The sequence below is a fragment of the Kitasatospora sp. NPDC088783 genome (assembly GCF_044750705.1).
Taxonomy (GTDB): Bacteria; Actinomycetota; Actinomycetes; order Streptomycetales; family Streptomycetaceae; genus Kitasatospora; species Kitasatospora fiedleri.
Genome location: NZ_JBIVKJ010000002.1, coordinates 170,715 through 281,023, shown reverse-complemented (window position 1 = coordinate 281,023; position 110,309 = coordinate 170,715). Strand labels below are relative to the sequence as shown.

The 110,309-nt window shown below is 75.5% G+C and carries 77 protein-coding genes and 2 pseudogenes (1 of these 79 only partly in view); 32 read left to right on the top strand and 47 right to left on the bottom strand.

Going from position 1 to position 110,309, the window contains the following annotated elements; translation table 11 throughout:
* Positions 1-110 precede the first annotated feature (110 nt).
* Positions 111-1,073, bottom strand: a complete 963-nt coding sequence (locus tag ACIP60_RS05670; RefSeq protein WP_400680383.1) for an LLM class F420-dependent oxidoreductase — start codon at positions 1,071-1,073, stop codon at positions 111-113.
* A gap of 425 nt (positions 1,074-1,498) precedes the next feature.
* Here ACIP60_RS05670 and ACIP60_RS05665 point away from each other — a divergent pair, with 425 nt between their 5' ends.
* From ACIP60_RS05665 to ACIP60_RS05645, 5 genes are all read left to right on the top strand, one after another.
* A complete protein-coding gene (locus ACIP60_RS05665; protein ID WP_400680381.1) occupies positions 1,499-2,464 on the top strand; it encodes an ABC transporter ATP-binding protein in 966 nt (321 codons plus the stop codon).
* Complete coding sequence (locus ACIP60_RS05660; protein ID WP_400680380.1) at positions 2,461-3,309, top strand: ABC transporter permease; 849 nt, start codon at positions 2,461-2,463, stop codon at positions 3,307-3,309. Before ACIP60_RS05665 ends, ACIP60_RS05660 begins: the two co-directional genes overlap by 4 nt.
* A gap of 256 nt (positions 3,310-3,565) precedes the next feature.
* Positions 3,566-4,951, top strand: a complete 1,386-nt coding sequence (locus ACIP60_RS05655) for a sensor histidine kinase (protein ID WP_400680377.1) — start codon at positions 3,566-3,568, stop codon at positions 4,949-4,951.
* Positions 4,948-5,622 carry a response regulator gene (locus ACIP60_RS05650; RefSeq protein ID WP_400680374.1) on the top strand — a complete coding sequence of 225 codons (675 nt, stop codon included), beginning with the start codon at positions 4,948-4,950 and terminating at the stop codon, positions 5,620-5,622. The genes ACIP60_RS05655 and ACIP60_RS05650 overlap by 4 nt, the downstream gene beginning before the upstream one ends.
* Positions 5,623-6,004: 382 nt before the next feature.
* Positions 6,005-6,643: a phosphatase PAP2 family protein gene (locus ACIP60_RS05645; RefSeq protein WP_400680372.1), complete on the top strand. Its 639-nt coding sequence runs from the start codon at positions 6,005-6,007 to the stop codon at positions 6,641-6,643.
* A gap of 114 nt (positions 6,644-6,757) precedes the next feature.
* Here the strand turns inward: ACIP60_RS05645 and ACIP60_RS05640 are convergent, their stop codons facing one another.
* The 8 genes from ACIP60_RS05640 to ACIP60_RS05605 all read right to left on the bottom strand — a co-directional run bounded on the left by ACIP60_RS05640 (position 6,758) and on the right by ACIP60_RS05605 (position 17,331).
* Positions 6,758-8,476, bottom strand: coding sequence for a protein kinase (locus ACIP60_RS05640; RefSeq protein ID WP_400680369.1), 1,719 nt, complete (start codon positions 8,474-8,476; stop codon positions 6,758-6,760).
* Between the two features lie 94 nt (positions 8,477-8,570).
* A complete protein-coding gene (locus tag ACIP60_RS05635; protein ID WP_400680367.1) occupies positions 8,571-9,485 on the bottom strand; it encodes a carbohydrate kinase in 915 nt (304 codons plus the stop codon).
* Between the two features lie 105 nt (positions 9,486-9,590).
* On the bottom strand, positions 9,591-11,609 hold the full coding sequence (locus tag ACIP60_RS05630; RefSeq protein WP_400680366.1) for a glycoside hydrolase family 32 protein: 2,019 nt from the start codon (positions 11,607-11,609) through the stop codon (positions 9,591-9,593).
* A 110-nt stretch (positions 11,610-11,719) separates the two neighbouring features.
* A complete protein-coding gene (locus tag ACIP60_RS05625; protein WP_400680364.1) occupies positions 11,720-12,781 on the bottom strand; it encodes a glycosyl hydrolase family 32 in 1,062 nt (353 codons plus the stop codon).
* An 89-nt stretch (positions 12,782-12,870) separates the two neighbouring features.
* Positions 12,871-13,794, bottom strand: a complete 924-nt coding sequence (locus ACIP60_RS05620) for a carbohydrate ABC transporter permease (protein ID WP_400680361.1) — start codon at positions 13,792-13,794, stop codon at positions 12,871-12,873.
* Positions 13,795-13,796: 2 nt separating this feature from the next.
* The gene (locus ACIP60_RS05615; RefSeq protein WP_400680359.1) at positions 13,797-14,825 is read right to left on the bottom strand and encodes a carbohydrate ABC transporter permease; all 1,029 of its coding nucleotides are present in this window, start codon (positions 14,823-14,825) and stop codon (positions 13,797-13,799) included.
* Between the two features lie 63 nt (positions 14,826-14,888).
* Positions 14,889-16,181, bottom strand: a complete 1,293-nt coding sequence (locus ACIP60_RS05610; protein WP_400680357.1) for an extracellular solute-binding protein — start codon at positions 16,179-16,181, stop codon at positions 14,889-14,891.
* A gap of 130 nt (positions 16,182-16,311) precedes the next feature.
* Positions 16,312-17,331: a LacI family DNA-binding transcriptional regulator gene (locus ACIP60_RS05605; RefSeq protein ID WP_400680354.1), complete on the bottom strand. Its 1,020-nt coding sequence runs from the start codon at positions 17,329-17,331 to the stop codon at positions 16,312-16,314.
* 297 nt (positions 17,332-17,628) lie between these two features.
* On the opposite strand from ACIP60_RS05605, the gene ACIP60_RS05600 reads away from it, so the two are divergent.
* The gene (locus tag ACIP60_RS05600) at positions 17,629-17,955 is read left to right on the top strand and encodes a putative quinol monooxygenase (protein ID WP_400680353.1); all 327 of its coding nucleotides are present in this window, start codon (positions 17,629-17,631) and stop codon (positions 17,953-17,955) included.
* 45 nt (positions 17,956-18,000) lie between these two features.
* Here the strand turns inward: ACIP60_RS05600 and ACIP60_RS05595 are convergent, their stop codons facing one another.
* Positions 18,001-18,963 carry a TerC family protein gene (locus ACIP60_RS05595; protein ID WP_400680351.1) on the bottom strand — a complete coding sequence of 321 codons (963 nt, stop codon included), beginning with the start codon at positions 18,961-18,963 and terminating at the stop codon, positions 18,001-18,003.
* 235 nt (positions 18,964-19,198) lie between these two features.
* On the opposite strand from ACIP60_RS05595, the gene ACIP60_RS05590 reads away from it, so the two are divergent.
* Positions 19,199-20,320 (top strand): IS630 family transposase, encoded by a 1,122-nt coding sequence (locus ACIP60_RS05590; protein ID WP_400680349.1) that lies wholly within the window; start codon positions 19,199-19,201, stop codon positions 20,318-20,320.
* A 25-nt stretch (positions 20,321-20,345) separates the two neighbouring features.
* Here the strand turns inward: ACIP60_RS05590 and ACIP60_RS05585 are convergent, their stop codons facing one another.
* Positions 20,346-20,777 (bottom strand): hypothetical protein, encoded by a 432-nt coding sequence (locus tag ACIP60_RS05585; RefSeq protein WP_400680348.1) that lies wholly within the window; start codon positions 20,775-20,777, stop codon positions 20,346-20,348.
* 132 nt (positions 20,778-20,909) lie between these two features.
* On the opposite strand from ACIP60_RS05585, the pseudogene ACIP60_RS05580 reads away from it, so the two are divergent.
* Positions 20,910-21,269: pseudogene (locus ACIP60_RS05580) on the top strand (DNA glycosylase AlkZ-like family protein); the annotation flags it as partial.
* Positions 21,270-21,319: 50 nt separating this feature from the next.
* Entirely contained in the window at positions 21,320-21,919 is a 600-nt protein-coding gene (locus ACIP60_RS05575) for a DNA glycosylase AlkZ-like family protein (protein ID WP_400680346.1), read from the top strand.
* Here the strand turns inward: ACIP60_RS05575 and ACIP60_RS05570 are convergent.
* Positions 21,901-22,248 carry a PRC domain containing protein gene (locus ACIP60_RS05570; protein ID WP_100834799.1) on the bottom strand — a complete coding sequence of 116 codons (348 nt, stop codon included), beginning with the start codon at positions 22,246-22,248 and terminating at the stop codon, positions 21,901-21,903. The two genes, ACIP60_RS05575 and ACIP60_RS05570, sit on opposite strands and share 19 nt — an antisense overlap.
* A 472-nt stretch (positions 22,249-22,720) precedes the next feature.
* Between ACIP60_RS05570 and ACIP60_RS05565 the strand changes: the two genes are divergently transcribed.
* A complete protein-coding gene (locus tag ACIP60_RS05565) occupies positions 22,721-25,954 on the top strand; it encodes a penicillin acylase family protein (protein WP_400680345.1) in 3,234 nt (1,077 codons plus the stop codon).
* 49 nt (positions 25,955-26,003) lie between these two features.
* Here the strand turns inward: ACIP60_RS05565 and ACIP60_RS05560 are convergent, their stop codons facing one another.
* The 3 genes from ACIP60_RS05560 to ACIP60_RS05550 all read right to left on the bottom strand — a co-directional run bounded on the left by ACIP60_RS05560 (position 26,004) and on the right by ACIP60_RS05550 (position 30,209).
* A complete protein-coding gene (locus ACIP60_RS05560) occupies positions 26,004-28,040 on the bottom strand; it encodes a dipeptide ABC transporter ATP-binding protein (RefSeq protein ID WP_400681535.1) in 2,037 nt (678 codons plus the stop codon).
* Between the two features lie 68 nt (positions 28,041-28,108).
* Complete coding sequence (locus tag ACIP60_RS05555; RefSeq protein WP_400680344.1) at positions 28,109-29,083, bottom strand: ABC transporter permease; 975 nt, start codon at positions 29,081-29,083, stop codon at positions 28,109-28,111.
* 142 nt (positions 29,084-29,225) lie between these two features.
* Positions 29,226-30,209, bottom strand: coding sequence for an ABC transporter permease (locus ACIP60_RS05550; protein ID WP_100834802.1), 984 nt, complete (start codon positions 30,207-30,209; stop codon positions 29,226-29,228).
* A gap of 363 nt (positions 30,210-30,572) precedes the next feature.
* On the opposite strand from ACIP60_RS05550, the gene ACIP60_RS05545 reads away from it, so the two are divergent.
* Positions 30,573-32,267, top strand: a complete 1,695-nt coding sequence (locus ACIP60_RS05545; protein ID WP_400680341.1) for an ABC transporter family substrate-binding protein — start codon at positions 30,573-30,575, stop codon at positions 32,265-32,267.
* Between the two features lie 108 nt (positions 32,268-32,375).
* Here the strand turns inward: ACIP60_RS05545 and pip are convergent, their stop codons facing one another.
* The 5 genes from pip to ACIP60_RS05520 all read right to left on the bottom strand — a co-directional run bounded on the left by pip (position 32,376) and on the right by ACIP60_RS05520 (position 37,861).
* On the bottom strand, positions 32,376-33,362 hold the full coding sequence (gene pip, locus ACIP60_RS05540; RefSeq protein WP_400680338.1) for a prolyl aminopeptidase: 987 nt from the start codon (positions 33,360-33,362) through the stop codon (positions 32,376-32,378).
* An 89-nt stretch (positions 33,363-33,451) separates the two neighbouring features.
* Complete coding sequence (locus ACIP60_RS05535) at positions 33,452-36,277, bottom strand: discoidin domain-containing protein (protein ID WP_400680336.1); 2,826 nt, start codon at positions 36,275-36,277, stop codon at positions 33,452-33,454.
* 313 nt (positions 36,278-36,590) lie between these two features.
* Entirely contained in the window at positions 36,591-36,872 is a 282-nt protein-coding gene (locus ACIP60_RS05530; RefSeq protein WP_100834806.1) for a hypothetical protein, read from the bottom strand.
* A 119-nt stretch (positions 36,873-36,991) separates the two neighbouring features.
* The gene (locus ACIP60_RS05525) at positions 36,992-37,384 is read right to left on the bottom strand and encodes a hypothetical protein (protein ID WP_400680332.1); all 393 of its coding nucleotides are present in this window, start codon (positions 37,382-37,384) and stop codon (positions 36,992-36,994) included.
* Positions 37,385-37,558: 174 nt separating this feature from the next.
* A complete protein-coding gene (locus tag ACIP60_RS05520) occupies positions 37,559-37,861 on the bottom strand; it encodes a DUF3040 domain-containing protein (protein WP_400680330.1) in 303 nt (100 codons plus the stop codon).
* 335 nt (positions 37,862-38,196) lie between these two features.
* Between ACIP60_RS05520 and ACIP60_RS05515 the strand changes: the two genes are divergently transcribed.
* The 5 genes and pseudogenes from ACIP60_RS05515 (at position 38,197) to ACIP60_RS05495 (ending at position 43,300) form a co-directional block, all read left to right on the top strand.
* Positions 38,197-38,706, top strand: a complete 510-nt coding sequence (locus ACIP60_RS05515; RefSeq protein ID WP_400680327.1) for an SRPBCC family protein — start codon at positions 38,197-38,199, stop codon at positions 38,704-38,706.
* A 181-nt stretch (positions 38,707-38,887) separates the two neighbouring features.
* Positions 38,888-40,228, top strand: a complete 1,341-nt coding sequence (locus ACIP60_RS05510) for an NAD(P)/FAD-dependent oxidoreductase (RefSeq protein ID WP_400681534.1) — start codon at positions 38,888-38,890, stop codon at positions 40,226-40,228.
* A 62-nt stretch (positions 40,229-40,290) separates the two neighbouring features.
* Positions 40,291-41,016, top strand: a pseudogene (locus ACIP60_RS05505) (DUF1365 domain-containing protein); the annotation flags it as partial.
* 203 nt (positions 41,017-41,219) lie between these two features.
* Positions 41,220-42,482 (top strand): class I SAM-dependent methyltransferase, encoded by a 1,263-nt coding sequence (locus ACIP60_RS05500; protein WP_400680325.1) that lies wholly within the window; start codon positions 41,220-41,222, stop codon positions 42,480-42,482.
* Positions 42,483-42,538: 56 nt separating this feature from the next.
* Entirely contained in the window at positions 42,539-43,300 is a 762-nt protein-coding gene (locus tag ACIP60_RS05495; RefSeq protein WP_400681531.1) for a DUF1295 domain-containing protein, read from the top strand.
* 47 nt (positions 43,301-43,347) lie between these two features.
* On the opposite strand, the gene ACIP60_RS05490 is transcribed toward ACIP60_RS05495, so the two are convergent.
* The 4 genes from ACIP60_RS05490 to ACIP60_RS05475 form a co-directional block, all read right to left on the bottom strand.
* Positions 43,348-43,791, bottom strand: a complete 444-nt coding sequence (locus ACIP60_RS05490; RefSeq protein ID WP_400680324.1) for a hypothetical protein — start codon at positions 43,789-43,791, stop codon at positions 43,348-43,350.
* A gap of 117 nt (positions 43,792-43,908) precedes the next feature.
* Complete coding sequence (locus tag ACIP60_RS05485) at positions 43,909-44,673, bottom strand: anti-sigma factor domain-containing protein (protein ID WP_400680321.1); 765 nt, start codon at positions 44,671-44,673, stop codon at positions 43,909-43,911.
* The gene (gene sigK / locus ACIP60_RS05480; protein ID WP_100834814.1) at positions 44,670-45,257 is read right to left on the bottom strand and encodes an ECF RNA polymerase sigma factor SigK; all 588 of its coding nucleotides are present in this window, start codon (positions 45,255-45,257) and stop codon (positions 44,670-44,672) included. The genes ACIP60_RS05485 and sigK overlap by 4 nt, the downstream gene beginning before the upstream one ends.
* Positions 45,258-45,445: 188 nt before the next feature.
* Positions 45,446-45,850 carry an SsgA family sporulation/cell division regulator gene (locus ACIP60_RS05475; protein WP_400680318.1) on the bottom strand — a complete coding sequence of 135 codons (405 nt, stop codon included), beginning with the start codon at positions 45,848-45,850 and terminating at the stop codon, positions 45,446-45,448.
* A gap of 399 nt (positions 45,851-46,249) precedes the next feature.
* Here ACIP60_RS05475 and ACIP60_RS05470 point away from each other — a divergent pair, with 399 nt between their 5' ends.
* The 3 genes from ACIP60_RS05470 (at position 46,250) to ACIP60_RS05460 (ending at position 49,218) form a co-directional block, all read left to right on the top strand.
* Positions 46,250-47,419 (top strand): DNA alkylation repair protein, encoded by a 1,170-nt coding sequence (locus tag ACIP60_RS05470; RefSeq protein ID WP_400680316.1) that lies wholly within the window; start codon positions 46,250-46,252, stop codon positions 47,417-47,419.
* An 84-nt stretch (positions 47,420-47,503) separates the two neighbouring features.
* Positions 47,504-48,589 (top strand): S-(hydroxymethyl)mycothiol dehydrogenase, encoded by a 1,086-nt coding sequence (locus ACIP60_RS05465; protein ID WP_400680314.1) that lies wholly within the window; start codon positions 47,504-47,506, stop codon positions 48,587-48,589.
* Positions 48,589-49,218, top strand: coding sequence for an MBL fold metallo-hydrolase (locus tag ACIP60_RS05460; protein ID WP_400680312.1), 630 nt, complete (start codon positions 48,589-48,591; stop codon positions 49,216-49,218). Before ACIP60_RS05465 ends, ACIP60_RS05460 begins: the two co-directional genes overlap by 1 nt.
* Positions 49,219-49,225: 7 nt before the next feature.
* Here ACIP60_RS05460 and ACIP60_RS05455 read toward each other — a convergent pair whose 3' ends face one another.
* From ACIP60_RS05455 to ACIP60_RS05445, 3 genes are read right to left on the bottom strand one after another with little or no spacing between them, the layout of a single operon-like run.
* Positions 49,226-49,873 carry an AAA family ATPase gene (locus ACIP60_RS05455; RefSeq protein WP_400680309.1) on the bottom strand — a complete coding sequence of 216 codons (648 nt, stop codon included), beginning with the start codon at positions 49,871-49,873 and terminating at the stop codon, positions 49,226-49,228.
* A gap of 52 nt (positions 49,874-49,925) precedes the next feature.
* Positions 49,926-50,132, bottom strand: coding sequence for a ferredoxin (locus ACIP60_RS05450; protein WP_100834821.1), 207 nt, complete (start codon positions 50,130-50,132; stop codon positions 49,926-49,928).
* Positions 50,133-50,161: 29 nt separating this feature from the next.
* Entirely contained in the window at positions 50,162-51,352 is a 1,191-nt protein-coding gene (locus tag ACIP60_RS05445; protein WP_400680306.1) for a cytochrome P450, read from the bottom strand.
* Positions 51,353-51,918: 566 nt separating this feature from the next.
* On the opposite strand from ACIP60_RS05445, the gene ACIP60_RS05440 reads away from it, so the two are divergent.
* On the top strand, positions 51,919-52,503 hold the full coding sequence (locus tag ACIP60_RS05440; protein WP_400680303.1) for a TMEM165/GDT1 family protein: 585 nt from the start codon (positions 51,919-51,921) through the stop codon (positions 52,501-52,503).
* Positions 52,504-52,629: 126 nt separating this feature from the next.
* Here the strand turns inward: ACIP60_RS05440 and ACIP60_RS05435 are convergent, their stop codons facing one another.
* The 3 genes from ACIP60_RS05435 to ACIP60_RS05425 all read right to left on the bottom strand — a co-directional run bounded on the left by ACIP60_RS05435 (position 52,630) and on the right by ACIP60_RS05425 (position 56,939).
* Positions 52,630-54,231 carry a M4 family metallopeptidase gene (locus ACIP60_RS05435; protein ID WP_400680301.1) on the bottom strand — a complete coding sequence of 534 codons (1,602 nt, stop codon included), beginning with the start codon at positions 54,229-54,231 and terminating at the stop codon, positions 52,630-52,632.
* A 118-nt stretch (positions 54,232-54,349) separates the two neighbouring features.
* Positions 54,350-55,543 (bottom strand): low temperature requirement protein A, encoded by a 1,194-nt coding sequence (locus tag ACIP60_RS05430; RefSeq protein WP_400680299.1) that lies wholly within the window; start codon positions 55,541-55,543, stop codon positions 54,350-54,352.
* Positions 55,544-55,616: 73 nt separating this feature from the next.
* On the bottom strand, positions 55,617-56,939 hold the full coding sequence (locus ACIP60_RS05425) for a VWA domain-containing protein (RefSeq protein WP_400680298.1): 1,323 nt from the start codon (positions 56,937-56,939) through the stop codon (positions 55,617-55,619).
* A gap of 97 nt (positions 56,940-57,036) precedes the next feature.
* Here ACIP60_RS05425 and ACIP60_RS05420 point away from each other — a divergent pair, with 97 nt between their 5' ends.
* Positions 57,037-57,693, top strand: coding sequence for a DedA family protein (locus tag ACIP60_RS05420; RefSeq protein WP_400680296.1), 657 nt, complete (start codon positions 57,037-57,039; stop codon positions 57,691-57,693).
* 55 nt (positions 57,694-57,748) lie between these two features.
* Here ACIP60_RS05420 and ACIP60_RS05415 read toward each other — a convergent pair whose 3' ends face one another.
* The 4 genes from ACIP60_RS05415 to ACIP60_RS05400 form a co-directional block, all read right to left on the bottom strand.
* Positions 57,749-58,603 carry a DMT family transporter gene (locus ACIP60_RS05415; protein ID WP_400680295.1) on the bottom strand — a complete coding sequence of 285 codons (855 nt, stop codon included), beginning with the start codon at positions 58,601-58,603 and terminating at the stop codon, positions 57,749-57,751.
* 96 nt (positions 58,604-58,699) lie between these two features.
* Positions 58,700-59,932, bottom strand: a complete 1,233-nt coding sequence (locus ACIP60_RS05410) for a hypothetical protein (RefSeq protein WP_400680293.1) — start codon at positions 59,930-59,932, stop codon at positions 58,700-58,702.
* 283 nt (positions 59,933-60,215) lie between these two features.
* Positions 60,216-62,054 carry a hypothetical protein gene (locus ACIP60_RS05405; protein WP_400680290.1) on the bottom strand — a complete coding sequence of 613 codons (1,839 nt, stop codon included), beginning with the start codon at positions 62,052-62,054 and terminating at the stop codon, positions 60,216-60,218.
* A 293-nt stretch (positions 62,055-62,347) separates the two neighbouring features.
* Positions 62,348-63,979, bottom strand: coding sequence for an AMP-binding protein (locus ACIP60_RS05400; protein ID WP_400680288.1), 1,632 nt, complete (start codon positions 63,977-63,979; stop codon positions 62,348-62,350).
* A gap of 256 nt (positions 63,980-64,235) precedes the next feature.
* On the opposite strand from ACIP60_RS05400, the gene dhbA reads away from it, so the two are divergent.
* The 9 genes from dhbA (at position 64,236) to ACIP60_RS05355 (ending at position 72,481) form a co-directional block, all read left to right on the top strand.
* Positions 64,236-65,147, top strand: coding sequence for a 2,3-dihydro-2,3-dihydroxybenzoate dehydrogenase (gene dhbA / locus ACIP60_RS05395; protein ID WP_400680285.1), 912 nt, complete (start codon positions 64,236-64,238; stop codon positions 65,145-65,147).
* 206 nt (positions 65,148-65,353) lie between these two features.
* Entirely contained in the window at positions 65,354-66,568 is a 1,215-nt protein-coding gene (locus ACIP60_RS05390; protein WP_282204712.1) for an isochorismate synthase, read from the top strand.
* Positions 66,565-66,990, top strand: a complete 426-nt coding sequence (locus tag ACIP60_RS05385; protein ID WP_400680283.1) for a hypothetical protein — start codon at positions 66,565-66,567, stop codon at positions 66,988-66,990. Before ACIP60_RS05390 ends, ACIP60_RS05385 begins: the two co-directional genes overlap by 4 nt.
* Entirely contained in the window at positions 66,987-68,588 is a 1,602-nt protein-coding gene (locus ACIP60_RS05380; RefSeq protein WP_400680281.1) for a (2,3-dihydroxybenzoyl)adenylate synthase, read from the top strand. Before ACIP60_RS05385 ends, ACIP60_RS05380 begins: the two co-directional genes overlap by 4 nt.
* 43 nt (positions 68,589-68,631) lie before the next feature.
* Positions 68,632-69,291 carry an isochorismatase family protein gene (locus ACIP60_RS05375; RefSeq protein WP_400680278.1) on the top strand — a complete coding sequence of 220 codons (660 nt, stop codon included), beginning with the start codon at positions 68,632-68,634 and terminating at the stop codon, positions 69,289-69,291.
* Positions 69,288-70,082, top strand: a complete 795-nt coding sequence (locus ACIP60_RS05370; protein WP_400680276.1) for an ABC transporter ATP-binding protein — start codon at positions 69,288-69,290, stop codon at positions 70,080-70,082. Before ACIP60_RS05375 ends, ACIP60_RS05370 begins: the two co-directional genes overlap by 4 nt.
* Positions 70,079-70,555: a GNAT family N-acetyltransferase gene (locus ACIP60_RS05365; RefSeq protein ID WP_400680274.1), complete on the top strand. Its 477-nt coding sequence runs from the start codon at positions 70,079-70,081 to the stop codon at positions 70,553-70,555. The genes ACIP60_RS05370 and ACIP60_RS05365 overlap by 4 nt, the downstream gene beginning before the upstream one ends.
* Positions 70,556-70,635: 80 nt before the next feature.
* The gene (locus ACIP60_RS05360; RefSeq protein ID WP_400680273.1) at positions 70,636-71,607 is read left to right on the top strand and encodes an amidohydrolase family protein; all 972 of its coding nucleotides are present in this window, start codon (positions 70,636-70,638) and stop codon (positions 71,605-71,607) included.
* Between the two features lie 52 nt (positions 71,608-71,659).
* Positions 71,660-72,481: an alpha/beta hydrolase fold domain-containing protein gene (locus tag ACIP60_RS05355; protein ID WP_400680272.1), complete on the top strand. Its 822-nt coding sequence runs from the start codon at positions 71,660-71,662 to the stop codon at positions 72,479-72,481.
* Positions 72,482-72,567: 86 nt separating this feature from the next.
* Here ACIP60_RS05355 and ACIP60_RS05350 read toward each other — a convergent pair whose 3' ends face one another.
* The 12 genes from ACIP60_RS05350 to argB form a co-directional block, all read right to left on the bottom strand.
* Positions 72,568-73,653, bottom strand: coding sequence for a FecCD family ABC transporter permease (locus ACIP60_RS05350; protein WP_400680269.1), 1,086 nt, complete (start codon positions 73,651-73,653; stop codon positions 72,568-72,570).
* Complete coding sequence (locus ACIP60_RS05345) at positions 73,650-74,702, bottom strand: FecCD family ABC transporter permease (protein ID WP_400680268.1); 1,053 nt, start codon at positions 74,700-74,702, stop codon at positions 73,650-73,652. The genes ACIP60_RS05350 and ACIP60_RS05345 overlap by 4 nt, the downstream gene beginning before the upstream one ends.
* Positions 74,699-75,532 carry a siderophore-interacting protein gene (locus tag ACIP60_RS05340; RefSeq protein WP_400680265.1) on the bottom strand — a complete coding sequence of 278 codons (834 nt, stop codon included), beginning with the start codon at positions 75,530-75,532 and terminating at the stop codon, positions 74,699-74,701. The genes ACIP60_RS05345 and ACIP60_RS05340 overlap by 4 nt, the downstream gene beginning before the upstream one ends.
* Before the next feature lie 100 nt (positions 75,533-75,632).
* Positions 75,633-77,381, bottom strand: a complete 1,749-nt coding sequence (locus tag ACIP60_RS05335) for an ABC transporter ATP-binding protein (RefSeq protein ID WP_400680263.1) — start codon at positions 77,379-77,381, stop codon at positions 75,633-75,635.
* A complete protein-coding gene (locus ACIP60_RS05330; RefSeq protein ID WP_400680260.1) occupies positions 77,374-79,416 on the bottom strand; it encodes an ATP-binding cassette domain-containing protein in 2,043 nt (680 codons plus the stop codon). Before ACIP60_RS05330 ends, ACIP60_RS05335 begins: the two co-directional genes overlap by 8 nt.
* 107 nt (positions 79,417-79,523) lie before the next feature.
* Positions 79,524-79,736: an MbtH family protein gene (locus tag ACIP60_RS05325; protein ID WP_100834845.1), complete on the bottom strand. Its 213-nt coding sequence runs from the start codon at positions 79,734-79,736 to the stop codon at positions 79,524-79,526.
* Positions 79,737-79,822: 86 nt separating this feature from the next.
* Positions 79,823-89,542 carry an amino acid adenylation domain-containing protein gene (locus ACIP60_RS05320; protein ID WP_400680257.1) on the bottom strand — a complete coding sequence of 3,240 codons (9,720 nt, stop codon included), beginning with the start codon at positions 89,540-89,542 and terminating at the stop codon, positions 79,823-79,825.
* 56 nt (positions 89,543-89,598) lie between these two features.
* A complete protein-coding gene (locus ACIP60_RS05315; RefSeq protein WP_400680255.1) occupies positions 89,599-102,054 on the bottom strand; it encodes an amino acid adenylation domain-containing protein in 12,456 nt (4,151 codons plus the stop codon).
* A 229-nt stretch (positions 102,055-102,283) separates the two neighbouring features.
* Complete coding sequence (locus tag ACIP60_RS05310) at positions 102,284-103,279, bottom strand: ABC transporter substrate-binding protein (RefSeq protein ID WP_400680253.1); 996 nt, start codon at positions 103,277-103,279, stop codon at positions 102,284-102,286.
* Positions 103,280-103,350: 71 nt separating this feature from the next.
* Positions 103,351-103,596, bottom strand: coding sequence for a phosphopantetheine-binding protein (locus tag ACIP60_RS05305; protein WP_400680251.1), 246 nt, complete (start codon positions 103,594-103,596; stop codon positions 103,351-103,353).
* 101 nt (positions 103,597-103,697) lie between these two features.
* Positions 103,698-105,065 carry a lysine N(6)-hydroxylase/L-ornithine N(5)-oxygenase family protein gene (locus ACIP60_RS05300; protein WP_400680249.1) on the bottom strand — a complete coding sequence of 456 codons (1,368 nt, stop codon included), beginning with the start codon at positions 105,063-105,065 and terminating at the stop codon, positions 103,698-103,700.
* Positions 105,066-105,215: 150 nt separating this feature from the next.
* Positions 105,216-106,127 (bottom strand): acetylglutamate kinase, encoded by a 912-nt coding sequence (argB, locus tag ACIP60_RS05295; protein ID WP_400681528.1) that lies wholly within the window; start codon positions 106,125-106,127, stop codon positions 105,216-105,218.
* A 386-nt stretch (positions 106,128-106,513) separates the two neighbouring features.
* Between argB and ACIP60_RS05290 the strand changes: the two genes are divergently transcribed.
* The gene (locus ACIP60_RS05290; RefSeq protein ID WP_400680246.1) at positions 106,514-107,803 is read left to right on the top strand and encodes a ricin-type beta-trefoil lectin domain protein; all 1,290 of its coding nucleotides are present in this window, start codon (positions 106,514-106,516) and stop codon (positions 107,801-107,803) included.
* 201 nt (positions 107,804-108,004) lie between these two features.
* Positions 108,005-109,678: a beta-1,3-glucanase family protein gene (locus tag ACIP60_RS05285; protein ID WP_400680245.1), complete on the top strand. Its 1,674-nt coding sequence runs from the start codon at positions 108,005-108,007 to the stop codon at positions 109,676-109,678.
* A 103-nt stretch (positions 109,679-109,781) separates the two neighbouring features.
* Here ACIP60_RS05285 and ACIP60_RS05280 read toward each other — a convergent pair whose 3' ends face one another.
* Positions 109,782-110,309, bottom strand: partial view of a DUF427 domain-containing protein gene (locus ACIP60_RS05280; protein WP_400680243.1) — the 3' portion only. The gene runs 192 nt beyond the window's last position; the window shows 528 of its 720 coding nt (coding positions 193-720); its start codon lies off the right edge, out of view; it ends in the stop codon at positions 109,782-109,784.

Here is a 110,309-nt window from a genome sequence, read left to right as displayed (position 1 = left end):
TTGGTCCCCGCAGCCGGGGGCCGGCGCGACCAGGGGGCTGGCCCCCCCGGCCCCGCGCCGCCCCCCCGCCGCGCCCGCGGGGGCGCCCCGCCGGGCGCCACGGCTCCGGGTCAGGCGGCGCGCAGCGCGGGCAGCAGCTCGTGCTCGGCCCAGTCGAGGAACGCGGGCTGGCTGTCGCCGCCGACCTGGATCAGCGCGAGCTCGTCGAACCCGGCCTCCGCGTACGGGCGGACCGCGTCGAGGAAGTCCTCCACGCGGTCGCCGCACGGGATGGACCCGGCCACGTCCTCGGGCCGGACGTACTGGCTGGCGGCGGCGAAACCGGCGGTGCCGGGGAGGTCCGCGTTGACCTTCCAGCCGCCGCCGAACCAGCGGAACTCGGCGTGCGCGCGGGCGACGGCGGCGTCCCGGTCCCGGTCGAAGCAGACCGGCACCTGGCCGACCGAGGGCTTGCCCGCGCCGCCGGCCTCGGCGAACGCGGTGAGCAGCTCCCGTTCCGGCTGGACGGCGATCACCAGGTCGGCGAGCCGCCCGGCCGTCGCGCAGGAGACCGGCCCGGAGACCGCGACGCCGATCGGCGGCGGCTGGCCGGGCAGGTCCCACAGCTTGGCGCCGTCGACCTGGAAGTGCTTGCCGTGGTGCGTCACGTACCCGCCCGCGAACAGCGCCCGGATGATCTCCACGGCCTCCGCCAGCATCTCCTGGCGCACCGCGACGGGCGGCCAGCCCCGGCCCACCACGTGCTCGTTCAGGTTCTCGCCGCTGCCCAGCCCGAGCCGGAACCGCCCGCCGGAGAGCAGCTGCACGGTGGCGGCCTTCTGCGCCACCACCGCCGGGTGGTACCGGACGGTCGGGCAGGTCACGTACGTCATCAGCGGCAGCGCGTCGGTGGCCTGGGCGACCGCGCCCAGCACCGCCCAGGCGTAGGGCGCGTGGCCCTGCTCGTCCAGCCACGGGGAGTAGTGGTCGGAGATCACCGCGAAGTCGAACCCGGCCCGCTCGGCGCGCACCGCGTCGGCGACCAGGTCCTGCGGGGCGCGCTGCTCCGTCATCAAGGTGTATCCGATGCGCATGGGTGCTCCTCCTGTGGCTGTCAGGCCCTCGTGCTTCTGTGCTCTTGCGGCTGGCGCGTGTACCCGGCGGGCCGGGCCGCATGCGCGCGGGGGCGCGGGCCAGCCGTTCGGGCGGGCGGATTCAGCCGGGCGGACGCAACAGGTCGCGCAGCAGGCGCGGGTCGGCTCAGCGGCGGACGGCGGCGACCAGGGACGGCGGCGAGGGCCGCGAGGACGACGCGGGCGCGCGGGGCGGCGGCCGGACTGATCCGGCGTCTGGTCGCCGCCCTGGGACCGGCCTTCGGGGCCGGAGGTGGTACCGCGGTACCACCCGCGGCCGAATGATCGTCCCCAGGTGCCGCCGTCCGGGCCCGGCCGGGGCCTAGCGTGGCGGCAGGAGGCGGGTCGGGACGGCCCGGCCCGGGATCGGCGAGGGAGCGGACCGGATGATCGAGGCGCAGCAGCTGACGAAGCGTTACGGGGAGAAGACCGCGGTCGACGGGCTCGACTTCACCGTGCGTCCGGGCAGCGTGACCGGGTTCCTGGGTCCGAACGGCGCCGGGAAGTCCACCACCATGCGGATGATCGTCGGGCTGGACGCGCCGACCAGCGGCTCGGTGCGGGTCAACGGGCGCCGCTACGCCGAGCACGCCGCGCCGCTGCAGGAGGTCGGCGCGCTGCTGGAGGCCAGGTCGATCCACCCGGGCCGCTCCGCGTTCCACCACCTGCGGGCGCTGGCCCACACCCACGGCATCCCGCGCGCCCGGGTCGAGGAGGTGATCGGGCTGACCGGCCTGGAGTCGGTGGCCGGGAAGCGGGCCGGGGCGTTCTCGCTCGGCATGGGGCAGCGGCTGGGCATCGCGGCGGCGCTGCTCGGCGACCCGGCCACGGTGATGCTGGACGAGCCGGTCAACGGCCTCGACCCGGAGGGCGTGCTGTGGATCCGCAACCTGCTCACCGGCCTGGCCGCCGAGGGCCGCACCGTCTTCGTCTCCTCGCACCTGATGAGCGAGGTCGCCCTGGTGGCCGACCACCTGATCGTGGTCGGCCGGGGCCGCCTGCTGGCCGACACCACCGTGCAGGACCTCGTCCGGCAGGCCGGCGGCGACCGGGTCACCGTCGCCTCCGCCGACCCGGCGAAGCTGCGCGAACTGCTCACCGGCCCCGGCGTGGAGATCACCGGCCGGGCCGGTGACGAGGAGCTGGAGGTGACCGGCCTGACCGCCCGCCGGATCGGCACCGTCGCGGCCGAACACGGCATCGCGCTGTACGAGTTGGCCACCCGGACGGTCTCGCTGGAACAGGCGTTCATGGACCTGACCCGGGACGCCGTGGAGTACCACGGCACCACCACCGGTGGCGCTGCCACCGCCACCGCCACCACCGCCGTCGACTCCAGGAGCGCCGCGTGAGCGCCATCGCCCCGTCCCCCGCCCCGTCGCCCGCCGCCGAGCGCCCCGCCCGCCCCCCGTACCGGGTCACCGGCGTCCGGGTGCTGCGCTCGGAGTGGGCGAAGACCTGGTCGCTGCGCTCCACCTGGATCACCCTGGGCCTGGGGCTGTTCTTCCTGGTGGCGTTCGGCCTGATCGCGGCCTTCCAGTTCAAGTCCCGGCTGGACTCGGGCCGTCCGATGGACCGCGACTTCGCCGACGCGAACGCGCTCACCCTCTCGCTGTTCGGCACCAACTTCGCCCAGCTCGCCCTGGGCGTGCTGGGCGTGCTGATCGCGGCGGGCGAGTACTCGACCGGCATGATCCGCTCGACCCTGGCCGCGGTGCCGCGCCGGCTGCCGGTGCTCTGGGCGAAGGCCGCGGTGTTCGGGGCGGTGGCGCTGGTCCTGGCCACCGCCGGGGTGTTCGCGGCCTTCGCGATCGGCAGCGGCATCCTGTCCGGCACCCGGGCCGCACTGACCTTCTCGGACCCGGGCGTGCTGCGCGGCCTGTTCGGCGCGGGGCTGTACCTGGGCCTGGTGGGCGTGATCGGCGTGGCGCTGGGCGTGCTGCTGCGCTCGATCGCGGGCGGCATCTCGGTGCTGGTCGCCTCGCTGATGCTGGTGCCCGGCCTGGTCCAACTGCTGCCCAGCTCGTGGCACGACCACATCAGCCCCTACCTGCCGAGCAACGCGGGCCAGGCGGTCTTCGCCCTCCAGCACGACCAGGCCACCCTGTCGCCGGGCGCCGGGCTGGCCGTCTTCGCCCTGTGGACGGCGGCGGCACTGGCGGGCGCGGCGGTACGGCTGGTGCGGCGCGACGCGTGAACGCGCGGCGGCCGGACGTCCGGGGGTCGGACGTCCGGGGGCCGTGCGCGTGCGGGCCGAGGGCGTGCGGGCCGAGCGTCCGACGCCTGGCAGACTGACCTGTCGAGCTGTCGACCTGTCGACCTACTGGCCCACCGACGTAGCGACCTACTGATCCACTGACGACCTACCGACCTACCGACCTGCCACGGTGCCCCGGCGAGCGACTCCCGGGGTGCCGTGGCGCACCGCCGTCCGACCACCCTGGGGGTCTCCCGTGTCCGATCCGGGTGGTGCCGACACCGCGCCCGGCCACCCCTTCCTGGACCGCCTGGCCCGGGTCGGCCAGCGCCTGCGCGGGCTGGACGGGCGGTGGCCGTGGCTGTTGGACGTTGCCGTGGTGGCCTGGGCGTTCCTGCTGCTCGGCGTGCCGGAACTGCTGCACGCCGACGGCGACGGGGACGGGGAGGGTCCGCGCGGGCACCGCGTGGTCTTCACCCACCTGCCGCTGCCCGCCGCCCTGGCCTTCCAGGCCGCGCTGCTGCTGCCGCTGCTGTGGCGCCGCCGCCGGCCGGGGGCGGCGTTCGCCGTGGTGGGCGCGGTGTTCCTGGTGCAGTGGTCGCTGGGCGCGGCGCAGCGGGCGGACGCGGCGCTGCTGCTGGCGCTGTACGCGCTGGCCCTGCACGGACGGCTGCGGACCCTGGCCTGGGCGTGCGCGGCCAGCGCGGTGGGGGCGGTGGCGGTGGCGGTGCGGATGTCCCCGGCGGTGCCGGTGTGGGACGTGCTGTTCTTCCTGACCACGGCGGTGACGGCGGCCGTCGCACTGGGCATCGCCGTGCGGATGCGCCGGGCGCGGCTCGCGGGCCTGCGCGAGCGGGCGGCCCGGCTGGAGGTGGAGCGCGACCAGCGCAGCCGGTTGGCCGCGGCGGCCGAACGGGCCCGGGTGGCACGGGAGATGCACGACATCATCGGCCACAACCTGTCGGTGATCATCACCCTGGCGGACGGCGGCGCGTACGCGGCCCGTTCCACGCCCGAGCGCGGCCGGGAGGCGCTGGTGCTGATCGGCGACTCGGGGCGGCAGGCGCTGGGCGAGCTGCGCCGGATGCTGGGCGTGCTGCGCGAGCACGGCGACGGCCTCGAACTGGCCCCGCAGCCGGGCATCGCCGACCTGACCGACCTGTGCGGGCGGATCCGGGCGGCCGGGCCGGAGGTGGTCCACCGCACCGAGGGCGCGCTGGAGTCGCTGGACCGCGGGGTGCAGCTGATGGTCTACCGGATCGTCCAGGAGGCGCTGACCAACACGCTCAAGCACGCGGGCCCGGCGGTCCGGGCCCGGGTGTCGGTCTCGCTGGCCGGGGCCCGGCTGCTGGTCCGGGTCGACGACGACGGCGGCCCGCCGGGCGGTGCCCCCTCCCCCGGCGGCCCGCCCGGGGAGGGCCAGGGCGTCACCGGCATGCGGGAGCGGGCCGCGCTGTACGGTGGCACCGTCGCGGCGGGCCCGGCCCCGGGCGGGGGCTGGTCGGTGGTCGCCGACCTGGACGTCACCCCCGCGACCGACCTGGGCCTCGCCCCGGCTCCCCCACCCACGAAGCCCGCCCCTCCCGCCCCTCCCTCCTCCCCCTCTCCTCCCGTCCTCGACCCGGCCGGAGGCCCGGCATGACCAGCGTCCTGATCGTGGACGACCAGCCCCTGCAACGCTTCGGCTTCCGGATGCTGCTGGAGAGCCAGCCCGACACCTCGGTGGCCGGGGAGGCCGGGCACGGCGCGGAGGCGGTCCGGCTGGCCGCCGAACTGCGGCCGGACGTGGTCCTGATGGACATCCGGATGCCCGGCATGGACGGCATCGAGGCGACCCGGCTGATCGTCGCCGCGGGCGGCCGCTCCCGGGTGCTGGTGCTGACCACCTTCGACCTGGACGAGTACGCGCACGCCGCGCTGCGGGCCGGGGCCAGCGGCTTCCTGCTCAAGGACGCCCGCCCCGAGGAACTGCTGGCGGGCGTGCGCGCGGTGGCCGGGGGCGACGCGGTGGTGGCGCCCGCGATCACCCGCCGGCTGCTCGACGCGTACGCCCACCACCTGCCGGCCCGGCCGCCCGGCCCGGTGGAGGAGGACCCGCGGCTGGCCGCGCTGACCGGCCGGGAGCGGGAGATCCTGGTCGCGGTCGGCCGGGGCTGGACCAACGGCGAGATCGCCGGGCGGCTGGTGCTCTCGGAGTCGACGGTGAAGACGCACGTCGGCCGGGTGCTCGCCAAGATCGGTGCCCGGGACCGCGTCCAGGCGGTGATCTTCGCCTACGACCTGGGGCTGACCCGCCCCAACCCGCCTTCCTAGCAAGGCGGTCCGCCGACCCGCCGGTGCGAGCGCCCCGGCCTGCCGGCCGCCACCGGGGCCGCGCGAGCCGGTCCGCCGCCGTGCGGCCGGGCACCCGTCACGCCCCGGCGTCCAGGCCCGGACGGTGGTCCCCGGGGTGGCGGGTCGGCGCGGCGCGGTGCCGAGCCGCCGTCAGGTCTTCAGGATCCGTTCAGGACACCTGGGCCGTGCCGGTCGCCACGGTGCCGCCCGCCGCCCTCCGGAAAGGCGCCTCGACCATGTTCCGCTCCTCGGCCCCGCCGACCGCCAGCCCCCTGGACGCGGGAGCGCCACCGCGTTCGCACCGCCGGTCCGGGTCCAGGTGAGCGGCACGGCCCCGCGTCGTCGCCCGGCCGTGGCGGCGGTGGCAGCCGCAGCCTGCGGCGGGGCGTTCGCGCTGGTGGCGGTGGTGGTCGCGGTGCACGGGTGGGCGCCGTTCGGGTTCGAGGCGGCGGCGGTGCGCTGGAGCGTTACGCACCGGCCGGGCGGGGCGCGGTCGGCGGCGGTGGCGGTCACCGAGCTGGGCACCGGCGTCCTCCCGTACCTGCTCGCCCTGGCGGCGGGCGCGGTGTCGCTCCGGACCCGCCGCCCGGCCGGGGCCCGGCGGACGGCGGTGCTGCTGGCCCCCCTGGTGTGGCTGCTGGCGGGGCAGTTGCTCCGGCAGGGGCTGATGCGTGCCTTCGCCCGGCCGCGACCCCCGCGCACGGGCTGGGCGTTCGACGCCTCGGGTTTCTCCTTCCCCTCCGGGCACGCCTTCACCTCCGCCCTGTCCGCGGGACTGCTGGCCGTCGCACTGGCCCGGGCCCGGCCCGGAGCCGCCCGCGGCGCGGCAGCGGGAGCGGCCCTGTTCGCCGCCGCGATCGGCACCAGCCGGGTGTACCTGGGCGTGCACTGGCCGCTGGACGTCCTGGGCGGCTGGCTGCTGGCGGCCGGCTGGCTGGCCCTGGGGGTGCGGCTGCTCGGGCGGCGGGACCGGCAGGACCGGCGGGCGGCGGACGGGTAGCGGTGGGCGGAGCCGCCCGGTCGAGGTCCGCCGGCGACGGCGCGGTGCCCGCCGGCCTCGGCAGGGCCTATCCGGCCGGCCGGGTCCGTCGCGAAGGCCGACGGCCGGCCCCGGTCAGGACTTCACCACCTTGAGGATCTTGCCGGTGGCGCCCGCGGTGAGGTAGCCGCCCTCGTCGTAGTCGCCGGAGAGGTAGTAGCGGATGGTGATCTCGTCGGCGAACCAGCCGTAGTCGACGTGTATGTAGGTCGACTTGGGAGTGGGGACGCCGAGTTTGGTCTTGGCGGTGGCCAGGACGGTCGGGATCTGGTTCCAGTCGATCTTGGTGAGGTCGGCGGGGTCCTCGCCCGGGATGACCGTGCCGCCGGGCTCACTGGTGATCTTGCCGTTGCGGTAGCTGACGTCGTCGTAGTGCTTGGGGTTGTCCTTGGTCAGCACCTTGGCACTGGCGTACTCCGGATAGATCGACATGTCGATGACGGTGGTGCTGCCGGTGGCCGCGCGGATCTTCTCGACCAGGCCGCGGACCCCGTCCGGGGTGAGCAGGCCGGTGCCGGGGTCGGCGGCGGGGCCGGGGTCGGCGGCGGACGGCGCGCCGGACGGGGCGGTGGCGGACGGCGCGGTGGCGGACGGGGAGGCGGTGGTGGGCGCGGCCCCGGGGGTGCCCGAGGTACCGGGGGTGCCGAGGGCGGTGGCGGGGGCCTTCGCGGCGGAGTCGGTGCCGCCGGGCTTCGCGGAGTCGAACCACCCCTGCTGGAACGACCACCCCAGGAGCCCGGCCGCGACGGCGGCGGCCAGCACGGCCGTCAGCACCGGTCTGGTGCGTCGGCGGCGGCGGGGCGCGGGCGCCGTCCCGGTGGGCGCGTGCGGGAGGGAGTTGGCCTCGGTGGGGGCGTACGGCGGCGGGGTGGGCGTCCCGGTGGGGCGGTACGGCGGCGGGGAGTTGGTCTCGGTCGGGGAGAAGGCCGGGCTGCCGCCGAGGGTGCCGTCGATGCCCTGTTCGGCGGCGGCGAAGAGCCGGTCGAGGCGGGCGGCGTCGGGCCGGTCGGCGGGGTCGCGGGCGAGCAGCGCGGTGAGGGTGGGGCCGAGCGGGCCGGAGCGCACCGGTGGCGGGAGGGGCTGGTCGAGGACGGCGGCGAGGGTGGCGATGCTGTTGGCGCGGCGCAGCGGGTGGTGGCCCTCGACGGCGACGTACAGCGTCATGCCGAGCGACCAGAGGTCGGAGGCGGGGTCGCCCTCGTGGCCGCGGATGCGTTCGGGGGCGATGTACTCGGGCGAGCCGATCAGCGCGCCGGTGGCGGTGAGGCTGGTGGACTCGCTGAGCGCCGCGATGCCGAAGTCGGTGAGGACGGGGGTGCCGTCGGTGCGCAGCAGGACGTTGCCCGGTTTGACGTCGCGGTGCTGGATGCCGGCCGCGTGGGCGGCGGTGAGCGCGGCGAGCAGGCCGCGGCCGATCCGGGCGGCCTCCGGCGGGGAGAGCGGGCCGCGGGTGATCCGGTCGTGCAGGGAGCCGCCGGTGACGAGTTCCATCACCAGCCAGGGGTGGGCGAGTTCGGCGTTGTCGACGATGTGGTGGATGGTCACCACGTTGGGGTGCTGGAGCCGGGCCAGCGCCTGGGCCTCGCGCAGCACGCGTTCGCGCAGTTCGTGGGCGGCGGCGGGGTCGGCGGCGAGCATCGCCGGGTCCGGCGGGCGGACCTCCTTGAGCGCGACCTCGCGCTGCAGCATGGTGTCCCTGGCCCGCCAGACCAGGCCCATTCCGCCGCCGCCGAGCCGCGCCAGCAACTCGAAGCGGCCGTCGATCAGTTGGCCGCCCGGCCCGGCTGTCGTCATGGCGCACATCGTAGGGGCTGGGGCGGACGGTCCTCGAACGCCCCTGCCCGGCGGCGGGGGCGAGGGCGACCTCGGGCCCGGGCGCACCGGCGCCTCACCCGTGCGGGCCGCCGTCCGGGGCGGCGAGTTCGGCGGCGGTGGGGGGATTGGCTCCGGCGCGGGAGACGGTGATCGCGGCGGCCGCGGCGGCCGTGCGGAGGGCGGTGGTCAGGGCGTCGAGGGAGGGGCGGGGGGTGTCGAGGGTGGCGAGGAGCGCGGACATGAAGGAGTCTCCGGCGCCGACGGTGTCCACGACGGTGGTCCGCGGGGCGTCGGTGCGGACCTCGCCGTCGGCGGTGAGGGCGAAGGCGCCGTCGCCGCCCCGGGTGACGATGACGACCGCGGGCCCGAGGGTGAGCCAGCGGGCGGCGCTGTCGCGGACGGGGACGCCGGGGTAGAGGAAGGCGAGGTCCTCGTCGCTGGCCTTGACCAGGTCGCTGAGCACGACGCAGTGTTCGACGGCGGCGACGGCGGCCGCCCTCTCGCCGACCAGGCCGGGGCGGACGTTGGGGTCGTACGAGACGGTGGCCCCGGCGGCGCGCGCTTCGCGGAGCAGGCGACGGGCGACTGCCGCGCCGGGTTCCTGCACGGAGGCGAGGGAGCCGAGGTGGACGTGCCGGGTGCGGGGCGTCGGGGTCGGGGCCAGGGTCCAGTCGATCGCGAACTCGTAGGAGGCGCTGCCGGTGGGATCGAGTGTGACGATCGCGGTGGGTGTCGGGACGTCCTGGCCGTCGGTCAGGACGGTGACGCCGGCGGCCTCCAGGTGGGCGCGGATCAGTTCGCCGTACGGGTCCTCGCCGAGCTGGGTGAGCAGCGCGGTGCGGCGGCCGAGCCTGGCGAGTCCGTAGGCGACGTTGGCGGGGCTGCCGCCGGGGTGCGGCCGGTCGGGGAGGCCGGGGGTGCGGACGATGTCGGCGACGCACTCGCCGATGACGAGGAGGTCGACGTCCGCGGGGGTGGGCTCTGCCATGGTGCTCGGCTGCTCCTGTGTCGGGGTTGGCGGGACGGGAGGGCGGGACGGGGTGCGGCGGCGCGCCGCGGGTCGGGCGCGCCGCCGCGGGGGTCGGTCGCGGGGTCAGTCGCTGAGGACGACCTGGTCGACCATCAGGTGTCCCCAGGCGCCGGTGGCGTCGTCGAGGACCTGGAGCCGGGCGGTGCGGCCCTGGAGGTCGGTCAGGTCCCAGTCGACGGGCCGCAGGGTACCGCTGTCGTCGCCGGTGGCGGTGCGCACCGGCTGCCCGTCGACCAGCAGGTTGACGCTGGTCGCGCCGGGCGTGCCGAGCGGGTGGGCGCCGCCGGCCACGAGCAGGTGCAGGTGGGCGCGGTCGATGGTGAAGGCGGGCGAGGTGAGGGTGCCGGTGGCGGTGTCGCGGCCGGCGAAGGTGTCGAGCACGGCGGTCCCGACCGAGCCGGGGAGCTGTTCGACGGTCGGGGCGGTGCCGGCCAGGTCGCCGGTGCCGCTCCAGCCGGGGGCGTAGGCGCCGCCCTCGAAGTCGGCGAGCGGCCGGGCCGGGCGCTGGGCGAGGTCCTGGTACTCGGTGACGGTGAGGTTGGCGAAGGTGGCCGCGCCGCCGCTGGTGAAGAGCTTCAGCCCGTCGTCGGCGGGGTCGGCGAAGACCTCGTCGGAGTGGACGTGGCGGCCGTCGTCGACGAAGTACTCGACGCTGGTGCGGTCGACCAGGACGGTCAGGTGGGCGCTGGTCCGCGCCGGGTCCCACGGGGCGTGGGACTCCAGGTGGGTGCCGTCGGCCGAGGGGTTGCCGGTCCGGCCGCGGTTCAGGTAGCTGAAGTCGTGGAAGATCCCGGCGTCGGCGTGCCGGGTGCCGTCGGCGGAGACCCGCAGTTGGACGCCGACGTTGTCCAGGGCGCTCCAGCTGACGTCGGCGTCCAGGCGGTAGGCGGTGCCGTGGTAGGGCAGGGTGGTCGTCCCGTTCACCTGGACGGTGCCCAGGGCGGTGGTCCTCGCGGCGTGCAGGTCGAGGGCGGGGGTGGGGCGGGAGGTCAGCGCGTAGCCGTCGGCGTCGTGCTTGAGGCTGAGCTGCCGGGTGATCGCGTCGGTGCCGTTGAAGCCGTCGGAGGCCCAGGTCGGGGTGGTGTGGGGGTAGGTCCAGTTGTTGAGCCAGGCGGTGGCGTAGCGGTGGTCGAGCGGGGCGGCGGGGTCCTCCCAGGTGACGCCGGCGTACCAGTCGAAGCCGTGGTCGAGCCACTGCGGGGCGGCGCGGTCGGGGGTGAAGGCGGTGCCGTCGAAGCTGCCGGTCCAGTAGGCGTAGGTGTTGGGGTCGCCGGTGAGGTAGCCGTTGGCACTGGCTCCCAGCACCCAGTGCACGGTGCCGTCGTCGGCGCGCAGGGGGAACAGGTCGGGGCATTCGAGGGTGCCCAGGCCGGTGTTGGTGTACTGGGACGCCCGGGTCCAGTTCTTCAGGTCGGGCGAGGTCCAGAAGCTGATCGCGGTGCCCTCGGCGAGCAGCGCGACCCAGCGGTGGCGGTCGGCGTCCCAGACCAGCTTGGGGTCGCGGAAGTCCTTGCGGCCGCCGTTGGGGATGACCGGGGCGTCGCCGTAGGGGCGGAAGTTGCGTCCGCCGTCGGTGGAGTACCAGAGGAACTGGGCCTGCGGGCCGGAGGCGTCGGCGATCTGGGCGGGGGTGGGGTGGTCCATCTGGGTGACCATCATGACCACGGCTCCGGCGCCGAACCCGGCGGTGTTGCCGGTGTCGACGACGGTGGAGCCGGACCACAGGTCGTAGTTGGCGTTGGTCTTCTTCGGCGCGGCGACGCCCTGGTCGTGGAAGGCCACGTTGTCGGTGCTGGTGGCCTGCCGCCAGGCGGTGCCGACGGCCTGCCCGTAGTCGGCGTTGTAGAGGTAGTAGGAGTGGAAGGCGCCGTCGAACCAGAGCGGCCGCTGCGGGTCGTTCTTCCAGTGGTCGGGCACGGTGAAGTGGTAGACGGCGCGGCGGCTGTCCGCGGCCCGGGCCGCCGTGGGGGCGGCCGGGCCGGGGGCGACGGCGGCCGCGGCGGTCAGGGCGAGGCCGAGGAGGGCGGCGAGGCCGAGGCGCAGGGCGCGGCCGGGCCGGTGGAGCGAGGAGCGTGGGGTCATGCTCGACTCCTGTGGTGTCCGGGTGGGTGGGGGAGGTTCGGCCCGGCCGGGAGGTCGGTCCCGGCCGGGTGGTTCGGCGCGGCCGGTCGGCGCGACCGGTTGGCGCGACCTCAGCAGACCGACGCGGCCTCGGCGGGCCGACGTCCGGCGGCTTCGGGCCCGGCGGCTTCGAGTTGAGCGGGGCCGGGTTCCGCGGGGTCGGGTTCCGCAGGGTCGGGCAGTCCCTCGACGGTCAGTCGGCGGCCGTCCCAGGAGACCGGCATCGGGTCGCTCACCCCGCCGGCGAAGCCGCCGTCGGGGCCGGTGTGGTGGAAGCCCAGCAGGACCCAGGACCCGTCGCGGCGGCGGACCAGCTTGCCGCTGTAGTAGCGGTCGTCGGTGACCTGCCGCGCGGCGCCGATGTCGAACGGGCCGAGCAGTCCCTGCGCGGGGGCGGCCCAGATGCCGCCGCGGGTGCCGGTGGCGCGGCGGCTGTCGGAGGCGTGCTCGGCGAGGCAGGAGAAGAGCAGCAGGGGCTTGCCGTCGACGATCTCGGTCTGGGTGACCTCCAGTTGGCCGAAGCCGTGCGCGGCGGGGGCGGACAGCGGGGGCCGCAGCCGCCAGTTCCGCAGGTCGGCGGAGACGGCGTGGCCGATCACGCCGCGTTCGAAGGCGGGGCCGGTGGTGGCCCGGGCGGTGATCAGCATGTGCCAGCCGTCGCCGTCGGGGTCGGGGAACACCCAGGGGTCGCGGAACGCCTCGTCGTGCCACTGGCCGGTGTCGAGCGTCTCGTACCAGGCGGGGTCGGCGCTCAGCACCGGGTTGGCGCCGGCCTTGTGCCAGGTGGTCAGGTCGGTGGAGGTGGCGTAGCCGATGCGCTGGACGTTCTTGCCGTCGGCGGCGCGGGTGGAGCCGGTGTAGAAGAGGAACCAGGTGCCGTCGGGGTGCCGGACCACCGAGCCGGTCCAGGTGGCGAGGTCGTCGAAGGCGGGGGCGTCGGCGCGGACCAGGGCGTCGGGGACGCGGGTCCAGTTCCGCAGGTCGGTGGAGACCGCGTGGCCGATGGAGGCACGGTAGTGGCGGGCCTCGGGGTCGTGCAGGGCGCGGGAGGCGTAGAGGAAGAACAGGTGGTGCTGTTCGCCGTCGTCGGCGCACCAGAAGTCCCAGACCCAGGAGTCGGGCAGCGTGAACATGTCGGCCTTTCGGGCAGGCCGCGCGGACCCCCGGCCGCGGCGGGCGGCGGGGTCGGCGGGGTCGGCGGGGGTACGGGGAGGGCGGGGGGTCAGCCCTTGACGCCGCTCGCGGCGACGCTGCTGACGAAGGCGCGCTGGAAGGCGAGGAAGACCACCAGCACCGGCAGCGTGATCATCGACGTGTACGCCATGACCTCGCCCCAGGCCGGGTTGTCCTGGAAGAAGTACTGCATGCCGACCATGACGGGGCGCAGCTTCTCGTCCTGGACCACCATGGTCGGCCACAGGTACTGGTTCCAGGCGGGCAGGAAGGTCAGGATCGCCACGGTGGCGAACGCCGGGCCGGACAGCGGCACGACGATCTTGCGGTAGATGGTGAACCAGCCGGCGCCGTCGATCCGGGCGGCCTCGTCGAGCGAGGTCGGGATGGTGGAGAAGTACTGGCTGAACAGGAAGACGGAGAAGGAGTTCGCGACGAACGGGATGATCTGCACCTGGTAGCCGTTGAGCCAGCCGGTGTCCCACACCACGGCGCCGTCCTGGAGGAACAGGATCGGCAGGTGCGCGACCCAGTACACCAGGGGCACCGCGATCGTCTCGAACGGGACGATCAGGGTGGCGATGACGACGCTGGTCACCAGCCCCCGGCCGCGCCAGCGCAGGCGGGAGAGGGCGAAGCCGGCCATCGAGTTGACGACCAGTCCCAGGCCGACGATCGCCACCGTCACGAACAGCGAGTTCAGCAGGAACCGGCCGACCGGCACCCGGTCGAAGACGGCCCCGTAGTTGTCCAGGCTGATGTCGCCGACCGGGAGGAAGGCCCGCCAGCCGCCGATGTCGGAGAGCAGTTGCCCGTCCGGTTTGAGGCTGGAGACGAACATGAACACCAGCGGGAACAGGAAGAACACCGCGAGGCCGACCAGCACCAGGTAGGACCACGTCCGGCGGCGCCGGCGCAGCTGTCGTTCGCTCGTCTCGGTGCGCGCCCGCGGCGCGCGTACGGTCTGGGCCACGGTCAGTCCTTGTCGCGGGTGAGGTGGCGCTGGATCAGCGCGATGGCGAGCACGATCACGAAGAAGATCAGCGACAGGGCGGAGCCGTACCCGATCTGCTGCTGGCGGTAGCCGGTGAGCACCGCGTGGTAGACCAGCGTCGAGGTCGCGTCGACCGGGCCGCCCTGGGTCATCACGTCGATCTGCACGAACAGGCCGAGCGCGGCGATGGTGATGGTGATCAGGACGAAGATCCTGGTCGGGCGCAGGCACGGCCAGGTCACGTCCTTGAACTGCCGCCAGGCGCCCGCGCCGTCCATCCGGGCGGCCTCGTAGAGCTCCTCCGGGATGGTCTGCAGGCCGGACAGCCAGATCAGCATGTGGAAGCCGACGGCCTGCCAGACCGACAGCACGATGATCGCGAACAGCGCGGTGCTCGGGTTGTTCAGCCAGGCGGTGCCCTGCCAGGCGCCGAAGGTGATCGAGTTGATGAAGGAGTTCACCAGGCCGTCCGGCTGGTACATGAACTTCCACAGGATCGAGACCACGACGATCGAGGTCACGACCGGGATGAAGAAGATCACCCGGAACGCGGTGACGCCGCGGATCTTCTGGTTGACCAGCAGCGCCAGGAACAGCCCGAACCCGGCCTGCACCGGCACCACCACCGCCGCGAAGACGAAGGTGTTGGCCATGGACCGGAAGAAGGTGGGGTCGACGGTGAACGCGCGGACGAAGTTGTCGAGGCCGACGAAGCGCAGCGGTTCGGGGGAGATCAGTCGCGCGTTGGTGAAGGACAGCGCGAAGCCGAGCAGGACCGGCACGATCAGGAAGGCCAGCAACAGGATCACGGCGGGCGAGGCCATTGCCAGGCCCGCCCTGGCCTCGCCGCGGCGGGCGGCGCCGGGCCGCTTGCACCGCGGCGCGGGGGCGGCGGGGGTGCTGGCGGCCGGGGTGCCCGGGGCCGCGGTGCCCGCGGGGGCGCCGGCGGCGGGTGGCGGGTCGTTGCGGCCGGGGTCGGCCGGGGTGTCGAGGCGGAGGGTCTCCGTCATGGGGTCACGCCTTTCCGGTGGCCGGGCGGCGTGCGCGCCGCCCGGCCACCGCTCGCCGCTGCGTCAGTTGCCGTAGCCGTTGTTCGACTTGATGTCGCTGTCGATCGCCTTCACGGCGGCGTCCAGGGTCGACTTGACGTCGGCGCCGTTCATGATGTCCTTGGCGGCCTTCTCGAAGCTGGTGGAGACCACCGGGTAGCCGGGGGTGGCGGGCCGGGCCAGGGCGAACTTCTGCGACAGGACGGCGAACTGGCGCAGCGCGCCGTCCTGGCCGAAGTACGTGGAGGCCGCGGTGGCGCCGGCGGTGGCGGGGATGACGACCTGGCTGTCCGCGAACTCGGTGAGGTACTTGTCCTGGAAGCTGAACTCCAGGTAGGCGCGGGCGCCTTCGGACTGGGCCTTGCCGCAGCCGGTCGAGATGCCCCACTGCCAGGAGCCGCCGCCGATCTTCGGCCCCTTGCCGAAGTCCACCGGCGGGAGGATCAGCAGGTCGGAGCCGACCTTGTCGAACGCGTCCTTGGCGTTCCACACGCCGGTGTAGCTGAGCGCGACCTTGTCGTCGATGAAGTTCTGGTTGCCGACCGGACCGTTGCCGTTGGCCCAGCCGTTCTTGAAGACCTGCTGGAACCAGGTGAAGAACGCCACCGAGTCCGGCCCGTCGAGGGCGCCGGCGGCGGACTTCAGGCCGGTGCGGTCGATCTCGTCGCCGCCGGCGCTCTGCAGCATCGGCGAGTAGGCGTAGCTCCACCATTCGCCCTTGTCGGCGGCGCCCAGGTCGAGCGGGGTCCGGTAGCCGGAGTCCTTGAGCTTGCCGATCGCGGCGTCGAACTCGGTGCGGTTCCAAGGCTGTTCGACGGTCGGGATGCGGATCCCGTTCTTCTCCAGCACCGACTTCCGGGCGAAGAGTGCCAGCGCGGCGTCCCAGTAGCCGGCCGAGTAGACCGTGCCCCGGTAGGTGCCGACGGTGGTGGGCAGCAGCGAGTCGGTCAGGCCGGTGGGCAGGCCGAGCGGCTGGAGGTAGCCGGCCCAGGCCCAGTTGGGCATGATCGGGCCGTCCATGTCGATCAGGCAGGGCAGGTTGCGGGCGGCGGCGGCCGCGGTGACCGCGTCGTTGTACGAGCCCTGCGGGAAGTTCTGCTGGACGACCTCGTACCTGCTCTGCGAGGCGTTGAAGTCGTCGATGATCTTCTTGTAGACGGCCAGCTCGCCGGGGTTGCCCGCCGAGTGGGTCCACATGGTGATCCGCGTCGGGCCGCCGTCGGAGGACGTGCCGTCGTGGCTGGCCTTGGCACAGCCGGTGAGCGCGACCGTACCGAGCAGGCTCGCCGCTGCTACCATCGCGAGGGGATTGCGCACAGGTGGTCCCTTTCCGGGGGCCGACCGCCAAGTCGGCACCCGAGTGGACGGCAGCGCCAACTGCCGTGTGGTTGCTCCAGAAGATCGGCAGCGCCAACTGCCGTGTACTGCGAGGAGTTCGCCGCCGTTCTCAGCTCGCCCGCGAAGGCGGCGGCGGACCCACGGAGCCCCGACGGATGATCGGGCACTCCATCCGGTGCGGGGCAGCCGGGTCGGCCTCCCGCTCCCCCAGCGCCACCTCCATCGCCCAGCGCCCCATCTCGTAGTGCGGCAGGGCGACGGTGGTCAGCGGCGGGTCGAGTTCGGCGGCGATCAGCTGCTGGTCGTCGTAGCCGACGATCGACAGGTCGTCCGGGATGTGCAGACCTCGGCGGTGGGCCTCGGTGTACGCCCCCATCGCCATCCGGTCGTTGAAGCAGAACAGCGCGGTCGGCCCGGTCCCGGCCGGCAGGTCGAGGAGTTCCGCGGCGGCGGCCCGGCCGCCCCCGGCGTCGGTCTCGCCGTGCACGTGCAGGGCGGGGTCGGGGGTGATGCCCGCTTCGGCCAGCACCTGCAGGTAGCCCTGGTGCCGCAGCCCCGAGGCGACCACGCCCGCGCCCCGCGGGGCGTCGAGGTAGGCGATCCGACGGTGCCCGGCGGCCACCAGCTCCCGGGTCGCCGCCACCCCGCCCTCCCGGTCGTCCGGCACCACGGCCGGCCAACTCCCCTGCGCGGGGCGGCAGTCCAGGAAGACGCTGCCCTCGGCGAGGCCGGGCGGGGCGTCGACGACCTGGTGCCACATCCGGGCGTAGATCATCGCGTCGACCCGCTGTCCGGTCAGCGCCTCGACCGCCTGCCGCTCCTGCGCCCGGTCGCCGTCGGTGTCCACCAGCACCACCAGGTGGCCGTGCTCCCGGGCCGCGTCGTTCGCTCCCGCGAGCATCCGGCCGGCGAACGGGGTGGTGGCGATGGTGTCCGAGATCAGGCCGATCATCCGGGTGCGCCGGGTGCGCAGGCTCCGGGCCACCGAGTTGGGCGCGTAGCCGATCGCCTCGGCCGCCTCCCGGACCTTCGCCTGGGTCAGGGCCGAGATGCGGTCGCTGCCCGCCCCGCTGAGCACCATCGACACCGTCGCCGTCGACACGCCCGCCGCGGCGGCGACATCGGACATCCGCACCCGCGTCATCGCCGCTCCCACCTCGCTCCCCGCTCTGTTTAATCGATTAACCGCCGGGAAGCGAGTATGCAATCACGCCGTTACCCGGTCAAGGGGTGGCCGCGGCAGCGTTACCTCACCGCAATGCGGGCCGGACCTGCGCCGGAGCGCGGGGGCGGTGCGCGGCGGGCGGTGGGCGCGCGCGGGGGCGGCGCGCGCGGGGGCGGTGGCGGCGGGGGGTGCGCGGATCTGGGAGGGTGGCGGGTGCCGGCACACGTGTCCGTGTGCGTACCAGACACCAGAGGAGCAGCCGTGATCTTCATCGCTGTGAAGTTCACCATCCGGCCCGAGCACAGCGCGGACTGGACCGAGCGGGTCGGGGAGTTCACCTCCGCCACCCGCGCCGAGGAGGGCAACGTCTTCTTCGAGTGGTCCCGCAGCGTCGACGACCCGCACCAGTACGTGCTGCTGGAGGCGTTCCGGGACGGCGAGGCGGGTGCCCGGCACGTCGAGTCGGAGCACTTCAAGACCGCGATGGCCTGGATGCCGGACTCGATCGCCCGGACCCCGGAGATCATCAACGTGGAGGTTCCCGGCAGCGGCTGGAGCGCGATGGCGGAACTCAGCCCGCGCGGTTGAGCCCGTCGCCGCCGGGCGGCCGGGCGGGCGGTGTCCGACGAGCGGTCAGGCGCCGGCCGCCCGGTCCCGTCGGCGGGAGGCCAGCAGGCTGGCCGCGGTGGTGACGACCAGCACCACCACGATGAAGCCCAGCGAGAACGCGATGCCGATCTCCGGGACGTGCACGCCGCTCTCGTGCAGCGCGTGCAGGATCAGCTTGACGCCGATGAAGCCGAGGATCACCGACAGCCCGTAGGACAGGTAGACCAGCCTGGTCAGCAGGCCGCCGATCAGGAAGTACAGCTGGCGCAGGCCCATCAGCGCGAAGGCGTTGGCGGTGAAGACGATGTAGGCGTCCTGGGTCAGGCCGAAGATCGCCGGGATGGAGTCCAGGGCGAACAGCACGTCGGTGGTGCCGATCGCCAGCATGACGGTCATCATCGGGGTCATCAGCCGACGGCCGTCCACCCGGACGAACAGCCTGGTGCCGTGGTACTCGTCCGTGGACGGGACGCGCCTCTTGATCAGCCGCAGCAGCCGCCCCTCGTGGTACTCCTCCGCCTCCTTGTCCTGCCCGGCCTCCAGCAGCAGCTTGACGGCCGTCCAGACCAGGAACGCGCCGAACAGGTAGAACACCCAGGAGAACCGCTCGACCAGCGCCGCGCCGCCCGCGATGAAGACCGCCCGCAGCACCAGGGCGACCACCACCCCGAACATCAGCACCCACTGCTGGTAGATCCTCGGCACCGCGAACTTGCCCATGATCAGGATGAACACGAACAGGTTGTCGACGCTCAGCGACTTCTCCGTGACGTACCCGGCGAAGAACTCCACCGCCGACCGCGACCCGGCGTACCCCCACACGAAGCAGCCGAACAGCCCCGCCAGCACCACCCACACGGCGGTCCAGACCCCGGCCTCCTTGATCGAGACCTCGTGCGGCTTGCGCCCCCCGATGAAGAAGTCGGCCACGATCAGGGCGATCAGCACCGCGATGGTGCCGGCCCACAGACCCGCGGACACGTCCAAGGCTGCTCCTCGAGGTCCCGTCGAAAGCACCATCCTGACCGGCCGGAACCGCCCCGCCCGCACGACACACCCGGACGCCCCGGACGGAGGGCGGGTGGGGACCGGGGGCGGGAACTGCGGACGGGAAGTGGCCGGTGCGGTCCGTAGTGCTGTGACCGCATAGGTCCGCCGGGTTGGCGCTGGCAGGCCTTCGGCCGGTTGGATGTCGGGAGACGTTCAGCCCGGAAGGGGTGCGGTGGCAGAGCCGGTCAGGGTCCGCAGGCTCACGGACCAGGAAGGACAGCAGTTACAGCGGATCGTGCGTCGGGGCAGCACCAGCTCGGTGCGTTACCGGCGGGCGATGATGCTGCTGGCCTCGGCCGGCGGCAACCGGGTCCCGGTCATCGCCCAGCTCGTACAGGCGGACGAGGACACCGTGCGGGATGTGATCCACCGGTTCAACGAGATCGGCCTGGCCTGCCTGGACCCTCGATGGGCGGGAGGCCGTCCCCGCCTCCTCAGCACTGACGACGAGGACTTCGTCGTCCAGACGGCCACCACCCGCCCGGCCAAGCTCGGCCAGCCCTTCACCCGCTGGTCCATCCGCAAACTCCTCGCCTACCCGCGCCGAGTCCACGGTCGAGTGATCCGCATCGGCCGCGAGGCCCTGCGCTGCCTGCCCGCCCGACGCGGCATCACCTTCCAGCACACCAAGACGTGGAAGCAGTCCACCGACCCCGACTACGACGCCAAGCTCGACCGGATCGAGCACGTCCTGAAACGCTTCCCGGACCGCATCTTCGCGTTCGACGAGTTCGGCCCGCTCGGCATCCGCCCCACCGCGGGCAGTTGCTGGGCCGAACAGGGCGGGCCCGAGCGGCTGCCCGCGACCTACAAGCGCACCCATGGCGTGACCTACTTCCACGGCTGCTACTCGATCGGCGACGACACACTGTTGGGCCTGAACAGGCGCCGCAAGGGGACTGTGAACACCCTGGCCGCGCTCAGATCGATCCGGGCCGCCCGCCCGGACGGTGCCCCGGTCTACGTGATCCTGGACAACCTCTCCGCCCACAACGGCAAGAAGATCCTCCGCTGGGCGAAGAACAACAACGTCCACCTCTGCTTCACCCCGACCAACACCTCCTGGGCCAACCCGATCGAGGCGCACTTCGGGCCCTTGCGGCAGTTCACCCTCGCCAACTCGAACCATCCGAACCACACGGTCCAGACCCGCGCGCTGCACGCCTACCTGCGCTGGCACAACGCCAACGCTCGCCACCCCGACGTCCTGGCCGCCCAACGCAAGGAACGCGCCCGCATCCGCAGCGAGAAGGGCCTCCAATGGGGAGGGAGGCCACTGTCCGAAGCTGCGTGAGCGGCGAATCCGGACGGCCGCCCTCTTACCTGGGCCAGCCGTTGCAGTTGTCGAAGCCCGTTTCCACGCTGCCACGGAACGCCAGCGCCTCGCGGCCGATGCCCAGAGCACCGAGCAGGGTGTCCAGCGCCACTTCCACGTCCTCCACCGAGCGCCTCACGAAGACGAAGGTGTATCGGGCAGGTGCTCCTTCGAGCTCGCTGAGGGCGAAGTCCGTTTCCCCGATGCGGAACATGGCGACATCCACGTAGCCCAGGTCTTCCCAGCCCCGTTCGAGCGTCAGCCGCAGTCGCGCCGCGAGCGTTTTCAACGGCGGCTGCAGTCCTGCCACCACTCGAAACGAGCTCGCGGCGAACTCCCATACGCTCTGCTGGAACGCAGGGTTGCGCTTCCCGCCCTGATACGACGGAGCTTCCTCCCAGTCCGGTTCAGGTCCCGGCACGTAAATCTCGGCCACGTGGGGCCCCTCCGAACACCGTCGCTGGCACCGACGATCACCGTACTCGGCTTGGCTGCACCCCGGTGAACGTTCTCGGTCAGAACAGTAGCGTGGCGGTAGGCGAGCCATTCGACGGGAGAACCCGGGCGGGTGGACCTGGGGCCGCTGCTCGCGGACGGGCGGCTGGTGCGCTCCCTGTCGCTGCGCGGCACCCGGCACCTGTCCGGCGGGGCGGACCTGCCGCAGTGGCGGACGCTGCTCCGGCCGGTGCTGGAGCGCCTCTCCCGGGCCCGGTGCTTCGCGGTGGCGACGGAGGGCCTCGACCCGGACGGGATCGCCCTGGCGGCAAGGGAGTTGCTGGCCGCCGGGCCCCTCCCCCGGCGGGCCCTCGGGCAGGCGCTGGCGCAGTGCCGTCCGGGGCGGGACGGGCGGCTGCCGGCGGGCGTGGCGGAGCTGCGGGTGCCGATGGCGCACGGGCCGGAGTCCTCCGCCTGGGGTCCTGGGGCACCCGTCCGAACGTCGCCCTGGCGCTCGCCGGGGAGCCGGCCGGCGAGCTGCCGGTGGCCGCGGCGGTGCTGCGCCACCTGGCCGCGTTCGGGCCGGCGGGGGTGCGGGACTTCCAGAACTGGTCCGGGCCGACCCGGACCCGCGCGGCGTTCGAGGCGCTGCGGCCCGGGCTGCGGGTGTACCGCGACGAGCGGGGCACCGAGCTGTTCGACCTGCCGGACGCGCCGCTCGCCGACCCGGAGCGGCCCGTCCCGGTGCGCTTCCTGCCCGCCTACGACAACCTGCTGCTCGGGCACGCCGACCGGACCCGGGTGGTCGCCGACGCCCACCGCCCCCTGGTGATGCCGGGCCGGGCCCTGGTCCGCCCGACCTTCCTGCTGGACGGCTCCGTCGCGGGCACCTGGGCGGTCGCGGGAGCGGAGCTGCGGATCTCTCCCGTTCGCCCCGCTCCCCGCCTCCCGGGCCCGGGCGGTGACGGCGGAGGCCGAACGGCTGGCCGCCTTCCTCGGGCCGGAGTGGCGGGTGGCGTTCGCGGCGGAGTGACGGCGCGTCAGATGCGCCCTGCGGTCCGGGCGCGCCGGTGGCCACCGCACCCCGTCCGCCGACGGGGTGCGGTGGCGCTCGTGGCGGGCCGTCAGAGACCGGTGTTGTAGTAGCCGCCGACGGTGCGGCGGTACTCGGGGTCCAGGGCGTGCGACTCGTGGTGGTACTCGGGGGCGTTCTTGATCTCGTCCTTGGTGCTGCCCACCCAGACGGTGCGGGCCTCCTCGTCGATGCGGCGGATGGTGCCCGCCGGGAGGAGGACGCTGCGGCCGAAGATCCACGGGCCGGTGTCGACGACGATGTGGCCGTCCTCGGCCTCGTAGGAGTGCTTGTCGACCTTGCCGATGTGGCCGTCGGCGGCCTCGACCCGGAAGCCGGTCAGATCGACGCCCGGGTTGTAGCCCTCCGCCTTCTCGTAGCCCCACATGCCGTTGCTCACAACTGCCTCCTTGGTGAGGGGAGTTCGTCGTTCTGCCGGTTCGGCTGCCCGGTTTCCGGGCGGGCATGCGCGGCTTTTCGGCGGATTTGGCGGCTTACGCGCGACGGGGGACGGCGGCGTCGGCGGGACCGGCGGCGGGGCGGGGGACGGCGGCGTCGGCGGGACCGGCGGCGGGGCGGGGGGCGGCGGGGACGGCGGTGGGGCGGGTGGCGGCGGGGCCGGTGGCGGCGGGACGGGTGGCGGCGGGGACGGCGGTCTCGGCGGGTTCGAGGCGGGCGAGCCGGCCGGTGCGCGGGGTTTCGGGCGTCGGTCGCGGGTGCGCGTTTCCGGGTGTGCCGACGGGGCGTCAACTCGCGTTCATGACAGGTGGATGACAGTTCCGTGGCGGGGCGCGCGGGACCCCTACCGGGGGGTCACCGCGCGGACTAGCGTGCGCCCGGATTCCGATACCCGCTGTCAGGAAGAGGCCCAGGTGCCCGCTGCCCCCGTTCCCCGCCGACTGCGTTCGGCGGCCCTCGCCGTGCTCACCTCCGCCGCGCTGCTGTTCGGCGCGCTCACCGCCCAGCCGGCCGCCGGGGCCGCCGCCGGGCCCGCCCCCGCCGCCGGGGACCCGTGCCTGGGGCAGTGCCAGGACATCCTGACGGCGGGCGAGAACGGCCACGCCACGCTGGCCGGGATCCTGCTGCACCAGACCGTGGGGACCCGTCCGGCGCACTCCGCCGACCAGGTCGACGCGTACGACGCGCTGCTGCACGACTACAGCGGCCTGACGCCCGACCAGCTGTCGAGCTACTTCGACGACGCCTCGTTCGGGGTGCCCGCCGGGCAGGTGGAGAGCACCACCACGCCGCGCGCCGGGGTGACCATCACCCGGGACAAGGCGACCGGCACGCCGCACGTGAAGGGCGTGACCCGCTCGGACACCGAGTTCGGCGCGGGCTACGCGGCCGGGCAGGACCGGCTGTGGCTGATCGACGTGCTGCGGCACGTGGGGCGCGGGCAGCTGTCCTCGTTCGCGGGCGGCGCGGCGGGCAACCGGGCGCTGGAGCAGAGCCTGTGGGCGGTGGCCCCGTACACCGAGGCGGACCTCCAGCAGCAGGTGGACCGGGTGAAGGCGGCCGGCCCGCGCGGGGCGCAGGCCTGGCAGGACATCCAGGACTACGTGGCGGGCCTGAACGCCTTCGCGGCGGCCGACGTCGCCGCGAACACCTACCCGGGCGAGTACGTGCTGACCGGCCACGGTTCGACCATCGAGCCGTTCACGGCCACCGACGTGGTGGCGATCTCCTCGGTGATCGGGGCGATCTTCGGCGGCGGCGGGGGCGGCGAGGTCGGCAACGCGCTGGCCCGGCTCGCCTTCCGCCAGCAGCTCGGCACCGAGGCGGGTGACCGGGCGTACGCGGCCTGGCGGGCCGAGGACGACCCGGAGGCGACGCCCACCGTGCACGACGGCAGCAGCTTCCCGTACGCGGCCTCGCCCGCCGCGCCGGTGGGCACCGCGCTGCCCGACCCGGGGTCGGTGACCGAGCTGCCGCACGCCGCCAACGGCACGGGCACCGGGGCGAGTTCGGCCGCACCCACCGCCGCGTCCACCGCCGCCGCACCCACCACCGCCGCGTCCAGCGCCGAGGGCGTGCTGCCCGCCGACCTGATCACCGCGAAGAAGGGCATGTCGAACGCCCTGCTGGTGTCCGGCGCGCACACCGCCTCCGGGCACCCGATCGCGGTCTTCGGCCCGCAGACCGGCTACTACGCGCCGCAGATCCTGATGGTGCAGGAGCTGGACGGGCCCGGCCTGCGCAGCCGGGGCGCGTCCTTCCCGGGGCTGAGCTTCTACGTGGAGATCGGCCGCGGCCTGGACTACTCGTGGAGCGCGACCTCCGCCAACCAGGACATCACCGACACCTTCGCGGTCGACCTGTGCGAGCCGGGCGGCGGCACCCCGAGCACCGCCTCCACCGGCTACCTGCTGGACGGGACGTGCACCCCGTTCGAGCGGCTGACCCGGCACAACGCCTGGCAGCCGAGCACCGCGGACTCCACCGCGGCGGGCTCCTACGACCTGGTGACGCTGCGCTCGGCGTACGGGCTGGTCACCCACACCGGGACGGTCGGCGGGCGGCCGGTGGCGTACACCGCGCTGCGCTCCACCTACCGGCACGAGGCGGACTCGGTGATCGGCTTCCAGCAGTTCAACGACCCGGCGGCGATCACCTCGGCGGCGGCGTTCCAGCGCGCCGCGCAGGACATCGGCTACACCTTCAACTGGTTCTACGCGGACGCCGACCACACCGCGTACTACAACTCCGGCGCCGAGCCGCTGCGCGCGCCCGGCACCGACCCGGACCTGCCGATCCTGGCGCGGTCCGCCTACCTCTGGCAGGGCTGGGACCGGACCGCGAACACCTCCGCGGTCGAGCCGCCCGCCCGGCACGCCCAGTCCACCGACCAGGACTACTACGTCAGTTGGAACAACAAGCAGGCCCCGGGCTTCACCTCGGCCTGGGGCAACGGCGCGGTGCACCGGGCCGACCTGCTGGACTCCCGGGTGAAGGCGCTGACGCAGCGCGGCGGCGTCACCCGCACCGACCTGGTCAAGGCGATGGAGGACGCCGCCAACGTCGACCTGCGGGCCGAGCGGGTGCTGCCCGAGCTGCTCGCGGTGCTGGACTCCGCGCCGGTCACCGACCCGGCGGCGGCGGCCGCGGTCGCCGAGCTGCGGGCCTGGGCGGCGGGCGGCTCGCACCGCCGGGAGGCGAGCAAGGGCGCGGGCGTGTACACCGACGCGGAGGCGATCCGGGTGCTGGACGCCTGGTGGCCGCTGCTGGTGGAGGGCGAGTTCCGGCCCGGCCTGGGCGACGGGCCGTGGCGGGCGCTGACGGCCGTCGCGCCGATCAACGAGACGCCCTCGGGCGGGCAGTTGGGCGGGACGTCCGGCGGCAGCGACATCGCGGCGGGCGAGGCGCACAAGGGCTCGGCGTTCCAGCACGGCTGGTGGTCGTACGTCGACAAGGACCTGCGCACGGTGCTCGGCCGGTCCGTGACCGGCCCGCTGGACCGGGCGTACTGCGGCGGCGGCACGCTCGGCGCCTGCCGGCAGGTGCTGCTGACCACGCTCGCCCAGGCGGTGGCGACCCCCGCCGCCACCACCTACCCGGCCGACAAGTACTGCGCGGCGGGCGACCAGCTGTGCGCCGACTCGATCGTGCACCGGGCGATGGGCGGCATCACCGTGCCGCGGATCGCCTGGCAGAACCGGCCCACCTACCAGCAGGTGGTGGAGTTCCCGGCCCGGCGCACCGACGACCTGACCAACCTGGCCCGCGGCGCGACCGCGACCGCCTCCGACTACCAGGACGCGATCGTCGTCTCCTACCCGCCCAAGCAGGCCGTGGACGGCAACCCCGGCACCCGCTGGGCGTCCAAGACGGTGGCCACCGCCTGGCTGAACGTCGACCTGGGCGCGGTCCGCAAGGTCGGCCGGGTGGTGCTGGACTGGTCCGACCAGTACGCCACCTCCTACCGGATCGACGTCTCCACCGACGGCGCCGCCTGGCGCACCGTGTACTCCACCACCACCGACCGCGGCGGCCTGGAGAACCGCTCCTTCACCCCGGTGGACGCCCGGCACGTCCGGGTGGTGCTGCTGGCCCGCGGCACCGACAACCGCTACTCGCTCAACGAGGTCGGCGTGTACGGGAAGTGACCCGCCGCGTCGGGCCCCGGACGGACGCCGTCCGGGGCCCGGCGCGCGTTCAGTCCGGGTAGTGGCAGGCGGCGGTGTGGTCGGTGCCGGGGGCTGCCGGGACGGGGCGCGGCGGTTCGGTGGCGCAGCGGTCGCGCTGGGCGGGGGCGAGGGTGGGGTGGACGGGGCAGCGGGTGCGGAAGGGGCAGCCGAGGTGGCGTTCGGCGGGTGAGGGCGGGTCGCCGGCCAGCAGGCGGCGGGGGCGGGCGCGTTCGGCGGGCGGGTCGGGGAGCGGGACGGCGGCGAGCAGGGCCCGGGTGTAGGGGTGGCGGGGGTGGGTGAAGACGCGTTCGGCGGTGCCGGTCTCGACGGTGCGGCCGAGGTACATGACGGCGACCCGGTCGGCGAGGTGGCGCACCACCGACAGGTCGTGCGAGACGAACAGGTAGGCGAGGCCGAGTTCGGCCTTCAGCCGCTGGAGCAGGTTGAGCACCCCGGCCTGGACGGAGACGTCGAGGGCGGAGACCGGTTCGTCCAGGACCAGCAGGTCGGGGCGGACGGCGAGGGCGCGGGCGATGGAGATCCGCTGGCGCTGGCCGCCGGAGAACTCGTGCGGGTAGCGGTCGGCGTGCGCGGGGTCGAGGCCGACCTGGCGCAGCAGCTCGGGGACGCGGCGGCGGGCCTCCGCGGTGGGGGTGCGCTGGGCGAGCAGCGGTTCGGCGAGCACGTCGCCGACCGGCATCCGGGGGTCGAGGGAGGCGGCCGGGTCCTGGAAGACGATCTGGACCCGGGAGCGCAACCGCCGGACCGCGGCCCGGTCGAGGGTGGCGGTGTCCTGGCCGAGGAGTTCGATCCGGCCGCCCTGCGGGGCGGCCAGCCGGAGGATCTCGTACAGGGTGGTGGACTTGCCGGAGCCGGACTCGCCGACCAGGCCGAGCGTCTCGCCCCGCCGGATGTCGAGGTCGACGCCGTCGACGGCGTGCACCTCGCCGGCCCGGCGGCGCAGCAGGCCGCCGCGGTGGCGGGGGAAGCTGCGGGTGAGGCCGTGGACGGCGAGGACGGGCTCGCGTTCGGCGCGCGGGCGGGGGACGGTGGCGGCGGGCGGCAGCTCCGGGACGGGGTAGACCTCGGCGGGGGCGGGCCGGGCGGCGGCGAGGTGGTCGGCGCGGACGCAGGCGGCGAGGTGGGCCGACGGGGGCCGGCCGGTGCCGGTGAGCGGCGGCTGCGCGGTGCGGCAGCGCTCCTCGACCAGCGGGCAGCGGTCGGCGAACGCGCAGCCGGGGCCGGTGAGTTCACCGGCGGCGGGCGGGGAGCCGGGGATCGGGACGAGTGGTCCGCCGCGGCCGTCGAGCCGGGGGACGGCGCCGATCAGGCCGAGCGTGTAGGGGTGCCGGGGGGCGGCGTACAGCTCGTCGACGGGGGCGGTCTCGACGATCCGTCCGGCGTACATGACGGCGACCCGGTCGGCGCTGCCGGCGATCACCCCGAGGTCGTGGCTGACCAGGACCAGGGCGGCGCCGCTCTCCCGCTGGGCGGTGCGCAGCACGTCGAGGACCTGGGCCTGGATGGTGACGTCGAGGGCGGTGGTGGGTTCGTCGGCGAGCAGCACGTCGGGGTCGTTGGCCACCGCCATGGCGATCATGGCGCGTTGGCGCATGCCGCCGGAGAACTCGTGCGGGAAGGCGTCCAGGGCGCGGGTCGGGTCGGGGATGCCGACCAGGTCGAGCAGGTCAGCGGCGCGCTTGCGGGCGGCGGTCCGGCCGAGGTCCTGGTGGATCCGGACGGCTTCGGCGATCTGGTCACCGATCCGGTAGACCGGAGTGAAGGCGGACAGCGGGTCCTGGAAGACCATGGCGATCCGGCGGCCGCGGACCTCGGCGAGCTGCCGGGCGGGCAGGCCGACCAGTTCGCGGCCGTCCAGCCGGACCGAGCCGCCGGTGCGGGCCGTGGCGGGCAGCAGGCCGAGCACGGCGAGCGCGGTGACGGACTTGCCGGAGCCGGACTCGCCGACCAGGCCGAGCGTCTCGCCCCGGTGCAGGTCGAGGTCGACGCCGCGGACCACCGGGCGGCCGTCGAAGTCGACGGTGAGGTCGCGGACGGTGAGCAGCGGCGTGGTCGGCGGGGCGGTCGGCGGCGTGGCTGGCGGGGCGGTCGGCGGCGTGGCTGGCGGGGTGGTCACGGGGTGCTCCGGCGCGAGGGGGTGGTGGTCGGACGGCGGCGGCGGGGTCGCCGGGCGGGGCGGCGGCGTCCGGCGGCGGCCGTCGGGTCGAGGGCGTCGCGCAGGCCGTCGCCGACCAGGTTGACGGCGAGCACGAACAGCACCAGCAGTCCGGCGGCGAAGTAGAACAGCCAGGGGAAGACGGGGGCGTCGCCCGCGCCGGCGGCCAGCAGGGTGCCGAGCGAGACGTCGGGCGGGCGGACGCCGAAGCCGAAGTAGGAGAGCGCGGCCTCGCTCATCACGGCGCCGCCGACGGTCACGGTGGCGTCGATGATCAGGAACGAGGAGACGTTCGGCAGCACGTGCCGCCAGATGATCCGGAACGGCCCGACGCCCATGTACCGTGCGGCGGCGACGAATTCGCGCTCGCGCAGCGAGCGGGTCATCGAGCGGACCACCCGGGCGGTGATCATCCAGTTGAACACGGCGAGCAGCAGCACGAAGGCGATCCAGCCGCTGCCGCGCAGCCGGGGCGAGAGCACGGCGATCACCAGGAAGGCCGGGAAGATCAGCAGCAGGTCGACCAGGAAGGTCAGCACCCGGTCGGTCCAGCCGCCGAAGTACCCGGCGCAGGCCCCGACCAGCGAGGCCAGGCCGGTGGAGAGCACCGCCACCAGCAGCCCGATCACCAGCGACTTCTGCAGGCCCCGGACGGTCTGCGCGAACACGTCCTGACCGAGCCCGTTGGTGCCGAACCAGTGCGCAGCGGACGGGGGTTGGCGCAGGTTGGCGTAGTCGGGCGCGGCGTAGTCCCAGGGCGTGAGGTAGGGCCCGACGAAGGCCAGCAGGAACAGCAGCACCAGCACGACCGCCCCGGCCACCGCCCCGCGCGAGCCGGCCAGCCGGGCGGCGGCCAACCGCACCCGGCCGCGCGGCGCGAACGCCTCGGCGGAGGACGGCTGCTCGGCGGCGAGGACGAGTTCGGCGCTCATCCCGCCACCGCCCGAGCGGACGCGGCGAACGCGGCCGCCAGCCGGGGTGCGGGCGTCAACCGGGACGCGGCCGTCGACCGGGGTACCGCCGCCGACCGGGGTGCGTCCGCCGACCGGTCGGCGGGAGAGGCGAGTTCGGTGTTCATGCGGCCCTCACCCGGGGGTCGAGCGCGGCGTGCAGGGCGTCGGCGAGGAAGCCGGCGGCGAGGACGACCACGGCGGCGAACAGGTTGACGGCGACGACCGAGTTGACGTCCTGCTCGTTGACGGCCTGGATGAACCACTCCCCCATGCCGTGCCAGCCGAAGATGGTCTCGGTGAAGGCGGCGCCGGTGAACAGGCCGAGGAAGGCGTAGGCGAACATCGTGGTCATCGGGATGATCGCGGTGCGCAGGCCGTGCTTGAGCAGGGCCCGGCCGCGGGTGAGCCCCTTGGCCTCGGCGGTGCGCAGGTAGTCCGCGCCGAGGACGTCGAGCATGGTGGCGCGCTGGTAGCGGCTGTAGGTGGCCAGGCCGCCGAGGGCGAGCGAGAGGGTGGGCAGCAGCAGGTGCAGCCCCCAGTCGGCGAGGTGGGTGCCGAGGCCGCCGGCCAGGTTGGGCGTCTCGTAGCCGGTGAACGGGATGACGTCGTGTCCGGCGGCGTCCTTGGCGGCGATGGCGCCGTTCTTGAGCAGCAGGGCGAGCAGGAAGACGGGTGTGGAGAGCAGCACGAAGGAGAGCACGGTCAGCAGCCGGTCGGAGAGCCGGTACTGGCGCACCGCGCTCCAGGCCCCGGCGGCGACGCCGAGCAGCATGCCGAGCAGGCTGCCGACCAGCAGCAGCCGGAGCGAGACCCAGATCCGGCGGCCGAACTCGTCGTTGACGGCGGTGCCGTGGATGGTGCGGCCGAGGTCACCGTGCAGCAGGCCGTCGGCCCAGGTGCCGAAGCGCTGGACCACGGGGGTGCGCTCGTTGAGGTTGAGCGCGGTGAGCTGCCGGTCCACGGACGCGGCGGAGGGCCGGGGCTGCTTGGCCTCGAAGTAGGCGCGGGGGCCGAGTGCGGTGGCGGTGAGGGCGTACGACAGGAACACCGCCGCGGTCAGCAGGGCGGCGTAGTAGCCGAGCCGTTGGGCGAGGTATCGCGTCACGGCCTGCCTCCGGTGTGGTTCGCACACCTGGGGAACATGGTCATTTGCCTTCGCTAGTACGGGTTTTGACGCACTTTCGGGCAGCAGTTGTACGCCACGCCGGACGGTCCGTCCAGGGCCCGCCGCGCCGACGGGTCCACCCGGTCCGGGGAACCCGCTGGTCACAGCTGATCAGACGGGTACGGACGGCGTGTTGCCACAGTGTTGCCCCGCGTTTCACTTCGATCAGTTCTGCACGCCCACCCCTGGTGGGGTGGCTGACGGGCTGTTACGTTCGCCCCGTCGGCACCGACTTGGCTGCCCACCATCAAGTGCCGCCACACCTGGCGGCCCCCCACTCTTCGAAACCCGAGGACTCCCCCGATGCGCACACCGCCCGCCACCCGCCGGATCGGCCGCACCGCCGCGGCGGCCCTCGCCGCCCTCCTCGCCGCGACCGCCTGCAGCTCCACCGGCGGGTCGACGGGCGACGTGGCCAAGACCGTCTCCCCCACCGTGGACGCCGAGGACGACAACCCGCAGCCGCTGGACAACATCAAGGACGGCGGCGAGCTGCGCCTGCCGCTCCAGCAGTGGATCACCCAGTGGAACCCGTACCAGGTCGACGGCAGGTACGGGGACGCGGTGGAGATCATGTACTACACCGAGGCCAAGCTCTTCCAGGTCGACGCCAAGGGCGTCTACCACCCCGACCCCTCGTACCTGGTCTCCGCCGAGGTCACCTCCACCTCGCCGCAGGTGGTGACGTACAAGCTCAACCCGAAGGCGGTCTGGTCCGACGGCACCCCGATCGGCTACCGCGACTTCGAGGCCGTCTGGAAGGCGTCCAACGGCAAGGACCCGGCGTACAACCTCGCCGACTCCTCCGGCTACGAGCAGATCTCCGCCGTCGAGCAGGGCGCGGACGCCGGGGAGGTCAAGGTCACCTTCGCCCAGCCGTACGCCGACTGGCAGAACCTGTTCAACCCGCTGCTGCCCGCCTCCGGGATCTCCACCCCGCAGGACTTCAACGACGGCTGGGTGGAGAAGGTCCCGGTCTTCGGCGGCCCGTTCGTGGTCTCGAACGCCGACAAGACCGCGCAGACCATCACGCTCACCCCCAACCCGCACTGGTGGGGCCCGAAGCCCAAGCTGGACCGGATCACCTACCGGGTGCTGGACGCCGCCGCGATCACCCAGGCGTTCCTGAACAACGAGGTCGACCTCGCCTCCGCGGGCACCGCCACCGCGTACGGCCAGCTCAAGGACGCCGCCGGCGCGGCGATCCGCACCGGCACCCCCTGGGACGAGGTGCACATCTCCTTCGGCGGCAACGGCCCGCTCGCCGACCAGAAGGTCCGCCAGGCGCTCGGCCGGGCGATCGACCGCGCCTCGCTGATCAAGATCGCCAACAAGGGCGTCCCGGTGGAGTTCAAGCCGCTCGACAACCACCTGTTCATGACCAACCAGAACGGCTACCGGAACAACGCCGGGGACTGGGCCTCCTACGACCCGGCCACCGCGAAGAAGTGGCTGGACGAGGCCGGCTGGAAGGACGCGGGCGGCACCCGCAGCAAGGACGGGCAGCCGCTGGAACTGCACTACGTGCTGAGCGACGGCTCCACCCAGGCCCAGACCGACCTGGCCACCGCCGTGCAGAACATGCTCCAGCAGGTCGGCGTCAAGCTGACCCTCGACAAGGTCTCCAGCAAGGAGTACTTCACCAAGTACATCAACCTGGGCAAGTTCGACCTGGCCAGCTGGCGCAACACCGACTCCTTCCCGCTCTCCCAGACGGTGGCGATCTACCGTGCTCCGCAGGGCGACAACGTGTTCGGCAACTACTCGAAGCTCAGCACCCCCGAGATCGACGGCCTGCTGCGCAAGGCCGCCGCCACCCTCGACCCGGCGCAGGCCGACGAGTTGTACAACCAGGCCGACGCGAAGATCTGGGAGCTCGGCCACACCCTGGAGCTCTACCAGCGCCCCAGCATCGTCGCCGTCCGCAAGGGCCTGGCCAACTACGGCGCCGGCAGCCTGGCCAGCACCGTGATCACCTCGGTCGGCTGGCAGAAGTAGCCCGCCCGGTCCGGTGCCCCCGCCCCGGGCGGCACCGGGCCGCCGACACCGGACCGCCGGCCCCGGCCCGCCGGCCTCGACTCGGCGGCCCGGTTCAGCGGCCCCGGCTCAGCGGTCCTTGAACTCCTCCAGGGCCTCGAACACCGTCCGCCGCATCGCCTCGCCGCCGACGTGCCCGGAGTCGTCGAAGACGTGCAGCCGGGCGTCCGGCCACGCCTTCGCCAGCTCCCAGGCCGTCCGCACCGGGCAGCCCAGGTCGTACCTGCCGTGCACCAGCACGCCCGGGATGCCGGCCAACTTCCCTGCCTCGCGCAGCAGTTGGTCCTCCGCCAGCCAGGCGCCGTTGCTGAAGAAGTGCGCGCAGATCCGGACGAACGCGATCCGGTCGTCCGCCGCCCGGGCGCTGTACATGCCGGGGATGCCATGGGGCTCGTCCGAGATCACCGCGTCCTCCCAGGCCAGCCAGGCGTCGGCGGCGGCGGCCCGGACCGCCCGGTCGGGGTGCTCCGTCCGCCGCGCGTAGGCGGCCAGCAGGGCGTACACGTCGCCGTCCCAGGCGTGCTCGGGGACGGCGGCCAGGAAGCGGTCCCACGCCTCGGGCTTGAAGGCGGACACCCCGTGGTAGAGCCAGTCGGTCTCGGCCCGGCGGGTGGTGGTCACCGCCTGGAGGACGATCTCGCTGACCCGCTCCGGGTGCTGCTGCGCGTACGCCAGGATCAGCGTCGAGCCCCAGGAGGCGCCGTCCAGCAGCCAGCGCTCGATGCCGAGGTGCGCGCGCAGCCGCTCCATGTCGTCGATCAGGTGCTGCGTGGTGTTCAGCGCCATGTCCGCCGCCGGGTCGCTCGCGTGCGGGGTGCTGCGCCCGCAGTTGCGCTGGTCGTAGCGGACCACCCGGTAGCGCGCCGGGTCCCACGCCCGGGTGGGCCGGTCCGGCGTGCCCGCGCCGGGCCCGCCGTGCACGTACAGGGCGGGCTTGCCGGCGGGGTTGCCGAGCTGCTCGTAGTAGATCCGGTTGCCGTCGCCGGTGTCGAGGAACCCGCGGTCGTAGGGGACGGTCGGCGGGTGGAGGAGGTCGTCCAGGGGGGTCGGAGGCATGACGGACGATCCTAATCTGCTTCCTCCGTGCGGCAACTGAATAACCGTCACCCCCGGCGGGCCGCCGGGGGTGACGGTCCGCGCCGTGCCTACTGCTGCCAGAGCTGGAGTTCGGAGAGCTGCCCGGCGGGCCAGCCGGTGTTGCCGGTGACCTGGACCCGGACGTAGCGGACCTGGGCGGCGGGGAAGGCCAGGGTGACGGTGTTGTCGGCCGCCGGGTCGAAGAGGTAGGCGGCGGAGGACTTCAGCGGGGTGAAGGCGGTGCCGTCGGTGGAGCCGAGCAGGGTGAGGGTCTGGGTGCGGGCGCCCCAGCCGGCGGGCAGCCGGAGCACCGCGCGGGAGACCTGCCGGGCGGTGCCGAGGTCGACCTGGGCCCACTGCGGGAGGGCGTTGTTGGCGCTCTCCCAGTAGCTGTTCCGGTTGCCGTCGGTGAGGTTGCCGGAGCCGTAGACGTCGGCGTGCGAGGACTCGGCGGTGGGCCGACCGGCCGCCAGGTCGGTGGCGGGCGGGGTGGAGGTGCCGGCGAAGCGCAGGTGGTTGAGGTTCCAGCCGCCGGTGTCCTGGACCAGGGTGAGCACCTGGCGTCCGGCGGGCAGGGTGAGGCGGGCGGTGGCGTCGCCCCAGGTCTGCCAGTCGCCGGTGGCGGGCAGGGTGACGGCGCCGGTCAGGTCGGCCCCGGTGCCGTTCGCCAGGTGCAGGGCGCCGGTGACGGCGGCGGGCGCGGCGTACCGCAGGGTGACGGTGTACGTCCCGGCGGTGGCGACGTCCACGGTGTAGCGCTGCCACTGGCCGCCCGAGGTCCAGCCGAGGCCGTAGCCGCCGCCGGTGTCGGTGACGGCCTCCAGGTCGACGCCGTCGGCCCGGTAGCCGTTGGCGGTGCCGTTGACGGTGTTGACGAAGTAGCCGGTGCCGGGGCCGCCGGTGTCGTAGTCCTCGGCCTGCACGGTGCCGGGGATCGCGGCGGGCGAACCGCCGTACGGGGCTTCGGGGTTGCCGGTGCCGCTGCCCCAGCTGTTGCCGCTCGCGGTGACGGTGAAGGCCGGCGAGTTGTTGCGGTACGCGGTGGCTCCGGCGGCGCTCAGGCCGGTGACGGTGTTGTCGGTGAGGGTGGCCGAGCCGGTGGGCGCCGGGTAGAACGGCGGGGCGACCACGAAGCCGTTGCGGCCGGGCGCGGTGACGGTGTTGCCGCGCATCAGGGTGTTGGTGGACGCGGAGAGGCCGACGCCGTCGTACAGCGCGTTCAGCACGGTGTTGCCGGTGACGGTGACGTGGTCGACCACACCGGTGTTCTGGCCGTCGCCGCCGTTGCCGACGTGCAGCGCGGGCTGGCCCTGGCCGTAGCCGTTGCCGCCGGAGCGGACCACGGTGTTGGCGTTCAGGGTGGCGCCGAGCAGGTCGCTGCCGTTGACGCCGAAGCGGCCCGCGCCGAGGCCGATGTAGCGGGCGGTGTCGGAGACCAGGTTGTGCTCGATCAGGTGGCCGCTGCCGCCGTAGACGCCGATGCCCTTGCCGCCCCAGGGGGCGACGATGGTGTTGTGCGTCATGGTGATCCGGGCCATCGGCGTGTAGTACGTCCGGTTGCCGTTGCCGTCGGTGTTGTAGTTCACCGAGTTGACGGCCATGCCGTCGTCGCCGGTGCCGCGGACGAAGTTGTTGTCGGCGGTGATGTCGCTGCCCACCGAGTTGCCGAGCGAGACGTTGTTGACGTTGATGCCGTCGGCCCAGACCGCGGTGACCCGGGCGTTGCGGACGCTGCCGCCGGTGCCCGAGGCCCAGTAGCCGGACTCGACGTGCTGGCTCCAGATGCCGTCGGCGCTCCAGTTGGTGCCGGTGGTGTCCATCGCCCCGCCGCCGCCGTCGACCATCTCCCGGCTGGTGGAGTTGGAGTCCAGGTGGAAGCCCTGGACGTGGGTGGAGGTGAGGTTGAACAGGGCGGCCAGCGGGGTGCGGTTGGGCAGCGGGATGTCGCGGTAGACCGTCGAGTACCACTGGCCGGCGCCGACGATGGTGATGTCCCGGGCGGTCAGGCCGGTGGTGCCGCGCAGGTAGAAGGTGCCGGGCGGGATCCACAGCGTGCGCTGTTGGGCCTGCGCCTGGTCGATGCAGGACTGGATCGCGGCCGTGGAGTCGACGGCGTCGGGCGCGGCCGAGCCGTTGGTCGGGGCGGTGCTCGCGACGGCCCCGCAGTCGGTGATCGACAGCGATCCGGCGGGCCGGGCGGCGGGCGGCGGCGGGTTCTCCGCGTCCAGCACGTCGATGTCGTAGTACGCGGCGGTGTTGGCGGCGTCCTTGCGCAGTTCGACGGTGCTGCCGGGGGCGATCGGCGCGCCGGTGACGAAGGTGTGCGCCTCGTCGAAGAAGTCCCGCGGGTCGCCGTCGGCGGCGTTCTGGTTGCTGCCGTTGTAGTGGCCGTCGCCGCCCTCGTAGAACCAGCTCTGCCGGGAGTTCAGGTTCAGCGCCTGGCGGAACACCCCGTCCACGTACAGGTTCAGGGTCGCGGTGGTGCCGCCGCCGGTGGCGGAGTCCGGGATGCTCTCGCGCACGTTGATCGCGCTGACCGGCCCGCCGGTGCCGTTGGTCCAGCGCACGCCCTGCCCGGTGGCGGCCAGGTGCACGTACGCGTGCCCGGACGCCTCCAGCGCGGCGCTGGAGTACGGCGTGGTCGGCGCGGCGGTCAGCGCGACGACGGCCGCGCCGCCGGTGGGCGTGCCCGCCTCGGCCTCCCACGGGGCGAACGGGAGGGTGGCGCCGGCGGTTCCGGCGTCCGCGGCTCGGGCGCCCGCCGCGCCGCGGGTGTCCGCCGCGGTGGCGACGGTGGCGGCCGCGGGTGCGGCGAGCGCGGCGGCCAGCAGCGCGGTGGTGGCGAGCAGGGCGGTCCGGGCGCGCGGACCGGCGCCGGGCAGAGGTCGTCTCATCGAGTCCCTTCCTGGGCGTGCGCGAGGCGCGCTCCGCGGAGGCGCGGGCGCGCTGAGCGAGGAGCGGGGAGCGGTGGAGCGCGGGCGGGGCAGCAGCGAACGTAACCTCGTTGACATGAATCCGCAATGCCTGCACCGGATCGCGCAAAATCCCAACTCCACTCGCGCACACCGCAGTCAGGGACTCGGGCGGGACGGAGGGCGGGCCCGTGGGGCCGCGACGGGACGGGGTCGACGGGTGTCGACGGGCCAGGGGCGGGGCGGGGGCGGCGGCGCCGTCCCGGTGGTCGGCCCGGGCGGCCGCCGCCCGCCGCTACCCCAGGCCGAGGGCGGCGCGCAGCCGTCCCCGGGTGGCCGCGGCGGCCTCCCGGGTGACGGGGTCGTCGCTGCCGAGGGCGTCGCCCAGCAGCAGGTCGGCGGCGGCGACCACGGCGGCGGGGAGGACGATCTCGCGCAGGCCGAGCAGCTGGGCGGCGGCCTGGTGCCCGATCGTCGGGGGGCCGGAGGGCCGGTCGTGGGGTTCCGCCGGTTCGGGGACGCGCGGGGGCGTCGCCATGGGGTGCCCGCCCTGCGGGCGGCGCGGTTCGTTGATCACGGGCATGCTCCGTTCAACGGGCCACGGCCCACGACGGTTACGCGGTCCGCGACGTTCGAGTGGCCCGCCACCGCCCGGCCCGGCTCCGTTGTGGGCCGCCGTGGGCCGTTACCGCCCGGTCAGGAGGCGTGCCGGTCCGCGACGGCGGCGGGCCCGGACCCCGGCGCGGGCGCGGCCCTGGCCGCGGGCCCGGAGGCGGGCGCGGAGGCGGGCGCGGAGGCGGAGGCGGACGTGGACGTGGACGTGCCGAGAGCGGGCCGTTCGGGGCGCGGGGCGAGCGTACGGACCCCCGCCGGCAGCGGGGCGGTGGCGGCGGCGGTGTGCGCGGCCCGGATCCACCGGGCCAGGGCGTGGGCGAACTCGGGGCCGATCGCGGCGGCGTGCTGCAACTGGTCCAGATCGCCCGGTCGGAGCGGGACACCGGCCTCCGAGAGGGCGGCCAGCAGGGGTTGCAGCAGCGTCCACTGGAGGCGGACGGCGGGCAGCGGGCTGGTATGCGCAGGCTCTGTCACGCCCGGTCCAACTACCCGCCCCCGACGGGGACACGGCCCGTTCACCCGGTTCCACCCCAGGGTGCAACCCGGCTCCGGACCGCGTGCCGCACCCCGCCGGAAGGCCCGTCCGGTGGTACCGGCGGGGGGACCGAGAGGGGACCGAGAGGGGACCGAGGGCGTCGGCGGGGGGGCTCAGTCGAGGCGCAGCCGTGCCAGTCGGCGCAGGGCGAGGGCGGCCAGCAGGGCGGTCGCGGCGGCGAGCAGGGCGGCGGCGAGGGGGTGGGGCCCGCCCGCACCGGCCCACAGGGCGCCGACGGCGGTCGCGGTGGTGAGCAGGGCGACGACCGCGACCAGCAGGACGGGGCGGTGGCCCAGGCGGGCGGCGGGGCCGGGCGGGCGGTCGAGCCGGCGGTCCAGACGGGAGTCGGTCCGGCGCAGGTGCTGTTCGATCTCCGCGAGCAGGAGGCGTTCCTGCGGGGTCAGTCGGGTGTCCATGGGTCTGCCGCCTCTCGGGGAGGGGGGTGCGGGTGTCGTCGGGCGGGCACGGCGGTGGCGGCCGGTGCGCCGCGCGGGTCGGATCGCCGTCCTCCTCTCGGTGCGGCGGGCCGCGACCATCGCGGGTACCCCTTTCCGGGAAAAAGTCCCGCCGGGCGGTCGGTGCCCACCCGCAGCGCTGGTGCAGCGTTTCGGCCCGGGGCGGCCGGGGCGTCTGGAGCGTCCGGGGCTTCGGGGCGGCCGGGGTCTCCGGGGTCTCCGCACCCGGCGGCGCGCCGCTCCGCGCCCCCGCACCCATCCGGATCGGGCCCGGCTCCGAACCCCGTGGACACTCCATGGACGTCCCTGTCGACGTCCCGACGGCCGAGGAGGCAGCGATGATCGAGGTGGTGCGGGAGATCCCGGTCCGCCGTCCGGCGGGTGAGGTGCTGGACTACCTGGCGGATTTCGCGCACGCCGCCGAGTGGGACCCGGGCACCGAGCAGTGCGTCCGGATCGACGCGAGCGGGAGTGCGGGTACCGGCGGGAGCACGGGCGCGCCGGGGCCGGGGGCGCGGTGGCGGAACGTCTCGGTGTTCCGGGGGCGGCGCACCGAGCTGGTGTACGAGCTGGTGGACCGCGGGCCGGACCAGGTGCTGTTCGTGGGGCGCAACCGCACCGTCACGGCCTCGGACGAGATCACCGTCAGCCCGGGTCCGGGCGGGGCGGGGTCGGTGGTCCGGTACCGGGCGCGGCTGCGGTTCCACGGGCTGGCGCGGCTGGCGGAGCCGTTCCTGCGGCGGGACTTCGAGCGGCTGGCGGACGCGGCCCGGCAGCGGATGCCCGAGGTGCTGGACGGCGGCTGAGCGCCCGGCCGGGCCGATCCCCCGTTCGGAGCAATCCGCGGACCCGGTGCCTCCGAATGAGGGGCGCAAGGGCCGCCGCGGGCGGCCGGGACCAGTGGGGAGGATCGACGTGACGACACTCGGCACCGTTTCCGCCGGAGGGTTCGTCCCGCCGTCGCGCGAGGGGCGGCCCGTGCGGCGGGTGGCCGTGGTGGGTGCGGGGGTGGCGGGGCTGAGCGCGGCGTACGCGCTGGCGCGGGCCGGGGCGGCGGTCGAGCTGTTCGAGGCGGCGGACCGGCTCGGCGGGCACGCGCACACCCAGCGGATCACGGCGGCGGACGGCCGGGAGTTGGCGCTGGACACCGGCTTCCTGGTCCACAACACCCGGACGTACCCGGAACTGGTGGGCCTGTTCGACGAGTTGGGCGTACGGACGCAGGACAGCGACATGAGCATGTCGGTGCACTGCGAGGGCTGCGGCCTGGAGTACGCGGGGGCCCGCGGCCTCTCGGGGCTGCTGGCCACCCCGGGCAACCTGGTCCGGGGCCGGTACCTGCGGATGCTCGGCGAGGTGCCGCGCTTCCACCGCCTGGCCCGCCAGCTGCTGGCCGCGCCGGAGCCGGCCGACCCGGAGCCGGGCGCCGCCGCGGCCGGGGCGGACGCGGACGCGGCGGACGCGGCGGACGCGGCCGACCCGAGCCTGCGCGCGTTCCTGGCCCGGCACGGCTTCTCGCCGTACTTCACGCAGCACTTCATCACGCCGCTGGTCTCCGCGGTGTGGTCCTGCGCGCCCGACCTGGCCGGGGACTACCCGGCCCGCTACCTGTTCGCGTTCCTGGCCAACCACGGCCTGCTGAGCGTCACCGGCTCGCCGACCTGGCGCACCGTGGTCGGCGGCTCGGCCGCGTACGTGGAGCGGATCGCCGCGCACCTCACCGCGCACTCCGGCACCGTGCACCGCTCCGCGCCGGTGCGCGCGGTGCGGCGGCACCCGGACGGCGTCACGGTGGCCACCGAGGACGGGCGGTGGACCCGGGCGGACGCCGTGGTGGTGGCCGTCCACCCCGACCAGGCGCTGCGGCTGCTCGCCGACCCGACGCCCGCCGAGCGGGAGGTGCTGGGCGCGTTCGCGTACTCCCGCAACCCGACGGTGCTGCACCGGGACGCCTCGGTGCTGCCCCGGGCCGCCTGGGCGCGCGCCTCCTGGAACTACCGGATGCCGGACTGCGACGCGCCCTCCGACCGGGTCCGGGTCAGTTACCACCTGAACCGGCTGCTGCGGCTGGGCGGCGCGGAGGACTACCTGGTCACCCTGAACGAGGACGACCGGCAGCCGGTCCCCGAGCCGCTGGTGGTCTCCCGCACCGTGTACGAGCACCCCGTGTACACCGCCCGCACGGTCGCCGCCCAGCGCCGACTGCCCGAACTGGCCGGTCCCCGCACCACGTTCGCCGGGGCGTACCACGGCTGGGGGTTCCACGAGGACGGCTGCCGCTCCGGCCTGGCCGCCGCCCGCCACCTGCTCGCGACGGTCGCGCCGTGAGTGCCGTCCGCGCGGCGGGCGCGCCGGGCGCCGCACCGCCCGTGCCGCCCGTGCCGCGCGTGCTGCCCGGCCCGTGGGGCGCGGTGCTGTACGAGACCCGCACCACGCACGTCCGGGCCGAGCCGCGCCGGGTGTTCCGCCACCGCGGCTACCTGTGGCTGGTCGACCTCGACCACCTGCCCCGGCTGCCCCGGGCGCTGCGCCCGCTGGCCCGCTTCCTGCCCCGCGACCACGCCCTCGCCCCCGGCTCCGGCTCCGACCCCGCGAGCATCCGGGAGGACCTGGCCCGCGAGCTGGCCGCGCACGGCCTGCGCCCGGACCCGGCCGGGCGGGTGCTGATGCTGACCCAGGCCCGCTCGCTGGGGTACGTGTTCAACCCGCTGACGGTGTACTGGTGCCGGGACGCAGCGGGCGCGCCGCTGTGCACCGTCGCCGAGGTGCACAACACCTACGGCGAGCGGCACCGCTACCTGCTGTTCCCGGACGGGGCCGGGCACGCGCGGACGGCGAAGGAGTTCTACGTCTCGCCGTTCCTGCCGGTCGACGGCCACTACCGGATGCTGCTGCCGGAGCCGGACGCCCGGCTGCACCTGACCGTGCAACTGGAGCTGCCGGGCGGGCGGGCGTTCACCGCCACGGTGGCCGGCACCGGCCGCCCGGCGGGCCCGGCCGCGCTGCTGCGGGCGGTGCTGCGGCACCCGTTCGCGACCTTCGCCGTCAGTGTGCGGATCCGCTCCCAGGGCATCCGCCTGTGGCTGCGCGGCCTGCCCGTCCACCCGCGCCCGCGCCCGGGAGTCGAGCCCGAGGCCGCCGCCGGCCCGTGCCCCCGCCCGGAGGCCGACCCGGGAGCCGGGTCCACCGCCGGCCCGTGCCCCCACGGGCGGCCGGGACCCGGCCCCCGCACCGGCCCGGAGACCGTCGCCGCCCGTCCCCTCCCCCTTCCCCGCACCCACCACCGTTCCCGTTCCCGTTCCGGAGAGGCACCCCGTCGATGACCACCACCGTCCCGTTCCCGACCGCCGTCGACCCGCTGCGCTGGCCGGACGTCGCCCGGGTGCCGCACGCCCCGCTGCGGGCCGCGGCGGCCGGGCGGCTGCTGCGCCGGGCGGCGGCCCACCGCGGCCTGCGGGTCGAACTCCCGGGCGGGCGCCCGCTGCTGGCCGGCCCGCCGCAGGCCCCGGTGCTGCGGCTGCACCGCCCGGAGGCGTTCCTGCACCGGGTCGGCGCGGGCGGCCTGATCGGCTTCGGCGAGTCCTACCAGGCGGGCGACTGGGACAGTCCGGACCTGGCCCGCCTGCTGACCGCGCTGGCCGCCCGCCCCGAGACCCTGGTGCCGCCCGGCACCGGGTGGCTGCGCCGGCTGTACGTGCGGCGGCCCCCGGCGGCGGAGCTGTCCACGGCCGCCAACGCCCGGCGCAACATCCACCGGCACTACGACCTGTCGAACGAGCTGTTCGGGCTGTTCCTCGACCCGACCATGTCGTACTCCTCGGCGGTGTTCTCCGCCCCCTCCCCCGCCACCCGCTGGGCGGACCTCGTCCCGGCCCAGCACCGCAAGATCGACCGGCTGCTCGACCTGGCCGCCGTCGGCCCCGGCACCCGGCTGCTGGAGATCGGCACCGGCTGGGGCGAACTCGCCCTACGCGCCGCCGCCCGGGGCGCCCGGGTGGTCACCCTCACGCTCTCCGCCGAGCAGCTCGCGCTGGCCCGCCGCCGGATCGCCGACGCCGGGCAGTCCGAGCGGGTCGAGGTCCGGCTCTGCGACTACCGCGAGGCCCGGGGCGAGTTCGACGCGATCGTCAGCTGCGAGATGATCGAGGCCGTCGGACGCCCGTTCTGGCCCGCCTACTTCGGCGCGCTGGACCGGCTGCTCGCCCCCGGCGGCCGGGTCGCCCTGCAGGCCATCACCATGCCGCACGCCCGGATGCTGGCCAGCAGCAGCACGTACACCTGGATCCTCAAGTACGTGTTCCCCGGCGGGCAGATCCCCTCGCTGCGGGCGATCGCGGACACCGCCGCCGCGCACACCCGGCTGCGGGTGGACAGCGCGGACGCGTACGGGCCGCACTACGCCGAGACGCTGCGGCTGTGGCGGGAGCGGTTCACCGCCCGGGCCGGGGAGGTCGCGGAGCTGGGCTTCGACGAGGTGTTCCGCCGGATGTGGGAGCTGTACCTGGCGTACTCGGAGGCCGGGTTCCGCACCGGCTACCTGAACGTCCACCAGGTGCTGCTGAGCCGGGACGGCCTGCGGTGAACGCCGCCGCGTTCGGCGTCGGCGCGGCCTGCACCGCCGGCGCGGCCCTGGCCGTGATGCTGCTCGCGTTCGCGGTCGGGGTCCGCACCGGCCGCCACCGGGGCGTCGACGTGGCCTGGGGCCTGGCGTTCACCGCCGTCGCGCTGACCGGCTACGGGCTGTCCGCCGGGTACGGCGACGGCGGGCGGCGGGCGCTGGCCACCGTCCTGGTGGCGGTCTGGGGCCTGCGGCTGGCCGCCCACCTGTGGTGGCGGGCCCGCGGCCTGCCCGAGGACCCGCGCTACGCCCGGATGCTGTCCCGCGCCCCGGAGGGCCCGGCCCGCGCCCGGTACGCGCTGCGGACCGTCTACCTGCTCCAGGCCGTCCTGGTCTGGTTCGTCTCGCTGCCGGTGCTGGCCGCCCAGTACCTGCCCGACCGGCTCGGGCCGACCGCCTGGGCGGGCGCGGCCCTGTGGGCGGTCGGCCTGTTCTTCGAGGCGGTCGGCGACGCCCAGCTGGCCCGCTTCAAGGCCGACCCGGCCCACCGCGGCCGGGTGATGGACCGGGGCCTGTGGCGCTACACCCGGCACCCCAACTACTTCGGCGACGCCTGCGTCTGGTGGGGCCTGTTCCTGCTGGTCGCGCACGCCCCGATCGGCTGGGCCTTCGTCGCCAGCCCGCTGCTGATGACCTGGCTGCTGGCCTTCGGCAGCGGCAAGCCCATGCTGGAGAAGCACCTCTCCTCCGGCGAACGCCCCGGCTGGGCCGAGTACACCGCCCGCACCAGCTCCTTCTTCCCGCTCCCGCCGCGCCGCCGCTCCCCGCCGGCGGGCGGCTGAGGCCCGGGCGCTCCCCCGAGCGGCGGTCCGGAATCCGGCCGCCGCTCTCAGGCCCGGCCCTGCGGGTCGGCGGTGGCGTCCGGATAGCCCGCCGCCTGCATCACCGCCTCGGCCACCAGCCGGGCCTGTTCGGGCGTCAGGCCCTCGATCGCGTGGCGCAGCGGGCCGGTCCGGACCCCGGCCAGGCCGGCGGCGACGGTGAGGACGGCCTTGGCGGGCTCGCCGAGGCCGTCCCGGGCGGAGGTCCGTCCGGCCTGCCGGGGCCGGCCGAGGCGGTCCATCGCGTGGCGGAAGTCCACGGCGGCGGACGGGCCGTCCGGGCCGTCGGCGGTCGGCACGAAGCCGTTGCGGACCAGCCAGTCGCGGACCTCCGCGACCTGGAAGGCCAGCCGGACGGCCGCCTGCACCGGCGGCTGCCCGGACGCGCCGCGCAGCGCCAGTGCGTACAGCCGGGCCCGGTCCTCGTCCCGGAACGGCACCTCGGTCGGCATCGCGCTCTCCCCTCCCCCGCGGGGGCCCGCCCCGTTCCCCCTGCGGAACCTACCCGCGGGAGCGCCCCGTTCCCCCTCGACCCGCCCGGCCGGAGCCGGGCGGGTGTCCGGCCCGGTTCAGCTGAACGGCAGCAGCAGGACCGGGGCGGCGGTCGGGTGCGGGGAGCCGCCGGCCGGTTCGAGGGTGACGCCGACGCCGGCCGCGCCGTTCAGGGCGCCGGTGAGCAGCAGGGTGCCGTCGCCGGTGGGGAGCAGGCCGGCCGGGCGCATGGTGCCGGCGTCGTCGTACCAGAGCTGGTAGGTGCGGCCGGGGCCCGGGTCGGGCAGGCCGGCGGCGAGGAAGCCGGCCCGGTCGCGGGCGGCCGACCAGACCACGGTGGCCGTGCCGCCGTCGGTGGCGGTGGTCGCGGTGCGGGCGTCCGGTGCGGTGAGCAGCGCGGTGACGGACTCCTGCTGCCGGGTGAGCGCGGCGACCCGGTCGCGGGCCCGTTCGGCCTCGCGGTGCTGCTGGACGGCGAGGCCGCCCGCGCCGACGGCCAGGGCGAGGCAGGCGGCGAGCGCCAGCTTCGGGGCGCGGCGGGCGAACCGGGCCCGCGGCGGGGCCGGGCGGGCGACCCGCGGCGCCTCCTGCCGGACGCCCGGCAGCGCGGCCATGACCCGGGACTTCAGCTCCGGGGGCGGGGCCGCGGCCTCGGCCGCCCCGAGCCGGGCCAGGGTGGCGGCGAACTCGGCCGTCTCCTGGGCGCACGACGGGCAGTGGTCGAGGTGGCGCTCGAAGGCATCGTTCTCCTCGGGACTTAGCGCGTGCGCGGCGTACGCGCCGGTCAGGGTGTGCGGGTCGGGGGCGTGCCGGTCGCGGGTGCGCGGGTCGGTGGTGTTCACGCGCCCACCCCCAGGCAGTCGCGCATCCGGATCAGGGCGTCGCGCATCCGGGTCTTGACGGTGCCGAGCGGTGCGCCGAGCACCTGGGCGACCTCGGGGTAGCTGTAGCCGCGGTAGTAGGCCAGGGTGAGCGACTCGCGCTGGAGTTCGGTCAGGGTGCGCAGGCAGCGCCGCACCTGTTCGCGCTCCAGCCGTCCCTCGACCTGTTCGGCGACCTCGTCGTAGGGCGAGCCGCCGTGCGAGGCCGCCGCGGCCTTCCGGTCGCGGTCGGCGGCGGCCTGCGCGGAGCGGACCCGGTCGACGGCCCGCCGGTGCGCGATGGTCAGCACCCAGGGCAGCACCTCGCCGCGGTCGGCCTGGTAGCGGGCGGCGGTGCGCCACACCTCCAGCAGCACCTCCTGCGCGACCTCCTCGGACTGCGCGACGTCCCGCACCACCCGCCGCACCAGCCCGAACACCGGGCCGGAGACGGCGTCGTAGAGCGCGGCGAACGCCTCCTGGTCGCCCCGCACCACCCGGGCCAGCAACTCCCGCAGTTCCGGTCCCGGCCGCCGTGGCGGGGCCAGTGACACGACGTGGCTCACCCGTCCACCCCGCCCACGACGTTCCTGCGCTGCACCACCGGCACGGGGGCCTCCCTACGGCGGCCGGAACCCCCGACCGCGACGACTCGACAACACGACTCACCCGCTCTTCGTCACGGCCCGCCGTCCGGATTGCCGCCGGACCCGGGCAGTTGTGCGGGTCCCGTCGCCGAGGCCCCCGGCCCGCCCTACTCGGCCCGCAGCCGGGCGATCAGGCCGTCGACGTCGAGGTGCTCGTGCTCGTGGCCGGTCGGGACCAGCGCGTAGCACTCCAGCAGGAAGCCGGTGACGACCTCCGCCGGGATGTTGACCACCGCCGCCCCCGTGCCGCCGTGCAGCGTGATCAGCACCTCGCCGTCGGCGCCGGGCCGGACGGTGACGTCGCCGTGCCCGGCGGGCGCGAGACGGCCCTCGTTGAGCAGGTCGCGCCCGAACACCCATTCCACCGCGTCGATCCGCCCGACCGGCGGGAACACCAGCCGGACCGCGTACGGAACTGAGGAGTCGAAGTGCAGCCCGGCCTCCACCGCCAGGTCCGGGTGCGGGCTGTGCGGAAGCGTGACGGCGGTGGACCAGCAGGTGGCGACGGCCATGCGGTGCGGCCTTCCTTCCAGATGGCGACGGCGAACGGTGCCGAAAGCTGACGGCATGGCCCCGACTACCCGCCCGACCCGGAGATGCGCGGATCCACGCAGAACCTTCACCGATGCCCTCCGGTCACCACACGAACGGCCGAATCCGCGGTGACAGTGGGCCGTGCTGGAGTGGTGGGAACACCCGGCCGTCCGGACCGGGACGACGGAGACGGGGTGGACGTGGACCGGGTGCGGTGGCGGGAGTTCCTCTAGCGGTGGAGCACCGGGTAGCGGTGGAGCACCGGGCGGGCCGACGGCGCGCGGCGTGCTGTCGGTGGTGGGCGCTAGTTTCGGGCGACAGCCCGGGTCCGTCTGTCGGGTGGGCGGGCCCGTGGTCCCCCGAGCTCTGGAGCAGGTGTGCCGACCGCCGATGAACTGATCAGTGCCGAGACCGTCCGCGAGTTGGCGGGTGTCCTGGGGGCCGCGGCCCCGCGTGCGTCCGGGTGGCGGGGGGTGGCGGGCTGTGCGGCGGGGTTGGGCGGGCTGGGGCTGAGTGACCGGGCGCGGCTGGTGGGGGGTGCGGTGGTCGCGGAGGCGGGGGGCGGGTACCGGGAGGTGGCGGGGGCGGTGCGGGCCGCGCTGGGGCGGCCGGAGTTGACGGGGTGGATGGTGTGGCCGGTGTCGGAGGCGGTGGCCGCCGCCGCGACGGCCTCCGGCGAGCCGGGTGACTTCGCCGACGGCCTGGAGCTGCTGGCGGCGCTGACGCCCCGGTTGACCTCGGAGTTCGCGCTGCGCGCCTTCCTGAACGCCGACCTGCCGCGCACCCTGGCCGCCGCGCTGGCCTGGACGTCCTCGCCGGACCCGGCGGTGCGCCGGCTGGCCAGCGAGGGGACCAGGGCGCGGCTGCCGTGGGCCCGGCGGGTCCCGGCGCTGACGGCCGATCCGGGGGTGACCGTCCCGGTCCTGGACGCGCTCTACCGGGACGCGGACCCGAGCGTGCGCCGTTCGGTGGCCAACCACCTCAACGACCTGTCCCGGCTCGACCCGGCGCTGGCCGCCGCGACGGCGGCCCGCTGGGCGGCGGCGCCCGCGCCGAGCACGCCGGGCGTGGTGCGGCACGCGATGCGCACGCTGGTGAAGGAGGGCGATCCGGCGGCGCTGGCGCTGGTGGGCTTCCACGGCGGGCGGGGGGACGTCGAGGTGGTCGGCCCGGTCCTGGAGCGGGACGAGGTGCCGGTGGGCGGCGCGCTGGCGTTCACGGCGCGGGTCACCAACGTCTCGGACGCGCCGGTCTCGCTGGTGATCGACTACGTGGTGCACCACCGGAAGGCGAACGGCCGCACCACCCCGAAGGTGTTCAAGCTGGCCCGCCGCACCCTGGCGCCGGGGGCGGGCGCCGAGCTGTCCCGGGTCCACTCCTTCCGCCCGATCAGCACCCGGGTCTACCACCCGGGCGGGCACGCCGTGCAGTTGCAGGTGAACGGGCACCGTTTCGACCCGGCGCCGTTCACCCTGCTCCCGGCCGGGGAGCGCTCCCCGCGCGCGCCGGAGGGCCGAACGGGCGACTTCCCGTCCGGAACCGCGTAAGTTCGCTGCTGGGCGACGGCGCCCGCGCCGAACGAACCGGGTGCCGTCGCGGACCGAGTGCCGAGCAGAGGACGGGTACGGAAGATGGCTCAGGTTGTCCGGGGTGTGATCGCGCGTGCGAAGGGGGCGCCGGTGGAGGTGGTGCCCGTCGTGGTGCCGGATCCGGGGCCGGGTGAGGCGGTGGTGCGGGTGCAGGCGTGCGGGGTGTGCCACACCGACCTGCACTACCGGGAGGGCGGGATCAACGACGAGTTCCCGTTCCTGCTGGGGCACGAGGCGGCGGGCGTGGTGGAGTCGGTCGGCGCGGGCGTGACGGAGGTCGCCCCGGGCGACTTCGTGATCCTCAACTGGCGTGCGGTGTGCGGACGTTGCCGGGCCTGCAAGCGCGGTCGGCCGTGGTACTGCTTCGCCACCCACAACGCGCGGCAGAAGATGACGCTGGAGGACGGCACCGAGCTGTCCCCGGCGCTGGGCATCGGCGCGTTCGCGGAGAAGACGCTGGTCGCCGCCGGGCAGTGCACCAAGGTCGACCCGGCGGCGTCCCCGGCGGCGGCCGGTCTGCTGGGCTGCGGGGTGATGGCGGGCCTGGGCGCGGCGATCAACACCGGGCAGGTGGGCCGGGGCGACAGCGTCGCGGTGATCGGCTGCGGCGGCGTGGGCAACGCGGCGGTGGTCGGCTCCCGGCTGGCCGGCGCGGGCACGATCATCGCGGTGGACGTGGACGACCGCAAGCTCGCCACCGCGCAGCGCCTGGGCGCGACCCACACCGTCAACTCCCGCGCGGTGGACCCGGTGGAGGCGATCCGCGGGCTGACCGGCGGCAACGGCGCGGACGTGGTGATCGAGGCGGTCGGCCGCCCGGAGACGTACCGGCAGGCGTTCTACGCCCGCGACCTGGCGGGCACGGTGGTGCTGGTGGGCGTGCCGACGCCGGAGATGAAGCTCGAACTGCCGCTGCTGGACGTGTTCGGGCGCGGGGGCGCGCTCAAGTCGTCCTGGTACGGGGACTGCCTGCCGGAGCGGGACTTCCCGATGCTGATCGACCTGTACCTGCAGGGCCGCCTCGACCTGGACGCGTTCGTCAGCGAGACCGTCCCGCTGGACGGCGTGGAGGAGGCGTTCGCCCGGATGCAGCGCGGCGAGGTGCTGCGCTCGGTGGTGGTGTTCTGATGGCGGCCCGGATCGAACGGCTGGTCACCTCGGGCGAGTTCAGCCTGGACGGCGGCACCTGGCAGGTCGACAACAACGTCTGGATCGTCGGGGACGACACCGAGGCGGTGGTGATCGACGCGGCGCACGACGCGAAGGCGATCGCGGCGGCGCTGGGCGGCCGGCGGCTGCTGGCGGTGGTCTCCACCCACGCCCACAACGACCACGTGGACGCGGCGCCGGAGCTGTCGGAGCTGACCGGCGCGCCGGTGCTGCTGCACCCGGCGGACGAGGTGCTGTGGCGGCAGACCCACCCGGACCGCGCGCCGGACGCCCCGCTCGCCGACGGGCAGCGGCTGGCCGTCGCGGGCACCGTGCTGACCGTCCTGCACACCCCGGGCCACAGCCCGGGCGCGGTCAGCCTGTACGCCCCGGAGCTGGGCACCGTCTTCACCGGCGACACCCTGTTCGCGGGCGGCCCGGGCGCCACCGGCCGGTCCTTCTCGGACTTCCCGACCATCATCGCCTCGATCCGCGAGCGGCTGCTGACCCTGCCGCCGGAGACGGTGGTGCACACCGGCCACGGCGATTCGACCACCGTCGGCGCGGAGGCCCCGCAGGTGGAGGAGTGGATCGCCCGGGGCCACTGACCGGGCGTCAGCTCCCGGAGCCCACGGGGCCCACGGACCCCCCTGGGCCCCGGGAGTCCCCGAACCGGACGCCGGCCAGCCGTTCGCGCGCGGGCGCGTCGGCCAGCAGCACCGACCGGGCGCCGGGGAACGCCGCCCGCCCGCGCCGTTCGAGCCGGTCCAGCAGCCGGGCGGTGCGCCGCACGTGCAGCCGGAAGGTGCGCGGCGCGGCGGTGCGGGCCCGGGCGTGCTGCCCGGCCAGGGCCTCGGCGGGGCGGACGGCGAGCAGCACCACGTGCAGCTCGCGCCCGTACCGCCGGGCCCAGTGGGCGAGCGCCCGGCGCATCCACCAGCGGCTGGCGCAGTCGTGCACCAGCAGCGGGCCGGGGCGGCGGAACGCGGCCCGGGTGCGCAGCAGGTGCAGCAGGCGCACGGCGGGGCGGTAGACGGGGTAGGGCAGGGCGGCGGGCATCCGGGCCCGGCAGGCGAGCCGGGTGGTGCGCGGGTCGATCAGCCCGGCGGGGGCGTCCCAGCGCCGCAGCAGGGTGCTCTTGCCGCTGCCGGGGACGCCGCCGACCACCACGACCGCGTCCGGCCCGTAGTGCAGCGCCAGCGGCGGGCCGGAGCGGCCGCGCAGGTCGGCGACCCCGCGCGGGGCGTACCCGGTGACCTGCACGTGCTCGCTCCTCCCCCGCGGCGCGCTCCTCCCCCGCGGTCCGCCGGGCAGCCTACCGGGGCGCCCCCTCCTCCAGCCGGATCGCCCCCGCCGGGCAGGCGGCGACGGCGTCGGCGACCTCCCGGACGAGCTCGGCGGGCGGCCGGGCGTCGAGCAGCACGACGGTGCCGTCCTCGTCGCTCTGGTCGAACACCTCGGGGGCGGCGAGGACGCACTGCCCGGCGCCGCAGCACCTGTCCCGGTCGACGTGGACGATCATGGTGGTTCCTCTCGCTTCGGTTCCGGGGTTCACCAGGCGACGGGCAGCGACTCGACGCCGTAGACGGTCATCTCGTGCCGGAAGCGGATCTCCTCGAAGGGCACGGCCAGCCGCAGGTCGGGCAGTCGGCGCAGCAGGGTGTCGAGGGCGATCTCCAGCTCCAGCCGGGCCAGCGGCTGGCCGAGGCACTGGTGGACGCCGAAGCCGAAGGCGAGGTGGCGGCGGGTGTCGCGGGTCAGGTCGAGCGCGTCGCCGTCGGGGTAGCGCTCGTGGTCGCGGTTGGCGGTGTTGAGCTGGCAGATGACGCCCTCGCCGGCCCGGATCAGCACGCCGCCGATCTCGGCGTCCTCGATCGCGACCCGGGTGACGCCGGTCTGCACGATGCTGAGCCAGCGCAGCAGTTCCTCGACGGCGGCGGGCGTGGCCTCGGGGTGGGCGCGCAGGTGGGCGAGCTGGTCGGGGTGGCGCAGCAGGGCGAGGACGGAGAGCGCGGTCATGTTGGCGGTGGTCTCGTGGCCGGCGATCAGCAGCAGGCGGCCCATGGCGCCGATGTCCTGGGTGGAGAGTTCGCCGCGGGCGACCAGGCGGCTGAGGATGCCGTCGTCGGGGTGGGCGCGCTTGCTGTCGGTGAGGGCGTCGAGGTAGTCGACCAGGCTCTGCTGGGCGGCGGTGGCCTGTTCGGTGCTGGTGCTGCGGTCCAGCAGGGTGCGGCTGCAGTGCTGGAAGAACTCGTGGTCCTCGTAGGGGACGCCGAGCAGCAGGCAGATCACCAGGGAGGGCAGCGGGAGGGCGAACTCGGCGACCAGGTCGGCGGCGGTGCGGCCGGTGGTCATCCGGTCGAACAGGTCGTCGGCGACCTGCTGGATGGCGGGGCGCAGCGCGGCGGTCTTGCGGAGGGTGAAGTCGCCGGTGAGCATCCGGCGCAGGTGGCCGTGCTCGGGGTCGTCCATCCGGATGAACGAGGTGTTGCCGGTGCCGAGTTGGCGGGCGGCGGCGCTGAGGAAGGGGAAGCCGGGGCGGGTGGCGTCGGCGCTGAAGCGGGGGTCGGCGAGGACGGTGCGGGCGTCCTGGTGGCGGGTGATCAGCCAGCAGGGGGTGTCGTCCCAGAGGGCGACCCGGGTGACGGGTTCGTCCTCCCGGGCCTGCTGGTAGACGGGCGGCGGCGCGAACGGGCAGGCGCCGCGCGGGGCGGGGTGGGAGGTGGTGGCGGCAGTGGCCATGCTGGGGTCCCTTCCCGGGGCCGGGGGCTGCCGTCCGGGCCCGGTGGGGGCGGGGCGCTGCAGGGCGGCCCGGCAATTGAGTGCCTAGGGCAACTAACTCACGGTCACGCTAACTCGCGTTCCGTGGCCACGGGAAGGACACCCGGCCGCCGGGGCGGATTCTGTCCGGATTCCGGCGTGTCCGAACCGCCGCCGCGGGCGGCCGCCCCCGCACCCACCAGGCGTGTCCATGCCGGACGGGGTGGGCGGGCGGCCGGGCGCGCGGTCGAGAACGGGCCACCGCCCGTCCGGGGACGGTTTCCCCCCGGCCCCGTTGATCGCCTACACTCGGAGCCGCGAAGGGGAGTAGTCCCGAAACACCACCGGTCGACACACTGGACGGCGTGCCCGTCCCGGCCCGTGGGTCGCGGCGCGCAAGCCGCCGCGACGGACGAGACCTTCGGCCCGTGCATGACCCTGCCGCGCCACCGCGCGGGAGGTCTCGTCGTGCCGGGCCGAGAGGTTCGCCCGTCGCCCGCCCGGTGCCGTTCGAGCCCGCGGCCCGGCCCCTTGCAGAAAGCACTGCGATGTCCTTCGACCCCCTGGCGATGCTCACCGCCTTCGGGCTGATCTTCCTGGCCGAACTTCCCGACAAGACGATGTTCGCCTCGCTGGCCATGGGCACCCGCATGCGCCCGCTCTACGTCTGGTTCGGCACCTCGGCGGCGTTCATCGTGCACGTGGCGATCGCCGTCGGCGCGGGCAGCCTGCTGGGTCTGCTGCCGGGCCTGGCCGTCAAACTGGTCTCCGCCGCGCTGTTCGCCTTCGGCGCGATCGTGCTGCTGCGCTCGGGCGGCGACGAGGACGGCGAGGAGGGCGGCCCGAAGACGGTCACCGGCTTCTGGCCGGTCTGGGCGACGGCGTTCACCACGGTGTTCATCGGCGAGTGGGGCGACCTGACCCAGATCACCACCGCCAACCTCGCCGCCACCAACGGCTGGCTGCCCACCGCGATCGGCTCCGCCGCCGCCCTGATGTCGGTCTCCGCCCTGGCCCTGCTGGTCGGCCGGGTCATCGCCAAGCGCGTCCCGCTGCGCACCATCCAGCGCGTCGGCGGCCTGTGCATGGCGGTCCTGGCCGTCTGGACCCTGATCGAGGCGTTCACCGGCTGACGGCCGCCTCCCCCGACGGCCCGGCCGCCCCGCCTCCACCCCGGCGGGACGGCCGGGCCGTCGTCGTCCTCCCGCGCAGTCCTCCTGCGCAGTCCTCCCGCGCCGCCCGCCGGGTCCGGCGGCGGGTCAGGAGACGGACACCGCGCTCCAGGCGGCGCCCACCGCCGCGTACTCGGCCGAGCCCGCGCCGTACAGGTCGCGGGCGGCGTTCAGCGAGGCGGTGCGGGCGCCCTTGTAGTCGGTGGTGGAGGTCATGTAGACGGTCAGCGCCCGGTACCAGATCGCGGCGGCCTTCCGGTTGCCGATGCCGGTGACGGTGGAGCCGTCGCAGGTCGGGCTGTTGTAGGCGACGCCGTTGACGGTCTTGGCGCCGCTGCCCTCGCTGACCAGGTAGAACCAGTGGTTGCCGACGCCGGAGGAGTAGTGGACGTCCAGCCGGGCGACCTTGCTGCTCCAGCAGTCCGCCGAGCCGCCGTCCAGCGAGGGCTTGTCGAAGCGGCGCAGCCAGGGCGGGGTGGACTGGTCGCTGAACAGGTAGTCGCCCCTGTCCACCGGGTTGTCGGCGTACCACTCGACCATGGTGCCGAAGATGTCGCTGGTGGACTCGTTCAGGCTGCCGGACTCGCCGCTGTAGCGCAGGTTGGCGGTGGCGCTGGTGACGCCGTGGGTCATCTCGTGGCCCATGGTGTCGAGGTCGACCTGCTCGGGGTCGGTGCTGCCGTCGCCGTCGCCGGCCATCATGCAGAAGCAGGCGTCCGACCACTGGGCGTTGTCCCAGCGGGTGCCGACGTGGACGAAGACGGTGGCGCCCTTGCCGTCGTTCTTGATGCCGCTGCGGCCGAAGGTGTTCTTGTAGTAGTCGTACGTCCAGGCGGTGTTGGCGTGGGCGTCGACGGCGGCGGTGGCCCGGTCGGTGGAGAACTTCCGGCCGTCGCCCCACACGTTGTCCGTGTCGGTGTAGAGCGTCCCGGAGGTGGCCTTGACGCTGCTCGCGGAGAGGTTGTGGGCGTCCCTGGTGGTGTGGCCGCGGACGGGGTCGATCAGCGCGTAGCCGCCGCCGGCCTGCTGGGTGGTGCCGAGGGGGACGTCGCCGGTGTACTCGGAGTGGCCGGTGCCGGTCGCGGAGTGCTCGGCGTCGTAGCTGTCGATGGCGGCGCCGGTGGTGGCGTCGGTGACCACCACCCGGCCGGCGGGCTGGCCCTGCTTGCCGGCGCCGGTGACGGTGGTGCGCCAGGCCAGGCGGGCGGGGCCGTCGGCGGCCCAGACCACGAGTTCGGGGCTGGCGGCGGCGCCGGATATGCCCTGGACGTGGCCGAGCGCCTCGGTGGCGCTGCGCTGCGCGGGGACCGCCGGGCTGGTCGAGGGCACCGCCGGGTCGTGGCCCGCGGCCCGGGAGGAGTCGGTGAGCCGCCCGCGCGCGTCCTGGTGCACCACCAGGTCGCCGCCGACCACCGGCAGTCCGCGGTAGCTGCGGTCGAAGCGGACGTGCTGACCGCCGTCCGGGTCGAGCACCACGTCCTTGAGGACGAGGTCCTGCCCGGGGCCGTAGCCGAACAGCGCGGGGTGGTGGGCGACGTTCGCCCGGGCCCGGGCGACGGCCGCGTCCCGGCCGGACGGGCCGCCGGCGGCGTCGGCGGTGCCCGCGGTGACGGCGGTGAGCAGGAGGGCGGCGGTGGCGGCGAGGGCGGCCGCGCCGAGGGCGTGGCGGTGCGCGGAGGAGGGGCTCACGCGGGGCTCCAGTCGGGGTAGCTGGGAGGGGGCCGACCGTGAGCCTGACGATGAACAGACAAACACTTCTAGTAAACAGAACGGAACGTGATGCTTTCGTAGCGCTCCGCCCGCACGGCTACCCGGCGCGCTCCGGGCGGTAGCCGCGCGCCCACAGGGTGGCGAGCAGCAGCAGGAGCACCACCGGGCCGGCGGCGAGCGACACCGGCAGCAGGGCCAGCAGCAGCGGCAGCAGCACCGCCGGGGCGAAGTGCGCCAGGAGGCCGCGCGCCCGGCCCGGGGTGTCCAGGGTCGGCAGCACCGCCACCGCCGTCACCGCGAAGTAGCCGGCCAGGGCGGCGCACAGCAGCCGCCGGGTGTCGTCGGGCAGCGGGCCGCCGGCGTGCTCGACCGCCCGGCCGAGACCGGCCGCCAGCGCCGCCAGCGCGGCGGAGCCCAGCGCGTGGCAGAGCAGCACCCAGCGCGGCCGGCCGCCCGCGAGCAGCTGCGGGAAGGCGACCGCGCCGCGCCGCACGCTCAGCACCGACAGCGCGGCCAGCAGCGTCATCGCGGCCAGCCCGGTCCAGGCCAGCCGGGCGTCCCAGTGCTCCCGGTCGGACGCGGCGCGGATCACCTGGATCACGCCCTCGCCGAGCACGATCACCATGAACAGGCCCAGCCGCTCCCCCAGGTGCGCGGCGTCCACCTCCGCCTCGCGCAGCTCCGGCAGCGGCCGGTCCGCCCCCGGCGCGCCCGGGTGCCGCCGCTGCCGGGCCCGCCAGCGCGCGGCGATCCGCTCCCGGTCGTCGCCCCTGGCGGCGGCCAGCAGCAGCGCGTCCACCAGCAGGCCGGCACCCCACAGCCAGTAGCGCCAGCCCTCCGGCGCGAAGAGCGACACCACCCACGGCACCGAGCCCGCCGCGTACTGCGCGATCGGCCAGTCCGGCACCACCAGCAGGCTCCGGCCCTGCCGCCACAGCCGCCCCGCGTACCAGCGCAGCAGCACGTAGGCGAGCGCGAAGGCGTTCGCCCGGGTGCTCTCGTGCACGCCCTCGACGGCCGCCGCCATCACCGCCATCCCGGCCATCGCCACGAACAGCGCGAACGAGCTGGTCCTCTCCGCGGCCACGTCCCCGTACACCGTGAAGCACGCCCAGGTCAGCCAGAACGCCCCGAACAGCAGCCCGTACAGCCCGACCGCGCCCCAGTCCGGCCCGGCGTGCAGCAGGTGCGCCAGCTGCCCGACCCCGGCCACCGCGATCAGGTCGAAGAACAGCTCGTTCCACCCCGCGTGCCGCTCGGCCGCCGCGCCCGTCCCGTCCTCCGCGTCCACCTCCCCATGATCGGCACCGCCCGGCCGGGGACGGCTCCGGCGCGCCGCACGCGCCCCGCGCGCCGCATCCGCCTCAGCGCAGGACGCCCGCCCGGCGGGCCGCCGCCACCCACTGCGGGAACTCGGACAGCAGGCGGTCGTAGAGCTCCGGGTCCGGGAGGGTGCTGATGTCGTCGACCGTGAAGAAGCCGACGTTGTCGACCCGGCGGCCGGGCAGCGTGTCGAAGCGCTCCAGGACGCCGTAGTCGCCGTGGCCGAGGCCGACGAACTGCCAGAACAGCGGCTCCTCGACGGCCGCCCGCAGCTCGCGCTCGATCTCGCTGTTGCGGTGGATGCCGCCGTCGGAGAAGAACAGCACCAGGGTCGGCTCGTCCGCCGGGTTCTCCCGGACGTGGTCGCGGACCTGCGCGATCACCCGCGGCTCGTCGTTGCTGATGCCGACCGCCTTCATGTCGATCCGCCCGTCGGGCAGCGGCGGACGGAGCTTGCGGCGGCCGAACAGCGACACCTCACCGACCCGGACGTGCCGGCCCAGCCACTGCGGCAGCTCGGACAGCCGCAGGTCGGGCAGCCGGGCGGGCCAGGTGGCGAAGGTCCACGCCTGCATGGTGCGGTCCGCGTCCAACTGGGCGGCGACGGCGGCCATCCGCTCCACCACGTCGGCGACCACGCCCCGCTGGTAGAGCCCGGCCATCGAACCGGAGGCGTCCAGCACCAGGACCACCCGCGCGGTGAGGTGCTGGGCGCCGTGCTTGCGCAGGCTGACCGCGACCTGCCGCTTGCGCAGGCTCAGCCGCTCGCGCATGTCGACGGGCAGCGCCAGCTCGTCCTGGACCGAAGCCTCCTGACGATCTGTCACCTCCGGCACCGTCACAGGCGCGGGCTCCGGCTCCGGCTCCGGCTCCGGCTCCGGCTCCGGCTCCGGGAGGGTGAACCCGTGCGCGACGGCGAGGCCCGCCAGGCCGTCCGCCCAGCCCTGGCCGACGGCGCGGAACTTCCAGCGGCCCTCGCGCCGGTACAGCTCGCCGCAGACCAGCACGGTCTCCGCGCCCGCGCCGGGGTCGAAGCGCGCCAACTCGGCCCCGCCGCGGGCGTCGTCGAGCAGCAGCGACAGCCCGGGGACGGCGCCGAGCCCGGCCCCGTCCGAGAGCGCCAGCAGCAGCACCCGCTGCACGGCGGGCGCCAGCGCGGCCAGGTCGACGTCGATCCCGTCCGGCCGCACCAGGACGCCGGGGGCCTGCGCCCGGACCAGCCGCGGGCCGTCGTCCGGCCCGATCAGCAGCGCGGCGGTGCCGACCGCGGGGACGCCGGGCCCGGCGCGCCAGGTGAGCCGGGCCCGGACGGCGGCGGCGTCGACCGGCAGGTTGCCGCCCTTGAGGAGTGGAGTCGCTGTCACCTCCCCAGTCTGCCCGCCGCGACCGCGCCGGGCACCGTCCGGTCCCGGTCGGCCGCGCGTGCGCGGGTTACGGTGGGACGGGAGCGAGGTGGTCCGGGTGCGGACGGTGACCGACTGGCTGGGCGGCCTGTCCGGGCCGGTGGTGTACGCGGTGGTGGCGGCGCTGGTGTTCGCCGAGGACGCGCTGTTCTTCGGCTTCGTGCTGCCCGGCGAGACCGCGGCGGTGCTCGGCGGGGTGCTGGCCCACCAGGGCGGTGTCTCGCTGGGCTGGATCCTGGTGACGGTGGTGGGCGCGGCGGTGCTCGGCGACTCGGTCGGCTACGAGGTGGGCCGGCGGCTGGGCCCGCGGGTGCTGGAGACCAAGTCGCTGCGCCGGCACGCCGACCGGATCGGCCGCGCCCAGGACCTGATCCGCCGCCGGGGCCCGGCGGCCGTCCTGCTGGGCCGGTTCGTGGCCTTCTTCCGCGCCCTGATGCCCGCCCTGGCGGGAGTGTCCCGGATGCCCTACCGCCGGTTCCTGCTCTTCAACGCACTCGGCGGCCTGCTGTGGGGCGTCGGCTTCGTCCTGCTCGGCTACTTCGCGGGCGCGGCCTACACCAGGGTGGAGGGGACGGTCGGCCGGACCGCCGCGCTGGTGGTGGCGGGCGTGCTGGTGCTGGCGGTGCTGGTCCACTACGTCCGCGGCCACCGCAGGGAGCACGCCCGGGAGCAGGAGCAGGAGCACGCGGACGGGGACGGGGACGGGGACGACTGACCCGACCGGAGGGGACCGTTCGGCCTCGGCCCGGCCCCGGTGCGCGGCGGCCGGTTCAGCGCGCCGTCTCGCGGATGTTCGGGACGGCCCGGACCAGGGTGACCACGCCGCCGGCCACCAGGGCGACGGCGAGGAGTTCGGGGACCAGCAGCAGGCCGGTGCGGACCTCCTCGTCGAACAGGACGACGCCGAGCAGCAGGCTGACCGAGGCGTCGCCGATGGTCAGCGCGGGCTGGGAGGCGAGCAGCGGGCCGGCCTGGAGGGCGTTCTCCAGCAGCAGGACGGCGGCGATGCCGGTGAGCGCGAAGCCGTACGTCTGCCAGGCGGTCAGGAAGGCGGCCGGGCCGTGGTCGGAGAAGGTGCCGGTGGCGGACTTCAGCAGGGCCGCGGTCAGCGCGTTGCCGATCGCGGCGGCGGTGCCCAGGGCCCCGGCCCGGAAGACCGGGCCCCGGCCGCGGGCGGCGGCCACGCAGAGCGCCATCGCCCCGAGGCAGCCGGTCAGGACGGGCGTCCACCGGCTCATCGGCGCGTGGTCCTCGGCCCCGGAGGGCGCGGCGCACCCGAGGAACACCGCGAGGCCGCCGACCACGGCCGCGACGCCCGCCCATCCGGCGGGCGGGATCCGCCGGTGCAGCAGCGGCGCGGCGATCAGCAGCGCGAACGGCAGTTCCAGCACGAAGACCGGCTGCACCAGCGCGAGCGGCCCGAACACCAGGGCCAGGGCCTGGAACAGCGCCGCCCCGGCCACCCCGAGGATGCCCAGCACCCAGGCCGGGTCCCGGGCCAGCACCGCCAGGAAGCGCAGTCCCCCGCCCCGTGCCACCCGGGACGCCGCCTTCCGCTGGAAGGCGGTCCCGGCCGCGTTGGAGGCGGCCCCGAGCACGGCGAACACCACTGCGAGCACGTCCACCCGAGACCGGTTCCCCCCTCCGCGCCCCCGAACCCCCGCTTCCCCCGGACGGCCGAAGCCCCTTCCCCGGGAGGGGAAGGGGCTTCGGAGCGGCGGTTACCGCTGGCCGGTCCAGGCGGAGCGGGGCTGGGTCTTCACGCCGCGGAGGGAGGCCGGGTCGATGTCGACGTCGGCGTAGAAGACGCCGAGGTTGTAGCCGTCGCCCTGGGTGTTGACGGTGATGTTGATGTCGCTGTCGGCGTTGCGCAGGTACGGGGAGACGTCCCAGCGGTTGGCGTCGTAGCCGAAGGAGTTGGGGTAGGCGGGGTTGCGCGGGAAGCGCTGGGCCGGGTCGGCGTTGTCGAGGTTGGAGGTGAAGGCGTCGTCCGCCGGGTGCAGGGCGTCGGAGAAGCGGGTGAGCGGGCCGTTGGTGGACTTCATGTCCATCGTGTCGCCGGTCCACTTGTGGTCGCCGTCGTAGACGACCCAGCCGAGGTGGCCGGTGACGGGGCCGCTGGCGGGGGTCTTGATGCCGCTCAGGACGCCGGTGAGGGCGGGGCTGTTGGGCAGTTCGGGCTGGAAGCCGTCCCAGACGTGCAGGTGGCGCAGGGGCTCGCACTCGCGCTCGTAGGCGACGACGACCGTCCAGCCGCCCCAGCTGTGGGCCTTGACGACGGAGTCCATGTCGGCGGCCTCGTAGGTGCCGGAGCCGTGGTTGCGGACCTGCTCGGTGATGTCGGCGGAGGCCTGGTAGCTGCTCTCGTCGTCGGTGGTGATGTAGCCGATGGAGGGCTGCTGGTTGGCGATGTTGGTGTACTGGGCGTCGCCGGGGAACTTGAAGTAGATCTCGTCGATCTGGCTCTCGGGCAGGACGGTGCTGCCGATGCCGCGGGTGCCGCCCCAGTAGAGGCGGGCGAACTTGACGGTGGCGTCCTCGGGGATCTGGAGGTCGGCGGAGCTGGAGGAGTAGATCGGGTCGCCGAGCGGGCCGATGTGGCCGGGGCCGTCGATGTTGATGTACTTCATCTGGAAGTTGTTGTTGATCGGGCGCGACCCGTCCCCGTTGCGGGCCTGCTCGCAGGGGGCCTGGGCCGGGTCGACGGGGGGCTGGGTCTCGTCGCAGGTCATCAGGGTGTTGCTGATGTGGGTGATGCCGCCGTGGAAGTCGCCCTCGAAACGGGTGGTGAAGGGCAGCCGGTTCTCGTTGATGGTGGTCGCGGCCGTGACCCGCTGGTGGGGGGCGGGACGGCTGTCGGTGGAGTACGCGGCCGGGACGGCCAGGGTGCTCGCGGCGGCCACGAAGGCGGAGGTGGCGATCAGGGCGCGCCGGGTGGGACGGGGACGAGACAAGGCGGGGTCTCCTCTGACGAACGGTCGGGTGCCTTCTTGCGAAGACACGCCAACCTGACCATCCGTCAGGCCGGAGATCGGCGTATTGGGCCGAACGACGGCATTCCTGAGTGTTTCCTGGGAACGCCGCCGTCCGGAGGTGGCGGCCGGGCCGCCGGCGTCCGTGGTGCGGCCCGCCGCGCGCTCGGGCCGGAGTGCGCGGCGGGCCGTGTCCGGGGTGGCCGGTCAGTGGGGCGGGCGGGCGGCGGGGGGCCGGTCAGTGGGGCGGGCGGTCAGCGGGTCGTCACGGGTAGGAGACGACGTTGCTGGGGCCGCCGAAGGTGGGGTCGACGGCGCGGCCGGTGCCGTTGATCACCGAGTCGATGCCGCCGGAGCCGTTCAGGAAGACGGTCAGCAGGTCGTGGAACCTGACGCCCGGGGTGCTCGGGGCCTGGAAGGCCGTGGAGTTGCGGATGTCGACGCCCTGGTTGAAGTAGGAGTAGCTGCCCATGCCCCAGCCCTCGAAGGTCTTCACCTTCGGGCCGACGGCGAACGCCGGGTAGCCCTTCTGCTTCCTGCTCGCCATCCAGGCGGCCTGGTTCGGCACGTCGTAGGGGTTCTCGTTCTGGAAGAACACCACCTTGCCGTGCTCGCCGTTCCACTCGACCTCGGTCTTCTGGAAGTGCTCGACGGCGAGGCCGGTGGCGGTGACCCGGTCGCCGTTGACGACCAGTCCGGTGTCGCTGCGGGCGCCGGTCCAACTGCCGCCGCCGGCGCCGTGGTCGGCGCGCCAGATCCAGGCGTCGTCGATCAGGGTGTCGTCGCTGTTGACCTCCAGCGCGGTGTCGGCCGCGCCGTTCAGCGCGCCGCCGACCCGGAAGAACACGTCGGACAGGGCGATCGGGTCGTTGCGGTGCGAGTCGCCGCTCCCCCGGTCGCCGACCTGCATCAGGACCTTGGACTTCTTCTCCCCCGCGTCGATGATCAGGCCGGAGACGTTGACGCCGTCCACGTCGTCGACCTTGACGGCGGCGTTGCCCCCGGTCGGGACGAGGGTGGCGAAGCCGAGGCCGATCACCTGGGTGCCGGGACGGGTCACCTTGATCGCGTCGGGCAGTCGGTGGACGCCGGGGGTGAGCAGCAGGTGGCGGCCGGCCTTGAGGGCGGCGTTGATCTGCTTGACGTCGGCGCCGGGGCGGACCACGTAGAAGTCGTCCAGGGAGATCGAGCGGCCGGGGGTGGCGCCGTCCGCCCAGCTGGTGCCGCGCGCGTCGCGTCGCACGGCGGGCACGAACACCCGGTACCGGCCGCGGTCGTCCAGGTAGAGGTAGGGGGCCTCGCGGGTGACCGGGCAGGTGTCCAGGGTGGTGTAGGGGGCGGCGGCCGGGTCGGTGGAGAAGGACTGCGCGGGGGCGCCCTCGGTGCCGCAGAACACCTGGTTCCAGACGCCGTTGCTCCAGCCGTCCAGGCTGCTGGTGCGGGTGAAGAACTGCTGCTGGGAGCCGTTGACCACGGTGGCGCCGGTGAACTCGGAGTCGGCGATGAAGCCGCCGCTGGCCCAGGAGGGCGAGCCGGTGCAGTAGTCCATCAGCGTCACGTTGCCGTTCAGCCGGACCCGGCGCAGCGGCGCGGCCTGGGAGACCGCCCAGAAGTCGGTGTTGCCGTAACAGCCGCTCTGGCCCGCGACGTTGACGGTGAGGTTGCTGAGCGAGCGCCAGAAGTTGGTGGTGGCGTAGCACTGCGACTGGTCGCCGCCGACGCACTGGTTGTACACGTTGACGGAGCCGTTGATCACCACGTCGCCGGGGTTGCGGCCGAGGCCGGCCACGCTCTCGTAGAAGCCGACCGGGAAGACCAGCGGGTCGGCGGCGGTGCCGTAGGTGCCGGGCTTGAACAGGACGGCGTAGCGCTGGGGGCCGAACTCGTTGCCGGCCTGGGCCTGGGCGAGGGCGTTCAGCCGGTCCTGGATCTGGGCCTTGGGCATGCTCGGGTCGAGCACGATCGCGTTCTCGCCGAGACTGCCGCCGCCGGGCGGCACGGGGGCCGCGGCGGCCTGGGTGGTGGGGGCGACGAGGGTCGCGACCAGGGCGGTCGCGGCGGCGGCCGCGAGGCCGTATCTGCGGTACCGGGGAGCTCGGTTCATGGGGGTGCACACCCATCTGGTGGGATCCGGGGAGGACGGCCGGGACCGGACGGCTCGCTGACGGGGTGTCAGCCACCGAACCGGCCCGCTTACTTCACGCCGAGATTTAACGTCTGAGAAAAGAGGGGCGTCAAGACCTGTGACGTGCCCGGTCCGGCCGGGCCCGGCGGAGGGCCGGGCCCCGGGCGGGGTCCGGCCCTCGGCGCGGCGCCGGTCAGCGGTGGTCGGCGCCGGTCGGCGGTGGTCGGCGGCACCGGCCGGCGGCACCGGTCCGCGGTCGGTGGCGGCGGGGCTCAGCCGGCCAGGATCGCCGCCGCCAGCTCGCGCATCTCGACCTTGCGGACCTTGCCGGTGACCGTCATCGGGAACTCATCGACCACGTGCACGTAGCGCGGGACCTTGAAGTGGGCCAGCCGTCCGGTGCAGAATGCGCGCACCGCCTCGGCCGTGAGCGGCGGCGCGCCCTCGCGCATCCGCACCCAGGCCATCAGCTCCTCGCCGTACTTGGCGTCGGGCACCCCGATCACCTGCACGTCGAGCACGTCCGGGTGGGTGTACAGGAACTCCTCGATCTCGCGCGGGTACACGTTCTCGCCGCCGCGGATCACCATGTCCTTGATCCGGCCGGTGATGGAGAGGTACCCCTCCGCGTCCATCACCGCCAGGTCGCCGGTGCGCATCCAGCGGGCGGCGTCGACCACCTCGGCGGTCCGCTCCGGCTCGGACCAGTAGCCGAGCATCACCGAGTAGCCGCGGGTGCACAGTTCGCCGGGCTCGCCGCGCGGGACGGTGCGGCCGGTGTCCGGATCGACCACCTTGACCTCCAGGTGCGGCCCGACCCGGCCGACGGTGGAGACCCGGCGCTCGACCGAGTCGTCGGCCCGGGTCTGGGTGGAGACCGGGGAGGTCTCCGTCATGCCGTAGCAGATCGACACCTCGGTCATGCCCATCCGGTCCATCACGCCCTTCATCACCTCGGTCGGGCACGGGGCGCCCGCCATGATGCCGGTGCGCAGGCTGGACAGGTCGTACCCGTCGAAGCCCGGGTCGGCCAGCTCGGCGATGAACATGGTCGGCACCCCGTACAGCGAGGTGCACCGCTCGGCGGCCACCGCGGCGAGCGTGGCGGCGGCGTCGAAGGCCGGGGCCGGGATCACCGTGCAGGCGCCGTGCGAGGTGGCGGCGAGGTTGCCCATCACCATGCCGAAGCAGTGGTAGAACGGCACCGGGAGGCAGATCCGGTCCCGCTCGGTGTAGTTGCACAGCTCGCCGACGAAGTAGCCGTTGTTCAGGATGTTGTGGTGCGAGAGCGTCGCGCCCTTGGGGAAGCCGGTGGTGCCCGAGGTGTACTGGATGTTGATCGGGTCGTCGGTGCTCAGTTCCCCCTCGATCGCCGCCAGTTCGGCCCGGTCGCCGGCCCGCCCGGCGGCCAGCAGGTCCGGCCAGTCCGGGCCGTCCAGCAGCACCACCCCGGCCAGCTCCGGACAGCGCGGGCGCACCTCGGCGATCATGCTCGCGTAGTCGGAGGACCGGAACCGCTCGGCGGCCACCAGCAGCCGCACCCCCGCCTGCACCAGCACGTACTCCAACTCGTGCGCGCGGTACGCCGGGTTGATCGTCACCAGGATCGCGCCGAGCCGGGCGGTGGCGTACTGGGTGAGCGTCCACTCGGCCCGGTTCGGCGCCCAGATGCCCACCCGGTCGCCCCGGCCCACGCCCCGCGCGCGCAGCCCGAGCGCCACCGCGTCCACGTCGGCGGCGAACTCGGCGTACGTCCAGCGCCGGCCGGTGGCGCACTCGACCAGCGCCTCCCGCTCCGGGAAGGCCCGCACCGCCCGGTCGAGGTTGGCCCCGATGGTGTCGCCGAGCAGCGGCACCGCGGACGGGCCGGAGGAGTAGCTGAGCGGGAGCGGATCGCGCGACAAGGGGGCCTCCTGGGCGGGGTGTACCGACGGGTACCCATGCTGCGCAGCCGGAGGCCGCTTGACCAGCCCCTTCCCGGGATCCGGTCCGGCGTCCGGTCCGCGAGCGCGCGGCCGGCGGGGGCGGGGTGACGGGCGGTCAGCCCGGCGTCGGGGCAGGGTGGTCGCGGGGCAGCTCAGGAAGCATGATTAGGCTAACCTAACCTAAGTGGGTCGGGGTCCTCCGATCCGCCGCATCCGTACACCCGGGAGCACCCCCATGCCGTTCACCACCCGCATACCCGCACCCGCCACCGCGGCCACCGCCACCGGCCCCGCCACCGGCCCCGCGCCCGGTGCCGTCCTCGGTGCCGGGGACAGCTTCGAGGGGCGGGTCGCGCTGGTCACCGGCGCCGCCCAGGGCATCGGCGCGGCCGTGGCCGCCCTGCTCGCCGCGCGCGGCGCCCGGGTGGTCGGCTGCGACCTGCGCGGCAGCGGCGGCGGTGACAGTGGTGCGGACGGCGGTGCGGACGGCGGTGCGGACGGCGGCGGCCCGGCGACCGGTCCGGCGACCGGTCCGGACGCCGTCCAGCGGCTGGACGTCACCGACGGGGCCGCCGTCGAGGCGCTGGTGGAACGCGTGGAGCGCGAAGTCGGCCCGGTGGACGTGCTGGTGAACGTCGCGGGCGTGCTGCACGTGGCGCCCGCGCTGGAACTCACCGACGCCGACTGGCAGCACTCCTTCGACGTCAACACCACCGGCGTCTTCCACACCTGCCGCGCCGTCGGGCGCCGGATGGCCGAGCGCGGCCGGGGCAGCATCGTCACCGTCGGCTCCAACGCCGCCGGCGTCCCGCGCACCGGCATGGCCGCGTACGCCGCGTCCAAGGCCGCCACCACCATGTACGTCCGCTGCCTGGGCCTGGAGCTCGCCGCCGCCGGGGTGCGCTGCAACCTGGTCTCCCCCGGCTCCACCGACACCGCCATGCAGCGCTCGCTGTGGACCGACCCCGACGCCGAACGCCGCGTCCTGGAGGGCGACCCGGGCAGCTACCGGGTCGGCATCCCGCTCGGCCGGATCGCCGATCCCGAGGACGTCGCCGAGGCCGTCGCCTTCCTGGCCGGCGACCGCGCCCGGCACATCACCATGCACGACCTGTACGTCGACGGCGGCGCGACGCTGCGGGCCTGACCCGCCCGGCGCGCCCGGCGCGGCACACCTCGGCCCGGCCGACGGGCCCCGCGGGTCCGTGCGGCGGTCCTCCCGCGACCGCCCCGGGCCGCTCCGCCACGTCCTGCCCCGACCCGGCCCGAACTCCCCTTCTCCTCCCCCCTCCGCCATCCTCCCGCCCTCGCAGTGCCGGCGCGCGCCCCGCGTCGGCGGAACGGAGCAGCAGCATGACCACGGCCTCCGAGCTCCGGCCGCCCGCCACCAGTACCGCCTCCGGCGGCGCCGGTCCGCTACCCGGCGACCTGCCCGGCAGCGACCTGCTGGCCGCGTACCGTCCCGGACCGGACCGGGCCCTGCTCGCCACGCCCACCCGCACCCTGCTCGCCGAGGGCGTGCACCGCACGGTCGACGACCCGGCGGCGGCCGGGCGGGTGCTCGCCGAGGCCCGGCCCGACGGCGGGGAGCGGCTGCTGATCGGCGCGATCCCGTTCGACCCGGCCGCGCCCGCCCGGCTGTTCGTCCCCGACCGGGTCCGCCGGGCCGGGCCGGTACCGCCGCCGTCCGGGGTCCCGCTGGCCACCGACCGCACCGGCGAAGGGCGTTGGCACAGCCGCCCGGTGCCGGAACCGGACGGGTACCGGGCGGCGGTCGCGGAGGCCGTGCGCCGGCTGGCCGGCGACTCGCCGCTGGAGAAGGTGGTCCTGGCCCGCACCCTGGAGCTGACCGCGCCCGGCGGGAGCGACCTGGCCGCGATGGCGGCCCGGCTGGTGCACCGCGACCCGCACGGCTACACCTTCGCGGTGCCGGCCGGCGGCACCGCCACCCTGATCGGCGCCAGCCCGGAGCTGCTGGTGTCGCGGCGCGGCACCCGGGTGGTCTCCAACCCGCTGGCCGGTTCGGCCGCCCGCAGCGCCGACCCGGTGGAGGACCGGCGGCGCGCCGAGGCGCTGCTGGAGTCCGCCAAGGACCTCGCCGAGCACGCCTTCGTGGTCGACGCGGTCCGCGCCGCGCTCGCCCCGTTCTGCACCGAGCTGGTCGCGCCGGAACGGCCGTCCCTGCTGCGCACCGCCGCGATGTGGCACCTGTCCTCCACCGTCACCGGCGTCCTGCGCGAACCCGCCACCAGCGCGCTGGAGCTGGCCCTCGCCCTGCACCCGACCCCAGCGGTCTGCGGCACCCCCACCGCGCACGCCCGGGCCGCGATCGGCGAACTGGAGCCCTTCGACCGGGGCCTGTACACGGGCGTGGTCGGCTGGGGCGACGCCTCCGGCGACGGCGAGTGGGTGGTCACCCTGCGCTGCGCCGAGGCCGACGGCGACCGGCTGCGCCTGTTCGCGGGCGCGGGCGTGGTCGCCGCCTCCGACCCGGAGCTCGAACTCGCCGAGACCGCCGCCAAGTTCCGCACCTTCCTGCACGCGGTGGGCCTGGCGGACACCCGATGAGCCCCCACCCCGACGAGGCCGTCACCCGCCGCTGGAACGGCCGCCTGCTGGACGCCGGCCTGCGCCAGCACGACACCGGGTCCGAGACCGGCTCCCGGGCCGGAGCCGAGACCCGCGCCGACGCCGAGTACGGCACCCGGGCCGAGTACGGCACCCGGGCCGGGACCGAGACCCGCGCCGACGCCGGATCGGGTGTCGGAGCCGGTGCCGAGGCTCCCGCCGAGACCGGCACCCCGGCCGGCGCCGGAGCCGGAATTCACGCCGGGGTCGGGGCCAGTGCCGGGGCCTGGGCCGACGTCCAGGCCGGGACGACCCGCACCGCCGCCGGGTCGGGTGCCGGAGCCGACGCCGGACCCGGTACCGTCGCGGCGGCCGATTCCCCGCCCATCCAGTCGAGTTGCCCGCCGGAGGACGTCCGATGAACCTGTACCCGCCCGAGGCCGCCGCCCGTCACCGTGCCGCCGGGTACTGGACCGGCGAGCTGCTGGACGCGATGATCCGGCGGCACGCCGCCGCGACGCCGGAGCGGACCGCGGTCACCGACCGGGACCGGCGGTGGAGTTACGCCGAGCTGGACGCCCGGGCGGACCGGCTGGCGGCCGGGCTGGCGGCCCGCGGGCTGCGCCGGGGCGACCGGGTGGTGCTGCAACTGCCGAACGTGGCGGAGTTCTTCGAGGTGTTCTTCGGCGCGCTGCGGGCCGGGGTGGTGCCGGTGATGGCGCTGCCCGCGCACCGGCGCTCCGAGATCGGGTACTTCTGCGAGTTCGCCGAGGCCCGGGCGCTGTTCGTGCCCGACCGCCACGAGGGCTTCGACCACCGGGAGCTGGCGGCCGAGGTGCGGGCGGCGGTGCCGCAGCCGCTGGAGGTGTTCGTGGTAGGCGAGCCGGGGCCGTTCTCCCCGCTGGCCGAGCTGCGGGCTCCCGCGGACGCGCCGCTGCCCGCCCCGCCGGACTCCGGCGACCTGGCCTTCCTCCAGCTGTCCGGCGGCTCGACCGGCCTGCCGAAGCTGATCCCGCGCTGCCACGACGACTACCTGTACAGCGTCCGGGCGTCCGCCGAGATCTGCGGGCTCTCACCGGAGTCGGTGTACCTGTGCGCGCTCCCGGCGGCGCACAACTTCCCGCTGTCCTCGCCCGGCACGCTCGGCACCTTCTTCGCGGGCGGCCGGGTGGTGCTGGCCCCCGACCCGAGCCCGGCCACCGCGCTCGGCCTGATCGCCCGCGAGCGGGTCACGCTGACCGGCGTGGTGCCGCCGCTCGCGCTGGCCTGGGCGGGCGCCGCCGAGGCCGCCGGGCCGGACGGGCCGGACCTGTCCAGCCTGGAGCTGCTCCAGGTCGGCGGGGCCAAGCTCAGCGAGGAGGCCGCGCGCCGGCTCGGCCCGGCGCTGGGCTGCCGCCTCCAGCAGGTGTTCGGGATGGCGGAGGGCCTGGTCAACTACACCCGTCCCGAGGACGACGAGCACACCGTGCTGACCACCCAGGGCCGTCCGATCTCCCCGGACGACGAGGTCCGGGTGGTCGACGACGAGGACCGCGACCTGCCCGACGGCACCGCCGGCCACCTGCTCACCCGCGGCCCGTACACCGTCCGCGGCTACTGGCGGGCCCCGGAGCACAACGCCCGCTCGTTCACCGCCGACGGCTTCTACCGCACCGGCGACATCGTCCGCCGCACCGCCACCGGGCACCTGGTGGTGGAGGGCCGGGCCAAGGACCAGATCAACCGGGGCGGCGAGAAGGTCGCCGCCGAGGAGGTGGAGAACGTGCTGCTGGCGCACCCGGCGGTGCACGACGCGTCGGTGGTGGCCGAGCCCGACGAGTTCCTCGGCGAGCGGTCCTGCGCGTACGTGATCCTCCGCCCGGGCGCCGAGCGGCCCCGGCCGGTCGAGCTGAAGTCGTTCGTGCGGGCCGCCGGGCTGGCCGGGTACAAGGTGCCGGACCGGGTCGAGTTCGTCACGGCCTTCCCGTCCACCGGCATCGGCAAGGTCAGCAAGAAGGACCTGCGCGCCCACCAGAACTGACCGTCCGCCGGACGCGTCAGGCCCGTCAGAAAGGACCCTCCCCGTGGCGCTTCCCGCCATCGCCCCCTATGAGCTGCCCGCCGAGCTGCCGCCGAGCCGCGTCCCGTGGCGGGTCGACCCGGCCCGGGCGGCCGTCCTGGTGCACGACCTCCAGCACTACTTCCTGGGGGCCTTCCCGGCCGCCGGGCCGCCGCTGGAGCCCGTGCTGGCCCACACCGCGCGCATCCTCGCCGCCGCCCGGGCCGCCGGGCTGCCGGTGTTCTACTCGCACCAGCGCGGCGGCCAGACGCCCGAACAGCGCGGCCTGCAACTGGACTTCTGGGGCCCCGGCCTGCCCGCCGACGAGCACGCCCAGGCGATGCCCGCCGCCGTCGCGCCCGAGCCCGGCGACCGGCTGGTGCTGAAGTGGAAGTACAGCGCGTTCGTCCGCACCGACCTGGCCGAGCAGTTGGCCGAGCTGGGCCGCGACCAGCTGGTCATCGTCGGCGTGTACGCCCACATCGGGGTGCAGATGACCGCCGCCGACGCCTGGCAGCGCGACCTCCAGGCGTTCGTGGTCGCCGACGCCGTCGCGGACTTCTCCGCCGAGCAGCACCGCGAGGCGCTGCGCTGGACGGCCGGGAAGTGCGCCGTCGTCCTGGACACCGCGCAGTTGCTGGCCCGGGTGGGAGCGGCGGAGCCGGCCCCGGAGGGGGTCTCGTGACGCTCCCCGCCGCCCGGCTGCTGGCCGCCGGGGTCACCCTGCGGTACGGCGACCGGCCGGTCGCCACCGACCTGACGGTGGGCGTCCCGGACGGCTCGTTCACCGTGATCGTCGGGCCGAACGCCTGCGGCAAGTCCACCCTGCTGCGGGCCTTCGCCCGGCTGCTGCGGCCGACCGCCGGGCAGGTGCTGCTCGACGGCGAGCGGATCGCCACCCTGCCGGCCCGGCAGCTGGCCCGCCGGATGGGCCTGCTGCCGCAGAGCTCGACCGCGCCCGAGGGCATCACCGTCGCCGACCTGGTCGCCCGCGGCCGGTACCCGCACCAGGGGCTGCTGCGCCAGTGGTCGCCCGAGGACCGGCGGATCGTCTGCGACGCGATGACCGCCACCAACGTCGAGGCGCTCGCCGACCGCTTCGTCGACGAGCTGTCCGGCGGGCAGCGCCAGCGGGTCTGGCTGGCCATGGCGATCGCCCAGCAGACCCCGCTGCTGCTGCTCGACGAACCCACCACCTTCCTCGACATCGCGCACCAGGTCGAGGTCCTCGACCTGTGCGCCCGGCTGCGCCGCGAGCAGGGCCGCACCCTGGTCGCCGTGCTGCACGACCTCAACCAGGCCGCCCGGTACGCCACCCACCTGATCGCGCTGCGCGACGGCGCGGTGGTCGCCGAGGGGCCGCCCGGCGAGATCGTCACCGCCGACCTGGTCCGGCGGGTGTTCGACCTGCCCTGCCAGGTCGTCCCCGACCCGCAGACCGGCACCCCGCTGGTCGTCCCGCTCGCGCCGCGATGACCGCCGCCGCCCTCTCCCCCGTCGCGGTGCGCACCGACTTCCGCGACGCCCGCGCCCTGTACGAGCTGTCGCTGCCGTTCATCCGCTCCGGGGCGCTGCGCGCCCGCACCCCCGCCGACTACCGGCACGCCGCGGACACCTTCCTGGTCGTCCGCGGCGCCGCCGCCCCGGACGCCTGCGCCGCGCTGCGCGTCCTCGACCCCGACCCCGGCCACCCGCCCACCGGCGTCCTGCACAACCTCTGCGTGCGCGCCGACCGGCAGGGCCTGGGGCTGGGCGGCCTGCTGATCACCGCCGTCCTCGCGCACGCCCGCCGCACCGCGCTGACCGCCGTGGTCACCGCCACCACCGGCGACGGCACGGTCTTCCGGCACCACGGCTTCACCGAGATCCCCGCCTCCGCCGCGCCCCCGTCCTGGTCCGCCGCGCTCGACCCCGCCCGCGGCTCCCGGGTCTACCGCCGTCTGCTCTGACCCCGCGGCCCCGGGCCTGGCCCCGGGCGCGTACGGTCGGAGCGGTGTCCCGCGGGCGCGGCGGGCGGAGAGGAGTCCCGATGGGTACGCCGCAGCAGGCCTCCGGCGCGGAGGCGGCCGGGGCCGTCCAGACCGCAGGGGCCGCGGGGGCCGCCGAGGCCGCCGAGGCCGCCGAGGCCGCCGAGGCCGCCGAAGTGCGGCGGTTCTGGGGCGGGTTGGGGCTGCCCGGGCTGATCGACGTGCACACGCACTTCATGCCGGAGCGGGTGCTGCGGAAGGTCTGGGCGTACTTCGACGCCAACGGGCCGCTGATCGGCGCCCGCGGCTGGCCGATCACCTACCGCCGCGCGGAGGACGAACGCACCGCGCTGCTGCGGGAGTTCGGGGTCCGGGCGTTCACCTCGCTGCTGTACCCGCACAAGCCGGGCATGGCGGGGTGGCTGAACGGCTGGGCGGCGGAGTTCGCGGGTCGGACGCCCGACTGCCTGCACACCGCGACGCTGTACCCGGAGCCGGGCGTGGCGGGGTACGTCCGGGAGGCGCTGGAGGCCGGGGCGCGGGTGTTCAAGGCGCACGTGCAGGTCGGCGGCTACGACCCGGCCGACGCGCGGCTGGACGCCGCGTGGGGCCTGCTGGCGGAGGCCGGCACGCCGGTGGTGATCCACTGCGGTTCGGGCCCGGCGCCCGGCGCGCACACCGGGCCGGAGCCGGTCGCCCGGGTGCTGGCCCGGCACCCCCGACTGACCCTGGTGGTCGCCCACCTGGGGATGCCCGAGTACCGGGAGTTCCTCGACCTGGCCGACCGCCACGAGCGCGTCCACCTGGACACCACCATGGCGTTCACCGACTTCACCGAGGACCTGATGCCCTTCCCCCGCGAGCTGCTCCCCCGCCTCGCCGACCGCGGCGACCGCGTCCTGCTCGGCACCGACTTCCCCAACATCCCCTACCCGTACCTGCACCAGCTCCGCGCCCTGGAGCGCCTCGGCCTGGGCGCAGCCTGGCTGCGCGCGGTCTGCCACGACAACGCGGCCCGGCTGTTCGGCCGGTGAGACGGCGGCCGGGGCGGGAATGAACGGCGGGGCGGGGGTGCTGCGGGCCGGTATGGATCTTTCGCTGCCGCCCGTCGCCCCCGTCCCCTCGCCGTCCGGGGGCCTGACCCGGCACGGCGTCAGTTACGCGCTGCGCAGCGGCTTCCGGCCGCTGCTGCTGGACCTGCACGTGCCGGCCGGGGCGGGGCCGTTCCCGGTGGTGGTGTGGCTGCACGGCGGCGCGTTCCGGGCCGGCGACCGCCGCTACCTGCCGGACACGGTGCGGCCCGGCGCGGTGTTCGAGGCGCTGGTGGCGGCGGGCGTCGCGGTCGCGACGGTCGACTACCGGCTCTCCGGCGAGGCCGTCTTCCCGGCCCCGCTGGACGACGTGACGGCCGCGTTGGGCTACCTGCGGTCGTACGCCGGGGAGTTGGGGCTGGACGTCGACCGGCTCGGGGTGTGGGGCGAGTCCGCGGGCGCGACGCTGGGGGCGCTGGCGGCGCTCACCACGGACGCGGTGGCGGCCGCGGTCTGCTGGTACCCGCCCACCGACCTGGCCGCCCTCGGCCACGACGGGCCGGACTCCCCGATCACCCGACTGCTGGGCGGCCCGGCCGCCGGGCTGCCGGAGGCCGCCGCACTGGCCAGCCCGGCCCGACGGGTCGCGCCGGGCGCGCCGCCGTTCCTGCTGGTGCACGGGGTGCGGGACGAGCAGGTGCCGTTCGCCCAGTCCGAGGCGCTGCACGAGCGGCTGCGCGCGGCGGGCGCCCGCTCGGTGCTGGTGCCGGTCGAGGGCGCCGGGCACTGCTTCGCCGGGTACCCGGACGTGCCGGGCCTGGTCGCGCAGGCGGTGGCGTTCCTGTCCCGCGAGCTGGCCGCCCGCCCCGCGGGCTGAGCGGGCGCGGGGCCGTCCGGGGCCGGGTCCGGCGCGGGGCCGTCCGGGGCCGGGTCCGGCGCGGGGCGGGCGGTGGCGGTGCCGGCTCAGGCGGTGCGCCGCCACTGACGGACGATCAGCCAGAGCAGGTAGCCGCCGCCGACCACGCCGGTCAGCACGCCGACCGGCAGCTGGGTGGGGGCGAGCAGCCGCTGCGCGGCCAGGTCGGAGAGGGCCAGCAGCAGGGCGCCCAGCAGGGCCGAGCCGAGCAGGTTGGGGCCGGTGGCGCGGGTGAGGCGGCGGACGGCCTGCGGGGCCATCAGCGCGACGAACGGGACCGGCCCGGCGGCGGCGGTCGCCGCGGCGGTGAGCGCGACGCCGATCAGCACCAGCCGGACCTGGACGGCCTCGGTGCGCACGCCCAGCGAGGCGGCGGTGTCGTCGCCCATCTCCAGCATCCGCAGCGGGCGGCCGAGCAGCACCGCGGCGGGCAGCAGGACCAGCAGGGCGAGCGCCATCGGCGTGCAGTGCTCCCAGCCGCGGGCGTTGAGGCTGCCGGTGAGCCAGACCGCGGCGCTCTGGGCGTCGCTGAACGAGGCCCGGGCGATCAGGTAGGCGTTGAGCGAGGCGAGCAGCGAGGAGACGCCGATGCCGACCAGGACCAGCCGGTAGCCCTGGGTTCCGCCGCGCCGGGCCAGCAGGTAGACCAGCACCGAGGTGGCCAGCCCGCCGACCACCGCCCCGCCCGCGACGGTGGCCGCGCCGCCGCCGATCAGCAGGATGACGACGAGCGCGCCGGTCGCCGAGCCGACGGTGAAGCCGATGACGTCGGGGCTGCCCAGCGGGTTGCGGGCCAGGGTCTGGAACAGCGACCCGGCGAGCCCGAGCGCCGCGCCGACCAGCAGCGCGGTGAGCAGCCGGGGCAGCCGCACCTCCATGACGATGTAGCGGTCGGCGCGCCGTCCGCCGCCGCCGAGGATGTCGAGCACGTCCCGGACCGGCAGCGGGTAGTCGCCGGCGGTGAGGGTCCACGCGGCGGTGCCGAGCAGGGCGAGCAACAGCAGTCCGGCCACCAGGGCGGCGCGCGGGTGCCAGCGCAGCGAGCGCCCGCCGGGCAGCGGCAGCGACCGGATCGGCAGCGGGCGGGCCGGGGGCGTGGCGGGCGGGGCGTCGATGACGGGGGTGGGGTTCACAGGCGGGCGATCCTCCGGCCGCGCACCAGCGCGATGAAGAGCGGGGCGCCGAGGAAGGCGGTGACCACGCCGACCTGGAGTTCGGCGGGGCGGAGCAGGAGCCGGCCGAGGATGTCGGAGGCGAGCAGCAGGACGGGGGCGAGGGCCGCCGAGAGCAGCATGATCCAGCGCTGGTCGGGGCCGCAGAGGCGGCGGGCCAGGTGCGGGACGGCGAGGCCGACGAAGGCGATCGGGCCGACGGCGGCGGTGGCGGCGCCGCACAGCAGGGTGATGGCGAGCAGGCTGAGGGCGCGGGTGCGGCCGGGGTGGGCGCCGAGGGCGTGGCCGGTGTCGTCGCCGAGGGCGAGCGCGTTGAGTGGGCGGCCGAGCAGCAGCGCGAGCACCCCGCCGACCAGCAGGAACGGCAGCACCTGGCCGACGGCGGCGGAGTCGACGCCGGCGAAGGTGCCGATCTGCCAGTAGCGGAAGCGGTTGAGGGTGAGCGGGTCGAGCAGCACCAGGGCGTTGACGAAGGCGGTGAGCACGGCGGTGACGGCGGTGCCGGCCAGGGCGAGCCGGGCGGGGGTGGCGGAGGCCCGGCCGCTGCCGCCGAGGAGCTGCACGACGAACGCGGCGACGGCGGCGCCGAGCAGCGCGAACCAGACGAAGGCGTGGAAGGTGCGCAGGTCGAACAGGGCGGTGCCGGCGGCGACGGCGGCCGCGGCGCCGCCGTTGATGCCGAGCAGGCCGGGGTCGGCGAGCGGGTTGCGGGTGAGGGCCTGCATCATCGCGCCGGAGATGCCGAGCGCCGCACCGACGGTGATGCCGAGCAGGGTGCGCGGGATGCGCGAGTGGTGGACGACGATCCAGTCCTCGCCGGTCGGGTCGCGGTGCAGCAGGACGTGCAGCACCTGCCCGGGGGCGATGGCGCGGGCGCCGACGCCCAGCGAGAGGACGGCCAGGACGGCGAGCAGGGCGAGGGCGCCGAACAGCCAGGCGGTGCGGCGGGCGGCGGTGGTGGCGGCGCGGCGGGGCTTGGCGACCGGCCGGGCGGAGACGTGCGTGCTCATGCGTGCGGGGTGTGCTCGTCCTCGTGGTGGTCGTGGTTGGCGGTGCCGCGCTTCCAGTAGCCGTCGACGTCGACCTGGTCGCGGCCGAGGCCGCGTTCGCCCCGCAGGTGGCGGCGGATCGGGCGGAGCGTGTTGGCCTCGCCGGCGATCCAGGCGAAGCCCATGCCGGGCGGCAGTTCGGCGGCGCGCACGGCGCGTTCGAGGTGGTCGGTGGTGCCGGGGGCGGCGGCGCCGCGGTGCAGCCAGACGACGGTGGCGTCGGCGGCGGTGGTGAGGTGCTGCTCGTCCTCGGGGCCGGGGACCTCGGCGAAGGCGAGCACCTTGACGCCGGCGGGCAGCATCTCCAGCCAGCGGGCGAGCGCGGGCAGCGCGGTCTCGTCGGCGCCGAGCAGGTACCAGTCGTGGACGAAGTCGATCTCCTCGGAGCCGCGCGGCCCGAACACGCCGAGCTTCATGCCGGGCCGGGCGGCGGCGGCCCAGCCGGAGCCGACGCCGGTGCCGTGCAGCACCATGTCGATGTCGAGTTCGCGGGCCTCGCGCCGGTACTGGCGGATCGTGTAGTCCCGGGTGATGGGCTCCACGGGGGCGTCCATCCAGGTGTCGTTCTCGACCACGGGCTCGGTCGGCAGGTCGTGGCCGGGTGCGGCGAAGCAGAGCTTGACGTGGTCGGTGGGGGCCTGTTCGCAGAAGCCGTCGAGGGCGTCGCCGGCGAAGGTGACCCTGACCGTGCCGGGGGTGATCCGCTGGACCCGCTTGACGTCCAGCAGGCGGTACTTGAGCGGGTGGCGGACGATCCGCATCCGCGGGGGCACGGTCGTGGTGGTGGTCATCGGTCAGCCCATTCGATCGGTGGTGGCCGGGGTGCCGCGCGCCGCCGCACCCGTGCCCCGGGCGGGGGCGGAGTGCGGCGGCGACAGCGTGCGCCTGTGCTTAGGCTAGCCTAACCTTCTCCTCGCGGGAAGGGTGACCCGCCCCCGCCGCCGCGCCCGCTGACAGCTGGTCAGCGACCACCCGCCCGGCGTCCAGCCGGACTACCCGGGGCAGCCGGGCGATGGTGGCCGGGCGGTGCGCGATGACGATCAGCGTGCAGTCGGCGCGCAGCTCGTCCAGGGCGTGCTCCAGCCGGGCGGCGGTGACCGGGTCGATGTCCGCGGTGGCCTCGTCCAGCACCAGCACCGCCGGGTCGGCCAGCACCGCGCGCACCACGCCGAGGATCTGCCGCTCCCCCGCCGACAGCCGGGCGCCGCGCTGCCCGACCTCGGCGTCCGGGCCGCCCAGGCCGTCCAGCCACTGCGTCAGGCCGAGCCGCTCCACCGCCCGTTCGATCGCCGCCCGGTCGGGCTCGCCGCGCACCAGCGCCAGGTTCTCCGCGACGGTGCCGGTGACCAGCCGCACCTCCTGCGGGACGAGCACGATCCGGCGGCGCAGCTGCCGCTCGGGCAGTTCGGCCAGCGGGGCACCGGCGAAGGTCACCCGGCCCGCGTCGGGGGCGTACAGGCCGCACAGCAGCTTGGAGAGCGTGGTCTTGCCGGAGCCGGTCTCGCCGACCACGCCGGTCCGGCTGCCGGGCGGGAACGCCAGGGTGACGCCGTGCAGGTCGGGGCCGTCCGCGCGGTAGCCGAAGTCGACGCCCTCGCAGCGCAGTTCGCCGCGCTCGGGCAGGTCGTCGACCTCCTCGGAGGGCGCGGTGGCGGTGGTCGCGGAGAGCAGGTCGAGCAGCCGGGCCAGGCCGGTGCGGGCGGTGGCGACCTCGCCGACCAGTTGCGAGAGGTCGGTGAACGAGTCGAACAGGTTGCGGCTGGCCACCACGAACACCACCACGGTGGTGACGCCGATCGCGTCCCGGGTGACCAGCCAGCCGCCGACGGCGAGCAGGGCGACCAGCGCCAGGCCCTCGATCAGGCTGACCAGGTCGATCCGGTTCTCCACCCGCAGCGCCCGCCGGGCCGCCCGCACCGCGTGCCGGTTCTCCCGGTCGAAGCGCCGGGTCCAGCCGGTCAGGCCGCGCGAGGTCTGGAGCGCCTCGCGGGCGGTCAGCGTCTCGGTGAAGGTGGCCGCGACGGTGGCCTCGGCGCTCGCCTTGCCGCCGAACGCCGCCGCCGCGTCGCGCTGGAACCAGCGGGTCACCAGCAGGGTGGGCGGCAGGAACACCACCAGCTGGACCAGCAGCAACTGCCAGGAGTACCCGGCCAGCACCGCCAGCGTGAAGCCGAGGGTGGCCAGCGCGGAGACCAGGTTGCGCAGGTGCAGCCGGACGAACGCGGCCAGCGCGGCCACCTCGCCGGTGGCCCGGCGCAGCAGGTCGCCGCTGCGGTGGGTCTCCAGGAAGCGCAGCGGCGCGGTGGCCAGGTTCTCCACCGCCTGCTCGCGCAGGGTGCGCACCACGTCCTCGCCGCTGCGGATCAGCAGCAGCTCGCCGACCCGGGCCAGCACCAGTTGGACGGCGGCGAGCCCGGCGAGCAGGGCGACGGCCAGGCCGAGCCCGCCCCGGTCCCGGTGGAACAGCGCGTCGGTGGCCAGGCCCACCAGCGGGGCGACCGCCACCAGCGCGGCGGAGTCGGCGAGTCCGACGCCGAGCGCGACGGCGAGCCGGACCCGGTGCGGGCGCAGGTAGGGCAGGGCGCGGCGCAGCACGCCGCGCTCGTCGGCCTCCTCGCGCAGCAGCGGCTGATCAGCCACGGGTGGCCTCCACGAGGTTCGGTGACACGCCGTCGGCGCCGGACGGATCGGGGGCGCCGGACGGATCGGGGGCGCCGGACGGATCGGCGGTCCCGGACGGGTCGGTGCCGCGGGGCGGGCCGTCGGTCCCGGACGGGTCGGTGCCGCGGGGCGGGCCGTCGGCCCCGGACGGGCAGGGGTCGCCGGACGGGGCGGGGTCGCCGGACGGGGCGCCGGTCCGGGGGGCGTGGAGTTCGACCACCCGGTCGGCGGCGGCCAGCACGGCGGCGCGGTGGGTGGCGAACAGCAGGGTGCGGCGGCCGTCGGCCCAGGCGCGCAGCCGCTCCAGGAGCAGGGCCTCGGTGGCGGTGTCGAGCGCGGAGGTGGCGTCGTCGAGCAGCAGCACGGCGGGGTCGCCGAGCAGCGCGCGGGCGATGGCCAGGCGCTGGACCTGGCCGCCGGACAGCGCGGTGCCGCCCTCGCCGAGTTCGGTGGCGTAGCCGTCGGGCATGGCGGCGAGCTGGTCGTGCAGCCCGGCGGTGCGGCAGGCCCGTTCGAGCGCCTCCGGCGGGAGGTCGCGGCCCAGGCGCAGGTTGTCGGCGACGGTGCCGGAGAGCAGCACCGGCCGCTGGGCGACGTAGGCGATCCGGGCCCGGACCTCGTCCAGGCGGGCGGCGCGCAGGTCGGTGCCGCCGTAGCGGACGGTGCCCTCGTCGGGGTCGTCGAGGCGGACGCCGAGCCGCAGCAGGGTGCTCTTGCCCGCGCCGGTGGCGCCGTGCAGGGCGACGAACTCGCCGGGGGCGACGGTCAGTTCGACCGGTCCGAGGACGGTCTTGCCGTCCCGCCGGGCGATCGCCCCGGTGAACTCCAGCGCGCCCGCCACCGGCAGCTCCACCGGCCGGGCCGGGTCGGTGACGCCCGCGCCGATGGAGAGCGCCTCGTCGATCCGGGCGGCGGCCACGTCGGCCTGGCCGCGTTCGAGCAGGCGGTCGACCAGGACCCGGGTGGCGAGGGTGACGATGGCCATCCAGGTGGTGAAGGCGACCAGTCCGCCGACGGTCAGGTGCCCGTCCAGCACGGCGAGGCCGCCGAGGCCGACCCCGGCGGCGACGGCCAGCCGCGGGACCAGCGGGGCGACGGCGGCCCAGCCGGCCTCGATCCGGGCGGCGGTGACGGTGCGCCGGGTGACCTCGGCGCTGGCGGTGTGGTGCCGGTCGACCAGCGGGCGGTGGCCGCCGGTGCCGCGCAGGCCGGTGCCGAGCTGGAGCAGGTCGGCGACGGCGTCGGCCCGGCGGCCGTGGGCGGCGGCCAGGTCGGCGGAGGCGGCGGCGAACCGGCGCGGGTAGTACAGGTTGACCCAGACCAGGAACGGCAGGGTGGCCAGGGTGACCAGCAGCAGGCTCAGGTCGAGCGCGCCGATCGCGGGCAGCACGGTGAGGAAGGTGGTGCCGAGCACCACCCAGATCGCCAGGCCGTGCACCCACTCGCGGACCAGGTCGGTGTCCCGGGTGGCGCGCATCGCCAGGTCGCCGTGGCCGCGCGAGGCGAGCGCGGCCCGGTCCAGGCCGGCCAGGTGGCGCAGCAGCCGCCCGCGCAGGTCGGCGCCGACCTTGGCGTCCGCGTACCCGGCCCAGTACTGCCAGCCGTACAGGCCGGCGAACTGGACCAGCGCGGCGAGCGCGGTGGCGGCCGCCCAGCGCAGCAGGGCGCCGCTGTCGTGCTTCTCCAGGCCGTCGTCCAGCGCCTTCTGCACGCACCACGGGACGGCGAGCAGGGCGAGTTGGCGGATCGCGGCGGCGGTCATCGCGGCGGCGACGGTGGCCCGGTGCGGGCGCAGCGCGCCGCGCAGCAGGGCCTTGGCCCGGCGGCGGCGCTCGGCGGAGAGCGCGGTGGGCGGCAGGTCCTCGTCGGCGAGGTCGTCGGGGGTGAGGCCGTCGGGGGTGGGGCCGTCGCCGTCGGGTTCCCCGGGGGTGCGGCCGTCGACGGCGGTGGGGTCGGGGCGGGCGGGGTCGCCGTCGGGCGGGCCGGCGGCGGGGGCTGGCTGGTGGGTGCTCACGGCGTTGGCCATCCGTCGGGTAGCGGGTTCGCGGAGCGCGGCGGAGGGGGCGGCCCGGGTGGGCGGGCCGCCCCCTCGCGGCGGGCTGCTGCTGGTGGGAGGGGAGGTCAGGCGGTGCGGGCGACCAGGCTGGCGGGGCGCAGGTCGGTCCAGTGCGCGTCGATGTACGCGGTGGCGCCCTCCCGGGTGTCCTCGCCGTGGACGGTGCGCCAGCCGGCCGGGACCTCGGCGAAGGCGGGCCACAGCGAGTGCTGGTTCTCGTCGTTGACCAGCACCAGGTAGCGGGCGTCGTCGTCCTCGAACGGGTTGGTGGAAGCCATCGGGGTGTTCTCCTCGTCGCGGGTGGTGCGGGGCGGGTGGTGCGGGACGGGTGGTGCGGGACGGTGGCGGGCGGGGGGTCGGCGGGTCAGGCGGAGCAGGAGGGCGGGCCGCCGAGCGCGGCGTCGACCAGCCGGTCGACCAGGAACTCGGCGAGGGCCGAGACGGTGGGCCGGGTCAGCAGGTCGGGCAGGCGCAGGTCCCCCTCGAAGTCGGTGCGCAGGCGCTGGAGCAGTTCCATCGCCAGCAGCGAGTGGCCGCCGAGGTCGAAGAAGTTCTCGTCGATGCCGACCTCGGGCAGCCCGAGCACCTCGGCGAACGCCGCGTGCACCGCCCGCTCGCTCGGGTAGCGCGGGGCGCGCCGCTCACCGTCGGCGGTGAAGTCCTCGGCCCGGGGCGCGGGGAGCGCCTTGCGGTCGAGCTTGCCGTTGACGGTCAGCGGCAGGGCGTCCAGGACCACGAAGGCCGAGGGCACCATGTACGCGGGCAGCCGGGCGGCCAGCGTACGACGGATCGCAGCGGCCGAGATAAGGGTACCCTCACCTGGCACCAGGTAGGCAGCCAGCCGCTTCACCCCCGGCGTGTCCTCCCGCACCACGACCGCCGCCTGGGCGACGTCCTGATGTGCGGTCAACGCGTCCTCGATCTCGCCGGGCTCGACGCGGTAGCCGCGGATCTTGACCTGGTCGTCGGCCCGGCCCAGGAAGTCCAGCAGACCGTCGGCGCGCCAGCGGACCACGTCGCCGGTGCGGTACATCCGGGCACCCGGCGCGCCGAACGGGTCGGCGACGAAACGCTCGGCGGTCAGGCCCGGACGGTTGAGATAGCCGCGCGCCAGGCCCACGCCCGAGACGTACAGTTCGCCCGCGACGCCGACCGGGACCGGGCGCAGGTGGGCGTCCAGGACGTGCGCGACGGTGTTCCAGATCGGGCGGCCGACGGTGGCGGTCTCGGAGTCGAGCGTGCCGCCGCCGAGCGTGTTGATGGTGTACTCGGTCGGGCCGTACAGGTTGTAGCCCATCACGCCGGGGGTGTCGCGCAGCCTGGACCACAGCGTCTCGGCCACCGCCTCACCGCCGAGCAGCACCAGCACCGGCCGGTGCCGCCCCTCGTCCAGCAGACCGCACTCGACCAGCGCCTGCGCGTAAGAGGGTGTCACGTTGATGACATCCACTCGCTCTTCGGCGCAGTACGCGGAGAGCGCCTCCGCGTCGCGACGCAGCGCCTCGTCCAGGACGTGCACCTCGTGGCCCTCGACCAGCCAGAGCAGCTCCTCCCACGACATGTCGAAGGAGAACGACACCGTGTGGGCGATCCGAAGGCGACGGCCGCCGGCCGAGGCCACCACCGGGTCGAAGATCGCCTCGCGATGGTTCAACTGCATGTTGGTCAGCCCGTGGTACGGCGTCACCACCCCCTTCGGGCGGCCGGTCGAGCCCGAGGTGAAGATCACGTACGCGGCGGCGTCCGGCTCGTACGGCACCCGGTAGGGGGTGTCGGGGAGGGCCGCGAGTTCGGCGACCACGGCCGGGTCGTCCAGCAGCAGGCGGGGCACGCCCGGGGTGAACGGCATCCGGGACAGGGCGGTGCTGTGGGTGACCAGGACGACGGGGGCGGTGTCCTCGACCATGAACGCCAACCGGTCGGCCGGGTAGTCGAGTTCCAACGGCAGGTACGCCGCACCGGCCCGCAGCACCGCGAACAGCGCCGCCACCATGTCCAACGACCGCGGCAACCCCAACGCCACCACCGTCTCCGGACCGGCACCCCGCGCCGCCAGCAGCCGCGCCAACCGGTCCACCCGCGCATCCAACTCCGCGTACGACCACGACTGCGACCCGAACACCAGCGCCGTCTCCCCCGGCACCGACACCGCCCGCTGCGCCAACAACTCCGCCACCGACGCCGACGGCAACTCCCGCCCCGTCGAAGCCCACCCCGCCAGCAACTCCCGCTCCCCCGCCGTCAACACGTCCAGACTGCGGACGGGGCGGTGCGGGTCCTCGGCGACCTGGGCGAGCACGGCGAGCAGCCGTTCGAGCAGGGCTTCGGCGGTGCCGCGGTCGTAGAGGTCGGCGGCGTACTCGAAGGCGATGTCGATCTCCTCGGCGGAGGAGGTCTCCTCGAAGTTGAAGTCGAGTTCGAACTTGGCCGCGCCCAGCTCGCTCGGGACGATCCGACTCTCCAGGCCGAGCAGGCGGCCGGCCTGCCCGTCGCTGTGCTGGTAGCCGAGCATCACCTGGAACAGCGGGTGCCGGCCGGGCACCCGGGGCGGGTTGACGGCCTCCACCAGGCGGTCGAACGGGAGGTCCTGGTGGGCGAACGCGGCCAGGTCGAACTCCCGGACGCGGCCCAGCAGTTCGGCGAAGGTCGGGTCGCCGGACAGGTCGGTGCGCAGCACCACGGTGTTGACGAAGAAGCCGACCAGCCGGTCCAGTCCGCTGTCCGAGCGGCCCGCGACGGGGGCGCCGAGCGGGATGTCCTCGCCCGCGCCCAGGCGGTGCAGCAGGGTGGCGACGGCGGCCTGGAGCAGCATGAAGGTGGTGGTGCCGGTGGACCGGGCGGCCTCGCGCAGGCCCCGGTAGACGGCGGGCGGGACCTGCCCGTACACGGTGTCGCCCCGGTGGGCGGCGACGGGGGTGCGCGGGTGGTCCAGCGGGAGGGCCAGCTCCTCCGGCAGCCCGGCCAGGGCCTGCCGCCAGTGGTCGAGCTGGCGCTCCAGCAGGCTGCCGGGGCCCTCGGCGAGCAGCTCCTGCTGCCAGAGCGTGTAGTCGGCGTACTGGACGGCGAGCGGCGGGAGTTCGGTGCCGGTGTAGGCGGCGGTGAGCTCCTCGACGAACGGGTTCATCGACCACTCGTCGCCCGCGATGTGGTGGAACAGCAGCACCAGCACGTGCTCCTCGGGCCCGAGTTCGAGCACGGTGACGCGCAGCGGCCGCTCGGTGGCGAGGTCGAAGCCGCGGCGGACGGCAGCCTGCACGGCGGCGTCGAGCCCGGCCGCGGTGACCGTCCGGACCTCGATCGCCTCGGCGGCGGCCGGGGCGTCCAGGACCTGCTGGAACACCGAGCCGTCGCGCTCGGTGAAGACGGTGCGCAGGCTCTCGTGCCGCTCGCTGACGGTGCGGACGGCGGTGCGCAGCGCGTCCCGGTCGAGCGGGCCGGTGACGTGGACGACCAGCGGGACGTTGTAGGTCGCGCCGTCGCCGTCGAGGTTCTGCAGGAACCACATCCGGCGCTGGGCGTGCGAGAGCGGCAGGTCGGCGGGGCGGGGGCGGCGGGTCAGGGCGGGGCGGGTGTCGGCCGCGCCGTCCAGGCGGTGGGCCAGGGCGGCGGGGGTGGGGGCCTCGAACAGGTCGCGGACGGTCAGCGCGCCGCCGAGCGTCTTGCGGACCCGGGCGATCAGGCGGGCGGCGAGCAGCGAGTGGCCGCCGAGGTCGAAGAAGTTCTCCTCGGGCCCGACCTCGGTGAGGCCCAGCGCCTCGCCGAACACGCCGCACAGGATCTCCTCGCGGGCCCCGCGCGGGGCGCGTTCGCCGCCGCCGCTCTGCGGGGCGGGCAGCGCCTGGCGGTCGAGCTTGCCGTTGACGGTCAGCGGCAGGGCGTCCAGGACCACGAGGGCCGAGGGCACCATGTACTCGGGCAGCCGGGCGGCCAGCGCGGTGCGCACCTCGTCCGGTTCGGCGGTGCCGACCAGGTAGGCGACCAGGCGCTTGACGCCCGGGGTGTCCTCGCGGACCACGACGGCGGCCTGGGCGATGCCCGGGTGGGCGGTCAGCGCGTCCTCGATCTCGCCGGGCTCGATCCGGTAGCCGCGGATCTTGACCTGGTCGTCGGCCCGGCCCAGGAAGTCCAGCAGGCCGTCGGCGCGCCAGCGGACCACGTCGCCGGTGCGGTACATCCGGGCGCCCGGCGCGCCGAACGGGTCGGCGACGAAGCGCTCGGCGGTCAGGCCCGGACGGTTGAGGTAACCGCGCGCCAGGCCCACGCCCGAGACGTAGAGTTCGCCCGCGACGCCGACCGGGACCGGACGCAGGTGGGCGTCCAGGACGTGCGCGACGGTGTTCCAGATCGGCCGGCCGACGGTGGCGGTCTCGGAGTCGAGCGTGCCACCGCCCAGGGTGTTGATGGTGTACTCGGTCGGGCCGTACAGGTTGTAGCCCATCACGCCGGGGGTGTCGCGCAGCCTGGACCACAGCGTCTCGGCCACCGCCTCACCGCCGAGCAGCACCAGCACCGGCCGGTGCCGCCCCTCGTCCAGCAGACCGCACTCGACCAGCGCCTGCGCGTAAGAGGGTGTCACGTTGATGACATCCACCAACTGCTTGGCGCAGTAGTCGGCCAGGCCCTGGGCGTCGCGGCGCAGCGCCTCGTCCAGGACGTGCACCTCGTGGCCCTCGACCAGCCAGAGCAGCTCCTCCCACGACATGTCGAAGGAGAACGACACCGTGTGGGCGATGCGAAGGCGACGGCCGCCGGCCGAGGCCACCACCGGGTCGAAGATCGCCTCGCGGTGGTTCAACTGCATGTTGGTCAGCCCGTGGTACGGCGTCACCACCCCCTTCGGGCGGCCGGTCGAGCCCGAGGTGAAGATCACGTACGCGGCGGCGTCCGGCTCGTACGGCACCCGGTACGGCTCGGCCGGCAGCGCGGCCAGCTCGGCGACCACCGCCGGGTCGTCCAGCCGGACGGTGGCGGGGTGGGCGGGCAGCAGGGCGGCGGTGGCGGAGTCCGTCACCAGCACGACGGGGGCGGTGTCCTCGACCATGAACGCCAACCGGTCGGCCGGGTAGTCGAGTTCGAGCGGCAGGTACGCCGCACCGGCCCGCAGCACCGCGAACAGCGCCGCCACCATGTCCAACGACCGCGGCAACCCCAACGCCACCACCGTCTCCGGACCAGCCCCCCGCGCCGCCAGCAGCCGCGCCAACCGGTCCACCCGCGCATCCAACTCCGCGTACGACCACGACTGCGACCCGAACACCAGCGCCGTCTCCCCCGGCACCGACACCGCCCGCTGCGCCAACAACTCCGCCACCGACGCCGACGGCAACTCCCGCCCCGTCGAAGCCCACCCCGCCAGCAACTCCCGCTCCCCCGCCGTCAACACGTCCAGACTGCGGACGGGGCGGTCGGGGTCGGCGGTGAGCTGGTCGAGCAGGACGATCAGGCGCTGGGCGTGCTGTTCGACCTCGGTGCGGGTGAAGACGTCGGGGCGGTACTTCCACTCGAAGGTGAGCGCCTCGCCGGGGTTGGTGATGAAGATCAGCGGGAAGTGCGCGGCGTCGACGTCCTCGACCTCGCGCACGCCGAGGCGTTCGCGCAGTTCGGCCCGGGTGGCGGCGTCGGCGGGGGTGTTGCGGAGCACCTGGAGGGTGTCGAAGAGGCGGCCGAAGCCGGTGCCGCGCTGGATCGCGCCCAGGCCGGTCTGGTGGTGCGGCAGCAGCTCGGCCTGCTCGGCCTGGTGGCGGGCCAGGAACGCGGCGACGCCCTCGCCGCCGTCCAGGGTGGCGCGCACCGGGACGGTGTTGAGGAACATGCCGATGGTGCCGTCGATGCCGGGCAGTTCGGCGGGGCGGCCGGAGACGGTGGCGCCGAACACCACGTCCTGCCGGTTGGTCAGCCCGGCCAGCAGCAGCGCCCACGCGCCGGACAGCACGGTGTTCAGGGTGAGGCCGTGGGTGCGGGTGAACGCGCCGATGCGGGCGGTGAGTTCGGCGCTCAGCCGGGCGGTGACGGAGTGCGGCAGCAGCCCGGCCCGCTCGCGGGCCTGCGGGGCGAGCAGGGTCGGCTCGTCCAGGCCGGCCAGCGCCTCGCGCCAGGCCGCGGCGCCCTGCTCGGCGTCGCGGGCGGCCAGCCAGCGCAGGAACTCCCGGTAGGGCAGGCCGGGTTCGGGGGCGGGTAGACCGGCGCAGCGGCTCAGCAGCTCCTGCAGGAACAGGCCGGAGGACCAGCCGTCCCAGAGCAGCGCGTGGTTGGTGACCAGGATGCGCTGCCCGCCGCCGGGGGCCAGCACCGAGACCAGGCGCAGCAGCGGCGGCGCGGCCGGGTCGAACCGGGTGGCGGCCTCGGCGGTCTTCAACTCCTCCAGGCGCGAAGCAAACTGATCGTCCGTCAGGTCGGAGAGGTCGGTCTCGGTGAGCGGCACGTCGACGGCGCGCGGCACGAACTGGACCGGCCGGTCGGGGCCGGTCTGCAGGAAGCCGGCCCGCAGGTTGGGGTGGGCGTCCAGGACGGCGGCGACGGCGGCGCGCAGGGTCTCCAGCGGGACGCGGCGGTCGAGGGTGATGACGTCGCGGGCGGTGTAGACGTCCACGGCGCTGTCGTCGTAGTCGGCCTCGAACAGCAGGCCCTCCTGGAGCGGGGAGACCGGCCAGACCTCCTCGATCTCCAGGTGCGGGGCGGCGGCCCGGACGGCGGCGAGTTCGGCCTCGGTGGCGGCGGGGAGCTCGGGCAGCGCGGGCCCGGCGGTGGCGGCCTCCCGGCTGTCGGCGAGGGCGGCCAGCGCGGCGGGGGTGCGCCGCTCGAAGACGTCGCGCGGGCTGAGGGCGAGACCCTCGGCGCGGGCGGCGCCGATCAGGCGGATCGAGGAGATCGAGTCGCCGCCGAGCCGGAAGAAGTCGTCCTCCGCACCGACCGCGCCGACCGCACCGACCGCACCGACCGCACCGACCGGTTCGCCGTCGCCGTCACCGCCACCGTCACCGTCGCCATCAGCGGCGGCGGCTTCGGCGGCCACGGACAGGCCGAGCACCTCGGCGTACAGCTCGCACAGCAGCTGCTCGGTCGCGGTCTCGGCGGCGCGCGAACCGGCCGCGCCCGCGTAGTCGAGGGCGTCCTCGGGGAGCGCGGCGCGGTCGAGCTTGCCGTTGACGGTCAGCGGCAGGGCGTCCAGCACGGCGAACGCGGAGGGCACCATGTACGCGGGCAGCCGGGCGGCCAGCGCGGCCCGGACCTCGGCGGTGTCCAACTCGCCCGCGCCGGAGGGCACCAGGTAGGCGACCAGCCGGTCGACGGGACCGCGCCGGACCAGTACCGCGCCGTGCGCGACGGCCGGGTGCTCGGCCAACGCGGCCTCGATCTCGCCGAGTTCGATCCGGTAGCCGCGGATCTTCACCTGCTCGTCGGCCCGGCCCAGGTAGTCGAGCGTGCCGTCGGGGCGGCGGCGCACCAGGTCGCCGGTGCGGTACATCCGGCTGCCCGGCTCGCCGAACGGGTCGGCGACGAACCGGCCCGCGGTCAGGCCCGGCCGGCCCAGGTAGCCGCGCGCCAACTGCACGCCCGCCAGGTACAGTTCGCCGGGCGCGCCGTCCGGCACCGGCCGCAGCAGCGCGTCCAGCACGTACGCGCTGCCGCCGGTGAGCGGGCGGCCGACGGCCGGGGTCGGGCTGTCGGCGAGGTCGGCGACCAGGGCGTCCACGGTGAACTCGGTCGGGCCGTAGTAGTTGAGCACAGTGGTGCCGGGCGCGGCGCGCAGCGCCTCGCGCAGCTGCGTCCACAGCGCCTCGGGCAGCGCCTCGCCGCCGAGCAGCAGCACCGGTGGGCGGTGCTCGCCGGTCAACAGGCCGCTGTCCAGCAGCTGTTGGGCGTAGGTGGGGGTGACGTCCAGGGCGTGGACCCGCTCGGCGCGGGTGTAGGCGACGACGGCCTCGGCGTCCCGGCGGTCGTCCTCGCCGAGCAGGTGCAGTTCGTGGCCGCCGAGCAGCCAGATCAGCTGCTCCCAGGAGGAGTCGAAGGAGAACGAGGCGGTGTGCAGGGCGCGCAGCCGCAGCTCCCCGGTGGCGGCCTCGGCGGCGGCGCGGGCGGCGGCGAACTCGCGGGTCAGGTGGTCGTGCGCGAGGTTGGCCAGGCCCGCGTGGGTGAGCACCACGCCCTTGGGGCGGCCGGTGGAGCCGGAGGTGTGGATGACGTACGCGGCCTGCGCGGGGGCGACCGGGACGGTCACCGGCGCGACGGGCGCGGCGAGCCGGGCCCGGACGTCCGGGTCGTCGAGCAGCACGACGGTGGCGGCGGGGTGCTCGGGCAGCCGGGCCAGCACGGCGCGGGTGGTGAGCAGGACGGCGGGGCGGGCGTCGTCCAGCAGCAGGGCCAGCCGCTCGTCGGGGTGGTCGAGGTCCATCGGCAGGTAGGCGCCGCCGGCCCGCAGCACGGCGAGCAGCGCGGTGACCGCCTCGGTGGAGCGCGGCAGGGCGAGGGCGCAGAGCTGTTCGGCGCGCAGGCCCCCGGCCAGCAGCAGGTGGGCCAACGCGTCGACGTCGGCGTCGAGTTCGGGGAAGGTGCGGGTGGTGCGGGTGCCGTCGAGGGCGGGGCCGACCAGGGCGCGGGCGGCGGTGCCGCTCCCGGCGGCCTCGGCGGCGCGCTCGCGCAGCAGGGCGTCGATGCCCGGCGGCGGGACGGCGGGCAGCGCGGGGCCGGCGGTGGCGGCGGGCAGCGCGGCGCGTTCGGCGGCGGTGAGCAGGTCGAGGCGGGCCAGCGGGGTGTCCGGGTCGGCGGCGAAGCGCTCGACCAGGGCGAGGAAGCGCTCGGCGACGGTGGCGACCGTCTCGGCGTCGAACACGTCGGGCCGGTACTCGAGTTCGAGCCGCAGGTCGGCGCCGGGCAGCAGGGTCAGGCCGAGCGGGTAGTGGGTGGCGTCGCGGGCGCCGAGCGCGGTGACGGTCGGGCCGTCGGTGCCGGCCAGCGCGGTCTTCAGCGCCTCGCCGCCGCCCTGGTAGTTCTCCACCACCAGCAGGGTGTCGAACAGTGCGCCGTCCGCCCCGGCGGCGCGTTGGATGGCGGCCAGGCCGAGGTGCTGGTGCTCCATCAGCTCGGCCTGCGCGTACTGCACCTCCGCGGCGGCGGCGGCCAGGGTGGCACCGGCGGCGGGGCGCACCCGGACGGGGACGGTGTTGATGAACAGGCCGACCATGCCCTCCGCGCCCGGCAGGTCGGCGGGGCGGCCGGAGACGGTGGTGCCGAACACGGTGTCGGTGCTGCCGGTGAGCGCCCCGACCAGCACGCCCCACAGCGTGTACGCGACGTTGCCCAGGGTCAGCCCCCGGGCGCGGACGGCGGCGGCGAACCGGGCGGTCAGCTCGATCCCGGCCTGCCGGACGATCAGCCCGGGCTCCACCGCGCCCGCCCCGGCGACCGCCGGGGCGACCGGGTGCGGGGTGTCGAACCCGGCGAGGGCCGCCGCCCAGGCCCGCTCGGCGGCGGCGGTGTCCCGGGTGGCCAGCAGCGCGAGGTGGTCCCGGTAGGGGCGCACCGGCGGCAGCTGCTCGCCCCGGTAGAGCGCGAGCAGCTCGCGCACCACGATCGGCATCGACCAGCCGTCCAGCAGCAGGTGGTGGCAGGTCAGCACCAGCCGGTGCCGGTCGGCGCCCAGCCGCAGCAGGGCGAAGCGCAGCAGCGGCGGCGCGTCCAGCTCGAACGGGCGCCGCCAGTCGGCATCCATCTCCCGCTGCACGGCGTCCGGCCCGCGCTCGGCCAGGTCGGCGACCCGCAGCGGGGTCTCCACGGTGCGCTGGACGAACTGCAGGACGTCCTGCGGGTCCTCGTACCAGAACCCGACCCGCAGGTTGGCGTGCCGCTCCAGCAGCGCGTCCACGGCGGCGGCCAGCCGGGGCACCTCGACCGGCCCGGCCAGGTCGAGGTGCGACTGCACCACGTACACGTCCCGCGCGGCGTCGTCGTACAGCGCGTGGAACAGCAGGCCCTCCTGGAGCGAGGACAGCGGGTACACGTCCTCCAGGTCCGACGGGGCCGCACCGGTCGCACCGGTCGAGCCGGACGCCTGCGGGTCGTCGTGCGGGGTGGTGGAGTCGTTCATCGCGGGGTTCTCAGTCCTGGGCTCGGAGGAGTGGTGGGTGGGGGGCGCGGGGGTGGTCATCGGCGGCGGCGCCCGCGCAGCTTGGACTCCAGCCGGTCGAGCTGGGCCTGCTTGAGGGTGACCAGCGGCGGGTTCGCCGCGGCCGGGACGGCGGCGCTGCCGCCGGTGCCGGTGCCGCTGTCGGTGCCGCTGTCGGTGCCGCTGTCGGTGCCGATCCGGCGGTCGGCGGTGGCGAGGGCGCCGAGGGCGTCCAGCGCGGCGAACCAGGCGTCGGCGATCCCGGCCGCCTCCGCCTCGGTCAACAGGGCCTGCGGCCACGACAGTTCGACCGCCAGCTCGGGCCGGCCGTCCCGGTCGGCGACGACCACGGCGTCGATCTCCAGCGGGTACCCGACCGGGGCCGCCGGGTCGGGCCCGGCCCCGACGGCGACCGCCGCGCGTTCGGGGGCCGGGGCGAGCGGCCAGCCGCCCGCCGACGGGGCGGCCTGGTCGATGCGGCCCCGGTAGTTGAACAGCACCGGGGAGGCCGGGGCGGCGGCCAGCAGCGGGGCGGTCTGCGGGTTGAGGTGGCGCAGCAGGCCGTGGCCGAGCCCCTTGTCGGGGGCGGCGCGCAGCTGCTCCCGGACCCGGTCCAGCGCGTCCGCGGTGGCGGCGGGGTCGAGTCCGGCCAGGTCGAGGCGGACGGGGTGGACGGTGGTGAACCAGCCGACGGTGCCGGACAGGTCGGGGGTGTGGCCGTCGTGGCCGCCGCGGCCGTGGCCCTCCAGGTCGAGCTGGAGCGCGGGGGCCGCGTCGGGCCGGGTGCGGGCCAGGCCGAGGACGAGGGCGGCGAGCAGCAGTTCGTCGGTGCCGGTGCCGGGGACGGCGAGCAGCGGGGCGGTGCGGTCGGCGGGCAGGGTGCGGCGCAGGGTGCGCAGGGTGGCCGCGGTGTCGCGGGCCGGGTCGGCGGTCAGGTGGGCGAGCGGCCCGGGCGGGCCGGTGAGCGCGGTGCGCCAGTGGGCGGTCTCGGCGAGGCGGGTGCGCTGCTGGGCGTGGGTGTGCAGGTGGGCGGCCCAGTCGCGGAGGGCGACGGGTTCGGGGGCGAGGGCGGGGCGGCGGCCGGCGGCGGCCTCGCGGTGGGCGGCGGCCAGGCGCGGGAGCAGGATGCGCCAGGAGACGCCGTCCACGGCGAAATGGTGGACGGTCAGCAGCAGCCGGCCCTCGGCCTGTTCGCCCGCGTCGAACCAGACGGCGCGCAGCATCCGCCCGGTGGCCGGGTCGAGGGCGTCGGCGGCCCGGTCGGCCTCGGCGGTGAGCCGTTCGGCGCTGGGGCCGCCGGGGGCGGGGACGCGGCGCAGCAGGGCGGGGTCGGCGGTGGGCGGGAGGATCTGCTGGGTCCACAGGCCGTCGGTGTCGTCCAGCGCGGTGCGCAGCGCGGGATGGGCCTCGACCAGGGCGGCGAGCGCGGTGCGCAGCGCCTGCTCGCCGAGTCCGCCGGGGACGGCGAGCAGCACGGACTGGTTGAACCGCCGGACCGGGCCGCCGCGTTCGCGCAGCCAGTGCACGACGGGCAGCAGCGGCACCGGGCCCTCGACCGGGACGGCGGCGGGGGCGGCCGGGGCGGCGGACGCGGTGGGCTCGGTGGGCGCGGCGGGTGCGGCGCCGCCGAACGCGGCGGTCAGCGCGGCGGGCGTCGGGTGCTGGAAGACGTCCTTGGTGGTGATCGCGTACCCGGCGTTCCTGGCCCGGCTGACCACCTGGAGCGAGACGATGCTGTCGCCGCCGAGCGCGAAGAAGTTCTCCTCCTCGCCGACCTCGGCCAGGCCCAGCACCTCCGCGAACACCCGGGCGAAGGCGGAGGGCCCGCGCCGGGCCGGAGCCTGGGCGGCGGCGGCCTGGACGGCGGTCGGGGCGGTGGCCGGGCCGGCGGGCTGCCGTCCGGGGTCGGGCAGCGCCTTGCGGTCGAGCTTGCCGTTGACGGACAGCGGCAGGGCGGCGAGTTCCACCACCACGGCGGGCACCAGGTGCTCGGGCAGGGTCGCGGCCAGCGCGGCCCGCGCGCCGTGGCCGGTGGCGCCGGAGCCGGCGGCGGGCACCACGTACCCGACCAGTTGCCGGGTGCCGCCGGCGAGCTGCCGGACCGCGACCGCCGCCTGGGCGATGCCGGGGACGGCGGCGAGGGCGGCCTCGACCTCGCCGAGTTCGATCCGGAAGCCGCGGATCTTGACCTGGTCGTCGGTGCGGCCCAGGTACTCGACGCTGCCGTCGATCCGGTAGCGCACCAGGTCGCCGGTGCGGTACATCCGCTCGCCGGGCCCGCCGTAGGGGTCGGCGACGAAGCGGGACGCGGTCAGGCCGGGGCGGCCCAGGTAGCCGCGGGCCAGCTGGACGCCCGCGAGGTACAGCTCGCCGGGGACGCCGACCGGGCAGGGGCGCAGCGCGGCGTCCAGCACGTGCAGGCGGGTGTTCCAGGCGGGTCGGCCGATCGGGACGGTGCCCGCGCCGGCCCAGGCCCGGTGGTGGGTGACGTCGACGGCGGCCTCGGTGGGGCCGTACAGGTTGTGCAGTTCGATCTGCGGCCAGAGCGCCAGGAAGCGGTCGACGGCGGCGGCGGGCAGCGCCTCGCCGGAGCAGAACACCCGTCGCACGGTGGCGAACCGGCGGCGCAGGGCCGGGTCGCTCTCGGCGGCGGCGGTGAACGCGGCGAGCATGGACGGCACGAAGTGGCAGGTGGTGACGGCGGCGCGGGCGGTCAGGTCGGCCAGCTGGGCGGGGTCGCGGTGGCTGCCGGGGCGGGCCAGCACGACGCGGGCGCCGACGGTCAGCGGGAGGAAGAACTCCCAGACCGAGACGTCGAACCCGGCCGGGGTCTTCTGCAGGACGCGGTCGGCGGCGCCGATCGCGTACAGCTCCCGCATCCACTCCAGGCGGTTGACGATGGCCCGGTGGGTGACGACCACGCCCTTGGGGCGGCCGGTGGAGCCGGAGGTGAAGATGACGTAGGCGGCGTGGTCGGGGCCGGGCTCGGTGAGGACGGCGTCCCGCGGGCCGGTGGCGTCGACCGGCAGGACGGGGACGCCGTCCACCGCCGGGACGGCGTCGGTGGCGCCGGGCAGGGTGAGCACGCAGACCGGGCGGGCGTCCTCGATCATGCCCGCGAGGCGTTCGGCCGGGTACTCGGTGTCCAGCGGCAGGTAGGCGGCGCCGGCCCGCTCCACGCCCAGCAGGGCGACCATCAGGTCGGCGGAGCGCGGCACGGCGACGCCGACCACGGCGTCCGGCCCGGCGCCGCGGGCGGTCAGCGCGCCCGCCAACCTGCCCGCCTTCTCCCACAGTTGACGGTAGGTCAGCTGCTCGCCCTCGAAGTCGACGGCGACCGCGTCGGGCGCGGCGGCGACCTGTTCGGCGATCCGGCTGACCAGGGTGCCCGCGCGGACCGGGATGGCGGTGGCGTTCCACTCCCCCGCCAGGCCGCGCAGCTCCTCGGCGGAGGTGGGTTCGATCCGGGCGACCGGCTGCCGGGGGTCGGCCAGGGCCTGGTCCAGGACGCGCAGCAGGCGGGTGCCGAACAGGCGGGCGGTGGCCCGGTCGAACAGGTCCTCGGCGTGGATGACGGTCAGGTCGGTGCGGGTGCCGTCGGCGGACTCCACGAAGGTGAACGCCAGGTCGAAGCGGGCGGCGTGCACCGGGTCGGGCAGCAAGGCGGTGCGGGCGCCGAGCAGGCGGTCCAGACCGCCGGCCTCCTTGCGGTACTGCACCATCACCTGGAACAGCGGGTGGCGGCCCAGGCTCCGTTCGGGGTTGACCAGTTCGACCAGGCGGTCGAAGGGCAGCTCCTGGTGGGCGAGCGCGCCGAGCACGGTCTCCCTGGCGCGCTCCACCAGTTCGGTGAAGGCCGGGTCGCCGCTCAGGTCGTGGCGCAGCACCAGGGTGTTGACGAAGAAGCCGACCAGCTGCTCCAGCGCCTCGTCGCCGCGTCCGGCCACCGGCGCGCCGAGCGCGACGTCGGCGGTGCCGGACAGCCGGCCCAGCAGCAGGGCGGCGGCGGCCTGCACCACCATGAACGGCGTCGCGCCGCTGGCGCGGCTGAACTCGCCCAGCCGGGACTGGAGTTCGGCGGGCAGGGCGAGCCGGACGGCGCCGCCGCGCCCGCTGGCCTCGGCGGGGCGGGGGCGGTCGGCGGGCAGCGCGAGTTCGGCGGGCAGCCCGGCCAGCCGCTCGGCCCAGTACGCGGACTGCTCCTGCATCGGCCGTTCGGCCTGCCACAGCGTGTGGTCGGCGAACTGGAGCGGCAGTGGCGGGAGTTCGGGGGCGCGCCCGGCCCGGCGGGCGGCGTACGCGGCGTCCAGGTCGCGCAGCAGCACGCCCTCGGACCACTCGTCGCCCGCGATGTGGTGCAGGGCCACGCTCAGCACGTGGCGGTGCGGTCCGGCGCTGAGCAGCACGGCGCGCACCGGGATCTCCCCGGCCAGGTCGAAGACGTGCGCGCCGGCGGCGGCGGTCTCGGCGTCCAGCCGGTGCCCGGCCACCTGGCGGACCTCGAACGGCACCCCGGCCTGCTCGGCGGTCAGGACGCGCTGGTAGGGGCGGCCGTCCTGCTCGGCGCAGACGGTGCGCAGCGCCTCGTGCCGGGCCAGCACGTCGCCGAACGCGGCCTTCAGGGCGTCGGCGTCGAGTTCGCCGTCGATCCGCAGGGCGCACGGGATGGTGTAGGCGGTGGACGGGCCCTGGAGGCGGTCCAGGAACCAGAGCCTGGCCTGCGCGGGGGCGAGCGGGACCAGCTCGGGGCGCGGGCGGGCGGTGAGGGCGGCGTAGCCGGTGGCGGCGTCCTCCAGCCGGGCGGCGAACGCGGCGGGGGTGCGGGCCTCGAACAGGGCGCGGATGGCGACCTCGGCGCCGAGCGCGGCGCGCAGTCGGCCGACCACCCGGGTGGCGAGCAGCGAGTGGCCGCCGAGGGCGAAGAAGTCCTCGTCGACGCCGACCGCGGGCAGGCCGAGCACCTCGGCGTACGCCTCGCACACCAGCCGTTCGCGCTCGGTGCGCGGGGCCCGGCCGGCCGGGGCGGCGTAGGCGTCGGCGCCGGGCTCGGGCAGCGCCTGGCGGTCGAGCTTGCCGTTGACGTTCAGCGGCAGCGCGTCCAGCACGACCAGCGCGGCGGGCACCAGGTACTCGGGCAGCGCCTCGCCGAGCGCCTTGCGCAGCGCGGCGGGGTCGGTGTCGGTACCGGGGGTGGGCACGACGTAGCCGATCAGGCGCTTGGCGCCGCCGGGGGCGGGGCGGACCACGACGGCGGCCTGGGCGACGCCGGGCAGCGCGGCGAGCGCGGCCTCGGCCTCGCCGGGTTCGACCCGGAAGCCGCGGATCTTGACCTGGTCGTCCTCGCGGCCCAGGTAGTCCAGGCTGCCGTCGGGGCGGTGCCGGACCAGGTCGCCGGTGCGGTACATCCGCTCGCCGGGCCCGCCGTACGGGTCGGCGACGAAGCGGGACGCGGTCAGCGCGGGCCGGTTGCCGTAGCCGCGGGCCAGGCCGGGCCCGGCGACGTACAGCTCGCCGGGGGTGCCGGGCGGGACGGGGCGCAGCCGGGCGTCCAGCACGTAGGTGCGGGTGTTGCCGATCGGCCGTCCGACGAAGGGGGTCGGGCTGGCGGCGAGGTCGGCGCCGAGGGTGTCGACGGTGTACTCGGTGGGGCCGTAGAAGTTGTGGCCGAGCACGCCGGGGGTGGCCCGGATGCGCCGCCACAGGGTGTCGCCGACGGCCTCGCCGCCGACCAGGAACAGCAGCGGGCGGTGCGCGGGGTCGTCCAGCAGGCCCCACTCGACGAGCTGGGCGCCGAAGGACGGGGTGACGTCCAGGGTGTCGATCCGGTCGGCCGTCAGGCGGGCCGCGAGGGCCTGCGGGTCGCGGCGCAACTCCTCGCCGTAGACGTGCAGTTCGTGGCCGAGCAGCAGCCACAGCAGCTGCTCCCAGGAGGAGTCGAAGGAGAACGAGGCGGTGTGCGCGGCGCGCAGCACGCGCCCGCCGGCGGCGGCGACGGCCCGGGCGAAGACGGTGCCGCCGTGGTGCTCCAGCAGGTTGGCCAGGCCGCGGTGCGGGACCTGCACGCCCTTGGGGCGGCCGGTGGAGCCGGAGGTGTGGATGACGTAGGCGAGGTGGCCGGGCTCGGGGCGGACGGGTTCGGCGTCCAGGGTGCCGAGTTCGGCGAGCGGGACGGCGCCGAGTTCGGCGTCGGCCAGCGCGGGGCGTTCGGCGGCGAGTTCGGCGGTGGTGAGGGTGAGCAGCGGGGCGGCGTCGGCGAGCATCAGGGCGATCCGCTCGTCCGGGTGGTCGAGGTCGACCGGCAGGTAGGCGGCGCCGGCGGCGAGCACCCCGAGCAGGGCGGCGACCAGGTCGGCGGAGCGCGGCAGGGCGAGGGCGACCACGGTGTCCGGGCGGGCGCCGAGCGCGGCCAGGTGGCGGGCGTAGGTGTCGACCCGGTCGGCCAGTTGACGGAACGTCAGCCTCTCGGCGCCGTGCACGACGGCGGTCCGGTCGGGGTGGGCGGCGGCGGTGGCCCGGAAGGCGTCGACCACGGTGCCGGGGGGCACCGGGCGGCCGGTGGCGTTCCAGGCGTCCAGCGCGGTGTGCCGCTCCTCGGCGGTCAGCACCTCCAGCGCGCCGACGGGGGTGCCGGGTTCGGCGGCGATGGCGGCGAGCAGGCGCAGCAGGCGGGCGGCGATGGCGGCGGCCCGGTCGGGAGCGAAGGTGTCGGGGCGGTACTCGACGGTGAGCTGCGGGTGCTCGCCGGGCAGCACCAGGACGGTCAGCGGGTAGTGGGTGGCGCCCCGGTTGCCGATGCCCGCGACGCGCACCGCTCCGGCGGCCAGTTCGCCGGGCCGCATCGGGTAGTTCTCGAACACCAGCAGGGTGTCGAACAGGGTGCCGTGCCCGGCGGCGGCCTGGATCTGCGCCAGGCCCAGGTACTGGTGGTCGAGCAGCGCGGCCTGCGCCTGCTGGAGGCGGGCCAGCGCGTCGGCGACCGGCTCGTCCTCGTCGAGCGTGCAGCGCACCGGGAGGGTGTTGCTGAACAGGCCCACCGCGGCCTCCACGCCCGGGAGTTCGCCGGGTCGGCCGGAGACGGTGGTGCCGAACACCACGTCGGTGCGGCCGGTGAGGCGGCCCAGCAGGATCGCCCAGGCGCCCTGCACCAGGGTGTTGAGGGTCAGGCCGTGGCGGCGGGCGGTGGCGGTGAGCGCGGCGGCCAGCTCGGCCGGGATCGGCAGCTCCAGTTCGCGGGCGGCCCCGGCGCCCTCCCCGGGGGCGGTCGCGCCCAGGGCGTCGGCGAGCAGGGTGGGGCCCTCCAGGCCGGCCAGGGCGCGGCGCCAGGCGGCGGTGTCGGCGTCCGCGTCGCGTCCGGCCAGCCAGGCCAGGTGGTCGGCCCAGCGCGGGGCGGCGGGCAGCTCCTCGCCCCGGTAGGCGGTCAGCACCTCGCGCAGCAGCACGGGCGTGGACCAGCCGTCCATCACGATGTGGTGGCGGGTCAGCAGCAGCCGGTGCCGCTCGGGGCCGAGCGCGAGCAGCGTGCAGCGCACCAGCGGGGGCCGGGCCAGGTCGAAGCGGCGGGCGGCCTGCTCGTCGGCGATCCGGGCGGCCTCGGCGGCCTGCCGGTCGGCGTCGAGCCCGGACAGGTCGTGCTCGGTCCACGGGACGGGGGCCGGGGCGGCGAGGGCCTGCACGGGCTCGCCGGCGGCGGTGAGCGCGAAGGCGGCGCGCAGCGCGCCGTGCCGGGCCACGGCGGTGTCCACGGCCCGCACCAGGGCGGCGCGGTCCAGCGGGCCGTCCAGGTCGAGCGAGGTGAGCGAGGTGTAGGTGGCGTCGTCGCCGGCGGGCAGCATCCGGTCGTGGAAGAGCAGGCCCTCCTGGAGCGGGGAGAGCGGCAGCACGTCCTCCAGGCCCGGGTAGCGGGCGGCGAGGGCGTCCAGGTCGGCCTGGGCGACGGGGGCGAGCGGCACGTCGGAGGGGGTGGGCGCGGCGGCGTCCGGGCGGGCCGCCCAGCGGGCGAGGGCGTCCAGCCGGTCGAACCACTCCTCGGTCAGCGCCCGGACCTCGGCCTCGCCGAACAGCGCCTCGGGCCAGGTGAGTTGGACGGTCAGCTCGGGGCCGTCGGCCCGCTCGTGGACGAACGCGCCGATCTCCAGGGCGTGTCCGCAGGGCCGGTCGGGGTCGGTGGTGGCGGTGATCGCGTCCCCGGCCTCGGGGGCGGGCGTCCAGGGCTCGCCGCTCGCGCCGAACCGGCCCAGGTAGTTGAAGAGCAGCCGCGGCTCGGGGGCGTCGGCGAGGGCGAGCGCCCCGGCGGCGTCCAGGTGGCGCAGCAGGCCCCAGCCGGTGCCCGCGTTGGGCAGGGCGCGCAGCCGCTCCTTGACCTCGGCGAGCGCGGCGCCGGGCTCCTGGCGGCCGGCCAGGTCGAGGTGCAGCGGGAACTCGCTGGTCAGCCAGCCGACGGTGCGCGAGGTGTCGGCGCCGGGGACGAGCTGGTCCTCGCGGCCGTGGCCCTCCAGGCGCAGCAGCAGGGTGGTGGCGGCGGCGTCCCCGTGCAGGGCGCGGCGGCGTTCCTGCACGGCCAGGGCGAGGCCGGTCAGCAGGACGTGGTCGACGCCGGCCCGGCGGGCGGCGGGGACGGTGGTGAGCAGCGGCGCGGTGCGCCCGGCGGGCAGGGTGAGCCGCAGCCGGCGGGTGCGGGCCGCGGTGTCGCGGCGCGGGTCGAGCGGCGCCTCGGCCAGCAGCGGGGCCTGTGGGTGCGCCGACTGCTGCTTCCAGTACGGGAGTTCGGCCTGCACGGCGGGGCTCGCGGCGGCGTCGGCCAGGCCGTGCGCCCAGGCCCGCGGCGAGGTCGGTACGGGGGCGAGCGGGCGGCCCTGGTAGGCGTCCCGCAGGTCGGGCAGCAGGATGCGCCAGGAGACGCCGTCGACGGCGAGGTGGTGCACCACCAGCACCAGCAGCCCGGACCGCTCGGGCCCGGCGTCCAGGTGCACGGCCTGGAGCAGCACGCCGAGACCGGGGTCGAGCCGGCCGGCGGCGGCCTCCCGTTCGACCTCGGCGGCGGAGGTCAGCTCGGCGGCCTCGACCCGCAGCTGGCGCAGCAGTTCGGCCCCGGGCAGGGCCGCGGCGGGCCGGACCTCCAGCGTCCAGTCCGGCGCGGTCCCGGCGGTGGCGGCGGGGGTGGTGTGCAGGCGCAGCCGCAGGGCGTCGTGGTGGGCGGTGAGGGTGTCGAGGGCGGCGGCGAGGCGGTCCGGGTCGAGTCCGGCGGGGACGGTGAGTGTGACGGCCTGGCCGAACCGGCCGATCGGGCCGCCCTGGTGGCGCAGCCACTCGCCGATGGGGGTGGCGGGCAGCGGGCCCTCGCGGTCGACGGCGGGGGCGGCCGGGGCGGCGGGCGCCGGGGCGTCGAGCGGGGTGAGCGCGGTGGCGATCCGGGCGACGGTGCGCCGGTCGAAGACGGTGCGCGGGGTGAGGGCGAGCCCGGCGTGCCGGGCCCGGCCGGCCAGCTGGATGGCGGAGATGCTGTCGCCGCCGAGCGAGAAGAAGTTGTCGTCGGCGCCGACCTGGTCCACCGGCAGGCCGAGGACCTCGGCGACCAGCGCGGCCAGGATGCGCTCGGTCGCGGTGCGCGGCGCGGTCGGTCCGGCCGGGTCGGCGGACGGCGCGGGCAGCGCCTTGCGGTCGAGCTTGCCGTTGACGGACAGCGGCAGGGCGTCCAGGCCGACCAGCACGGCGGGGACGAAGTACTCGGGCAGGGTGAGCGCCAGCCGGTCGCGCAGCGCCTGCGGGTCGGCGGCGGGGGGCACCACGTAGCCGACCAGCTGCCGGGCGCCGCCGGGGAGTTGGCGCACCGTGACGGCGGCCTGGTCGACACCGGGCAGGGCGGCGAGGGCGGCCTCGACCTCGCCGAGTTCGATCCGGAAGCCGCGGATCTTGACCTGGTCGTCGGTGCGGCCCAGGTACTCCACCGCGCCGTCGGGGCGGTGGCGGACCAGGTCGCCGGTGCGGTACATCCGCTCGCCGGGCCCGCCGTAGGGGTCGGCGACGAAGCGGGACGCGGTCAGGCCGGGGCGGCTCAGGTAGCCGCGGGCCAGCTGCACACCGGCCAGGTACAGCTCGCCGGGCACGCCGACCGGGCAGGGGCGCAGCGCGGCGTCCAGCACGTACAGGCGGGTGTTCCAGACCGGGCGGCCGATCGGGACGGTGCCCGCGCCGGGGGCGGTGCGGTGGTGGGTGACGTCGACGGCGGCCTCGGTGGGGCCGTACAGGTTGTGCAGCGGGACGTCGGGGAGGGCGGCGTACCAGCGCTCGACGGTGTCGGCGGGCAGCGCCTCGCCGGAGCAGAAGGCGCGGCGCAGGGTGGCGCAGCGGGCGGCGAGGCCGGGCTCCTCCAGGAAGGCCCGCAGCATGGAGGGGACGAAGTGCAGGGTGGTGACGGCCCGTTCGGCGATCAGGTCGGCGAGGTAGCCGGGCTCCTTGTGGCCGTCGGGGCGGGCCAGCACGACGGTGGCGCCCTCGCACAGCGCCCAGAAGAACTCCCAGACCGAGACGTCGAACCCGGCCGGGGTCTTCTGCAGGACGCGGTCGTCGGCGGTGAGCCGGTACGCGTGCTGCATCCACTCCAGGCGGTTGACGATGGCCCGGTGGGTGACGACGACGCCCTTGGGGCGGCCGGTGGAGCCGGAGGTGTAGATGACGTAGGCGGCGTGGTCGGGCCCGGCGGGCACCGGTGCGGCCCGGGGCGCGTCGGGCTCGCGGGCGTCGAGCAGCAGGGCGCGGGAGCGGGCTCCGGCCGGGAGCCGGTCCAGGACGGCGCCGACGGTGAGGACGCGGACCGGGTCGGCGTCCTCGACCATGCCGGCCAGCCGCTCGGCGGGGTGGTCGGTGTCCAGCGGCAGGTAGGCGGCGCCGGCCCGCTCCACGCCCAGCAGGGCGACCATCAGGTCGGTGGAGCGCGGCACGGCGACCGCGACCACGGCGTCCGGCCCGGCCCCGTGCGCCGCCAGCTCCTCGGCCAGGTCGCCCGCACGGAGCCAGAGTTGACGGTACGTCAGCTCACCGTCGGGGGCGGTCACGGCCGGGGCGTCCGGGGTCCGTTCGACCCGGGCGGCGATCCGCCCGGCCAGGGTGCCGGGCGGCACCTCCCGCGCGGTGGCGTTCCAGCGCTCCAGGACGTCCGCGCGCTCCTCGTCGGCGAGCAGTTCCAGGGTGCCGAGCGGGCGCTGCGGCTCGGCCGCCAGGCGCTCCAGCAGGGCGGTGAACCGGCTTGCGTGCAGGGCGAGTTCGGCCTCGGTGTAGAGCAGCGGGTTGGCGTCGAACTCCAGCCGGAGCCGGTGGTCGGGGGTCTTGGCGACGGAGAGCGAGAGGTCGTCGACCGGACCGGCCGCGAGGTTGACGGTGTGGCCGGGGCTGCCCGCGAAGTCCAGGTCGAGGTCGAAGGGCTTGATGTTGAGCAGCGGCCCGTACAGCCGCCCGTCGGTGCCGACCAGGCCGAGCGCGCGGCGCAACTCCTCGCCCCGGTACAGCTGGTGGCGCCGGACGTCCTTCAGCTCGGCGGCCGAGCGGCGCAGCAGGGCGTCGAAGCCGTCGGCCGGGTCGACGGCCAGCCGCAGCGGCAGGATGTTGACGGCCATGCCGACCACCCGCGGGGTGCCGGGCGCGGTGCGGGCCATCAGGTGCAGGCCGAGGACGGGGTCGGCGGTGCCGGTCATCCGGTGCAGGTAGGCGGCGAGGGCGGCGTGCGCGGCCTCGGCCCAGGTCGCCCGGGCGGCCTTGGCGGCGGCCAGCACGGGGGCGGTGCGCCCGGCGTCCAGGGTGATCCGGTGGCGGAGCGCGGCGGGCGCGGCGGCGGCCTGCTGCTCGGTGAGGGCGCGGACCTCCGGGCGGTCGGCGTGGCGGGCCAGCCACCAGTCGCGGTCGGCCGCCGCGGACTCGCCCCCGGCGTAGGCCCGTTCGGCCTCGCGCAGGACGGCGGCGGGCCGCAGCGGGCTGTCCGGGACGGCGTCCCCGGCGACCAGCGCGGTGTACACCTCGGCGACCCGGCGGGTGAACAGGGCCACGCCGTAGCCGTCGATCACCAGGTGGTGGAACCACTGGAACCACAGGTGCCGCTGCTCGCCGGTGCGCACCAGCAGCGCGCCGTGCAGCGCCTCGCGCTCCAGGTCGGCGGGGCGGGCGAGCTGGCGGCGGACCAGGTCGACGGCGGCCTGCTCGGGGTCGGTGGCGGCGCTGGTGTCGAGCCGGGCGAGCGTCCAGGCGTCGGGGTCGAAGCGGCGCCGGCGGGCCCGGTCGGTGCCCTCGGCGACGGCCAGGTGCAGTCCGTCGGACTCGGCGAGGGTGCGGGCGAGGGCGGCTTCGAGCAGGTCGGGCTGGAGCGGGCCGTCGATCCGGACGTACTGGCCGACGTTGTGGGCCGGGCTGCCGGGGTCGATCCGTTGCGCGGAGAGGACGCCGGCCTGGGCGGCCGTCAGCTCCTCCCGGTCGCCGTGCTCGGCCTGCGTGGTCGTGGTGCCAGCCATGGTCCGGCCCTTCCCGGTGTCGGCGGCCGCCGGGCCCGGTGTGGGCGCGGGCCGGGGCCGCGGCGTGGTGCTCGTGCGTCGTGCTCGTGCGTCGTGCTCGTGCGTCGTGCTCGTGCGAGGGGTGCCCGCGCGGGGGCTGCCCGTACGGGGTGCTCGCGCGAGGGGTGGTGGTGCGGGGAACGCGTCGGGCGGGCCGCTGCCGCAAGCGGCCCGCCCGACTGCGCGGGGGCTACTGGCCCTTGAGGATGGTCTCGATCTGGTCGAGGACGTCGATCGAGGTGCCGTAGCGGTCGGTGGTGGCGTACGTCAGCGGGACGACCTTGCCGGCCTTGACCGCCTTGAGGTTCTGCCAGGACGGCTGCTTGTCCAGGTCCTTGGTGTCCTGCGGGACCTCGCCGGTGGCGGCCGTCCTCGGGATCAGGATGATGTCGGCGTCGGCGAGCACGTCGAGCTTCTCCACCGAGTAGGTGACCTCGTGGTCGGTGGTGTCGGCGGACGCCTGGGAGAACGTGGCGCCCGCGTCGGCCAGCACCCGGCCGACCCAGGAGCTGGCGGTGTCGACCAGGAACTCGCCGCCGCCGTAGGAGGAGGCGATGGTCCACTTGGTCGAGTTGAGCTTGTCCGCGTAGTCGGTCTTGATCTTCGCGGCCTTGGTGTCGTAGTCGGACTTCAGCTTCTTGAACTCCGCCTCCTTGCCGACCGCGGTGGCGATCTTCTCCTGCGCGTTCAGCAGGTCGACCGGCTTGTCGATGCCGAAGTACAGGGTGGGGGCGATGCCTTCGAGCTTGCTGACGCCCCAGTCGAACGCGGTGGCGCCCTCGACGACGATCAGGTCCGGGCGCAGCGAGGCGACCTTCTCGATGTTGATCTCGATGCCGGAGCCGATCGGCTCGATCTTCTTGGCGGCCTCGGTCTGCGAGGGCAGCAGCTCCATCGGGTTGTTCTCGTCGATGGTGCTGGTGCCGACCGGCTGCACGCCCAGGTCGAGCAGCGCGCCGGTGGCGTACGAGATGCTGACGATCCGCTTGACGCCCGCCGGGACGGTGATCTTGCCGTTGGTGGCCTCGACGGTGACCGGGCCGGCGCTGTTGACGGCGCCGCCGCTCGGGGCGGCGTCCTTGCCGCCGCCGTCGCCGCTGGAGCCGCAGGCCGTGGCGGCGAGCGCGACGGCGGCGGCCGCGGCGAGCGCTCTGGCGGTGCGGGAGGTCAGGGCGCGGGTGTTCATGGTTCTCCTAGCGGGGGTGGTACGGGCGGCGGGTCGTGCGCTGCGGGCGGTGGACGGTGCGCGGGCGCGGGTCAGGTACGGGTCAGGTACGCGGACCAGGCCAGCAGGGTGGGCGCGGTGCCGAGGTCGGCCAGGTCGGCGAACTCGACCCGGGCGCCGCGGGCGCGCCAGGTCTCGACCAGGTGCATCACCCGCATCGAGTCCAGGCCGAGGTCGCGCAGGTCGTCCTCGTCGTGGATGTCCTCGGGGCGCTCGCCGAGCAGGTCGGCGATCTCGGCGCGCAGCGTGTCGGGGTCGAAGCCGGCGGGGGCGGTCATGTCGTGGGGTCCGTTCCGGAGGTGACGCGGGGTCGGGGTGGGCCGGCCGGGCCGGGGCGGCGCGCGGTGCGGGCCCCGGCGGCGCGCGGGCGCGGCCGGGCTCAGGCCGTGGCGGCGGCGGTCGCGGCGCCGCGGGCCCGCAGGTCGCGGCCGGCCCGGCGCAGCAGCATCGAGTCGCGGATCTCGCCGGAGCGCACGGCCAGCGTGGAGAGCAGCGAGGAGGTGATGCCGTGGGTGTGCTCGGTGCCGCCCTGGAGGTAGATGCCGACGTCGAGGCGGTCGTCGGTGAGCACCCGGTGGTCGCGGTCGACCCGCAGCCGGCCCTGCTCGTCGGTGCGGCAGGCGGCGGCGAGCTGCTCGCCGAGCAGTTCGCGCGGGTCGACGTGGGTGTACCCGGTGGCGAGCACCACCGCGTCGCACTCCAGGACCTGCTCGCGGCCGGTGGTCAGCGAGCGGACGTGCGCCCGGGCGCCGTCGGGGCCCTCCTCGGCGGCGGTCAGCCGGGTGGCGTTCAGGATCCGCAGGCGCTCGTGCCCGGCGACCTTCTCCTGGTACGCGGTGCGGTACAGCGCCTCGATCAGCTCGCCGTCCACCACCGAGTAGTTGGTGTTGGCGTGCTGGGCCAGCAGGGTCCGCTTGGCGGTCTCGGGCGCGGCGTAGAACTCGTCCACGGCCGACGGGTCGAAGATCCGGTTGGCGAACGGGCTGTCGTCGGCGGGGCTGTAGCCGTACCGGGTGAGGACGGCGCAGACCTCCGCCTCGGGGAAGGTGCGGTGCAGGAACTCGACGGCCTCGGCGGCGGACTGCCCGGCGCCGACCACGGCGATCCGCCGGTGCTTGAGCGGGCGCTGCGCCAACTCCGGTGCGCGCAGCAGCAGGTCGCGGGTGTGCCAGAGGTGCGCGCCGGTGCGGACGCCCTCGGGCAGCCGGGGGGTGAGGCCGGTGCCGACCGCGATGTTGCGGGCGGGCCGCACCCGGCGGTCGCCACCGCCGAGGGCCTCGGAGACCACCTCGACCTGCTCGGTGCGGCCGTCGGGCCCGGTGACCGGGCGGATGCCGGTGACGGTGCGGGCGTAGCCGACCCGGTCGGCGAACTCGGCGGCGCACCACTCGAAGTAGTCGTGGAACTCCAGCCGGGTCGGGTAGAAGGTCTTCAGGTTGATGAAGTCGGCGAGCCGGCCGCGCTCCTGGAGGTAGGACAGGAAGGTGAAGCGGCTGCGCGGGTCGCGCTGGGTGACCAGGTCCTTGAGGAAGGAGACCTGCATGGTCGCGCCGTCCAGCAGCATGCCCCGGTGCCAGCCGAAGCCCTCCTGGCGCTCCAGGAAGCTGGCCCGCAGCGGGGGTTCGCCGGCGGACCGGTTGTGGTCGTCGACCGCGATCGCGAGGGCGAGGTTGGCGGGGCCGAAGCCTATGCCGACCAGGTCGTCGACATCCCCGTCCGTGCGGACCGCCTCGTTCTCCAGCGACATGCGCGTCCTTCCCTCTTCCCGGTACCGGTGCGGTGGGGGCGGGTGGACCCGCACCCCCTTTTTACTTTGGTAAGGCTTGCCTAACTTCTCTTACCGCGGGCGGCTGAGTCAAGTTCAGTCCGCGCCGCGGCCAGCGCCTTTGCCCGCGGGCTACCGGCCGGCGAGCACCGCGCCCGCGTCCGAACCCGCGCCGGCGACCGCCCCCGCGCCCGCCTCCGGGCCGCGGACCACCCGGGTGCCGGGCGCGGCCGGGCCGAACGCCCGCAGCACCGCGTCGGGCTCCCGCCCGTCCAGCACCCGCACCTCGCCGACCCCGGCGCGCAGCGCCGCCAGACAGGCCGTCATCTTGGGCACCATGCCACCCGCCAGCCCGGGCAGCATCCGGGCCAGCTCACCGGCCGTCAGCTGCCCGATCGGGCCGCCCTGCGGGGGCCAACTCCGGTACAGGCCGGGCACGTCGGTGAGCATCAGCAGCGCCCGCGCGCCGAGCGCCCCGGCCACCGCCGCGGCGGCCGTGTCGGCGTTCACGTTGTAGACGGCGCCGTCGGAGCGGTCGGCGGCGGGGGCGATCGAGGAGAGCACCGGGATCCGGCCGTCCGCGAGCAGGGCGTCTAGCAGCCCGGTGCGCACCTCGGCGACCTCGCCGACCCGGCCCAGGTCGACCCGCCGCCCGTCCGCCCGGCCCCAGCGGCGGACCGCCGCCAGGGTGCCGGCGTCCTCGCCGGTCAGGCCGACGGCGAACGGGCCCTGCGCGTTGAGCAGGCCGACCAGTTCGCGCTGCACCCGTCCGGCCAGCACCATCCGGACCTCGTCCATCACCTCGGGCGTGGTGACCCGCAGGCCGCCCGCGAACGGCGCGCTCACGCCGATCCGGCTCAGGTGCGCGTCGATCTGCGGGCCGCCGCCGTGCACCACCACCGGGCGCAGTCCGGCGTACCGCAGCAGTACCACGGAGCGGGCGAAGGACGCCTTCAACTCCCGGTCCACCATGGCGTTCCCGCCGAACTTCAGCACCACGGTCGCGCCCCGGTGGGCCCGCAGGCCGGCCAGGCAGGACAGCAGGTCGGGGCCCGGCTCCGGACCCCGTCCGGGCCTCGGTCCCGAGTCCTTCCCCGAGTCCGACGACTCCGCGCACAGTCCGGCCACCGCTCGCCTCCCACGCTCCTAGCGCCACCCCGGTCAGTTAGGCAAGGGTTACCTTACATGTCGTCCGGACCGCTGCCCAGCACGCCTCGGCGAAGCACCCGTCACCCCCGAGAGAGCGCTCTCACGGGTCTCTGTCCGGCCAACCGGCATCAGCCTCCAAGTCATGAACGCCAGTTACCGCCGGAGCTCGGGAAAATCGGCCGTTCTTTGACGTTGCCATGCCGATATCCCGTCCGTACGATTCAGGCCAACCGGCGGAGGCGCCCCGCCGCAGAGAGCGCTCTCAGACAAAGGATTCCTCCATGGCTGCTGCCACCCGCACGCGCCGTTGGTCCCTCGGCGGATTCGTGCTCCTCGTCGCCACCGCCCTGGTGGCCGCCGCACCGTTCGGCACCTCCCCCACCGGTGCCGCCCGGGCCGCCGCCGTCGCCCCGGCCGCCGCCCCGGTGGCCGCCGGCAGCTGGGGCGACGACTTCGACGGACCGGCCGGCTCGGCCGTCGACCCCGCCAAGTGGACGCTGGAGACCGGCGGTTCGGGCAACGGCAACCACGAGTTGCAGTACTACACGGCGGGCGCCGCGAACGCCGCGCTGGACGGCCAGGGCCACCTGGTGATCACCGCCAAGCGCAACTCCGACCCGGGCCTGTCCTGTTGGTACGGCACCTGCCAGTACACCTCGGCCCGGCTGAACACCGCCCGCACCTTCACCCAGGCGTACGGGCACTTCGAGTCCCGGATCAAGATCCCGCGCGGGCAGGGCATCTGGCCCGCCTTCTGGATGCTCGGCAACGACCTCTCCACCGCGGGCTGGCCCACCAGCGGCGAGCTCGACGTCATGGAGAACATCGGCCGCGAACCGGGCACCGTGCACGGCACCATCCACGGCCCCGGCTACTCCGGCGCGGGCGGCATCGGCGCCCCGTACAGCCTGCCCGGCGGGCAGTCCTTCGCCGACGCCTTCCACACCTTCGCCGTCGACTGGAGCCCCACCGCCATCACCTGGTCCGTGGACGGCACCGCCTACCAGACCCGCACCCCCGCCGACCTCGGCGGCAACCGCTGGGTCTTCGACCACCCGTTCTTCGTGATCCTCAACCTCGCGGTCGGCGGCGACTGGCCCGGCAACCCCGACGGCTCCTCCACCTATCCGCAGACCATGACCGTCGACTACGTGCACACCACCACCTGGGGCGGCAGCACCGGCGGCACCTACACCGGCCGGATCACCGGCCCCGGCGGCATGTGCGCGGACGTGGCGGGCGGCTCCAGCGCCGACAGCACCCCCGTCCAACTGCACAACTGCACCGGCGCCGCCGCCCAGCAGTGGACCGTCGGCAGCGACGGCACCGTCCGCGCCCTCGGCAAGTGCCTGGACGTCGCCGCCGCCTCCCACAACGACGGCGCGGCGATCCAGCTCTACACCTGCAACGGCACCAGTGCCCAGCAGTGGACGCACCGCTCCGGCAACGACTTCCTCAACCCCGGCTCCGGCAAGTGCCTGGACTCCCCGAACGGCTCCGCCGCCGACGGCACCCGGCTCCAGCTGTGGACCTGCAACGGCTCCGCCGCACAGAAGTGGACGCTCGGCTGACGCCCGGTCAGCCCTGACCCGGTCCGCTCGCCGGCGCCCCGGCACCCGACCACGGGCCGTCCCCCACCGGCCCCTTCCCCGCGCGGCCGGCCGCGTCCGGCACCTACCGCCGGCCGGCCGCGCCCCTCACCGCACCTCCGCACCGCACCACCCGCGCGTCCCTTCCTCCCCTCCCCCCGCCCGAGAGGACTCCCCCACGCCATGACGCACCGCCCCCCGGCGAAGCTCTCCCGCCGCACCCTGCTGGCCGCCGCCACCCTCGCCCTGCCCGCCGGCTACCTGGCGTTCGGCGGCGGCGAGGCCCAGGCGCAGACCCCGGCGACCCTGGCGCTCGACCTCGCCAACACCACCGGCAACAACACCGTCTACGCCTACGTGGTCGGCCGCGACCCGGCGGCCGGCGGCGGCTGGGCCTTCCTCCAGTCCAACGGCTCCAGCCTGTACCACCCGCCGAACCCGGCCAACGACCAGACCCCGCTGGGCGTGGACTGCGCGATCGCGCTGAACGCCTCGGGGGCCGCGCCGCGCCGGGTGACGCTGCCGCACCTGGACAGCGGACGGATCTACTTCTCGGTCGGCGCCAAGCTGACCTTCCTGATGAACCGCGGCGGCGGCCTGGCCCTGCCCTCGGTGGTCAACCCGAGCGACCCGAACATCGACGTCCGGCACGACTTCTGCGAATTCACCTTCAACAACGACCAGTTGTTCGGCAACATCACCTTCGTCGACATGGTCTGCCTGCCGATCGCCTTCCAGCTGGAGGTCTCCGGCGGCGCCACCCAGACGGTGCGCGGCCTGCCCTCCGACGGCCTGGCCCGGGTCGCGTCCGCGCTGCGCGCCCAGTCCTCCGCCGACGGCTCGGACTGGAGCAAGCTGGTCGTCAACCGCGGCGGCGGCGACCTGCGGGTGCTCGCCCCGAACCTGGCGATCCGCGGCAACAGCGCCCTGTTCAGCGGGTACTTCGAGCCCTACGTCGACCAGGTGTGGAGCAAGTACGCGAGCACCGACCTGCGGATCGACACCCAGTACACCTGGGGCGCGTTCACCGGCCGGGTCAGCGGCAACACGCTCACCTTCCCCGGCGCCGGGTCCTTCGCCAAGCCGTCCACGCTGGCGATCTTCTCCTGCAGCGACGCGCCGTTCACCACCGGCAACGACCTGATGGGCAACCTGAGCGCCCGGCTGGCCGCCGCGTTCAACCGCACCACGCTGCTCAGCAACGCCAACCAGCCCACCGGCGAGAACCCGGCCGCGTTCTACACCCAGGCCCGCACCAACCACTACGCCCGGATCCTGCACTCCACCACGCCCGACGGCCTCGGCTACGCCTTCCCGTACGACGACGTCCACCCGGCGGGCGTCGACTTCGAGGGCAAGGTGCAGTCCGGCAGCCCCACCCGCTGGGTGATCACCGTCGGCGGCCTGGCGGGCGGCGGTGGCGGCAGCACCACCCCGCCGCCGAGCGGGGGCGGCAGCGCGTTCGCCACCGTGCAGGCCGAGTCGTACACCGCGCAGTCCGGCGCCCAGACCGAGACGTGCTCCGACACCGGCGGCGGCACGGACGTCGGCTGGCTGTCCAACGGCGACTGGCTGCGCTACTCGCTGGACTTCGGCTCCGCCGGCGCCACCCGGATCGACGCCCGGGTCGCCTCCGGCGCGGCGGCCGGCGTCAGCGGCCTGGTCCAGGTCCGCCTGGGCAGCCCCACCGCGACCCCGGTCGGCAGCTTCGCCGTCGGCAACACCGGCGGCTGGCAGACCTGGACGACCGTCCCGGCCGACCTGAGCCGGATCACCGGGTCCCAGACGGTCTACCTGACCTTCAGCAGCGGCCAGCCCGCCGACTTCGTCAACCTCAACTGGTTCAAGTTCTCCTGACGCCCGGAGCAGCGGGGGGGGGGGGGGGGGGGGGGGGGGGGGGGGCGGCCCCCCCCCCCCCCCCCCCCCCCCCCCCCCGCCGTCGTCGTGCCCGCAGGGGCGCTCAGTCGACGTGCAGGGTGACCCGGTTGTCGTAGAAGGCGACCAGGCCGGCGATCTTCTGCGATTCGGCGAACGGGGTGGGGTACGTCCAGGCGACGTCCGGGTGGAGGGTGCCGCCGATCCGGACGGACAGGTGGTCGGCGGCGCCCTTGTAGGGGCAGTGGGTGGTGCGGGTGCCCGGTTCGAAGAGCGGGAGGACCAGGTCGGTGGGGGCGAGGTAGTAGCGGGTGGGCAGGCCGGTCTCGAAGAGCAGCCGCGGGGAGCGGGAGAGCGCCAGCAGGGTGCCGTCGAGTTCGACCCGGACGGTGCGGGAGGACGCCAGGATGTCGATCCGGGTGTACGGGGAGCGGGCGTGGGTGAAGACCTGCTCGTCCTCCTCGTACCAGGCGTCCATCGCCGCCCAGTCGAAGCGCAGGTGGTCGCGGAGCGCCTCGGCGGGGGAGTCGGGGTACTGGCGGACGGCGCGGGCGGCGGTGCGGCCGTTCGCGGCGAGGTCGAAGACCAGCGCGTCGCCGAGTGCGGAACGGTC

Bases quoted from the DNA above. Each gene is read 5' to 3' on its own strand.
- ACIP60_RS05385 (WP_400680283.1), top strand. From the start codon at position 66,565: ATGAGCCCCCACCCCGACGAGGCCGTCACCCGCCGCTGGAACGGCCGC.
- ACIP60_RS05630 (WP_400680366.1), bottom strand. From the start codon at position 11,609: ATGACCCCACGCTCCTCGCTCCACCGGCCCGGCCGCGCCCTGCGCCTC.
- ACIP60_RS05650 (WP_400680374.1), top strand. From the start codon at position 4,948: ATGACCAGCGTCCTGATCGTGGACGACCAGCCCCTGCAACGCTTCGGC.
- ACIP60_RS05515 (WP_400680327.1), top strand. From the start codon at position 38,197: ATGGACGTCCCTGTCGACGTCCCGACGGCCGAGGAGGCAGCGATGATC.
- ACIP60_RS05300 (WP_400680249.1), bottom strand. From the start codon at position 105,065: ATGTCGCTGGAGAACGAGGCGGTCCGCACGGACGGGGATGTCGACGAC.
- ACIP60_RS05320 (WP_400680257.1), bottom strand. From the start codon at position 89,542: ATGAACGACTCCACCACCCCGCACGACGACCCGCAGGCGTCCGGCTCG.
- ACIP60_RS05460 (WP_400680312.1), top strand. From the start codon at position 48,589: ATGGCGGCCCGGATCGAACGGCTGGTCACCTCGGGCGAGTTCAGCCTG.
- ACIP60_RS05635 (WP_400680367.1), bottom strand. From the start codon at position 9,485: ATGGCAGAGCCCACCCCCGCGGACGTCGACCTCCTCGTCATCGGCGAG.
- ACIP60_RS05315 (WP_400680255.1), bottom strand. From the start codon at position 102,054: ATGGCTGGCACCACGACCACGCAGGCCGAGCACGGCGACCGGGAGGAG.
- ACIP60_RS05535 (WP_400680336.1), bottom strand. From the start codon at position 36,277: ATGAGACGACCTCTGCCCGGCGCCGGTCCGCGCGCCCGGACCGCCCTG.
- ACIP60_RS05520 (WP_400680330.1), bottom strand. From the start codon at position 37,861: ATGGACACCCGACTGACCCCGCAGGAACGCCTCCTGCTCGCGGAGATC.
- pip (WP_400680338.1), bottom strand. From the start codon at position 33,362: ATGCCTCCGACCCCCCTGGACGACCTCCTCCACCCGCCGACCGTCCCC.
- ACIP60_RS05665 (WP_400680381.1), top strand. From the start codon at position 1,499: ATGATCGAGGCGCAGCAGCTGACGAAGCGTTACGGGGAGAAGACCGCG.
- ACIP60_RS05405 (WP_400680290.1), bottom strand. From the start codon at position 62,054: ATGAACCGAGCTCCCCGGTACCGCAGATACGGCCTCGCGGCCGCCGCC.
- ACIP60_RS05290 (WP_400680246.1), top strand. From the start codon at position 106,514: ATGGCTGCTGCCACCCGCACGCGCCGTTGGTCCCTCGGCGGATTCGTG.
- ACIP60_RS05465 (WP_400680314.1), top strand. From the start codon at position 47,504: ATGGCTCAGGTTGTCCGGGGTGTGATCGCGCGTGCGAAGGGGGCGCCG.
- ACIP60_RS05365 (WP_400680274.1), top strand. From the start codon at position 70,079: ATGACCGCCGCCGCCCTCTCCCCCGTCGCGGTGCGCACCGACTTCCGC.
- ACIP60_RS05605 (WP_400680354.1), bottom strand. From the start codon at position 17,331: ATGTCCGATGTCGCCGCCGCGGCGGGCGTGTCGACGGCGACGGTGTCG.
- ACIP60_RS05495 (WP_400681531.1), top strand. From the start codon at position 42,539: ATGCTGCTCGCGTTCGCGGTCGGGGTCCGCACCGGCCGCCACCGGGGC.
- ACIP60_RS05500 (WP_400680325.1), top strand. From the start codon at position 41,220: ATGACCACCACCGTCCCGTTCCCGACCGCCGTCGACCCGCTGCGCTGG.
- ACIP60_RS05390 (WP_282204712.1), top strand. From the start codon at position 65,354: ATGACCACGGCCTCCGAGCTCCGGCCGCCCGCCACCAGTACCGCCTCC.
- dhbA (WP_400680285.1), top strand. From the start codon at position 64,236: ATGCCGTTCACCACCCGCATACCCGCACCCGCCACCGCGGCCACCGCC.
- ACIP60_RS05310 (WP_400680253.1), bottom strand. From the start codon at position 103,279: ATGAACACCCGCGCCCTGACCTCCCGCACCGCCAGAGCGCTCGCCGCG.
- ACIP60_RS05325 (WP_100834845.1), bottom strand. From the start codon at position 79,736: ATGGCTTCCACCAACCCGTTCGAGGACGACGACGCCCGCTACCTGGTG.
- ACIP60_RS05555 (WP_400680344.1), bottom strand. From the start codon at position 29,083: ATGAGCGCCGAACTCGTCCTCGCCGCCGAGCAGCCGTCCTCCGCCGAG.
- ACIP60_RS05345 (WP_400680268.1), bottom strand. From the start codon at position 74,702: ATGAGCACGCACGTCTCCGCCCGGCCGGTCGCCAAGCCCCGCCGCGCC.
- ACIP60_RS05670 (WP_400680383.1), bottom strand. From the start codon at position 1,073: ATGCGCATCGGATACACCTTGATGACGGAGCAGCGCGCCCCGCAGGAC.
- ACIP60_RS05545 (WP_400680341.1), top strand. From the start codon at position 30,573: ATGCGCACACCGCCCGCCACCCGCCGGATCGGCCGCACCGCCGCGGCG.
- ACIP60_RS05440 (WP_400680303.1), top strand. From the start codon at position 51,919: ATGTCCTTCGACCCCCTGGCGATGCTCACCGCCTTCGGGCTGATCTTC.
- ACIP60_RS05625 (WP_400680364.1), bottom strand. From the start codon at position 12,781: ATGTTCACGCTGCCCGACTCCTGGGTCTGGGACTTCTGGTGCGCCGAC.
- ACIP60_RS05380 (WP_400680281.1), top strand. From the start codon at position 66,987: ATGAACCTGTACCCGCCCGAGGCCGCCGCCCGTCACCGTGCCGCCGGG.
- ACIP60_RS05490 (WP_400680324.1), bottom strand. From the start codon at position 43,791: ATGCCGACCGAGGTGCCGTTCCGGGACGAGGACCGGGCCCGGCTGTAC.
- ACIP60_RS05305 (WP_400680251.1), bottom strand. From the start codon at position 103,596: ATGACCGCCCCCGCCGGCTTCGACCCCGACACGCTGCGCGCCGAGATC.
- ACIP60_RS05640 (WP_400680369.1), bottom strand. From the start codon at position 8,476: ATGACGACAGCCGGGCCGGGCGGCCAACTGATCGACGGCCGCTTCGAG.
- ACIP60_RS05615 (WP_400680359.1), bottom strand. From the start codon at position 14,825: ATGACGGAGACCCTCCGCCTCGACACCCCGGCCGACCCCGGCCGCAAC.
- ACIP60_RS05445 (WP_400680306.1), bottom strand. From the start codon at position 51,352: ATGGCCACTGCCGCCACCACCTCCCACCCCGCCCCGCGCGGCGCCTGC.
- ACIP60_RS05285 (WP_400680245.1), top strand. From the start codon at position 108,005: ATGACGCACCGCCCCCCGGCGAAGCTCTCCCGCCGCACCCTGCTGGCC.
- ACIP60_RS05475 (WP_400680318.1), bottom strand. From the start codon at position 45,850: ATGGCCGTCGCCACCTGCTGGTCCACCGCCGTCACGCTTCCGCACAGC.
- ACIP60_RS05355 (WP_400680272.1), top strand. From the start codon at position 71,660: ATGGATCTTTCGCTGCCGCCCGTCGCCCCCGTCCCCTCGCCGTCCGGG.
- ACIP60_RS05450 (WP_100834821.1), bottom strand. From the start codon at position 50,132: ATGATCGTCCACGTCGACCGGGACAGGTGCTGCGGCGCCGGGCAGTGC.
- ACIP60_RS05340 (WP_400680265.1), bottom strand. From the start codon at position 75,532: ATGACCACCACCACGACCGTGCCCCCGCGGATGCGGATCGTCCGCCAC.
- ACIP60_RS05360 (WP_400680273.1), top strand. From the start codon at position 70,636: ATGGGTACGCCGCAGCAGGCCTCCGGCGCGGAGGCGGCCGGGGCCGTC.